General features: G+C 58.1%; 100 protein-coding genes, 5 tRNA genes, 3 rRNA genes and 1 riboswitch (1 of these 109 running past the window's edge). Of the genes, 53 read left to right on the top strand and 55 right to left on the bottom strand.

Annotated features, from left to right (window positions below; genetic code table 11):
* A protein-coding gene (hdfR, locus tag C1N56_RS00540; protein WP_031279770.1) for an HTH-type transcriptional regulator HdfR crosses the window boundary here: on the top strand, window positions 1–286 show its final stretch. 536 nt of this gene lie to the left of the window's left edge; the window shows 286 of its 822 coding nt (coding positions 537–822); its start codon lies beyond the left edge, outside the window; its stop codon occupies window positions 284–286.
* A gap of 104 nt (window positions 287–390) precedes the next feature.
* Here hdfR and C1N56_RS00535 read toward each other — a convergent pair.
* The 9 genes from C1N56_RS00535 to btuB form a co-directional block, all read right to left on the bottom strand.
* Window positions 391–466 (bottom strand) — tRNA-Trp (locus tag C1N56_RS00535).
* Between the two features lie 8 nt (window positions 467–474).
* Window positions 475–551: transfer RNA gene (locus C1N56_RS00530), tRNA-Asp, on the bottom strand.
* A gap of 100 nt (window positions 552–651) precedes the next feature.
* Window positions 652–767: ribosomal RNA gene (rrf, locus tag C1N56_RS00525) — 5S ribosomal RNA — on the bottom strand.
* A 197-nt stretch (window positions 768–964) separates the two neighbouring features.
* Window positions 965–3868: ribosomal RNA gene (locus tag C1N56_RS00520) — 23S ribosomal RNA — on the bottom strand.
* 198 nt (window positions 3869–4066) lie between these two features.
* A tRNA-Ala gene (locus tag C1N56_RS00515) sits at window positions 4067–4142 on the bottom strand.
* A 149-nt stretch (window positions 4143–4291) separates the two neighbouring features.
* Window positions 4292–4368, bottom strand: a tRNA-Ile gene (locus C1N56_RS00510).
* Between the two features lie 74 nt (window positions 4369–4442).
* A 16S ribosomal RNA gene (locus C1N56_RS00505) occupies window positions 4443–5983 on the bottom strand.
* Together the 16S, 23S and 5S rRNA genes with 4 tRNA genes alongside form the textbook arrangement of a ribosomal RNA operon.
* 397 nt (window positions 5984–6380) lie before the next feature.
* Window positions 6381–7232 carry a glutamate racemase gene (gene murI / locus C1N56_RS00500; protein ID WP_040679621.1) on the bottom strand — a complete coding sequence of 284 codons (852 nt, stop codon included), beginning with the start codon at window positions 7230–7232 and terminating at the stop codon, window positions 6381–6383.
* Window positions 7177–9057, bottom strand: a complete 1881-nt coding sequence (gene btuB / locus C1N56_RS00495; protein WP_150059713.1) for a TonB-dependent vitamin B12 receptor BtuB — start codon at window positions 9055–9057, stop codon at window positions 7177–7179. Before btuB ends, murI begins: the two co-directional genes overlap by 56 nt.
* A gap of 68 nt (window positions 9058–9125) precedes the next feature.
* Window positions 9126–9307: riboswitch (cobalamin riboswitch) on the bottom strand.
* A gap of 112 nt (window positions 9308–9419) precedes the next feature.
* On the opposite strand from btuB, the gene trmA reads away from it, so the two are divergent.
* Complete coding sequence (gene trmA / locus C1N56_RS00490; RefSeq protein WP_058758135.1) at window positions 9420–10523, top strand: tRNA (uridine(54)-C5)-methyltransferase TrmA; 1104 nt, start codon at window positions 9420–9422, stop codon at window positions 10521–10523.
* A 34-nt stretch (window positions 10524–10557) separates the two neighbouring features.
* On the opposite strand, the gene C1N56_RS00485 is transcribed toward trmA, so the two are convergent.
* Together C1N56_RS00485 and fabR are read right to left on the bottom strand one after the other, a co-directional pair.
* The gene (locus C1N56_RS00485; protein WP_021506823.1) at window positions 10558–10914 is read right to left on the bottom strand and encodes a YijD family membrane protein; all 357 of its coding nucleotides are present in this window, start codon (window positions 10912–10914) and stop codon (window positions 10558–10560) included.
* An 18-nt stretch (window positions 10915–10932) separates the two neighbouring features.
* Window positions 10933–11577, bottom strand: a complete 645-nt coding sequence (gene fabR / locus C1N56_RS00480; RefSeq protein WP_031279587.1) for an HTH-type transcriptional repressor FabR — start codon at window positions 11575–11577, stop codon at window positions 10933–10935.
* Between the two features lie 193 nt (window positions 11578–11770).
* On the opposite strand from fabR, the gene sthA reads away from it, so the two are divergent.
* The gene (gene sthA / locus C1N56_RS00475) at window positions 11771–13171 is read left to right on the top strand and encodes a Si-specific NAD(P)(+) transhydrogenase (RefSeq protein ID WP_021506825.1); all 1401 of its coding nucleotides are present in this window, start codon (window positions 11771–11773) and stop codon (window positions 13169–13171) included.
* On the opposite strand, the gene oxyR is transcribed toward sthA, so the two are convergent.
* The 6 genes from oxyR to argC all read right to left on the bottom strand — a co-directional run bounded on the left by oxyR (window position 13154) and on the right by argC (window position 19828).
* The gene (oxyR, locus tag C1N56_RS00470; protein WP_021506826.1) at window positions 13154–14071 is read right to left on the bottom strand and encodes a DNA-binding transcriptional regulator OxyR; all 918 of its coding nucleotides are present in this window, start codon (window positions 14069–14071) and stop codon (window positions 13154–13156) included. The two genes, sthA and oxyR, sit on opposite strands and share 18 nt — an antisense overlap.
* Before the next feature lie 294 nt (window positions 14072–14365).
* A complete protein-coding gene (locus C1N56_RS00465; RefSeq protein ID WP_394517001.1) occupies window positions 14366–15241 on the bottom strand; it encodes an Ig-like domain-containing protein in 876 nt (291 codons plus the stop codon).
* Between the two features lie 100 nt (window positions 15242–15341).
* Window positions 15342–16721, bottom strand: a complete 1380-nt coding sequence (gene argH / locus C1N56_RS00460) for an argininosuccinate lyase (protein WP_058758137.1) — start codon at window positions 16719–16721, stop codon at window positions 15342–15344.
* Window positions 16722–16796: 75 nt separating this feature from the next.
* Complete coding sequence (locus tag C1N56_RS00455; protein WP_394517000.1) at window positions 16797–18014, bottom strand: argininosuccinate synthase; 1218 nt, start codon at window positions 18012–18014, stop codon at window positions 16797–16799.
* A gap of 14 nt (window positions 18015–18028) precedes the next feature.
* Window positions 18029–18805, bottom strand: coding sequence for an acetylglutamate kinase (gene argB / locus C1N56_RS00450; RefSeq protein ID WP_021506830.1), 777 nt, complete (start codon window positions 18803–18805; stop codon window positions 18029–18031).
* An 18-nt stretch (window positions 18806–18823) separates the two neighbouring features.
* A complete protein-coding gene (gene argC, locus C1N56_RS00445) occupies window positions 18824–19828 on the bottom strand; it encodes an N-acetyl-gamma-glutamyl-phosphate reductase (protein ID WP_394516999.1) in 1005 nt (334 codons plus the stop codon).
* A 167-nt stretch (window positions 19829–19995) separates the two neighbouring features.
* Between argC and argE the strand changes: the two genes are divergently transcribed.
* Both argE and ppc read left to right on the top strand, forming a co-directional pair.
* Window positions 19996–21144, top strand: a complete 1149-nt coding sequence (argE, locus tag C1N56_RS00440; protein ID WP_021506832.1) for an acetylornithine deacetylase — start codon at window positions 19996–19998, stop codon at window positions 21142–21144.
* Between the two features lie 249 nt (window positions 21145–21393).
* Window positions 21394–24045, top strand: coding sequence for a phosphoenolpyruvate carboxylase (ppc, locus tag C1N56_RS00435; protein WP_031279588.1), 2652 nt, complete (start codon window positions 21394–21396; stop codon window positions 24043–24045).
* Window positions 24046–24117: 72 nt separating this feature from the next.
* Here the strand turns inward: ppc and metF are convergent, their stop codons facing one another.
* The 3 genes from metF to metB all read right to left on the bottom strand — a co-directional run bounded on the left by metF (window position 24118) and on the right by metB (window position 28824).
* Entirely contained in the window at window positions 24118–25014 is an 897-nt protein-coding gene (metF, locus tag C1N56_RS00430) for a methylenetetrahydrofolate reductase (RefSeq protein WP_021506834.1), read from the bottom strand.
* A 214-nt stretch (window positions 25015–25228) separates the two neighbouring features.
* Entirely contained in the window at window positions 25229–27661 is a 2433-nt protein-coding gene (locus C1N56_RS00425; RefSeq protein ID WP_021506835.1) for a bifunctional aspartate kinase/homoserine dehydrogenase II, read from the bottom strand.
* 2 nt (window positions 27662–27663) lie between these two features.
* Window positions 27664–28824, bottom strand: a complete 1161-nt coding sequence (gene metB, locus C1N56_RS00420; RefSeq protein ID WP_021506836.1) for a cystathionine gamma-synthase — start codon at window positions 28822–28824, stop codon at window positions 27664–27666.
* A gap of 279 nt (window positions 28825–29103) precedes the next feature.
* Here metB and metJ point away from each other — a divergent pair, with 279 nt between their 5' ends.
* Window positions 29104–29421, top strand: coding sequence for a met regulon transcriptional regulator MetJ (metJ, locus tag C1N56_RS00415; protein ID WP_007885403.1), 318 nt, complete (start codon window positions 29104–29106; stop codon window positions 29419–29421).
* Between the two features lie 77 nt (window positions 29422–29498).
* Here the strand turns inward: metJ and rpmE are convergent, their stop codons facing one another.
* A complete protein-coding gene (rpmE, locus tag C1N56_RS00410; protein ID WP_021506837.1) occupies window positions 29499–29714 on the bottom strand; it encodes a 50S ribosomal protein L31 in 216 nt (71 codons plus the stop codon).
* A gap of 276 nt (window positions 29715–29990) precedes the next feature.
* Between rpmE and priA the strand changes: the two genes are divergently transcribed.
* From priA to C1N56_RS00380, 6 genes are all read left to right on the top strand, one after another.
* Window positions 29991–32189, top strand: a complete 2199-nt coding sequence (gene priA / locus C1N56_RS00405) for a primosomal protein N' (RefSeq protein WP_088516190.1) — start codon at window positions 29991–29993, stop codon at window positions 32187–32189.
* Between the two features lie 199 nt (window positions 32190–32388).
* Window positions 32389–33393 (top strand): DNA-binding transcriptional regulator CytR, encoded by a 1005-nt coding sequence (cytR, locus tag C1N56_RS00400; protein ID WP_370586247.1) that lies wholly within the window; start codon window positions 32389–32391, stop codon window positions 33391–33393.
* 153 nt (window positions 33394–33546) lie between these two features.
* Complete coding sequence (gene ftsN / locus C1N56_RS00395; protein WP_072209952.1) at window positions 33547–34449, top strand: cell division protein FtsN; 903 nt, start codon at window positions 33547–33549, stop codon at window positions 34447–34449.
* A gap of 142 nt (window positions 34450–34591) precedes the next feature.
* The gene (hslV, locus tag C1N56_RS00390; RefSeq protein WP_031279590.1) at window positions 34592–35122 is read left to right on the top strand and encodes an ATP-dependent protease subunit HslV; all 531 of its coding nucleotides are present in this window, start codon (window positions 34592–34594) and stop codon (window positions 35120–35122) included.
* A gap of 11 nt (window positions 35123–35133) precedes the next feature.
* Window positions 35134–36468 carry an HslU--HslV peptidase ATPase subunit gene (gene hslU, locus C1N56_RS00385; RefSeq protein WP_021506842.1) on the top strand — a complete coding sequence of 445 codons (1335 nt, stop codon included), beginning with the start codon at window positions 35134–35136 and terminating at the stop codon, window positions 36466–36468.
* 149 nt (window positions 36469–36617) lie between these two features.
* The gene (locus C1N56_RS00380) at window positions 36618–36980 is read left to right on the top strand and encodes a YibL family ribosome-associated protein (RefSeq protein ID WP_021506843.1); all 363 of its coding nucleotides are present in this window, start codon (window positions 36618–36620) and stop codon (window positions 36978–36980) included.
* 6 nt (window positions 36981–36986) lie between these two features.
* Here the strand turns inward: C1N56_RS00380 and C1N56_RS00375 are convergent, their stop codons facing one another.
* From C1N56_RS00375 to C1N56_RS00365, 3 genes are all read right to left on the bottom strand, one after another.
* Window positions 36987–37949, bottom strand: a complete 963-nt coding sequence (locus tag C1N56_RS00375) for a VirK/YbjX family protein (protein ID WP_394516998.1) — start codon at window positions 37947–37949, stop codon at window positions 36987–36989.
* Window positions 37950–38126: 177 nt separating this feature from the next.
* Window positions 38127–38744 carry a superoxide dismutase [Mn] gene (sodA, locus tag C1N56_RS00370; RefSeq protein WP_021506845.1) on the bottom strand — a complete coding sequence of 206 codons (618 nt, stop codon included), beginning with the start codon at window positions 38742–38744 and terminating at the stop codon, window positions 38127–38129.
* Between the two features lie 158 nt (window positions 38745–38902).
* The gene (locus C1N56_RS00365) at window positions 38903–39928 is read right to left on the bottom strand and encodes a LacI family DNA-binding transcriptional regulator (protein WP_058770772.1); all 1026 of its coding nucleotides are present in this window, start codon (window positions 39926–39928) and stop codon (window positions 38903–38905) included.
* Between the two features lie 312 nt (window positions 39929–40240).
* On the opposite strand from C1N56_RS00365, the gene C1N56_RS00360 reads away from it, so the two are divergent.
* From C1N56_RS00360 to alsE, 4 genes are read left to right on the top strand one after another with little or no spacing between them, the layout of a single operon-like run.
* The gene (locus C1N56_RS00360; RefSeq protein WP_021506847.1) at window positions 40241–40681 is read left to right on the top strand and encodes a PTS sugar transporter subunit IIA; all 441 of its coding nucleotides are present in this window, start codon (window positions 40241–40243) and stop codon (window positions 40679–40681) included.
* A gap of 19 nt (window positions 40682–40700) precedes the next feature.
* Window positions 40701–40967: a PTS sugar transporter subunit IIB gene (locus C1N56_RS00355; protein ID WP_021313417.1), complete on the top strand. Its 267-nt coding sequence runs from the start codon at window positions 40701–40703 to the stop codon at window positions 40965–40967.
* A 35-nt stretch (window positions 40968–41002) separates the two neighbouring features.
* A complete protein-coding gene (locus C1N56_RS00350) occupies window positions 41003–42265 on the top strand; it encodes a PTS ascorbate transporter subunit IIC (protein WP_394516997.1) in 1263 nt (420 codons plus the stop codon).
* A gap of 49 nt (window positions 42266–42314) precedes the next feature.
* Window positions 42315–42995 carry a D-allulose 6-phosphate 3-epimerase gene (alsE, locus tag C1N56_RS00345; RefSeq protein ID WP_166712451.1) on the top strand — a complete coding sequence of 227 codons (681 nt, stop codon included), beginning with the start codon at window positions 42315–42317 and terminating at the stop codon, window positions 42993–42995.
* Window positions 42996–43087: 92 nt separating this feature from the next.
* Here alsE and C1N56_RS00340 read toward each other — a convergent pair whose 3' ends face one another.
* A complete protein-coding gene (locus C1N56_RS00340; protein WP_166712449.1) occupies window positions 43088–44428 on the bottom strand; it encodes an aspartate aminotransferase family protein in 1341 nt (446 codons plus the stop codon).
* 173 nt (window positions 44429–44601) lie between these two features.
* Between C1N56_RS00340 and C1N56_RS00335 the strand changes: the two genes are divergently transcribed.
* On the top strand, window positions 44602–45375 hold the full coding sequence (locus tag C1N56_RS00335) for a DeoR/GlpR family DNA-binding transcription regulator (protein WP_021506851.1): 774 nt from the start codon (window positions 44602–44604) through the stop codon (window positions 45373–45375).
* Between the two features lie 39 nt (window positions 45376–45414).
* Here C1N56_RS00335 and C1N56_RS00330 read toward each other — a convergent pair whose 3' ends face one another.
* Both C1N56_RS00330 and fdhD read right to left on the bottom strand, forming a co-directional pair.
* A complete protein-coding gene (locus C1N56_RS00330) occupies window positions 45415–46530 on the bottom strand; it encodes a glycosyltransferase family 9 protein (protein ID WP_394516996.1) in 1116 nt (371 codons plus the stop codon).
* A 204-nt stretch (window positions 46531–46734) separates the two neighbouring features.
* The gene (gene fdhD, locus C1N56_RS00325) at window positions 46735–47565 is read right to left on the bottom strand and encodes a formate dehydrogenase accessory sulfurtransferase FdhD (protein WP_058770769.1); all 831 of its coding nucleotides are present in this window, start codon (window positions 47563–47565) and stop codon (window positions 46735–46737) included.
* A gap of 143 nt (window positions 47566–47708) precedes the next feature.
* Here fdhD and fdnG point away from each other — a divergent pair, with 143 nt between their 5' ends.
* The 7 genes from fdnG to selB all read left to right on the top strand — a co-directional run bounded on the left by fdnG (window position 47709) and on the right by selB (window position 57200).
* Window positions 47709–50756: a formate dehydrogenase-N subunit alpha gene (fdnG, locus tag C1N56_RS00320; RefSeq protein WP_081049407.1), complete on the top strand. Its 3048-nt coding sequence runs from the start codon at window positions 47709–47711 to the stop codon at window positions 50754–50756.
* Between the two features lie 12 nt (window positions 50757–50768).
* On the top strand, window positions 50769–51668 hold the full coding sequence (gene fdxH, locus C1N56_RS00315) for a formate dehydrogenase subunit beta (protein WP_021506856.1): 900 nt from the start codon (window positions 50769–50771) through the stop codon (window positions 51666–51668).
* Window positions 51668–52309, top strand: a complete 642-nt coding sequence (gene fdoI / locus C1N56_RS00310; protein WP_031279592.1) for a formate dehydrogenase cytochrome b556 subunit — start codon at window positions 51668–51670, stop codon at window positions 52307–52309. Before fdxH ends, fdoI begins: the two co-directional genes overlap by 1 nt.
* Entirely contained in the window at window positions 52309–53235 is a 927-nt protein-coding gene (gene fdhE, locus C1N56_RS00305; protein WP_058770768.1) for a formate dehydrogenase accessory protein FdhE, read from the top strand. Before fdoI ends, fdhE begins: the two co-directional genes overlap by 1 nt.
* A gap of 115 nt (window positions 53236–53350) precedes the next feature.
* Window positions 53351–53962, top strand: coding sequence for a glutathione S-transferase (locus C1N56_RS00300; RefSeq protein WP_021506859.1), 612 nt, complete (start codon window positions 53351–53353; stop codon window positions 53960–53962).
* 8 nt (window positions 53963–53970) lie between these two features.
* Entirely contained in the window at window positions 53971–55350 is a 1380-nt protein-coding gene (selA, locus tag C1N56_RS00295) for an L-seryl-tRNA(Sec) selenium transferase (RefSeq protein ID WP_394516995.1), read from the top strand.
* A complete protein-coding gene (selB, locus tag C1N56_RS00290; RefSeq protein WP_394516994.1) occupies window positions 55347–57200 on the top strand; it encodes a selenocysteine-specific translation elongation factor in 1854 nt (617 codons plus the stop codon). Before selA ends, selB begins: the two co-directional genes overlap by 4 nt.
* 51 nt (window positions 57201–57251) lie before the next feature.
* Here the strand turns inward: selB and glyS are convergent, their stop codons facing one another.
* Window positions 57252–59321 carry a glycine--tRNA ligase subunit beta gene (gene glyS, locus C1N56_RS00285; protein WP_394516993.1) on the bottom strand — a complete coding sequence of 690 codons (2070 nt, stop codon included), beginning with the start codon at window positions 59319–59321 and terminating at the stop codon, window positions 57252–57254.
* Between the two features lie 9 nt (window positions 59322–59330).
* Window positions 59331–60242, bottom strand: a complete 912-nt coding sequence (gene glyQ / locus C1N56_RS00280; protein WP_021506863.1) for a glycine--tRNA ligase subunit alpha — start codon at window positions 60240–60242, stop codon at window positions 59331–59333.
* A 204-nt stretch (window positions 60243–60446) separates the two neighbouring features.
* Between glyQ and C1N56_RS00275 the strand changes: the two genes are divergently transcribed.
* The gene (locus C1N56_RS00275; protein ID WP_278707481.1) at window positions 60447–61442 is read left to right on the top strand and encodes an acyltransferase; all 996 of its coding nucleotides are present in this window, start codon (window positions 60447–60449) and stop codon (window positions 61440–61442) included.
* Here the strand turns inward: C1N56_RS00275 and C1N56_RS00270 are convergent.
* The 3 genes from C1N56_RS00270 to xylA form a co-directional block, all read right to left on the bottom strand.
* Window positions 61427–62359, bottom strand: coding sequence for a GlxA family transcriptional regulator (locus tag C1N56_RS00270; RefSeq protein WP_058770764.1), 933 nt, complete (start codon window positions 62357–62359; stop codon window positions 61427–61429). The genes C1N56_RS00275 and C1N56_RS00270 overlap by 16 nt on opposite strands.
* Window positions 62360–62498: 139 nt before the next feature.
* Entirely contained in the window at window positions 62499–63941 is a 1443-nt protein-coding gene (xylB, locus tag C1N56_RS00265) for a xylulokinase (RefSeq protein WP_394516992.1), read from the bottom strand.
* Between the two features lie 17 nt (window positions 63942–63958).
* Window positions 63959–65281, bottom strand: a complete 1323-nt coding sequence (gene xylA / locus C1N56_RS00260) for a xylose isomerase (RefSeq protein ID WP_394516991.1) — start codon at window positions 65279–65281, stop codon at window positions 63959–63961.
* Window positions 65282–65639: 358 nt separating this feature from the next.
* On the opposite strand from xylA, the gene xylF reads away from it, so the two are divergent.
* From xylF to C1N56_RS00230, 6 genes are all read left to right on the top strand, one after another.
* The gene (xylF, locus tag C1N56_RS00255; protein ID WP_058758164.1) at window positions 65640–66632 is read left to right on the top strand and encodes a D-xylose ABC transporter substrate-binding protein; all 993 of its coding nucleotides are present in this window, start codon (window positions 65640–65642) and stop codon (window positions 66630–66632) included.
* A gap of 27 nt (window positions 66633–66659) precedes the next feature.
* Window positions 66660–68180 (top strand): xylose ABC transporter ATP-binding protein, encoded by a 1521-nt coding sequence (locus C1N56_RS00250; protein WP_058758165.1) that lies wholly within the window; start codon window positions 66660–66662, stop codon window positions 68178–68180.
* On the top strand, window positions 68173–69354 hold the full coding sequence (gene xylH / locus C1N56_RS00245; RefSeq protein ID WP_275027343.1) for a xylose ABC transporter permease XylH: 1182 nt from the start codon (window positions 68173–68175) through the stop codon (window positions 69352–69354). The genes C1N56_RS00250 and xylH overlap by 8 nt, the downstream gene beginning before the upstream one ends.
* A 93-nt stretch (window positions 69355–69447) precedes the next feature.
* Window positions 69448–70626, top strand: a complete 1179-nt coding sequence (gene xylR, locus C1N56_RS00240) for a D-xylose utilization transcriptional activator XylR (protein ID WP_150361097.1) — start codon at window positions 69448–69450, stop codon at window positions 70624–70626.
* 60 nt (window positions 70627–70686) lie between these two features.
* Window positions 70687–70781, top strand: a tRNA-Sec gene (locus C1N56_RS00235).
* 20 nt (window positions 70782–70801) lie between these two features.
* Window positions 70802–71650, top strand: coding sequence for an AraC family transcriptional regulator (locus C1N56_RS00230; protein WP_104094299.1), 849 nt, complete (start codon window positions 70802–70804; stop codon window positions 71648–71650).
* Here C1N56_RS00230 and C1N56_RS00225 read toward each other — a convergent pair.
* Complete coding sequence (locus C1N56_RS00225; protein WP_058775597.1) at window positions 71607–72005, bottom strand: helix-turn-helix domain-containing protein; 399 nt, start codon at window positions 72003–72005, stop codon at window positions 71607–71609. The genes C1N56_RS00230 and C1N56_RS00225 overlap by 44 nt on opposite strands.
* A 233-nt stretch (window positions 72006–72238) precedes the next feature.
* Here C1N56_RS00225 and C1N56_RS00220 point away from each other — a divergent pair, with 233 nt between their 5' ends.
* A complete protein-coding gene (locus tag C1N56_RS00220) occupies window positions 72239–72616 on the top strand; it encodes a DUF1360 domain-containing protein (RefSeq protein WP_104094301.1) in 378 nt (125 codons plus the stop codon).
* Window positions 72617–72628: 12 nt separating this feature from the next.
* Here the strand turns inward: C1N56_RS00220 and C1N56_RS00215 are convergent, their stop codons facing one another.
* The gene (locus tag C1N56_RS00215) at window positions 72629–73093 is read right to left on the bottom strand and encodes an Rrf2 family transcriptional regulator (RefSeq protein WP_132466954.1); all 465 of its coding nucleotides are present in this window, start codon (window positions 73091–73093) and stop codon (window positions 72629–72631) included.
* A gap of 362 nt (window positions 73094–73455) precedes the next feature.
* Between C1N56_RS00215 and C1N56_RS00210 the strand changes: the two genes are divergently transcribed.
* Entirely contained in the window at window positions 73456–74124 is a 669-nt protein-coding gene (locus C1N56_RS00210) for a response regulator (RefSeq protein ID WP_238561361.1), read from the top strand.
* 222 nt (window positions 74125–74346) lie between these two features.
* On the opposite strand, the gene C1N56_RS00205 is transcribed toward C1N56_RS00210, so the two are convergent.
* Window positions 74347–75090 (bottom strand): alpha/beta hydrolase, encoded by a 744-nt coding sequence (locus C1N56_RS00205; protein ID WP_309785754.1) that lies wholly within the window; start codon window positions 75088–75090, stop codon window positions 74347–74349.
* A 490-nt stretch (window positions 75091–75580) separates the two neighbouring features.
* Between C1N56_RS00205 and C1N56_RS00200 the strand changes: the two genes are divergently transcribed.
* Entirely contained in the window at window positions 75581–76657 is a 1077-nt protein-coding gene (locus C1N56_RS00200) for an EpsG family protein (RefSeq protein ID WP_223815726.1), read from the top strand.
* A 26-nt stretch (window positions 76658–76683) separates the two neighbouring features.
* Here the strand turns inward: C1N56_RS00200 and C1N56_RS00195 are convergent, their stop codons facing one another.
* Window positions 76684–77013: a hypothetical protein gene (locus tag C1N56_RS00195; protein WP_166712405.1), complete on the bottom strand. Its 330-nt coding sequence runs from the start codon at window positions 77011–77013 to the stop codon at window positions 76684–76686.
* Here C1N56_RS00195 and C1N56_RS00190 point away from each other — a divergent pair.
* Entirely contained in the window at window positions 76903–77940 is a 1038-nt protein-coding gene (locus C1N56_RS00190) for an acyltransferase family protein (protein WP_021506880.1), read from the top strand. The two genes, C1N56_RS00195 and C1N56_RS00190, sit on opposite strands and share 111 nt — an antisense overlap.
* 48 nt (window positions 77941–77988) lie before the next feature.
* Here the strand turns inward: C1N56_RS00190 and C1N56_RS00185 are convergent, their stop codons facing one another.
* The 6 genes from C1N56_RS00185 to C1N56_RS00160 all read right to left on the bottom strand — a co-directional run bounded on the left by C1N56_RS00185 (window position 77989) and on the right by C1N56_RS00160 (window position 83106).
* Window positions 77989–78981 (bottom strand): LacI family DNA-binding transcriptional regulator, encoded by a 993-nt coding sequence (locus tag C1N56_RS00185; protein WP_058775602.1) that lies wholly within the window; start codon window positions 78979–78981, stop codon window positions 77989–77991.
* Window positions 78982–79060: 79 nt separating this feature from the next.
* Entirely contained in the window at window positions 79061–80191 is a 1131-nt protein-coding gene (locus tag C1N56_RS00180) for an ROK family protein (RefSeq protein ID WP_021506882.1), read from the bottom strand.
* A 99-nt stretch (window positions 80192–80290) separates the two neighbouring features.
* Window positions 80291–81031, bottom strand: coding sequence for a DNA replication protein DnaC (gene dnaC, locus C1N56_RS00175; protein WP_021506883.1), 741 nt, complete (start codon window positions 81029–81031; stop codon window positions 80291–80293).
* Window positions 81031–81567: a primosomal protein DnaT gene (gene dnaT, locus C1N56_RS00170; RefSeq protein WP_104189523.1), complete on the bottom strand. Its 537-nt coding sequence runs from the start codon at window positions 81565–81567 to the stop codon at window positions 81031–81033. Before dnaT ends, dnaC begins: the two co-directional genes overlap by 1 nt.
* 93 nt (window positions 81568–81660) lie before the next feature.
* Window positions 81661–82338, bottom strand: a complete 678-nt coding sequence (locus C1N56_RS00165) for a hypothetical protein (RefSeq protein ID WP_104189521.1) — start codon at window positions 82336–82338, stop codon at window positions 81661–81663.
* Between the two features lie 78 nt (window positions 82339–82416).
* On the bottom strand, window positions 82417–83106 hold the full coding sequence (locus C1N56_RS00160) for an autotransporter domain-containing protein (RefSeq protein WP_058775605.1): 690 nt from the start codon (window positions 83104–83106) through the stop codon (window positions 82417–82419).
* A gap of 186 nt (window positions 83107–83292) precedes the next feature.
* Here C1N56_RS00160 and C1N56_RS00155 point away from each other — a divergent pair, with 186 nt between their 5' ends.
* The 9 genes from C1N56_RS00155 to C1N56_RS00115 all read left to right on the top strand — a co-directional run bounded on the left by C1N56_RS00155 (window position 83293) and on the right by C1N56_RS00115 (window position 92565).
* Window positions 83293–83853 carry a DNA-3-methyladenine glycosylase I gene (locus C1N56_RS00155; protein ID WP_058781878.1) on the top strand — a complete coding sequence of 187 codons (561 nt, stop codon included), beginning with the start codon at window positions 83293–83295 and terminating at the stop codon, window positions 83851–83853.
* A 109-nt stretch (window positions 83854–83962) separates the two neighbouring features.
* Window positions 83963–84625, top strand: coding sequence for an OmpA family lipoprotein (locus tag C1N56_RS00150; protein WP_021506888.1), 663 nt, complete (start codon window positions 83963–83965; stop codon window positions 84623–84625).
* A gap of 157 nt (window positions 84626–84782) precedes the next feature.
* Window positions 84783–85787, top strand: coding sequence for a LacI family DNA-binding transcriptional regulator (locus tag C1N56_RS00145; RefSeq protein WP_058770744.1), 1005 nt, complete (start codon window positions 84783–84785; stop codon window positions 85785–85787).
* A 58-nt stretch (window positions 85788–85845) separates the two neighbouring features.
* Window positions 85846–86871: a LacI family DNA-binding transcriptional regulator gene (locus C1N56_RS00140; RefSeq protein WP_211725003.1), complete on the top strand. Its 1026-nt coding sequence runs from the start codon at window positions 85846–85848 to the stop codon at window positions 86869–86871.
* A 158-nt stretch (window positions 86872–87029) separates the two neighbouring features.
* On the top strand, window positions 87030–87779 hold the full coding sequence (locus C1N56_RS00135; protein WP_394516990.1) for a sugar phosphate isomerase/epimerase family protein: 750 nt from the start codon (window positions 87030–87032) through the stop codon (window positions 87777–87779).
* 10 nt (window positions 87780–87789) lie between these two features.
* The gene (locus tag C1N56_RS00130) at window positions 87790–88737 is read left to right on the top strand and encodes a sugar kinase (protein ID WP_058758183.1); all 948 of its coding nucleotides are present in this window, start codon (window positions 87790–87792) and stop codon (window positions 88735–88737) included.
* Between the two features lie 175 nt (window positions 88738–88912).
* Window positions 88913–90196 (top strand): MFS transporter, encoded by a 1284-nt coding sequence (locus tag C1N56_RS00125; RefSeq protein WP_021506893.1) that lies wholly within the window; start codon window positions 88913–88915, stop codon window positions 90194–90196.
* Window positions 90197–90262: 66 nt separating this feature from the next.
* Window positions 90263–91237 carry a glyoxylate/hydroxypyruvate reductase GhrB gene (gene ghrB / locus C1N56_RS00120; protein WP_150361085.1) on the top strand — a complete coding sequence of 325 codons (975 nt, stop codon included), beginning with the start codon at window positions 90263–90265 and terminating at the stop codon, window positions 91235–91237.
* Window positions 91238–91317: 80 nt separating this feature from the next.
* Complete coding sequence (locus C1N56_RS00115) at window positions 91318–92565, top strand: valine--pyruvate transaminase (protein WP_394516989.1); 1248 nt, start codon at window positions 91318–91320, stop codon at window positions 92563–92565.
* Here the strand turns inward: C1N56_RS00115 and C1N56_RS00110 are convergent.
* Window positions 92562–94007, bottom strand: a complete 1446-nt coding sequence (locus C1N56_RS00110; RefSeq protein WP_058770738.1) for an aminotransferase-like domain-containing protein — start codon at window positions 94005–94007, stop codon at window positions 92562–92564. The genes C1N56_RS00115 and C1N56_RS00110 overlap by 4 nt on opposite strands.
* A 171-nt stretch (window positions 94008–94178) precedes the next feature.
* Between C1N56_RS00110 and C1N56_RS00105 the strand changes: the two genes are divergently transcribed.
* From C1N56_RS00105 to C1N56_RS00080, 6 genes are read left to right on the top strand one after another with little or no spacing between them, the layout of a single operon-like run.
* Complete coding sequence (locus C1N56_RS00105; RefSeq protein WP_394516988.1) at window positions 94179–95645, top strand: hypothetical protein; 1467 nt, start codon at window positions 94179–94181, stop codon at window positions 95643–95645.
* A 17-nt stretch (window positions 95646–95662) separates the two neighbouring features.
* Window positions 95663–96940: an ATP-grasp domain-containing protein gene (locus C1N56_RS00100; protein ID WP_394516987.1), complete on the top strand. Its 1278-nt coding sequence runs from the start codon at window positions 95663–95665 to the stop codon at window positions 96938–96940.
* A complete protein-coding gene (locus tag C1N56_RS00095; protein ID WP_394516986.1) occupies window positions 96928–97638 on the top strand; it encodes a class II glutamine amidotransferase in 711 nt (236 codons plus the stop codon). Before C1N56_RS00100 ends, C1N56_RS00095 begins: the two co-directional genes overlap by 13 nt.
* A gap of 4 nt (window positions 97639–97642) precedes the next feature.
* Complete coding sequence (locus C1N56_RS00090; protein WP_021506900.1) at window positions 97643–98443, top strand: 2OG-Fe(II)-dependent halogenase WelO5 family protein; 801 nt, start codon at window positions 97643–97645, stop codon at window positions 98441–98443.
* 26 nt (window positions 98444–98469) lie between these two features.
* The gene (locus C1N56_RS00085) at window positions 98470–98970 is read left to right on the top strand and encodes a YbaK/EbsC family protein (protein WP_058758191.1); all 501 of its coding nucleotides are present in this window, start codon (window positions 98470–98472) and stop codon (window positions 98968–98970) included.
* A gap of 21 nt (window positions 98971–98991) precedes the next feature.
* Complete coding sequence (locus C1N56_RS00080; RefSeq protein WP_288420820.1) at window positions 98992–99897, top strand: EamA family transporter; 906 nt, start codon at window positions 98992–98994, stop codon at window positions 99895–99897.
* Window positions 99898–99955: 58 nt separating this feature from the next.
* Here C1N56_RS00080 and ibpA read toward each other — a convergent pair whose 3' ends face one another.
* Entirely contained in the window at window positions 99956–100372 is a 417-nt protein-coding gene (gene ibpA / locus C1N56_RS00075; protein ID WP_010617843.1) for a small heat shock chaperone IbpA, read from the bottom strand.
* Between the two features lie 285 nt (window positions 100373–100657).
* Between ibpA and C1N56_RS00070 the strand changes: the two genes are divergently transcribed.
* The gene (locus tag C1N56_RS00070; RefSeq protein ID WP_288420887.1) at window positions 100658–101017 is read left to right on the top strand and encodes a YceK/YidQ family lipoprotein; all 360 of its coding nucleotides are present in this window, start codon (window positions 100658–100660) and stop codon (window positions 101015–101017) included.
* Here C1N56_RS00070 and C1N56_RS00065 read toward each other — a convergent pair.
* From C1N56_RS00065 to yidA, 7 genes are all read right to left on the bottom strand, one after another.
* On the bottom strand, window positions 100995–102257 hold the full coding sequence (locus C1N56_RS00065; RefSeq protein ID WP_394516985.1) for a DUF3748 domain-containing protein: 1263 nt from the start codon (window positions 102255–102257) through the stop codon (window positions 100995–100997). The two genes, C1N56_RS00070 and C1N56_RS00065, sit on opposite strands and share 23 nt — an antisense overlap.
* A 106-nt stretch (window positions 102258–102363) precedes the next feature.
* Complete coding sequence (locus C1N56_RS00060; RefSeq protein ID WP_394516984.1) at window positions 102364–103656, bottom strand: MFS transporter; 1293 nt, start codon at window positions 103654–103656, stop codon at window positions 102364–102366.
* Window positions 103657–103900: 244 nt separating this feature from the next.
* Window positions 103901–105049, bottom strand: coding sequence for a galactonate dehydratase (dgoD, locus tag C1N56_RS00055; RefSeq protein WP_021506906.1), 1149 nt, complete (start codon window positions 105047–105049; stop codon window positions 103901–103903).
* Entirely contained in the window at window positions 105046–105663 is a 618-nt protein-coding gene (locus C1N56_RS00050; RefSeq protein ID WP_021506907.1) for a 2-dehydro-3-deoxy-6-phosphogalactonate aldolase, read from the bottom strand. Before C1N56_RS00050 ends, dgoD begins: the two co-directional genes overlap by 4 nt.
* The gene (locus tag C1N56_RS00045; RefSeq protein WP_132466920.1) at window positions 105647–106525 is read right to left on the bottom strand and encodes a 2-dehydro-3-deoxygalactonokinase; all 879 of its coding nucleotides are present in this window, start codon (window positions 106523–106525) and stop codon (window positions 105647–105649) included. Before C1N56_RS00045 ends, C1N56_RS00050 begins: the two co-directional genes overlap by 17 nt.
* Window positions 106522–107220, bottom strand: a complete 699-nt coding sequence (locus tag C1N56_RS00040; protein ID WP_394516983.1) for a FadR/GntR family transcriptional regulator — start codon at window positions 107218–107220, stop codon at window positions 106522–106524. Before C1N56_RS00040 ends, C1N56_RS00045 begins: the two co-directional genes overlap by 4 nt.
* Before the next feature lie 216 nt (window positions 107221–107436).
* Entirely contained in the window at window positions 107437–108246 is an 810-nt protein-coding gene (gene yidA, locus C1N56_RS00035) for a sugar-phosphatase (RefSeq protein WP_058758197.1), read from the bottom strand.
* A 206-nt stretch (window positions 108247–108452) separates the two neighbouring features.
* On the opposite strand from yidA, the gene C1N56_RS00030 reads away from it, so the two are divergent.
* Together C1N56_RS00030 and C1N56_RS00025 are read left to right on the top strand one after the other, a co-directional pair.
* On the top strand, window positions 108453–108806 hold the full coding sequence (locus C1N56_RS00030; protein WP_058758198.1) for a type II toxin-antitoxin system RelE/ParE family toxin: 354 nt from the start codon (window positions 108453–108455) through the stop codon (window positions 108804–108806).
* Window positions 108803–109108, top strand: coding sequence for a helix-turn-helix domain-containing protein (locus C1N56_RS00025; RefSeq protein WP_058758199.1), 306 nt, complete (start codon window positions 108803–108805; stop codon window positions 109106–109108). Before C1N56_RS00030 ends, C1N56_RS00025 begins: the two co-directional genes overlap by 4 nt.
* A 42-nt stretch (window positions 109109–109150) precedes the next feature.
* On the opposite strand, the gene gyrB is transcribed toward C1N56_RS00025, so the two are convergent.
* The 4 genes from gyrB to dnaA form a co-directional block, all read right to left on the bottom strand.
* Window positions 109151–111559 (bottom strand): DNA topoisomerase (ATP-hydrolyzing) subunit B, encoded by a 2409-nt coding sequence (gene gyrB, locus C1N56_RS00020; protein ID WP_127833470.1) that lies wholly within the window; start codon window positions 111557–111559, stop codon window positions 109151–109153.
* Window positions 111560–111576: 17 nt separating this feature from the next.
* Window positions 111577–112662: a DNA replication/repair protein RecF gene (gene recF / locus C1N56_RS00015; RefSeq protein ID WP_394516982.1), complete on the bottom strand. Its 1086-nt coding sequence runs from the start codon at window positions 112660–112662 to the stop codon at window positions 111577–111579.
* Window positions 112663–112833: 171 nt separating this feature from the next.
* Window positions 112834–113934, bottom strand: coding sequence for a DNA polymerase III subunit beta (gene dnaN / locus C1N56_RS00010; RefSeq protein WP_010617831.1), 1101 nt, complete (start codon window positions 113932–113934; stop codon window positions 112834–112836).
* A 5-nt stretch (window positions 113935–113939) separates the two neighbouring features.
* Complete coding sequence (gene dnaA / locus C1N56_RS00005) at window positions 113940–115343, bottom strand: chromosomal replication initiator protein DnaA (RefSeq protein ID WP_031279599.1); 1404 nt, start codon at window positions 115341–115343, stop codon at window positions 113940–113942.

Raw genomic sequence — 115343 nt, 5'->3', positions numbered from 1 at the left:
CATCAAACTCGAGTGGGGCGCGGATTTCCATCAGCATGAAAGTTATCTTTCCAGTGATGACGTACCGGTATTAACTACCACTTCAGCACATGTGACCCGCGAATTGCTGCATACCACGGGAGCCTGCGCTTTTTTACCTGATTTCTGGCACGGCATTTACAGTGATTTGATGGTTATTCCAGACACACCTGTCGCAGTGCGACCGTTATATGCGGTATGGCTGCAGAATAGCGATCAACAGGCACACATTCGTCAGCTGCTTAAATATCCGGTCCTGACTCACTGAAGCAATAAATGAGGGAGTTTGAGTGGAAGAAATGAAACTCAGGCTCTTGCCTGTGCCGAATTTCAGGCAAAAAAAATCCTTTGCCGAAGCAAAGGATTATTTTCTGGCAGGGGCGGAGGGACTCGAACCCCCAACACCCGGTTTTGGAGACCGGTGCTCTACCAATTGAACTACGCCCCTAATTAGGGTGGCGGAACGGACGGGGCTCGAACCCGCGACCCCCTGCGTGACAGGCAGGTATTCTAACCAACTGAACTACCGCTCCACCGATTCTGTACTGATATCAGACCGTCGCTGATTTCAGGTGTTTCGCCCTTTCCGCGTCACCGGGAAGGTCACGACCCGATTAGGGGTCTTAAATTGATGCCTGGCAGTTCCCTACTCTCGCATGGGGAGGCCCCACACTACCATCGGCGCTACGGCGTTTCACTTCTGAGTTCGGCATGGGGTCAGGTGGGACCACCGCGCTGTTGCCGCCAGGCAAATTCTGTTTTCGTCCGCGTCTTTCGCGCTCTGACTGCGTTGCCCCGCTCGCGCCGCTCAGTCACATACTTCTGTATGCTCCTTCACGTCGTCTCGCGTGCCGCCCTGTCACAGCACAAAATCCACTGGACGTAATCCGGTGAACAAAGCTGAAAATTCTTTCGGTCTCTCAGACCAAAACGCCTCTGGCGTTGTAAGGTTAAGCCTCACGGGTCATTAGTACCGGTTAGCTCAACGCATCGCTGCGCTTACACACCCGGCCTATCAACGTCGTCGTCTTCAACGTCCCTTCAGGACCCTTAAAGGGTCAGGGAGAACTCATCTCGGGGCAAGTTTCGTGCTTAGATGCTTTCAGCACTTATCTCTTCCGCACTTAGCTACCGGGCAGTGCCATTGGCATGACAACCCGAACACCAGCGGTGCGTTCACTCCGGTCCTCTCGTACTAGGAGCAACCCCCTCAATTCTCCAGCGCCCACGGCAGATAGGGACCGAACTGTCTCACGACGTTCTAAACCCAGCTCGCGTACCACTTTAAACGGCGAACAGCCGTACCCTTGGGACCTACTTCAGCCCCAGGATGTGATGAGCCGACATCGAGGTGCCAAACACCGCCGTCGATATGAACTCTTGGGCGGTATCAGCCTGTTATCCCCGGAGTACCTTTTATCCGTTGAGCGATGGCCCTTCCATTCAGAACCACCGGATCACTATGACCTGCTTTCGCACCTGCTCGAGCCGTCACTCTCGCAGTCAAGCTGGCTTATGCCATTGCACTAACCTCCTGATGTCCGACCAGGATTAGCCAACCTTCGTGCTCCTCCGTTACGCTTTGGGAGGAGACCGCCCCAGTCAAACTACCCACCAGACACTGTCCGCAGCCCGGATCACGGGCCTACGTTAGAACATCAAACATTAAAGGGTGGTATTTCAAGGTTGGCTCCACGCAGACTGGCGTCCGCGCTTCAAAGCCTCCCACCTATCCTACACATCAAGGCTCAATGTTCAGTGTCAAGCTATAGTAAAGGTTCACGGGGTCTTTCCGTCTTGCCGCGGGTACACTGCATCTTCACAGCGATTTCAATTTCACTGAGTCTCGGGTGGAGACAGCCTGGCCATCATTACGCCATTCGTGCAGGTCGGAACTTACCCGACAAGGAATTTCGCTACCTTAGGACCGTTATAGTTACGGCCGCCGTTTACCGGGGCTTCGATCAAGAGCTTCTCCTTGCGGATAACCCCATCAATTAACCTTCCGGCACCGGGCAGGCGTCACACCGTATACGTCCACTTTCGTGTTTGCACAGTGCTGTGTTTTTAATAAACAGTTGCAGCCAGCTGGTATCTTCGACTGGCCTCGGCTCCGGGAGCAAGTCCCCTCACCTACGCGCCAGCGTGCCTTCTCCCGAAGTTACGGCACCATTTTGCCTAGTTCCTTCACCCGAGTTCTCTCAAGCGCCTTGGTATTCTCTACCTGACCACCTGTGTCGGTTTGGGGTACGATTTCGTGTTACCTGGAGCTTAGAGGCTTTTCCTGGAAGCAGGGCATCAGTTACTTCACCGCCGTGGCGGCTCGTCATCACGCCTCAGTGTTAAAGAAGACCGGATTTGCCTGGTCTTCACACCTGCACGCTTAAACCGGGACAACCGTCGCCCGGATAACCTAGCCTTCTCCGTCCCCCCTTCGCAGTAACACCAAGTACAGGAATATTAACCTGTTTCCCATCGACTACGCTTTTCAGCCTCGCCTTAGGGGTCGACTCACCCTGCCCCGATTAACGTTGGACAGGAACCCTTGGTCTTCCGGCGAGCGGGCTTTTCACCCGCTTTATCGTTACTTATGTCAGCATTCGCACTTCTGATACCTCCAGCATGCCTCACAGCACACCTTCAGCGGCTTACAGAACGCTCCCCTACCCAACAACGCCTAAGCGTCGCTGCCGCAGCTTCGGTGCATGGTTTAGCCCCGTTACATCTTCCGCGCAGGCCGACTCGACCAGTGAGCTATTACGCTTTCTTTAAATGATGGCTGCTTCTAAGCCAACATCCTGGCTGTCTGTGCCTTCCCACATCGTTTCCCACTTAACCATGACTTTGGGACCTTAGCTGGCGGTCTGGGTTGTTTCCCTCTTCACGACGGACGTTAGCACCCGCCGTGTGTCTCCCGTGATAACATTCTCCGGTATTCGCAGTTTGCATCGGGTTGGTAAGCCGGGATGGCCCCCTAGCCGAAACAGTGCTCTACCCCCGGAGATGAGTTCACGAGGCGCTACCTAAATAGCTTTCGGGGAGAACCAGCTATCTCCCGGTTTGATTGGCCTTTCACCCCCAGCCACAAGTCATCCGCTAATTTTTCAACATTAGTCGGTTCGGTCCTCCAGTTAGTGTTACCCAACCTTCAACCTGCCCATGGCTAGATCACCGGGTTTCGGGTCTATACCCTGCAACTTAACGCCCAATTAAGACTCGGTTTCCCTTCGGCTCCCCTATGCGGTTAACCTTGCTACAGAATATAAGTCGCTGACCCATTATACAAAAGGTACGCAGTCACCTAACAAGTAGGCTCCCACTGCTTGTACGTACACGGTTTCAGGTTCTGTTTCACTCCCCTCGCCGGGGTTCTTTTCGCCTTTCCCTCACGGTACTGGTTCACTATCGGTCAGTCAGGAGTATTTAGCCTTGGAGGATGGTCCCCCCATGTTCAGACAGGATACCACGTGTCCCGCCCTACTCGTCGGACTCACAGCTCATGCATCTTCGTGTACGGGGCTGTCACCCGGTATCGCGCGACTTTCCAGACGCTTCCACTGATGCACAAGCTGATTCAGGTCCTGGGCTGCTCCCCGTTCGCTCGCCGCTACTGGGGGAATCTCGGTTGATTTCTTTTCCTCGGGGTACTTAGATGTTTCAGTTCCCCCGGTTCGCCTCGTTAACCTATGTATTCAGTTAACGATAATGCACAAGTGCATTGGGTTTCCCCATTCGGACATCGACGGCTGTAGCGGTTCATATCACCTTACCGTCGCTTTTCGCAGATTAGCACGTCCTTCATCGCCTCTGACTGCCAGGGCATCCACCGTGTACGCTTAGTCGCTTAACCTCACAACCCACAGGCGTTTTGCAACGCTGCGGACTGCAAGCATTTGAGAGACTCGAACGCATCGTGATTCATTTCTTATTACGGAGAAATGAAGCGACGCGTCGTTTCAAATTTTCAGCTTGTTCCGGATTGTTAAAGAGCAAATACTTCGCAGCACACCGTCGCCGGTATACTCTGAAGTAAGTTTCAGTACTGTAATGGTGGAGCTAAGCGGGATCGAACCGCTGACCTCCTGCGTGCAAGGCAGGCGCTCTCCCAGCTGAGCTATAGCCCCATACAGTCACTGCAGAGACCATCTACATCCACTCACCAGGAGTCACGTTTCTCACACGGGAAATGTGATTTCGTCTCAGGCAAGGCATGTTTTCGCGAAGCATAGTGAACTATGCGAGCCGGAAACATAACGCGGCATGAGAAGAAATCTGGTAGGCCTGAGTGGACTTGAACCACCGACCTCACCCTTATCAGGGGTGCGCTCTAACCACCTGAGCTACAAGCCTGTAGAGGTTTTTTCTGCTCGTTACTTTTCTATCAGACAATCTGTGTGAGCACTTCGCGGGAAGGTATCTTCAGGTAAGGAGGTGATCCAACCGCAGGTTCCCCTACGGTTACCTTGTTACGACTTCACCCCAGTCATGAATCACAAAGTGGTAAGCGCCCTCCCGAAGGTTAAGCTACCTACTTCTTTTGCAACCCACTCCCATGGTGTGACGGGCGGTGTGTACAAGGCCCGGGAACGTATTCACCGTAGCATTCTGATCTACGATTACTAGCGATTCCGACTTCATGGAGTCGAGTTGCAGACTCCAATCCGGACTACGACGCACTTTATGAGGTCCGCTTGCTCTCGCGAGGTCGCTTCTCTTTGTATGCGCCATTGTAGCACGTGTGTAGCCCTGGCCGTAAGGGCCATGATGACTTGACGTCATCCCCACCTTCCTCCGGTTTATCACCGGCAGTCTCCTTTGAGTTCCCGGCCGAACCGCTGGCAACAAAGGATAAGGGTTGCGCTCGTTGCGGGACTTAACCCAACATTTCACAACACGAGCTGACGACAGCCATGCAGCACCTGTCTCAGAGTTCCCGAAGGCACCAAAGCATCTCTGCTAAGTTCTCTGGATGTCAAGGCCAGGTAAGGTTCTTCGCGTTGCATCGAATTAAACCACATGCTCCACCGCTTGTGCGGGCCCCCGTCAATTCATTTGAGTTTTAACCTTGCGGCCGTACTCCCCAGGCGGTCGACTTAACGCGTTAGCTCCGGAAGCCACGCCTCAAGGGCACAACCTCCAAGTCGACATCGTTTACGGCGTGGACTACCAGGGTATCTAATCCTGTTTGCTCCCCACGCTTTCGCACCTGAGCGTCAGTCTTCGTCCAGGGGGCCGCCTTCGCCACCGGTATTCCTCCAGATCTCTACGCATTTCACCGCTACACCTGGAATTCTACCCCCTCTACGAGACTCAAGCCTGCCAGTTTCAAATGCAGTTCCCAGGTTAAGCCCGGGGATTTCACATCTGACTTAACAGACCGCCTGCGTGCGCTTTACGCCCAGTAATTCCGATTAACGCTTGCACCCTCCGTATTACCGCGGCTGCTGGCACGGAGTTAGCCGGTGCTTCTTCTGCGGGTAACGTCAATCGGCAAGGTTATTAACCTCACCGCCTTCCTCCCCGCTGAAAGTACTTTACAACCCGAAGGCCTTCTTCATACACGCGGCATGGCTGCATCAGGCTTGCGCCCATTGTGCAATATTCCCCACTGCTGCCTCCCGTAGGAGTCTGGACCGTGTCTCAGTTCCAGTGTGGCTGGTCATCCTCTCAGACCAGCTAGGGATCGTCGCCTAGGTGAGCCATTACCCCACCTACTAGCTAATCCCATCTGGGCACATCCGATGGTGTGAGGCCCGAAGGTCCCCCACTTTGGTCTTGCGACGTTATGCGGTATTAGCTACCGTTTCCAGTAGTTATCCCCCTCCATCGGGCAGTTTCCCAGACATTACTCACCCGTCCGCCACTCGCCACCCAAAGAGCAAGCTCTTCTGTGCTGCCGTTCGACTTGCATGTGTTAGGCCTGCCGCCAGCGTTCAATCTGAGCCATGATCAAACTCTTCAATTTAAAGTTTGATTTGCTGCAACGAGTGCAGCGATGCTCTGTGAATTAAACTTCGTAATGAATTACGTGTTCACTCAGCAAAGACTTGATATTTTTTAAAGCCCGTAGGCTTGTGATATCAATCCTGCGAGTGCCCACACAGATTGTCTGATAAATTGTTAAAGAGCGGTGCCGCGATTTCTCAAGCGGCGCGGGATGCGTATATTACGCTTTCCGCTTTCTCAGTCAAGCATTTATTTTTGCTTTTCTGAAGGTTGCCGTTAAGGGCCACCTCACTAACAGGGCGCTTCGTAAGCCGTTGTGCCGTGTCAGTGGAGGCGCATTATAGGGAGTTCTTTCGGGCTGACAAGGGCTAAATGCAAATTAATTTTCGAGTGCTGTTTTTTTCGGCGAAAGCCCGTCAAATCGCCAGTTTTTCCAGCAGCGGGAAGCCATAACGCTGCAAAACCGGTGATAATTGCACCACTTCGTCATCCATACGCGTACAAAATGCCACATTCTGTCCGCTGGAACGCGCCTGAGGCGCTTCGTGCTCTAACAACCAGGCGGTGCGCCGTGCAATGGCTGCGCCCGAATCCACCAGCCGGGTGCCATCAGGCAACACCTGCTGCAGCTCTTCACGTAACAGCGGGAAATGGGTACAACCCAGCACCACGGTATCCGGCGGCTCTTTCATACGCAGCCACGGTTGTACTGCGCGACGCACATCGTCCAGCGACACCGTTTCTCCGTGCAGTTTGGCTTCCGCCAGTTCGACCAGTTCCGCCGACCCCAGCATTTCGATTTTACATTCGCGCGCAAACTGCGCCACCAGCTCATGGGTGTAAGGTCGTTTCACCGTGCCGCGCGTGGCCAGCAGGCCGACCACGCCGTTACGCGTCAGACGGGCCGCCGGTTTAATCGCAGGCACGACGCCAACGACCGGGAATTCAAAGCGCTGACGCAACGCTGGCAGGGATACAGTACTGGCGGAGTTACAGGCGATGACCACTAACGCCAGCGGCACGCGCTGCACGATAGCCTCCACCACCGCCACGACCCGCTCAACAATGTACTCTTCGCTTTTTTCACCGTAAGGGAAGCCGGCATTATCGAAGGCATAGAGATAGTGCAGGCCCGGCAGCAGTTGCCGGACCTCATCATAGACGGAGAGCCCACCGACGCCGGAGTCAAACACCAGCACGGTGGGGCGCAGATCAGAAGCTGTAGCTGGCGCTGAGATAGTACTCCGTTCCTGGAGTTTGATAGCCATACACTGTCTCGTAGTCTTTATCGAACAGGTTGGCAATTCTACCACGAACGGTGAGCTGTGATGTGACCGGATACGAAACTGCCAGATCCCATAAACTTACACCGCCCAGTTTGACGCGCTGCGGGGTAAAGGAGTGGTTGTAATCCGTATCATAGCGATCGCCGAGATAATGATAGGTCAGTGACCAGTCAAACTCATAAATCGTCCAGTCGAGCTGGTATTTCACCTGCTGCTTCGCACGGCGCACCAGCGGTTGATCGGTTTCAGCATCGCGCGCATCGACATAGTCGTAAGAAATCTGATGGCTAAGCGGACCGGTATCGAACGACGCCGTGGCTTCCACGCCCTTAATGCGCGCTTTATCAATGTTGTAATAGATATAGGTGGTGGGATCGCTATCAATCAAATTATCGATATCGTTACGATAACCGGATACGCGCCAGTTTACCGGCCCGGTCAGGCCGGAGAAGCCCGCTTCCCACTGTTTGCTCTCTTCCGGCTTCAGGTCGCTGTTGCCATAGGAACCATACAGCTGGCCGAGACGCGGCGCTTTATACGCCGTCGCGTAATTGGCAAACACGCTATAGCCATCGACAAACGCCCATGACGCTCCACCCTGCCAGGTACCGTGCCAGCCAAACTGGCTGTTGTCGTCCCCACGTACCGCGCCTTCCAGCGTTACGCTGCCCAGCTGCTGCTGGGTGGTGGCATAAATGCCGGTGTTACGCAGTTCGGTGCTGTCAGCCACGTAAGCCGTGCCGGGTTCCGTGGTCTGTTTTTGCCAGTCCACGCCCGCGCTTACGCTGCCCTGCGCCACCTGCAACGTATTACCCCACTGCACATTGTACTGCTTGCTGTCATCCAGCGTGGTCGACGGGCCGTAGCGGCCTGTACGCGGATCATAGTTATAGTCTTTGCTGCGGCTGTAGCTGGCGATCAGCTGCGTCGAATAAATGTCGTTGCTGTAACGCAGGCCGCTGTCCCAGGTCTGGCTGTAGAGCTGGCGGGTATCGTTTAATCCGTTAATGTTAAAACTGTTATCGTAGCTGTAGGTGCCGTCGTAGGCCGTACGGTTGTCAAAACCGTAGCCGCGAACAAAGCCGCTCAGCCCGTCACTGAACTGGTGCTCCAGCGCGCCATACAGTGTCTTGTTCATGAAGCCATCGCGATCTTTCTGCGCCGGATCGCCATACACATCCGGCAGGTTTGCCACCACATCATAGCCGCGCGTATAGGTGTAGTTGCCCGCCATGGTCAGCGTCGTGGCTGCGCCCAGCTGCTGCTGGGTAGAACCTTCATAGTTTTGATAGCCTTTCGAGCCCACGCCCGCGCTCAGCGTCGTGCCCGGCTTATCACGACCGGTGATGATGTTCACCACGCCGCCAATCGCATCGGAACCATACACCGCCGAGCGCGCACCGCGCACATATTCGATGCGCTGGACCAGAGAAAGCGGAATCTGGCTTAAATCAGACGATCCGGACACACCCGCCTGGTTTAGCCGGATACCGTCGATGAGTATAAGTACGTGGCTGGAGTTGGTGCCGCGCACAAACAGCGAGCTCAGCTGGCCGAGGCCACCGTTCTGCGCAATGTCCACGCCAGGCAGGCGACGCATGACGTCCGTCAGGCTTTTCGCCTGCCAGCGATCGATATCGTCGCGGGTCACGACTGTCGTCGGCGCGAGAACGGAGGAAACCGGCTGCAAAAACCGGTTGGCGGTAACGATTTGCGTATCATCATTCTGCTGCGCGTAGCCAGATTGCGCCCAGAGCGACAACGCCGTTGCACTAAAGGCAAACAGCGAAGCGTGTGTTGTTTTCATTGTTATAGCATCCAAAAGACGAAGCAGGATGCCGCAGGTCCGGGATCGATAGCACGCGATGATCTCAGAAGTTGCGACGTCACACCGGCAGGTCTTCGGGCTGGGAATCATAAGTGGTGAAGACTTCCCATCCGCGAGGACAGTGTCTGCAATTGCGATCACCACGACATTCTTTTACCGCTGCGCGTCAGCTCCAGATTCACACTGGATTCCCTTTTAACTCAAGGAGGCCGGCAGCCGCAGTCTACGTTTAAGAAGGCCGGAAATCCAGACTGCCAGCCTTCCTGCACCGTCCGGGACTGGACATCAGCAGGTGAATGCCTACAATCGCCCGGCAGGCAGGCTTAACACCAGGATTGAAGATGACACCCGAACAACTCCCGATTGAACAATACGACGCGCAACTGGCGGAAAAAGTCAGCCGCTTACAGGCGATGATGGCCCCCTACGCAGCGCCCGACGTGGAGGTGTTCCGCTCGCCGGTCAGCCACTATCGTATGCGCGCCGAATTCCGCATCTGGCACGACGGTGACGATCTTTATCACATCATCTTCGATCAAGAGACCAAACAGCGTATCCGCGTCGATCAGTTTCCGGCGGCCAGCCAGTTGATCAATACGCTGATGCCAAAGTTGATCGCCGCGATCCGCGATAATCGTGCGCTGCGTTTCAAACTGTTCCAGATCGATTATCTCTCCACCCTCAGCAACCAGATCGTGATCTCGCTGCTGTATCACCGCAAGCTGGAAGCCGACTGGACCGAAGCCGCGACTGCGCTGCGCGATAGTCTGCGTGCAGAAGGGTTTGATGTGCAGCTGATTGGCCGTGCCACGAAAACCAAAATCTGCCTCGATCGCGATTACGTCGATGAGCGCCTGCCGGTAGCCGGCCAGGAGATGATCTATCGTCAGGTGGAGAACAGCTTCACTCAGCCGAATGCGGCGATGAATATTCAGATGCTGGAGTGGGCGCTGGACGTGACGCAAGATTCGCGCGGCGATCTGCTGGAGCTGTACTGTGGTAATGGCAACTTTTCACTGGCGCTGGCGCGTAACTTCCGCCGCGTACTGGCGACGGAAATCGCCAAACCGTCGGTGGCTTCGGCGCAGTACAACATCGCGGCCAACCACATCGACAACGTGCAAATTATTCGTATGGCAGCCGAAGAGTTTACCCAGGCGATGAACGGCGTGCGCAGCTTCAACCGTCTGGAAGGCATCGATCTCAATAGCTATCAGTGCGAGACCATCTTTGTCGATCCGCCGCGCAGCGGGCTGGATGACGAGACGGTGAAGATGGTGCAGGCCTATCCGCGTATTCTCTATATTTCCTGTAATCCGCAGACGCTGTGCGACAACCTCAGCGTACTGAGTGCCACGCATAACATCACGCGGCTGGCGCTGTTTGACCAGTTCCCTTACACCCATCATATGGAATGCGGTGTGTTACTGACGCGCAAAGCCTAAAAAAACGGGAACCCTGCGGTTCCCGTGATTATTTTCAGTGCTTGTTCTTGCTGCGGCGGAAGCGCATGGCGATCCAGAACACCAGCGCCACCATCAGAATGGTCGGGATGAAGTTAGACCCGATATCCGGATATTCGGCACGCACCAGCGCGCTGTACACCAGAATCCCCAGCAGAAAAAATGCCGCCGCCAGCGAAGGCATGCCGTCCGGCATATTGCGGTTGAGATAGCGCTGATGCAGACACCACGCGGCAAGGCCAAGGGCGATCAGCGGGAAAATCGAAAAGGGAACAAAGGTGCTGAACAGCACCGAAAAGGAGCCGTTGATAGCTAAACCGGTGATAAAAGCCAGTAACAGCGTTCCTTTATCGCGAGGGTTTTGCTCAATCATTTCATTATCCTTATCACATTACTCTTCGGGGGTTTCCAGGGTAACCGCCAGGCGCTCTTGCTCCCGGCGATACCAGTAATACGCGCCTTTGGCGATCATTCGCAGCTGCAGCACCAGACGCTCTTCCAGTTTGCGCCGCTGTTCGATATCCACATCCAGCGCTTCCGCGCCGGCGCTGAACACAATCGTCACCATCGCTTCTGCCTGCGCTTCGGTAAAGCTGCGCGGCATGCGGTTTTCCAGCTCAAGGTAGTCGGCCAGTTCAGCGATAAAGTGCTGAATCTCCCGCGCGACCGCCGCACGAAAAGCCGCTGACGTGCCGGAGCGCTCGCGTAGTAAGAGACGAAAAGCGTTGGGATTGTTCCCGATGAACTCCATAAACGTGGCGACCGAGGTTTTGATGATGCTGCCGCCTTTGGCAATGCGCTGGCGCGCCTGGCGCATCAGCTGGCGCAGCATCAGGCCACTTTCATCAACCATTGTCAGGCCGAGCTCATCCACATCGCGAAAGTGACGGTAAAACGAGGTCGGTGCAATGCCGGCTTCGCGTGCCACTTCGCGTAAACTCAGGCTGGCAAAACTCCTTTCTGCACTTAACTGACTGAATGCCGCTTCAATCAGTGAACGTCGTGTACGTTCTTTTTGTTGCGCTCGAACGCCCATTTTCCCGGCCTTGTGAGTAATCAGGCAGGCACTATAACAAACTTTTCAGCGTACAGCGGCGCAAAGTTTGTGACCGCCTGTTAACCTCACTGATTGTCAAACTTTGCCAATTTACGCTGTTAGAATTCAGATGTGCGCGGCGAGATGTTAGAATCTCGTTGTAAAAATGTATAGAAACATAGGACGTACTGGTATGCAAAAGTCTTACGATTACGATGCCATTGTGATTGGCTCCGGTCCGGGCGGCGAAGGTGCGGCGATGGGGCTGGTGAAGCAGGGAGCGCGCATTGCAGTGATCGAACGCTACCACAACATCGGCGGCGGTTGTACTCACTGGGGAACCATCCCTTCCAAAGCTCTGCGTCACGCTGTCAGCCGTATCATCGAGTTCAATCAAAACCCTCTTTATAGCGATCACACCCGACTCCTGCGCTCCTCGTTCGCCGACATTCTGAATCATACTGAGAACGTCATCAGCCAGCAGACTGCCATGCGTCAGGGCTTTTACGAGCGTAACCGCTGTGAGCTTTATCAGGGCGACGCCCATTTTGTTGATGCCAACACCATCGAAGTGGAACAGCCAGACGGCACGCGCGAGCGCTTAACCGCAGAGAAGTTTGTCATCGCCTGTGGTTCCCGCCCGTATCATCCGGCGGACGTCGATTTTACCCATCCGCGCATTTACGACTCCGACTCCATCCTCAACCTGCATCATGAACCCGGCCACGTCATCATTTACGGTGCGGGTGTGATTGGCTGTGAATATGCGTCGATTTTCCGCGGTCTTAACGTCAAGGTTGACCTGATCAACACCCGCGATCGCCTGCTGGCGTTCCTCGATCAGGAGATGTCCGATTCGCTCTCTTATCACTTCTGGAACAGCGGCGTGGTGATTCGTCACAACGAAGAGTTTGAGAAGATTGAAGGTGTCAGCGATGGCGTCATCATGCACCTCAAGTCCGGCAAAAAGGTCAAAGCCGATTGCCTGCTGTACGCTAACGGCCGTACCGGTAATACCGATTCACTGGCGCTGGAAAACGTCGGGCTGGAAGCTGATGGCCGTGGACTGCTGAAAGTGAACAGTATGTATCAGACCGCGCAGCCGCACATTTATGCGGTGGGCGACGTGATTGGCTACCCGAGCCTGGCCTCTGCCGCTTACGATCAGGGCCGCATTGCCGCGCAGGCGATCATCAAAGGGGAAGCCACCGCGCACCTGATTGAAGATATCCCGACCGGGATTTACACCATTCCGGAAATCAGCTCCGTCGGCAAAACCGAACAGCAGCTGACGGCGATGAAAGTGCCGTATGAAGTGGGCCGTGCGCAGTTTAAGCATCTGGCGCGCGCGCAGATTGTCGGCATGCACGTCGGCAGCCTGAAGATCCTGTTCCACCGCGAAACCAAAGAGATTCTGGGTATTCACTGCTTTGGCGAGCGTGCGGCGGAGATCATTCACATCGGCCAGGCCATCATGGAGCAGAAGAACGGCGGTAACACGATTGAGTATTTCGTGAACACCACCTTCAACTACCCCACCATGGCCGAAGCCTACCGCGTGGCGGCGTTAAACGGCTTAAACCGCCTGTTTTAACGAACGGTCCAGGTAACCCTGCATGTGGGTTTTAATTGCTTCTGCCAGCTGCTCATAGCGGCTGCGCAGAGGCGATCCCGGACGATACACCAGCGCGATGGTGCGCTGCGGCACCGGTTTGTAACACGGCAGATAGCACACGCCATCACGTACGCGCTCATTCGGTACCGCCAGCGACGGCAGCAAAGTGATACCGCTGCCGGCTGCTACCATGTTGCGCAGCGTTTCCAGGCTGGTCGCACGGAAATGAGTATCTTCATCAGCGCCGGCTTCGAAGCAGAAGCCCATCGCCTGATCGCGCAGACAGTGACCATCTTCCAGCATCAGCAGTTTCTCACCGGCCAGATCCGACATCGGCACGCGATCGCGATCGTGCCACGGGTGATCCTGATAGATCGCCAGCTTCATCGGCTCATCAAACAGCGGCACTTCAATAAAAGCTTCGCTCTCTTTTACCAGCGCCAGAATCGCGCAGTCGAGCTTACCGCTGTCGAGCTGCGCCAGCAGCTGCTGCGTTTGCGCCTCGTGCAGATACATCTCGAGTTTCGGGAAGGTCTGATGCAGCATCGGAATAATATGCGGCAGCAGATAGGGACCGGTGGTCGGAATCAGACCAATGTGCAGCGGCCCGGACATGGTTTCGCCCTGCTGGCTGGCCATCTCCTTTAGTACCTTCACTTCACGCAGCACGGTTCGCGCCTGATCCACCAGCAGCAGTCCAGCCTGAGTAAACAGCACCTTACGGCTGGTCCGTTCCAGCAGCATCACACCCAGTTCATCTTCCAGCTTGCGAATCTGCCCGCTCAGGGTCGGCTGGCTGACATGACAGGCATCAGCGGCACGACGAAAGTGGCGATGTTCCGCCAGCGAAACCAGATATTCCAGATCACGAATGTTCATTGATAGCCTCCAAACCACGATAGCCCGTGGCGATAGATAGAATAGCAATGAACGATTAGCCCTATCAAGCGGTGAACAGGAATAATACCGGCCATCTGATTAAGACCACAGATTGTTAAAGCGGCTAACGCACACACGCAACAACAACAATCTGGAGCAGCACCTGCAACCTGCTCACGAAATCACTGAGTTGGCCGGGAGTGCCAGCCCTTTGATGATGTGCCTATAACTATATGTAATTCCGAAGCTAGAGGTTGGCGGGCTACTTAAAGCCCGCTTTTTTTTGCCTCTGCATCACAGTGGCACATCACCCAGCAACTGCTGCAAATCCTGCTCCGTCAGCACCAGGGAGTGACTGACGATACCGGACTGCGTCAGCTCCTGCTGCAGATCGTCATTATTCAGCACCAGCTCATACTGCTGCGTGGCCGGGTTAAGCTCCGCGTCCTGGAACAGGTTAACCGGCACGCTGGCCAGCAGGTCGTGCAGATGCAGGCCGCTGAGTGCCTCCGGCCGGGCCACATCTCCCGTAATATCATCCGCAACGATCAGGCTGACCGGCGCACTGACATTCCCTGCGCCGCATGTCACCACAATCTGATGCTCGCCAGCGGCCAGCGCATGAGACGGCGTAAAGGTCCATTTGTGATCGCTATCGACCAGCGCGCTGCCGAGCGGCTCATCGTTATCAAACAGCTCAACCCGGCTGCCGGGCTGGCCTTTACCGGAAAAGGTCGGCTGGGTTTGCGTAGTGCTCTCTTCCGGCCAGATAAACTGCGCGCCGCTGTGCATCGCGGTTAGCGTGACCGGCACAAAACCGGCGTCTTCGACGATCAGCGTGAAGGGCGCGCTGGCGCTCTGCGGCATTGCCGCCACCTGTGCCACGAACTGATGACTCCCGCCCGCCAGCGCGGCAGGCAGCGTAAAACTGAAGTAGCCGGTCTGAGCATCGCTGAGAGTGCTGCCCACTAACTCGCCGTTATGGTAACACTCAAGCGTGACGCCACGGCCGGCATAGCCGTTCAGCGCAGGGCGCGTATCGCGGGTGATTTCGCCATCGACAATAAAACCGCCGTCATTCACCGAGGCGGAATCGAAGGTGACAGGAACCTGGTTTTCAACGGCCGGCTCCAGAGGAAAGAAAGGGTAGCCAAAGCGTGAAGTGCTCATTTATATTCTCCAAATTAACTGCGAGCACACTTTAAGAACTCTTCACGCCAGGCCGATCAAGAATTGTCTCTTTTTTGCGAAAGAAATTTCCTGGCGCGCATTACGCCAGGTTTAAGCGCTGCTTCGCTTCGCCGATCGCCAGCGCCACCTGCTGTGGTGCCACGCCGCCGCGCGCGTTACGCTTATCGAGACAAGACTGCAGCGACAGCACCGGATAAACATCTTCCCCGATCGCCGCGCTAAACTGCTTAAGCTGCGCCAGACTTAATGCTTCCAGCGCGACGCCTTGTTTGATCGCTTCCACCACGGTTTCGCCGACGATATGGTGCGCTTCGCGGAACGGCACGCCTTTGGCTACCAGATAATCGGCCAGTTCGGTCGAGTTAGCGTAACCCTGCTCGGCGGCTTCCTGACAGCGCGGACGCTTCACCTGAATGCCATCCAGCACCAGCGCTGACATATGCAGGCAGTCAAGCCAGGTATCGAGCGCATCGAACAGCCCTTCTTTGTCTTCCTGCATATCTTTGTTGTACGCCAGCGGCAGCCCTTTCAGCGTCATCATCATGCCGGTCAGTGCGCCCTGCACGCGACCGCACTTGCCGCGGATCAGCTCCAGCGCGTCCGGATTTTTCTTCTGCGGCATCAGCGATGAGCCCGACGTCACTTTATCGGACAGCTCAATAAAGCCGGCTTCACCGGTGTTGAAGAAGATCATGTCTTCAGCGAAGCGCGACAGGTGCACCATGCCAATCGAGGCATCAGACAGCAGCTCCAGCACGTGATCGCGGTCGGACACGGTATCCAGGCTGTTACGCGTGGCAGAGGCGAAGCCGAGCCAGCCGGCCAGCTGCTCACGGTCGATCTCATAAGCAGTACCGGCCAGCGCGCCGCAGCCCAGCGGGCTGACATCCAGCCGCTTCAGCGTATCCTGCAGACGGCTCTCGTCGCGCGCCAGCATCTCAACGTAGGCCAGACACCAGTGGGCAAACGTCACCGGCTGCGCCCGCTGCAGGTGGGTGTAGCCCGGCATCACGGCATCCTGATTGGCTTCAGCCGTGGCTACCAGCGCTGACTGCAGCTCGCGCGTGGCTTCCAGCAGCAGTGCCACCTGCGTTTTACACCACAGTTTGAGATCGGTCGCCACCTGGTCGTTACGGCTGCGCCCGGTGTGCAGCTTTTTGCCCAGCGCGCCGACTTTGTCGATCAGCTTGCCTTCCACCCAGCTGTGAATATCCTCGGCATCGCTCTGCAGAATCTGCTGAGGGTTGGCGCGAACCTCTTCCAGCAGCGCATTCAGCGCGGCTTCCAGCTGCTGCTGCTCTTCACTGCTCAGCACGTTTACCGTTACCAGCGCTTTTGACCAGGCCACCGAACCGATGATGTCCTGCTCCGCCAGGCGGTAGTCAAACCGCAGTGAATCGTTGAACTGTTTAAACCGTTGATCTGCCGCCTGTGAAAAACGTCCGCCCCAAAGTGCCATCTGTTTGCTCCTGAATCTGTTAAACAAAGGGCGGCCCGAAGCCGCCCCTGCAAAATATGTCGCCTGCCGCCGGTGTTACTTCTTCTGCTCGTTCAGCGCGCGAATGCGTGAAGAGAGCGAGAACAGACGGATAAAGCCGCCCGCGTGACGGTGATCGTACACTTCGTCTTCGCCGAAGGTGGCAAACTCTTCTGAGTACAGGCTGTTCGCCGATTTTTTCTGGATCGCCGTGGCCTGGCCTTTGTACAGCTGCAGTACCACTTCACCGTTCACCAGCTCTGCCAGCGATGCGGCAGCGGCCTGGATTGACTGACGCAGCGGTGCGAACCAGCGGCCGTCATACACCACGTAAGACATCTCCTGACCCAGCTGTTCACGCCATTTAAAGCTGTCGCGATCCAGTACCAGCTGCTCAACCGCACGCAGCGCGTTGACCATGATGGTGCCGCCAGGGGTTTCGTAGCAGCCGCGTGATTTGATGCCCACCAGACGGTTTTCCACGATATCAATCCGGCCCACGCCGTGTTTCGCTCCCAGCGCATTGAGTTTTTCCAGACACTGGAACGGGCTCAGTTTCTCACCGTTCACCGCGACAACCTGGCCTTTCTCCACGCTGACGGTGACGTTTTCTGGCTGATCCGGCGCTTCCAGCGGATCGACGGTCCACACCCAGCAATCTTTGTTCGGCGCGTTCCACGGGCTCTCCAGCACGCCACCTTCGGTCGAGATGTGCCAGGCGTTCTCATCACGACTGTAGATTTTTTCCAGCGACGCGGTGGTCGGAATATTGCGCTCTTTCAGGTAATCCAGCAGCGCTTCACGCGAACGCAGGTTCCACTCACGCCATGGTGCCACCACTTTAAGCTGCGGTGCCAGCGCGGTATAGGTGTTTTCGAAACGCACCTGATCGTTGCCTTTACCGGTTGCGCCGTGGCACAGCGCGTCTGCGCCCACTTTCAGCGCCAGTTCAACCTGCGCTTTGGCGATGATAGGACGCGCCATTGAGGTGCCCAGCAGATAGGTGCCTTCGTACAGCGCACCGGTCTGCAGCACCGGGTAAACGTATTCGCTGATAAACTCTTCACGCAGATCGACCACGTGGCACTCAGACGCGCCCGACTGCAGCGCTTTCTTCTCTACGCCTTCCAGATCGGCCGGATCCTGACCAATGTTGGCCACGAACGCCACCACTTCACAACCACCGTAGTTCTCTTTCAGCCAGGGAATGATGGCCGAGGTATCCAGACCGCCCGAGTAAGCCAGAACGATTTTTTTGATGTTTTGCGTGCTCATGTCGTAATCCTTGATTATGCGAGAATCCGGGTGCCAATCGACACGCCGTTGAAAAGGGTTGGCAGCTGTTCAGCATGACGCCAGCTGGCGATATCCACCGGGCGGCCCAGCGTACGCGCCGCGTCGAGCGCCGCATGCACTTTCACAATCATGCCATCGGTAATAATGCCCTGAGCAATCAGCTGCTCGGCTTTGGCTGCGGTCATCTCGGCGATGCGCTGACCTTTGCCGTCGAGAATACCGCTGACGTCTGACAGCAGTACCAGATCGGCACCGATGGTCGCCGCCAGCGCGGTCGCGGCCTGGTCGGCGTTGACGTTCATCAGTTCGCCGCCGTCGGTGATGCCAATCGAGCTGATCACCGGCATATAGCCTGCATCCAGCAGCGTATTGAGCAGCTGCGGATTGCCCGGCGTGGCGTTGCCGACATGCCCCAGCTCCTCATCGAACTGTGCCACGTTCACCAGTCCGGCATCGCCGAGGCATAAACCCACTGCGCCAATGCCGTACTTCTTCGCCCATGCCAGCAGCGTTTTGTTGGCGGTGCCGGCCAGCGCACCGGTAATAATGTCGATCTGATCGGCTGGCGTCACGCGCAAACCGTTCTTCTTTTTCACCGGCAGCGCCAGTTTCTTCATCAGCTCGTCCACCAGGCAGCCACCGCCGTGGACGATGATCAGCGGACGCTGATACTGCGTGCGGTACGCCAGCAGGGCATCAAACAGACGCGCCAGCGCTTCTTCGCTATCCAGCAGTACGCCGCCCAGCTTAATGATCAGAGGATTGCTCATGGTCAGGTTATCCGTCCGTTAAATCAGAGACAGCGTTTCGGGGAAGCCGAAACGAATATTGAGACACTGCACCGCCTGTGAGGAGGCGCCTTTCAGCAGGTTGTCTTCCGCTGCGACAACAATCAGGTGCTCGCCCTGCACGGCAAAGCCGATATCGCAGAACGGCAGGCCAACCACCGCTTTCAGCGCCGGTACGCCTTTGTCGTACAGCCGCACCAGTGGTTTATCGTGGTAAGCGCTGTGGAACGCCGCCGCCACATCCTGCTGGCTCACACCGGCGTTCAGACGGCAGGTGATGGTTTCCAGAATGCCGCGCGGGAAATTACCGAGATGCGGCGTGAAGATCACCGGCGTGCCGAGATGGGCCACAATCTCCGGATGGTGACGGTGATTGAAGAGACCGTACGGCTGCAGGCTGACCTCACAGAAGCTGGTGGTGACGCTGGCTTTACGTCCGGCACCGCTGACGCCGCTGGTGGCATTGATGACCGGCCACTGAGCCGAATTAAGCAGGCCAGCCTTAATCAGCGGTTTAAGCGCCAGCTGCGCGGCGGTCGGATAGCAACCCGGCACTGCCACCAGCTGCGCGTCTTTAATCTGCTCGTGGTTCCATTCGGCCAGGCCGTAAACGGCTTTGTCGAGCCACGCCTGGTGCTGATGGCTGAAACCGTAATACTGTTGATAAAAGCCGTCGTCGTTAACGCGGAACGCGCCTGAGAGGTCGAACACCACGCAGCCGGCTTTCAGGAATTCCGGAGCCAGATCGTGGCTGACTTCGTGTGCGGTGGCGAGGAACACCACATCGACCTTGCCGGCCCACTCTGCGGCATCACCCAGCGGCTGCAATGGCAAATCGACCCTGCCTTTCAGCTGCGGATGGAGATCGGAGAGTAACTTTCCGGCATCCGGGCTTTGCGCTGAAACCGCCAAAGCGGTTATGTTCATATGCGGGTGGCGATTCAGGTAGGTGGCAAGCTCTACGCCAGCATAACCACTGGCACCAACGATCAGCGTATTCAACATCAGGCTGTATACCTTATTACAGTCACACGTATCGGGTCGCGGCATTGCCCCGTTGCCCACGATGCCGTTTGCAGCTTTTTTCAGTTCACATGCAGACGACGTTAATGTATTTTTATTCACTATTAATGCATTAATATTGATACATCCTAACCCAGGGACCGTCAACAGTGAAGACAAAAATTCCACCTTTTATCGAACTCTACCGCCAGCTGATTGCAACACCGTCGATCAGCGCCACCGACAGCGCGCTGGATCAGAGCAATGAAACTTTAATCAATTTGCTGGCGGGCTGGTTCCGCGATCTCGGCTTCAGCGTGGAAGTCCAGCCGGTGCCGGGTACGCGCCATAAATTCAACCTGCTGGCGCGCAGCGGCAGCGGCGCAGGTGGCCTGCTGCTGGCGGGCCATACCGACACCGTGCCGTACGACGATGGCCGCTGGACGCGCGATCCCTTCACCCTGACCGAACACGACAACAAGCTGTACGGCTTAGGCACCGCCGACATGAAAGGCTTCTTTGCCTTTATTCTTGATGCGCTGCGTGACGTTGACGTGACGAAGCTCAGCAAACCGCTGTACATCCTCGCCACCGCCGATGAAGAGACCACGATGGCCGGCGCGAAATACTTTTCTGAATCGACCCAGCTGCGGCCGGACTGCGCCATCATCGGCGAACCGACGTCGCTGAAACCGGTGCGCGCCCACAAAGGCCATTTGTCGCACGCCATCCGTATTCAGGGTCAGTCTGGTCATTCCAGCGATCCGGCGCGCGGCGTGAACGCTATCGAGCTGATGCATGAATCCATTACTCAGCTGATGCAGCTGCGTAATACGCTGAAAGAGCGCTATCACCATGACGGCTTCGCCATTCCGTATCCGACCATGAACTTTGGCCATATCCACGGCGGCGACGCGGCGAACCGCATCTGCGCCTGCTGTGAGCTGCATATGGATATCCGTCCGCTGCCGGGACTGACGCTGAGCGATCTCGACGGTTTACTCAATGAAGCGCTGGCACCGGTGAGCGCGCGCTGGCCGGGCCGTCTGACTGTCGGTGAGCTGCATCCGCCGATTCCCGGCTACGAATGCCCGGCCGATCATGAACTGGTGAAGGTGGTGGAGAAGCTGCTGGGGGTGCCGACAGAAGTGGTGAATTACTGCACCGAAGCGCCGTTTATCCAGCAGTTGTGCCCGACGCTGGTGTTAGGGCCTGGATCCATCAATCAGGCGCATCAGCCAGACGAGTTTATTGATACCGCATTTATTAAGCCGACTCATGCGCTTATCACTCAGGTTGTGCAGCATTTTTGCCATTGATGATTAAAAGATGGGGCATTTCACTGCGAAATCAGCAAATTTCCCCGTCATTATCCGGGATTTGATAATAAGAATAACTTATCCCACCTCCTGTCAATTAAATTCGATGAATTTCCGATAGTTAGCAGCACGATACCGGCAATTTAAGTCAATTGACGAACAGGAAGAACCGTGGCTAGATAAAAGACGATGTTATGCCCGTTGGGTATAGAGGTTTTATATTTAAGACGATAAGGGTGTCAGGGTCACATGAACGAACAATATTCCGCAATGCGAAGTAATGTCAGTATGCTCGGCAAACTGCTCGGGGATACGATAAAGGATGCACTGGGAGAGAACATCCTCGATCGGGTGGAGACCATCCGCAAGCTCTCTAAGTCATCCCGTGCAGGAAATGACACTCATCGTAAGGAACTGCTCTCCACGCTGCAAAACCTGTCTAACGACGAGCTGCTGCCGGTGGCACGCGCGTTCAGCCAGTTCCTTAACCTCACCAACGTGGCAGAACAGTATCAAACCATTTCGCGCAGCGGCGACGGTGCTAACCATCCGGAGCTGCTGAAAAAAACCTTCGAGCGCCTGAAGCAGCAGAGCGATCTCAGCGAGCCGGCCATCCGCCAGGCGATTGAGGAGCTGTCGCTGGAGCTGGTGCTCACCGCTCACCCGACCGAAATTACCCGCCGCACGCTGATCCACAAGCTGGGCGAAGTGAACAGCTGTCTGCAGCAGCTCGACCACAGTGACATCACCGACTACGAACGCAACCAGGTTATGCGCCGTCTGCGTCAGCTGGTAGCGCAGGCGTGGCACACCGATGAGATCCGTAAATATCGCCCGACGCCGGTAGATGAAGCCAAATGGGGCTTCGCGGTGGTGGAGAACAGCCTGTGGGAAGGCGTACCGGCGTTTCTGCGCGAGCTAAACCAGCAGGTGGAAGAGAGCTTCGGCATCCAGCTGCCGGTGGATTTTGTGCCCATCAAATTTACCTCGTGGATGGGCGGCGACCGTGACGGTAACCCGAACGTCACCGCACCGATTACCCGCCACGTAATGCAGCTAAGCCGCTGGAAAGCCGCCGACCTGTTCCTGCGCGACATCGGCGTGCTGGTGTCCGAGCTGTCGATGTCCGAGTGCAGCGACGAAGTGCGCGAACTGTGTGGCGATGCGGAGGCGCTGGAGCCGTATCGTGTGATTCTGAAGCGTATCCGCAGCCAGCTGATGAGCACCCAGAGCTATCTGGAGCGCCGTCTGAAGGGTGAGCGCCTGCCGCGTCCGGCCGATCTGCTGGTTTCAAACGATCAGCTGTGGCAGCCACTGTTTGCTATTTACCAGTCGCTGCAGCAGTGCGGCATGGGCATTATCGCCAACGGCCAGCTGCTGGATACGCTGCGCCGCGTGAAGTGCTTCGGCGTGCCGCTGGTGCGCATCGATATCCGTCAGGAGAGCACCCGCCACACCGAAGCGATTGCCGAAGTGACGCGCTATCTCGGACTGGGCGACTATGAAAGCTGGTCAGAAGCCGATAAGCAGGCGTTCCTGATCCGTGAACTGAATTCCAAGCGGCCGCTGCTGCCGCGGCAGTGGGAGCCCAGCGACAACACGCGTGAAGTGCTGGATACCTGTAAAGTAGCGGCAGAAGCGCCGCAGGGCTCGATTGCCGCCTATGTGATTTCGATGGCCAAAACGCCGTCTGACGTGCTGGCGGTGCATCTGCTGCTGAAAGAGGCCGGCATCCCTTACGCAATGCCGGTGGCGCCGCTGTTTGAAACCCTCGACGACCTCAACAACGCCAATGACGTGATGAGCCAGCTGCTGAATATCGACTGGTATCGCGGCTTCATCAACGGCAAGCAGATGGTGATGATTGGCTATTCCGACTCGGCAAAAGATGCCGGCGTGATGGCAGCCAGCTGGGCGCAGTATCAGGCCCAGGATGCACTGATTAAAACCTGCGACAAAGCCGGCATTACCCTGACGCTGTTCCACGGACGCGGCGGTTCGATTGGCCGCGGTGGCGCACCGGCGCATGCAGCTCTGCTTTCACAGCCGCCGGGCAGCCTGAAAGGCGGCCTGCGCGTGACCGAACAGGGAGAAATGATTCGCTTCAAATATGGCCTGCCGGAAGTCACCATCGCCAGCCTGTCGCTTTACACCGGGGCGATTCTGGAAGCCAACCTGCTGCCACCGCCAGAGCCAAAACGCGAATGGCAGGAGATCATGAACGGCCTGTCAGCCTATTCGTGCGCCATGTACCGTGGCTATGTGCGTGAAAATCCGGACTTCGTACCCTACTTCCGCTCGGCGACGCCAGAGCAGGAGCTGGGTAAACTGCCGCTCGGATCGCGCCCGGCGAAACGGCGTCCGACCGGCGGCGTAGAGTCGCTGCGCGCCATTCCATGGATCTTCGCCTGGACGCAGAACCGCCTGATGCTGCCCGCGTGGCTGGGGGCCGGCGCGGCGCTGCAGAAAGCGATGGACGAAGGCCATCAGGATCAGCTGGAAACCATGTGCAGCGAATGGCCGTTCTTCGCCACGCGCCTCGGCATGCTGGAGATGGTGTTCTCGAAGGCTGACCTGTGGCTGGCGGAGTATTACGATCAGCGTCTGGTGGATAAATCGCTGTGGCCGCTCGGCAAACAGCTGCGCGATCAGCTCGATGCCGACATCAAAGCGGTGCTGACCATCGCGAACGATGCGCATCTGATGGCGGACCAGCCGTGGATCGCCGAATCCATCGCGCTGCGTAACGTCTACACCGATCCGCTCAACGTGCTGCAGGCGGAACTGCTGCAGCGTGCGCGTGCGCAGGAAGAGCGCGGCGATGAACCTGATGCGCGCGTAGAACAGGCGCTGATGGTCACTATCGCTGGCGTTGCGGCCGGCATGCGTAACACCGGCTAACGGCTGGCGGCGCATCACGCATCACAGCAAGAAGGGAGCCCTGAGGCCCCCTTCTCTTTTATCCTTTCACGCTTATGCCGCCAGCGTCGGGCGAACACCCAGCGTGTGGCAGATGGCGTAGCTCATCTCGGCGCGGTTCAGCGTGTAGAAGTGAAAGTCCTTCACCCCTTCGCGCGACAGGATTTTCACCATGTCCATGGCGATGTTGGCACCGACCATTTTGCGCGTCTCCGCATCATCATCCAGCCCGTCAAACATGGCGTTCATCCAGCCCGGTACGCGCACGTTGGTCATGGTGGCGAAACGTTGCAGCTGTTTAAAGTTGGAGACCGGCAGAATGCCCGGCACGATCTCCACGTCGATACCGGTGGCCACGCAGCGATCGCGAAAGCGCAGATAGCTCTCCACGTCGAAGAAAAACTGGGTAATCGCGCGACTGGCGCCGGCATCAATTTTTCGCTTCAGATTGATCAGATCCGCCTGCGCACTCTTCGCTTCCGGATGCACTTCGGGATAGGCCGCTACCGAGATGTCGAAATCACCGACCTCTTTCAGCAGCGACACCAGATCGCTGCCGTACATGTCCGGTTTGCCGCCGCCCGGTGGTAAATCGCCGCGCAGCGCCACGATATGGCGAATGCCGTTATTCCAGTAGTCACGCGCAATGGCGCGCAGTTCATCGCGCGTCGCATCAATACAGGTGAGGTGCGGTGCCGCTTCCAGTCCGGTGCGCTCTTTAATGCCTTTGATGATGCTGTGAGTGCGGTCGCGCTCGCCGGAGTTGGCTCCGTAAGTTACCGAGACGAATTTGGGTTTCAGGCTGCTCAGGCGGTCGATGGAGTTCCACAGGGTTGCTTCCATTTCGCTGGTGCGGGGCGGGAAAAACTCAAAAGAGACATTAATTTGCCCGTTCAGCTCAGCCAGGCTCTGGTTCAGCGCTTCGCGCTGATTGGCATGAAAGAAACTCATCCTGTTACCTCATCATCACATATCGATTAATTTGCGAACCGCGAACATCCATACGTTTAGACGTCCAGATGCACAAAATGAACGATCTTCAGCTTAGCGTCAACATAAAATTGCTTGCCGGGCGTGACAAATATTCAACCAAAGTGAAAGGGATTCACCTGACGGGGAAGCAGAAGGAAAAACGCAGACAGCGGACGCCGTCTGCGCAGCAGGTTTACAGCAGTTGGGCGAGACGATTGATATCAGACTGTAGCGCACCGGCGGTGACATCCCGGCCGGCACCCGGCCCGCGGATCACCAGCGGATTGTCGCGATACCAGCGGCTTTCGATGGCAAACACGTTATCGCACGGCAGCAGCGCCGCCAGCGGATGCTCCGGACGCACCGCTTCCACGCCGACGCGCGCTTTACCGTTGGCATCGAAACGCGCCACGTAGCGCAGCACCAGCCCCATCTCCTGTGCGGCTTCGAAGCGCTGCAGCATCTGCTCGTTCAGCTCGTCGGCGTTTTCGAAGAAGTGGTCGATGGATTCGCCTTCGCACTGTGACGGCACCAGCGATTCAACCCGCACCTGATCCGGTTCGATGTCATAACCGGCTTCGCGCGCCAGAATCACCAGTTTGCGCATCACGTCCTGACCGGAGAGATCGACGCGCGGGTCGGGCTCGGTTAAGCCCTGCTGCCACGCCTGATCGACCAGCTCGCTGAACGGCACCGTGCCGTCAAACTGCAGGAACAGCCACGACAGCGTGCCGGAGAAGATACCGCTAATCGCCAGAATGCTGTCGCCGCTTTCGCGCAGGTCGCGCACCGTATGATTGACCGGCAGTCCGGCACCCACGGTCGCGTTATACAGCCAGTGGCGGCCGGTTTTGGCGAAGGCATCGCGTACCTGGCGCCAGCTCTGGCCGCTGGCAGCGCCGGCCACTTTGTTGGCGCTGATGACGTGGAAGCCGTGGCTGGCAAAATCGTGATACTGCTGCGCCAGCGAATCACTGGCGGTGACGTCCAGCACCACCAGATCGTCAAACGGGTGCGCGCGCATCCACAGGAACAGCGACTCTTCGTCGCGCGCTTCGGCTTCATCATCAAAGAAGGCCAGCGCCCGACTGGCGTCGAGACCGTCATAGCTCAGCAGGCTGCGGCTACTGTCCGCCACGCCCGCCAGCACAAACTCGAACCCGGTACGCGCCGACAGCGTCTCCTGCTCGCGCGCGAACAGCTCCAGCCAGCGTGAGCCGATATTGCCTTTGCCGAACAGAATCAGGCCGATGCGCTTCTCGGCGCGGAACAGCGACTGGTGCAGTCCCTGAATCAGGTGCTGGGTCGGTCCGACGCGCAGCACCGCCACCAGGCTGATGTGATCTTCTGACTGCCAGACGAATTCGACCGGCTGGTCTTTGATCTGCTGCCAGAAGCGATGGCTGTGCAGCGGATTACGCGTTACGCCAGCACCGACCAGCGCCACCAGCGCCAGACCGTCGCGCAGCTGCAGATGACCGGGCAGCGCCGCGTCCTGCAGCAGGTTAAAGGCGCTGTTGACCACTTCCGAGGTGTAACACAGCTGCAGCAGGCGACGATCCGGATGGATACCCATCGCCAGCGGACGCAGCTGCGCGCGCTTCAGCAGCAGATCGATCTCTTTCTGCTGGGTGGCAAAATCGTGGCTATCGGGAATCTGAATCTCAACCAGGCAGACATCGTCGTGGCTGGTGACAATGCGCGCGCCGGTGCCGGACGCCAGCACGCGCTCAATGCGCGTTGAGCCCTGCTCCGGCTGATAGCTGCAGCGCAGCTGTAAATCGATGTCGCTGTTGGAGACCGGCTGCAGCGTACGCGTGTGCAGCACCGGCGCCGCCAGTCGGGCCAGCTCGCTGGCCTCATCCAGCCGCAGCAGCGGCAGCAGGCAGGCATCAGAGACCTTGCGCGGGTCCGCGCTGTAAACGCCAGCCACGTCGCTCCAGATGGTGACGCGGTTCACGCCCGCCAGCGCGCCAATCTGCGTTGCCGAGTAGTCAGAGCCGTTACGGCCGAGCAGCACGGTTTCGCCCGCTTCGCTGCGGCTGATAAAACCCGTCACCACCAGACGCTTATGCGGATGCTGCGCCAGCAGCGCCTGCAGCAGCGGCCAGGATTTGCCTTCATCTACCTGCGGCTGCGCCGCACGTTCGGCACGCAGGAAGTCGCGCGCATCCAGCCACGCCGCTTCGATATCGCGCTGGCTGAGCACCGCCGCCATCAGGCGCGCCGACCAGATTTCGCCGTGGCCAACCACTTCGGCGTACACCGCATCGGTGATGGCGCCGTCGAGCAGCGCCGCCAGGCGTTCAAGATCGCGGATGAAGGCTGCGGTCAGGGTTTCTGCATATTCAGCAGGCAGCAGTGCAGCGATCAGTTCGCTGTGAAAACGGCGTAACGCCTGTTGCACCTGATGGGCCGATAAGCGATCGCTCTGGCTCAGCTTGAGCCAGCTGATCAGCTGGTTAGTGGTGCTGCCTGCGGCAGAGACCACCATTAAGTCGCCCGGCTGGCTGTAATCGGCCATGATACCGGCGACGCGCTGATAACAGCGCGCGTCGGCCAGGCTACTGCCACCAAATTTATGCAACTGCTTGATCGGCGTTCCCGCGCCTGCTGAAATCGTCATGGTTACCCCTCGGCTGCGATCCTGAATGCATTATCCAGGTCGGCGATTAAATCTTCGTGATCTTCAATTCCGACAGAAATACGCAGCAGCGAGTCGGAAATGCCCGCTGCGGCACGCGCGTCCGCCGACATGCCGGCGTGCGTCATGGTGGCGGTATGCGAAATCAGACTTTCCACGCCGCCCAGCGACTCCGCCAGCGTAAACAGCTGCAGCGCTTTCAGGAAGCGGCGCAGCCGCGCCTCATCGGCGTCGAGTTCAAAACTGAGCATGGCGCCAAAACCGCGCTGCTGACGCGCGGCAAACTGGTGTCCGGCGTTCTCTGGCAGAGACGGATGATACAGCTTTTTCACCAGCGGTTGTTGCTTCAGGTAATCAACAATCGCCAGTGCGTTACGCTGCGCCGCCGCCATGCGCGGTGCCAGGGTGCGCAGGCCGCGCAGCAGCAGATAGCTGTCAAACGCCGCGCCGGTGACGCCAATGTTATTCGCCCACCAGGCGAGTTCCGTGACCAGCGCCGGATCTTTAGCGATGACCGCACCGGCCACCACGTCCGAGTGACCATTGAGATATTTGGTGCAGGAGTGGATCACCAGATCGGCACCCAGCGCCAGCGGGTTCTGCAGCGCCGGGCTGAGGAAGGTGTTGTCCACTACGCTCACCGCACCGGCAGCACGCGCGGCGGCGCAGATGGCCGCAATGTCCACCACGCGCAGCAGCGGATTGCTCGGGCTTTCGACCAGCACCAGCTTTGGTTTTTCCGCCAGCGCCGCCGCCAGTGCCGCTTCATCGCCCTGATCGACAAACTTCACGCGGTAAGCGCCGCGCTTGCTCAGGCTGTCAAACAGACGATAGCTGCCGCCGTAGCAGTCGTGCGGCGCCACCAGCAGATCGCCTGGCTTCAGGAACACCGTCGTCACCAGATGAATCGCCGACATCCCGGTGTTGGTCAGCACCGCGCCCGCACCCCCTTCCAGCTCAGCCAGCGCGCGCTGGACCACATCGCGCGTCGGGTTACCGCGGCGTGAATAGTCATGCGCGCGCGGCTCGTTGAAATCGAGGAAGTTATAGGTGCTGGAGAGGTGAATCGGTGGGACAACGCAGCCATATTGCTCGTCATCATTCAAACCGCTGCGTACTGCGATGGTTGCCTGTTTACGCGTCATGGTGCTTACTGTTCCTGAAGTGTAATAAAAAAGTGGCAACAGAATAACATTCCGCAACTGGACGTCAATACATCTGGACATCTAAATGTCTTTGCGTATAGATTGAGCAAAGCCGCAATACCCGCTAAAATTACGCGTCATCGCCTGGTGTTCAGCGCGCTTTCCTGTGAAACGCGATGTGTAAGCATAAAACCGGCAGTTTAAGCGGTCAGGCATCGAAAAATCGGGCATAATCAACGGATTTCCCCATATTCAACTTTTTATTGATTAAGGTAACCCATGGCTGAATGGAACGGCGAATATATCAGCCCTTACGCTGAACACGGTAAGAAGAGCGAGCAGGTTAAGAAGATTACAGTTTCTATCCCGCTGAAAGTGCTGAAGATTTTAACGGATGAGCGTACCCGCCGTCAGGTGAACAATCTGCGTCACGCCACCAACAGCGAACTGCTGTGCGAAGCCTTTTTGCATGCCTTCACCGGGCAACCGCTGCCGAATGATGTTGATCTGCGTAAAGAGCGCAGCGACGAGATTCCGGAAGAAGCAAAACAGATTATGCGTGAGATGGGCATCGATCCCGACAGCTGGGAATACTGAGGCCAGAAATAAAAAAACCCAGCCGAGGCTGGGTTTTTTCTTGCAACCGAATCGTGAAGATTCGCCGGCAAATAATCTTATTTCTTGCTGCCTGGGATGCTGAAACGCTTGTTGAAGCGATCAACACGACCACCAGAGTCAACAACACGCTGCTTACCGGTGTAGAACGGGTGGCATTTGCCGCACACGTCCAGGTTCAGGGTACCAGTCATGGTTGAACGGGTGTTGATCACGTTGCCGCAAGAGCAGGTGATGGTCACAGCTTCGTATTTCGGGTGAATACCTTGTTTCATGGGAGAACCTCATAAAAGGCCGTGTCGCTCTCCGTGCCAGGCGAACCTGCACAGCACCACACGCGGTTAATAAATGGTGTATCTTTGACGAGTCATCTCATCAAAGGCGGCATAGTATACAGAAAATGAGCGCATTGATCAAATCCGCGCAATGCGCCGCGCTCTGTCACTCCGGGTAAACGCCTGCAGCCAGCGCCGCCGCGCGCTGAAGTATGACGGGGGTGACGCCAGCGTGTACACTACTTCTCCTTTTTACAGAACCGGATAGAGATCGACATGCCCGTTGTTCAGGTTGCCCTGCCCGTTCCGCTGCCTCGCCTGTTTGACTACCTGCTGCCCGCCGATGCGCCGCAGCCGGTGGCCGGCGCGCGCGTGAGCGTACCGTTCGGCAACCGGAAAATGACGGGCATCGTGGTTAGCACGCGCGCCACCAGCGATCTCCCCCTTGCCCAGCTGAAGCAGATTGATGCGTTGCTCGACGACCGCTCGCTGTTCTCACCCGCGCTGTGGCGCATCCTCAACTGGGCCGCCGGCTACTATCACTCTCCGCTCGGCGAAGTGCTCAGCCATGCGCTGCCGGTGCTGCTGCGTCAGGGCAAGCCGGCCCAGGAAGCGCCGCTGTGGCAGTGGGTGGTGAACGAAGCCGGGCGCGAAGTGGCGCTGGAAAGCCTGAAGCGCGCGCCGAAACAGCAGCAGGCGCTGGCGGCGTTGCGTCAGCGGCCGCTGTATCGTCACCAGATCGGCGAGCAGGATTTTACCGATGCCGCGCTGCAGGCACTGCGTGCCAAAGGGCTGTGCGACCTGCGCGAACATGCGCCACAGCAGCACGACTGGCGCGCCAGTTTCGCGGTGAAAGGTGAACGGCTGCGACTGAATACCGATCAGGCGATGGCGGTGGGCGCCATTCGCAGTGAGGACGAACATTACGCCGCGTGGCTGCTGGCAGGCATTACCGGATCGGGTAAAACCGAGGTCTATCTCAGCGTGCTGGAGAATGTGCTGGCGCGCGGTAAACAGGCGCTGGTGCTGGTGCCGGAAATTGGCCTGACGCCGCAAACTATCGCCCGTTTCCGTGAACGCTTCGATGCGCCGATTGATGTGCTGCACTCGGCGCTCAATGACAGCGAGCGTCTGGCGGTATGGCTGCGCGCGCGCAGCGGCGAGACCGCCATCGTCATCGGCACACGATCCGCGCTGTTCACACCGCTGGCGCGGCCGGGCGTGATCATCATTGATGAAGAACACGACAGCTCCTACAAACAGCAGGAAGGCTGGCGCTACCAGGCGCGCGATCTGGCGGTATTCCGTGCTCACGAAGAAGATGTGCCGATTGTGATGGGATCGGCGACGCCGGCGCTGGAGACGCTGCACAACGTGCGTGTCGGCAAATATCGCCAGCTCAACCTGACCAAACGCGCCGGTAACGCCAAACCGGCGCTGCAGCAGCTAATCGATCTCAAGGGACAGCAGCTGAAAGGCGGTCTTGCGCCGGCGCTGCTGGGCAAGATGCGCCAGCACCTGCAGGCGGATAATCAGGTTCTGCTGTTTCTCAATCGCCGCGGCTTTTCGCCGGCGCTGATGTGCCACGACTGCGGCTGGCTGGCGGAGTGCCAGCGTTGCGACAGTTATTACACGCTGCATCAGCAGCATCGTCAGTTGCGCTGTCACCACTGCGACAGCCAGCGTCCGCTGCCGCATCAGTGTCCGGGCTGCGGTTCCACCCATCTGCTGCCGGTCGGCGTGGGCACGGAACAGCTGGAGCAGCAGCTCAGCACGCTGTTTCCTGGCGTACCGGTGTCGCGCATCGATCGCGACACCACCAGCCGCAAAGGCGCGCTGGAGCAGCATCTGGCCGATGTGCATCGCGGCGGAGCGCGCATTCTGGTCGGCACGCAGATGCTGGCCAAAGGCCATCACTTCCCGGACGTGACGCTGGTATCGCTGCTGGATGTCGATGGCGCGCTGTTTTCCGCCGATTTCCGTGCCGCCGAGCGCTTTGCCCAGCTCTACACACAGGTCGCCGGCCGCGCCGGCCGCGCCGGTAAGCAGGGCGAAGTGTTACTACAGACGCACCATCCGGAGCATCCACTGCTGCAAACGCTGCTGCATCGCGGCTATTTTGCGTTTGCCGATCAGACGCTGCTGGAGCGCCAGTCAGTGCAGCTGCCGCCGTGGACCAGCCACGCACTGTTTCGCGCTGAAGATCTGGATAACGCGCAGGCGGCGGAGTTCCTTACTCAGCTGCGTAACCTGCTGGAAGCCAGCCCGCTCAAAGATGAGGCGATGTGGCTGATGGGGCCGGTGCCGGCGCTGGCACCGAAGCGCAGCGGACGCTGGCGCTGGCAACTGCTGCTACAGCATCCGTCGCGCAAGCGGCTGCAGCAGTTGCTGAGCAGTTCACTGCCGCTGGTCACCACCCTGCCCGCCGCGCGCAAAGTCAAATGGACGCTGGATATCGACCCCACCGAGAGTTAAGCCGCGCCACATCTGCGAGCCAGATCGAAAAAAGTCGCACAAGTCACAATTTTTATGCAAATTAAGTAACAACCTCACACGGCGTTGGGTTAACAATAGTGCCCGTCCCGGCACTGGGCCGGCTATGTGTGAATATCTATGCGCTGTACCGCGTCAGGAGTTAACGTTGGATCAGAAGCAACCCTCATCGGCAGCCACCATGAAAGATGTGGCCGAGCAGGCTGGCGTCTCCACCGCCACGGTTTCGCGCGCGCTGATGAATCCGGAAAAAGTCTCCGCCGCGACCCGGCAGAAAGTGGAACAGGCAGTGCAGGCGGTCGGCTATGCGCCGCACGGTCTGGCGCGCAACGCTAAACGCGGCGACACGCAAACCATTCTGGTGATTGTGCCGGACATCTGTGACCCTTTCTTCAGCGAGATTATCCGCGGCGTGGAAGTGACCGCCGCGCAGGAAGGCTATCTGGTGCTGATTGGTGACTGCGCGCATCAGGATCAGCAGGAGAAAACCTTCCTTAACCTGATGCTGACGCGCCAGATTGACGGCATGGTACTGCTGGGTTCGCAGCTGCCGTTTGACGCCGGCATTGAAGATCAGCGCAATCTGCCGCCCATGGTGATGGGCAACGAGTTCGCGCCGGAGATGGCGCTGCCCACGGTGCATATCGATAACCTGACCGCGGCCTTTGAAGCGGTGAATCATCTGTTACAGCTGGGCCATCGGCAGATCGCCTGCATCACCGGACCGGAACATATCCCGCTCAGCCAGTATCGGTTGCAGGGCTACATCCAGGCGCTGCGCCGCAGCAATATCGCCATCGATCCCACGCTGATTGTGCACGGCGACTTCACCTTTGAAGCCGGTGCCAGCGCGCTGAAGCAGCTGATGAGCCTGCCGCAGCCGCCGAAAGCCCTGTTCTGCCATAGCGATCTGATGGCGCTGGGCGCGATGAACCAGGCGCGTAAGCTGGGAATGCGTATTCCGCAGGATCTGTCGGTGGTCGGCTTCGATGATATCGAGCTGGCGCAATACTACGATCCGCCCCTGACCACCGTGGCACAGCCGCGTTTTGCCATTGGCCGCGAAGCGATGCTGCTGCTGCTGGATGAGCTGCAGGGCAAACGGGTCAATAACGGTTCACGCCTGCTCGACGCCGAACTCCGCGTCCGCGGCAGTACCGCACCGGCAGCAAAACGCGAAAAATGAATGCGGGAACCCTGCATTTTCAGCAGATTCTGAAGGCAGACTGTGCTGGTCAAAGTTCCAGCCCTTGAGTAACATGACGCATTCCTTGCCGGGCAAAATTAACACCCCATTTACACGCCCAGTGGCATTTTTTTGAAGGGTATCAGAACGAAAGTGGCACAGAGAGATTACGTAGGCCGCGGGCGTTCAACAGGGACGCGTCGCAAAAAACCCGCAGGCCGCAGCAAGAAAAGCAAAGGCGGCTCCGGCACTTCAAAGCTGATGATAGTACTGGCCGTGGCAGTGCTGGTGACCTTTGCCGGTGGTTTATGGTTCATCTCGCATCACAAAAAAGAAGAAACACCGGTGATTCCGAATCATAAAGCCAACGGTAATGGCCTGCCGCCGAAGCCGGAAGAGCGCTGGAAGTACATCAAAGAGCTGGAAAATCGTCAGGTGACCGTGCCGTCGCCCACCGAGCCGTCTGCCGGTGGCGAAATCAAGTCGCAAACCCAGCTGACCGACGAACAGCGTCAGCTGCTGGAGCAGATGCAGGCCGATATGCGCCAGCAGCCGACCCAGCTGAATGAAGTGCCGTGGAACGAACAAACCCCGGCTCAGCGCCAGCAAACGCTGCAGCGTCAGCAGCAGGCACAACAGCAACAACAGCAGGTGCAGCGTCAGCAGCAGCAGTTACAGCAGCAGCAGCGTCAGCAACAGTTGCAGCAGCAGCGCCAGCAGGAATTGCAGCAGCAGGCGGCACGCCAGCAACAGCAACAGGCCGCGCCGATCACTCGTGAGCCGGCGAAGCCGCAGGAGAGCCCCAAAGCCAAAACGGAAGAGAAAGCGAGCACCCAGCGCTGGATGGTGCAGTGTGGCTCGTTTAAAGGCACCGATCAGGCGGAATCGGTACGCGCCGGTCTGGCGTTTGAAGGTTTCGAAAGCCGCATCACGACTGGCGGCGGCTGGAATCGCGTAGTGATTGGGCCGTTTAAAGACCGCAGCAGCGCAGACAGCACCGTGAAGCGCCTGCACAGCTCCGGCCACAGCAGCTGTATTCCGCTCGCCCTGCCTTAACCCTCCCTGCTCGCCCCCGGCAATTTGCAGCATCAGATATTGCCGGGGGTTGAAACCCCACAGGATTACCCCATATCTGGTTGCATGATACGCCGCGCCCGCTGCGCGGTGTCTTTTTTCCACTGCAACAAGGGGTCTGCCCGTGACAACAATAGTAAGTGTACGACGCAACGGCCGGGTCGTGATCGGCGGTGATGGCCAGGCGACGCTCGGCAATACCGTAATGAAAGGCAATGTTAAAAAGGTGCGTCGTCTTTACAACGACAAAGTGATCGCGGGCTTTGCTGGCGGCACCGCAGATGCCTTTACCCTGTTTGAACTGTTCGAACGCAAACTGGAGATGCATCAGGGCCATCTGGTGAAAGCCGCAGTCGAACTGGCGAAAGACTGGCGTACTGACCGGATGCTGCGCCGCCTTGAAGCGCTGCTGGCGGTTGCCGATGAGAACTCCTCACTGATCATCAGCGGTAACGGTGACGTGATTCAGCCGGAAAATGACCTGATTGCCATCGGTTCCGGCGGGCCTTACGCCCAGGCAGCCGCCCGCGCGCTGCTGGAGAACACGGAGATGGGTGCGCACGATATCGTAGCCAAAGCGCTGAATATCGCCGGTGATATCTGCATCTACACCAACCACAACATTAACTACGAAGAATTACCGTCTAAGGCGTAAGGACCAAAACCATGTCTGAGATGACTCCACGCGAGATTGTCAGCGAGCTTAACCGCTTCATCATCGGCCAGGACGGCGCCAAAAAAGCGGTCGCCATTGCGCTGCGTAACCGCTGGCGCCGCATGCAGCTTGACGAAGAGCTGCGCCATGAAGTGACCCCAAAAAACATCCTGATGATCGGCCCGACCGGCGTCGGTAAAACCGAAATCGCCCGCCGTCTGGCGAAGCTGGCCAATGCGCCGTTCATCAAAGTTGAAGCCACTAAATTCACCGAAGTGGGCTATGTCGGGAAAGAAGTGGATTCGATTATTCGCGATCTGACGGACTCCGCCATCAAGATGGTGCGCAGCCAGGCGATCGAGAAAAACAAATACCGCGCCGAAGAGATGGCAGAAGATCGCATTCTGGATGTGCTGATCCCGCCAGCGAAAAACAACTGGGGCCAGCCGGAGCAGAGCGCTGAGCCGTCCGCTGCGCGCCAGTCGTTCCGCAAAAAATTGCGCGAAGGCCAGCTCGATGACAAAGAGATTGAGATCGATCTGGCTGCTGCGCCGATGGGCGTTGAAATCATGGCGCCTCCGGGCATGGAAGAGATGACCAGCCAGCTGCAGTCGATGTTCCAGAACCTCGGCGGCCAGAAGCAGAAACCGCGTAAGCTGAAAATCAAAGACGCGATGAAGCTGCTGATTGAAGAAGAAGCGGCCAAGCTGGTGAACCCGGAAGAGCTGAAGCAGGACGCCATCGACGCGGTTGAACAGCACGGTATCGTGTTCATCGACGAAATCGACAAAATCTGTAAGCGCGGCGGCCAGTCGTCGGGCCCGGATGTGTCACGTGAAGGCGTACAGCGCGATCTGCTGCCGCTGGTGGAAGGCTGCACCGTGTCCACCAAACACGGCATGGTCAAAACCGACCATATCCTGTTTATCGCCTCCGGTGCGTTCCAGGTGGCCAGCCCGTCGGATCTGATTCCGGAGCTGCAGGGTCGTCTGCCGATTCGCGTTGAGCTGCAGGCGCTGACGGTCAATGATTTCGAACGCATCCTGACCGAGCCGAACGCGTCCGTGACCGTACAGTACAAAGCGCTGATGGGCACCGAAGGCGTTAACGTTGAATTCACTGAAGACGGCATCCGTCGCATCGCCGAAGCGGCGTGGCAGGTGAACGAAACCACCGAGAACATCGGTGCACGTCGTCTGCACACCGTGCTGGAGCGTCTGATGGAAGATATCTCCTACGACGCCAGCGATCGCCACGGCGAATCGATCACCATCGATGCCGAATACGTTGGTCAGCATCTGGATGAACTGGTGGCCGACGAAGATCTCAGCCGCTTCATTCTGTAATTCCAGTCAATACCCAGCCTTGCGCTGGGTATTTTTTTGCCCGCACGCCGCGCTGTACCCGATTATCCCGTTGCCTCTGTTGTCGCTGCGCTGCAAAAGCGGGCGGATTTGATGTATCCTTTGCCTGTTTTCCTTAATGAGTTTTCCCAATGAAAGAACAAGAAAAAGCCGAGATTAAACGTCTCAGCGACCAGCTGGACGCGCTGAATCGCAAAGAACCGCAGCTGCTGGAAGCGGGCGATGCCGAAAAGCTTGGCGCGCTGCTGAAAGAGAAAGAGACGCTGGTGCAGGAAATTGAACGTCTGCGCAATGTGCGCGAAGAGAAGCTGAGCAAAGAAGCCCAGCAGCTGAAAAAGCTGCCGTTCAGCCGTGAAATCACCAAAAAAGAGCAGGCGAACATGGGCGCGCTGAAGAAAAGCGTGCGCGGCCTGGTGGTGGTACACCCGATGACCGCGCTGGGACGCGAGATGGGGCTGAAGGTGATGACCGGCTACGCGAAGCAGCCGTTCTGATTACCGTTACGCGGCGTGGGCCACGTCGCGTTCTGCCCCGGCAGCCTGCAGCACCTGCTGCGCCAGCGTATCCAGCAAGGCATAGCGGCGGCGATACTCCGCGCGCTTCTTGCTGGCAATCTCTTCCAGATCTTTACGTGCCATGCTCAGCGGCAGCGTAAACAGCTCATCACCCCGCATTTCCCCGCCCAGTGACAGCCAGAACTCGCTATAGCTGGCAAAGAATTTATCACCTTTGCTGTGACGGTAGCGCAGACTGCGGAAAACATGGGTGGTATCGCCGACGGCGGTAATGGCCTGTACGCCGCACTGTGCCGCCAGAATAAATACTGCTTCCATCAGCAGACGCTTGGGAAATACGCCGTGCGCGGCTTTGGTGGCATCGCGAATAACGTCACTGGAAATATGTTTCCGCGGCCCCTGCAAGCCCCCAATTAATAGCGTGCGCTGCTGCTGTTCCTGAATAATAGAGAATGACAGCGAGGCCAGCGTCATATCCTGATAATTAAGCAGCAGCGTAATTTCCCCTTCCCGGTCGTAATGGCCGGAGCAGCAATAAATCGCAAACTGCTCCTCGTTTTTGCCGGTGAAACGGGCAAGGAGATTACCGCTCGGACTCAGCAGCAACTGGCGCAGCTGATTATTCGCCAGCCGATCCATTAATTGATAATGATCGAGAATCGCCTGCGCACGCTGCGCCACGCTGAAACCGGCGCGCAAATAGGGACGATGCGGCTTAGCCGGCAGTAAGCCCTGGCTGCTTAACAGCTGCGGCAGAAAAGAGAGTTTGGCCAGCTGATGGAGATAATTAAAGGTGGTCAGTGGAAATACCGCTGACCTTAAGGCAAATTTCAGGCGAAATTGCTGGCTATTCCACAGCTTATTTGGCCGCAGCTTTCCACTGACTAAAGGTATAAACAGCGCAGCCGACGAAACGGAGTCCGGCTCAGAATGTGTAATAATAGACATGATTATTTTTACGTCGCGAGATAACTGAAGGCTACTGTATGCCCCAAATTATCAACGGCGCGTTAATAACCACTTTAGCCTGGTCATGACGTGGAGTTTGTTGAGCTGCGGTTTAGGATGGTGATAAAAAAACCGGTGCACGCAGGCACCGGTTATTCACATAGCGTAAGCCAGAACTTATTTTGCCGAGGCGAAACGTGCCGCTGCTTCGTCCCAGTTCACCACGTTCCAGAACGCTTTGATGTAGTCAGGGCGCTTGTTCTGATACTTCAGATAGTAAGCGTGCTCCCACACATCCAGACCGATGATTGGGAAACCAGACACGCCAGCGATGGCTTCGCCCATCAGCGGGTTGTCCTGGTTAGCGGTTGAAACGACCGCCAGCTTGTCGCCTTTTTTCACCAGCCACGCCCAGCCAGAGCCAAAACGGGTCGCAGCCGCTTTCTCGAACTCTTCCTGGAATTTCTCAACGCTACCGAAATCTTTTTCGATTGCCGCTTTCAGGTCGCCCTGCAGCGTGGTGCCGGTTTTCAGGCCTTTCCAGAACAGGCTGTGGTTAGCGTGGCCGCCAGCGTTGTTACGCAGTGGGCCTTTTTTGTCTGCTGGCAGCTGATCCAGTTTGGTGATCAGTTCATCAACCGGCAGGTTTGCGAATTCGGTACCTTCCAGCGCCGCGTTGGCGTTGTTAACGTAGGTCTGGTGATGTTTAGTGTGATGGATTTCCATCGTCTGCTTGTCGAAGTGCGGTTCCAGTGCGTCGTAGGCGTACGGCAGGGATGGCAGTGAATAACTCATGTTCTTCCTCTCCATTTAGTGTTTGGCAGCACAACCTAGCTGGTGTGCCGCATAAGCAGTCGGATCATTATAGTTAAAATCATGATCCGGAAAAGGGTTATCAATGCCTTAGTAATGATAAGGATTTGATCAATCTGGCAAAAGGTGCGCACACACGGCTACACCTTGTGCGTACTGGCGCGCAGCTTAAGCTGCACTGGCAGCTCATTGATGGCAGGCGGCTCGTCGCCGTTGAGCGCCGCCAGCAGGCGTTTACCGGCCATGCGTCCCATCTCCTCGTACGGCAGCACAATGCTGGTCAGCGGCGGCGAACATACCGCCGCCAGCGGGCCACCGCCGATGCTGGCAATCGCCAGCTGGCTGGGCACCGAGACGCCGGCTGCGTGACAGGCCATGATGGCGCCGCACGCCACTTCATCGCTGGTACAGATCAGGACGTCCAGTTCCGGCCAGGTGAGACGGATCTCTGCCAGCAGGCTGTGGCCGGCGGCAAAGGTGGGCATTTTCGGTGAGGTCACTACGCGGTGCGGTGCCAGATTCAGCGCCAGCATCCCGCTGTGCCAGCCATTGAGCAGCTGACGGAAAATAGTGCTGTGCGTTTGTGTGCACAGCAGGCCGGGATGGCGATAGCCGCGCTCCACCAGGCTGTTTACCAGCTGGCGAATGGCTTTCGCATAGTCCACGCCGATGCTGATGCCGGCAGAATCCTGATGCACGCCGCCGATGTCCATCACCGGCAGGCCGGAGTTGCTCAGCAGGCGCTGCGCTTCGGCGGCATTGTCGAAATTGAAGTGCACCATCGCGGCCGGGTTGTAAGAGAGCAGCATCTCAATCAGCTCGCTCTCCTCCGCCGCAGAGTGATTGGCTTCGGCCAGCATCATGTTATAGCCCTGCGGCCGCAGCACCCCCTGCAGCGCCTCTGACACAATCGCGCTGCCCGGCGTAGCAAAAGAGGGTACCACCATGGTGATCAGCCGCGACGAGGCCGACGCCAGGTTACGCGCCTGCACGTTGGGCACATAGGCCAGTTCCGCGACGGCCGCGTCGATCCTTGCGCGAATTTCGGGCGACACTTTCTCCGGCATACGCAAAGCGCGCGACGCCGTCATGGCGCTGACACCGACCAAACGGGCAACATCGGCCAGCGTACTTTTGCCGGTACTGCGCCGTCGTTTTTCTGTCATGCGTTCTCCTGTCTCTACCCTACTGGTTCCGGGTAGCGCTCGATTTATCCGCACGCAGCTTAAAACCAAAAGCAAATTGGTGCCATGTTAAAAACCACAGAATCGGGCATGTCTCATTGGCTGCGTGATTTTCGCTGGCCTGAGCATGTCACCCCGGCCTCAGCGTGACAAACCGCGCGCGCAAAAATGTTATCGCTAACACACTTTTTAACATCATTCGTGTTAGCGCTAACTTTTGCGAGCAACATCACAGAACCCAGGCGATAAAATCACCTACAGTGCACCGCATCGACGAATAAACAGGAATTACTGATGCTCACTCAATGGCTGACACCGCAACATATCCGGGTAATAGACGACGTTAGCGACTGGCAGGAAGCGGTGCGTTTATCGGCCGAGCCGCTGCTGGCGGAGGGGGCAATTACCCCGGCCTATCTGGATGCGATCTTTACCTCGCATGCTGAGCTGGGTCCCTATTATGTGCTGGCGCCGGGTCTGGCGATGCCACATGCGCGTCCGGAACAGGGTGCGCGCAAAAACGGCCTGTCGCTGCTGCACGTAAAACAAGGTGTGAATTTTGCCGCCGATGAAAACGACCCGGTGTTTGTCGTTATTATGCTGTGCGCCCTGTCTGGCGACGATCATATTCAGATGATCACCGCGCTGGCTGAGGTGTTCAGCGACGAATCCCGCCTGCAGCAGTTGCTGTCGGCATCGACCCTGCCAGCGATTGAAGCTGTCATTAAAGATTAATCACCAGAGAAACCTGAAAATGAAAAAAGTACTGATTGTGTGTGGAAACGGTTTAGGCAGCAGCTTCATTGTGGAAATGAACGTGAAGAAAATTATTAAGGAGCTGGGTAAAGAGGCTGAAGTGGGTCATACCGATTTAACCTCTGCCAAATCCGAGCAGGCCGATATTATCATCAGTGCTAAAGATATCGCTGACCAGCTGTCGAGCCACAGCGCACAGGTATTTGGCCTGAGCAATTTACTGGATAACGCCAGAATCAAAGAAATTCTCGCCGACAACCTGTAATTGACCCGACGAAATTTACTCACACGGAGTAATTTATGCTGCAGTTTATAATTAAGGATGTTCTTGGAACACCCGCTATACTTGTCGGCCTTTTTTCCCTGTTTGGTTTATTACTGCAAAAGAAACCGGTATCCGATGTGATTTCCGGTACGCTAAAAACCATCATGGGTTTTGTTATTCTTATCGCCGGGGCCAACTTAATTGCGGCCACCCTGACCATCTTCAGCCAGCTATTCGAGCACTCGTTCAATATTCAGGGCGTAGTGCCGAATACTGATGCAATGGCCGCGCTGGCACAGAAAAACTACGGTACCGAAACCGCGATGATCATGGTGTTCGGTATGCTGGTGAATATTGTGCTGGCGCGCATCACGCCGCTGAAATACATCTTCCTGACCGGGCACCATACGCTGTATATGTCGGCCATGCTGGCGGTGATCCTGTCGGTGGGCGGCGTGCACGGCTTCTGGCTGGTGCTGATCGGCTCGCTGATTCTCGGCACCATGATGGTGGTATGCCCGGCGATTCTGCAGCCGTTCACCCGCAAAATCACCAACTCGGACGACCTGGCGCTGGGCCACTTTGGCTCCACCGGCTACCTGCTGTCGGCGCTGGTCGGCAAAGCGGTGGGCAAAGGCAGCCCGTCGATTGAAGAGCTGAAAGTACCGAAAACCCTCAACTTCCTGCGCGACTCGTCCGTGGCAATTTCGCTAACCATGATGATTCTGTTTGTCGCGCTGGTGCTGGTCGCCGGTAAAGAGTTTACCGAAAGCCAGGTGAGCGGCGGCCAGAACTTCATCGTCTTTGCCATTATCCAGTCGATCACCTTTGCTGCGGGCGTTTACATCATTCTTGCCGGTGTACGCATGGTGATTGCCGAGATCGTCCCGGCGTTCAAAGGCATCGCCGATAAACTGGTGCCAAACGCTAAACCGGCGCTGGATTGCCCGACGGTCTTCCCGTTCGCGCCGAACGCCGTGATCATCGGCTTCCTGTGCAGCTTCGCCGCCGGGCTGATCAGCATGTTCCTGTGCCCGCTGTTCGGTCTGAGCGTGATTGTGCCGGGCCTGGTGCCGCACTTCTTCTGCGGCGCGACCGCTGGCGTCTACGGCAACATCACCGGCGGACGGCGCGGTGCCATCATCGGTTCCTTTGTTCAGGGGCTGCTGATCTCCTTCCTGCCCGCCATTCTGCTGCCGCTGATGGGTGACCTTGGCTTCGCGTCCACCACCTTTGGTGATGCGGACTTCGGTATCGTCGGCATTGTGCTCGGCCATATTATTTCGTTCTTCCATTGATGTCACAGACAGCGCCTGCGGGCGCTGTTTGCGTAATGAGGAAATCAGCATGAACGCCCGCTTTTCACCGTCCCTGATGTGCATGGATTTGACCCGCTTCCGCGAGCAGATCGAAGCGATGAACGCCAGCGCCTCGTTCTATCATGTCGATATTATGGATGGCAGCTATGTTAAGAATATTACGCTGTCGCCGTTCTTTATTGAGAACCTGCGTAAAATTACCGATGTGCCGATTGATGTGCATTTAATGGTGAACCACCCGGAAGATATTATTCCGATGTGCATTGACGCCGGCGCGGATATTATCAGTTTCCATCCGGAGACGGCGAATAACAAAATTTTCCGTCTGCTGACGCAAATTAAAGAGGCCGGCCGTCGCTGCGGCGTGGTGCTGAATCCGGCTACGCCAGCCGACAGCATTCGTGAATATGCGCATCTGCTGGATAAAGTGACGGTGATGTCGGTCGATCCCGGCTTCGCCGGGCAGAAATTTATTCCGGAAACGCTGAACAAAATTCGCCAGCTGATCGCTATGCGGGAAACGCACGGTTATCACTATCTGACCGAAATCGATGGGTCGTGCAATGCGCGCACCTTTAAGCAGATTGCCGCCTCGGGCGTCGACGTGTTTATTGTCGGCACCTCCGGCCTGTTCAATCTCGACGATGATGTGGCGCAGGCGTGGCAGAAGATGGAGCAGATTTTTGCGCAGGAAACTGCCACAGCGTGATGTCCTTTCACGCCCTGCCAGATGCGCATCAACGCGCATCTGGCACATTATGCTGAAGGGTCGCCATTCATGGCGACCTGATATCTGAATAATTAACGCCCCAGCTCGGTCAGCGACTTATCCAGCGCTCCCACCAGCCAGTCGATATCACCGCTCTGGAACGCCAGCGGCGGACGCAGTTTCAGCACGTTGCCGTACGGCCCGGCCACCGACGTCAGCACATGGTGATCGCGCAGTTTCTCGATCAAATCCAGCGCCAGCGCTTTGTCCGGCATCTTACTGCTGCGATCCTGCACCAGCTCAAACCCGATAAACAGCCCGGCACCGCGCACATCACCAATGCAGTCATGGCGATCCATCAGCTTCTGCAGCTCCGCCAGCAACTGTGCGCCGACCACACGGCTGTGCTCCTGCAGCCCTTCTTCCTGAATCACCGTCAGCACCGCCTGCGCAGCCGCCATCGCCACCGGGTTACCGCCGAAGGTATTGAAGTAAGGGATCTCATCGCTGAACGCCGCCAGCACGTCGCTTTTCGCCAGCAGGCCGGAAACCGGAATGCCGTTGCCCATCGGCTTACCGGTGGTGACCACATCCGGCACCACGCCGTGACGGGCAAAGCCCCAGAAGGCATCGCCGGTGCGGGCAAAGCCGGGCTGCACTTCATCAGCGATAAAAATGCCGCCGTTAGCATGCACCACATCCACCGCTTGCTGCAGGAATCCGCGCGGATTAGGCAGCACGCCGTCGGAGGAGAAGATCGAGTCGGCGAGGAAACCGGCGAATTTAATGCCGTGCGCTTTCATGTCATCAATCTGCTGCTGTATCTGATCGGCGAACCATGCCCCGAGGTCGGGCGCATCGACACGATAAGCATCCGGCGGTGGCACCAGGCGGGTGGTCGGTGCCAGCGGCTGACCGCTACCCAGCGCCGGTGACGCGCCAGAGGTCAAATCACTGGTACCGTGGTACGCCTCCTGCGAGACAATAATGCCGGTGCCGCCGCTCCAGGCGCGCGCCACGCGAATCGCCAAATCGTTGGCTTCTGAGCCGGTACACATATACATGGCGCGGTCGATGGCTTCCGGCGTGGTCGCCAGCAACGCTTCGCTGTAGTCAAGAATGCGCTCGTGCAGATAACGCGTGTGCGTGTTCAGCATCTTCATCTGCTGATTCACCGCCTCAATGACCGCCGGATGGCAGTGGCCGATGCTCGCCACATTGTTATACACATCCAGATATTTGTTACCCGCCGCATCCCACAAATACTGCCCTTCGCCGCGCACCAGATGCACCGGCTTGCGATAAAACAGACGATACGATTCGCCCAGCACTTTGCTGCGCTTGTCCGTCAGAGTGCGGGTGGCCGGATCCAGCGCGTCGGCGTGTTCGGCGCGAAAACTGTTGGTATCCATGATGGTGGAACGTGTAACCATGGTAACTCCCGTTGCGAAGGTGAAAGGGGTGTTTGCAGCCTGATCTCTGCGAACATCATGCCTGCTTTAGTGAAAAATGCAACCAAATACACAAATACAACCAAATACACATGACGCCACGATGACACTCAGGTAAGCTTAGGCCCAGCTTCGCTCTGCCACAGGGAAACGTCATGCTGCAGGAAACCCGTTTACATCGCATCCGCGCGCTGCTGAGCACGCAACATCAGCTCAGCACTGAACGCATCATCAAAGAGCTGGGCATTTCACGGGAAACGGCACGGCGCGATATCATTTCGCTTGAGGCGCAGGGGCTGGCGCGCCGCGTACATGGCGGTCTGGTGGCGCTGGAGAGCCCGCCGGAGCCGCCGCTGCAGGTGCGCCGTAACGCACAGGCCAGAGAGAAACGCGCGATTGCCGCCGCGGCGGTACAACATCTGCAGCCCGGCCAGACGCTGTTCCTCGATGCCGGCACCACCACCACGCTGCTGGCTGAAGAGCTGCGCACCATGTCCGGCCTGACCATCATCACCAACAGTCTGCAGGCGGCACTGGCGCTCAGCGCGGCCGAAGAGCATGAAACCCTGAATAACCAGGTGCTGCTGCTGGGCGGCATGATGATGGCCGGCGCGCAGCAGACGCGGGGAGAAATGACGGTGGGGGAAATTTATCGATATCGCGCCGACGTGGCGCTGCTGTCACCGGTCGGCATCGATGCCCGAAACGGCGCCAGCAGCTTCCATCCGCATGAAGCCGCCATCGCGCACGCCATGGTACAGCAGGCCAGCCGCACCCTGCTGCTGGCGGATCACAGCAAACTCGGCGTGATCAGCCGTACCCAGTACGCCCCTGTCGGCGATATCGATCTGTTGATTTGCGACGGCGGCGCGGCAAAGCCCGGTGCGCTCAACGCTCTGCAGCAGGCGTTAGCGGTGCAGGTGGTGTAAGGCACGGTCACCGTACTGACGGCACGGTGACCTCATCGATTATGGCTGAACCAGCGTGTGGATTTTTTGGCTTATTTTCTCAACCAGCCGTCCGTCATTTTTAAAAACAAACTCATCGGAAAATATCTGATGGCCGTTACTGTAGCCAGGCGACCACAGCTGATTATTTTTCAGTGAGTCCTGATAGATGCCAACCAGTGCTTTGTTATAAGCCGCCGAGATATGCACCACGGCGGTATCGGGAGTAATCACGCAATCACTTTGCTTAACCGCAGCGAAAGCGTGATACAGCGAGGGAACGCGGTATAACTTCGCGGGGTGCAGCGACGCCTGTTCCAGCGCGCCTTTGTGATCGAGCACCACGATATTGGTGGCCGCATTGTGCCTGACAATCGCCCCGATTAGCTCATTCAGCTGCTGCTCAGAGAGGTCACGATCGGCATGACTGGCATAAATATTGATTAAAATATTGTGCTCATCAGCGGAAAACATGCCGGACTGGTGAATTTCGGCATCAATTCGCTCAGGGTAAAATATTTCATAATTCAGTCCATCAACCGTCTCAACCTGAAGATAGTCAAGAACCGCACGATAGATATTTTTAACGTGGTTATTAAGGTGATCGAACTGAATGTTGATATCGTAAGGTTTAAGCCAGCCAGGCTTGTTGAAACCCAGCGTCATTTTAGGATTGATATCGGCAATCATTTTGGGCATATACAGCGCGGTTTGCCAGATAGCCGTATCGATCAATAAATCGTAAGCATTGTCTCTCAGGAGGGTCACGACCTCACTCCCGATGGCGGTGTCATATTTATCGCGCTGATGACAATCGCTGAAACTGTCCGAGAGATAGATGTTGTGAATATACGGGTTATGCCGGAAAAGGCTCTCATTCTCCTTTACCGCCAGAATATCTACACGATACCCGGCTTCAAACAGCGCTCTGAGAAAACACGTAGAAACAATGGCATCGCCGATTTTACCTTCATTGCGAACCAGCAGAATGGATTTGACATCCTGTTTATTCTGTTTGTGGCATGAAGACTTTTTCCATTTCCTTGCTGCAAAATAAAGATCAAGAGAATATTTAATCTCTTTCTTTAAATAATTACGCCTGCGATTCAGCTGCCGCAGCTTTTTAATTAAAGCCATAATGGATATATTATTATTGATTGAGACGTTAATGATAGCGCATCAACTTCTTCATTCCTATCAAAAAGAATGTCACATTAAAAACTATTGCATGCATATTATTTAGCAGGCTAACCAGAAAAGCGCAGCGTAATAAAAGATTGCCTGACACATCCCGGTACGCCGCACGCCGCGAACGATGAAATCCCCGGCATGTACCGCACATCAACCGTTAATCAGACGCTGCGGATGGCTGTACACCGTGGCGCGTCCCGGTTTAGAAAAACCGACCAGCGTCAGGTTACAGCGCTCGGCCACTTCAACGGCCAGCTGGGTGGCGGCCGAGACGGCAAACAGAATCTCTACGCCGCACATGGCAGATTTTTGCACCATCTCATAGCTGGCGCGGCTGGAAACCAGCACCGCACCCTGCTGCCAGTGCTGCTGGCTGCGCTGACCCAGCAGCTTATCCAGCGCCACGTGGCGACCCACGTCTTCGCAGCCGCCCTGCAGTTCGCCCCGCGGCGACATCCACGCGGCGGCGTGCGTACAGCCGGTCAGATTGCCGATGGGCTGGAAATCGCGCAGCTGTGCCAGCCCGTTATCAAGGCAGGCCAGATCGAAGGTCTGCGTAAACGGCAGCGGCTGCACCGGCTTGCCGATTTGATCCAGCTGCTCCACCCCGCATACGCCGCAACCGGTGCGGCCCGCCATGGCGCGACGCTGCGCCTTCAGCGCCATAAAACGCCGGCTGGAGAGTTCGATCTGCACTTCGAACCCATTGCAGCCCGGCACCACATCCATGCCATAGATCTCGCCGGGTTGCTCAATAATGCCTTCGGAGAGCGAAAAACCGAGCGCAAAAGCCTGCAGATTATCCGGCGTCGCCATCATCACCACGTGTGAAATGCCGTTGTAGACCAGCGCCACCGGCACTTCCTGCGCCAGCCAGTCGCTTTCCGCTTCAGTAATCGCGTGGCGCTGCCATACGGTGGTCTGGCTCAGTCCTGCGATCTCATTCACATTCTGGTTACTTTTTTGCTGTTTCGCTTTCACTTCTCTCGTCTCGCATAACAACCACATTAAAGTAGTGGTAATATCAGGTCGCTTTTGACGCAATCCTGCGTGGAGCCATTCTGAACCCCGGCTCCATCCAGCGCAAAAAAATTATTACAGCAATGTCGACTCAAGGATTACCCATGAACGTCAGCCGAAGAAAATTCTTCAAGATCTGCGCTGGCGGTATGGCAGGAACCACGGCAGCACTGCTCGGCTTTACGCCGGAAGCCGCGCTGGCGGAAACACGGCAGTATAAGTTGCTGCGTGCCCGCGAAACCCGTAATACCTGCACTTACTGCTCAGTCGGCTGTGGCCTGTTAATGTACAGCCTCGGCGATGGCGCGAAAAACGCCAAAGAGACCATTTTCCACATCGAAGGGGATCCGGACCATCCGGTGAGCCGCGGCGCGCTCTGTCCGAAAGGCGCGGGCCTGCTTGATTTTGTCCACAGCGACAGCCGTCTGAAATATCCGGAATACCGTGCGCCAGGCTCCGACAAATGGCAGCGCATCAGCTGGGATGACGCCTTTACGCGCATCGCGCAGCTGATGAAAGCCGATCGCGACGCCAACTTTATCGCGCAGAACGCCGCCGGCGTGACGGTAAACCGCTGGCTCTCCACCGGCATGCTGTGCGCTTCGGCCTCCAGCAACGAAACCGGCTACTTAACGCAAAAATTTACCCGATCGCTCGGTATGCTGGCGGTCGACAACCAGGCACGCGTCTGACACGGACCAACGGTAGCAAGTCTTGCTCCAACATTTGGTCGCGGTGCGATGACCAACCACTGGGTCGACATCCGTAATGCCAATCTGGTTGTGGTGATGGGCGGAAACGCTGCTGAGGCGCATCCGGTCGGTTTCCGCTGGGCGATGGAAGCCAAAATTCACAACAAAGCCAAACTGATTGTTATCGATCCGCGCTTCACGCGCACGGCATCGGTGGCAGACTTTTACACGCCTATCCGCCCCGGCACCGACATTGCCTTCCTGTCGGGAGTACTGCTGTGGCTGCTGCAGAATGACAAAATCCAGCATGAATATGTGCAGGCGTACACCAATGCCAGCCTGATCGTGCGGGAGGATTACCATTTCGACGACGGCCTGTTCAGCGGCTACGACGAAGCCAATCGCAAATATGACAAAACCAGCTGGAACTACGAGCTGGGCGACGACGGCTTTGCCAAACGCGATGACAGCCTGAGCCATCCGCGCTGCGTCTGGAATCTGCTGAAGCAGCACGTCAGCCGTTATACGCCGGAAATGGTCGAGCGCATCTGCGGCACGCCAAAGGCGGATTTCCTGCACGTCTGTGAGCTGATTGGCGAAACCAGCGCGCGCGACCGCACCACCTCGTTCCTGTATGCGCTGGGCTGGACACAGCACTCCGTCGGGGCGCAGAACATTCGCACCATGGCGATGATTCAGCTGCTGCTGGGCAATATGGGGATGGCCGGCGGCGGCGTCAATGCGCTGCGCGGACACTCCAATATTCAGGGTCTGACCGATCTCGGCCTGCTGTCGCAAAGCCTGCCGGGCTATATGACGCTGCCGTCGGAAAAACAGACCGATCTCACCAGCTATCTGGCGGCGAACACGCCGAAGCCGACGCTGCCGGGCCAGGTGAATTACTGGGGCAACTACCCGAAATTCTTCGTCAGCATGATGAAAGCCTTCTTTGGCGATAAAGCGCAGGCGGAGAACAGCTGGGGCTTTGACTGGCTGCCGAAGTGGGACAAAGGCTACGACGTGCTGCAGTACTTCGAGATGATGTCGCAGGGCAAGGTCAACGGCTATCTGTGCCAGGGCTTTAACCCGGTGGCGTCGTTCCCGAACAAGCGCAAAGTGATCGATTCGCTGTCGAAGCTGAAGTTCCTCGTCACCATCGACCCGCTCAACACCGAAACCTCGACCTTCTGGCAAAATCACGGCGAGTTTAACGATGTCGATCCGGCGCAGATTCAGACCGAAGTGTTCCGTCTGCCGTCAACCTGCTTTGCCGAGGAGAACGGCTCAATCGTCAACTCCGGCCGCTGGCTGCAGTGGCACTGGAAAGGTCAGGATGCGCCGGGCGAAGCGCTCAACGACGGTGAAATTCTCTCCGGTATCTATCTGCGCCTGCGTGAGATGTATGCGCGCGAAGGCGGTGCACAGCCAGAGCCGGTACTGAACATGACCTGGAACTACCTGACGCCCGACAATCCGGCCTCGGAAGAGGTGGCGATGGAGAGCAACGGCAAAGCGCTGGCGGACATCTACGATGACAAAGGCACGCTGCTGGTGAAAAAAGGCCAGCAGCTCAGCACTTTTGCTCATCTGAAAGATGACGGCAGCACCAGCAGCGGCTGCTGGATTTTCGCCGGTAGCTGGACACCGGACGGTAACCAGATGGCGCGCCGCGATAACACCGATCCGAGCGGGCTGGGTAATACGCTGAACTGGAGCTGGGCGTGGCCGCTGAACCGCCGCATCCTGTATAACCGCGCCTCCGCCGACCCGCAGGGCAACCCGTGGGATCCGAAACGCCAGATCCTCAAATGGGATGGCAGCAAGTGGGGCGGTATGGATATTCCGGACTACAGCACGGCCGCGCCGGGCAGTAACGTCGGGCCGTTTATCATGCAGCCGGAAGGCATGGGCCGCCTGTTCGCCATCGACAAAATGGCAGAAGGACCGTTCCCGGAGCACTACGAGCCGTTTGAAACGCCGCTCGGCACCAACCCGCTGCATCCTGACGTGGTCTCTAACCCGGCCGCGCGCGTGTTCAAAGACGATCTGGCGGCGATGGGCAAAGCGGAGCAGTTCCCGTATGTCGGCACCACGTATCGTCTGACCGAGCATTTCCACTACTGGACCAAACACGCGTTGCTCAACGCCATCGCGCAGCCGGAACAGTTTGTGGAGATTGGCGAGAAGCTGGCGAACAAGCTCGGCATCGCCCAGGGCGATACGGTGAAGGTGAGTTCCAACCGCGGCTATATCAAAGCCAAAGCGGTGGTCACCAAGCGCCTGCGTCCGCTCAACGTCGATGGCAAAACTGTCGATACCATTGGCATCCCGATTCACTGGGGCTATCAGGGCGTGGCGAAAAAAGGCTTTATCGCCAATACCCTGACGCCGTTTGTCGGTGACGCCAACACGCAAACGCCGGAGTTTAAGGCGTTCCTGGTTAACGTCGAGAAGGTGTAACGGAGAACGAAGATGGCTTATCAATCGCAAGACATTATCCGCCGCTCCGCCACCAATGGTTTCACGCCTGCCCCGCAGGCGCGTGACCATCAGCAGGAAGTGGCGAAACTGATCGACGTCACCACCTGCATCGGCTGTAAGGCGTGTCAGGTCGCGTGTTCAGAGTGGAACGACATCCGCGACGAGGTCGGTCATAACGTCGGGGTGTATGACAACCCGGCGGATTTGACCGCCAAATCCTGGACGGTGATGCGTTTCTCGGAGGTCGAGGAGAACGGCAAGCTGGAGTGGCTGATCCGCAAGGATGGCTGCATGCACTGCGCTGATCCTGGCTGCCTGAAAGCCTGTCCATCGGAAGGCGCGATTATTCAGTACGCGAACGGAATCGTCGATTTTCAGTCGGAACAGTGCATTGGCTGCGGCTACTGCATCGCCGGCTGTCCGTTTGACGTGCCGCGGCTGAATAAAGACGACAACCGCGTGTATAAATGCACGTTATGCGTCGATCGCGTTAACGTCGGTCAGGAACCGGCATGCGTAAAAACCTGTCCGACCGGGGCGATTCATTTCGGCAGCAAAAGCGATATGCAGCAGCTGGCTGCCGATCGCGTCGCCGAACTGAATACGCGCGGCTATGCTAACGCCGGGCTGTACGATCCGGCTGGCGTCGGCGGCACGCACGTCATGTACGTGCTGCACCACGCCGACAAACCGCAGCTGTATCACGGCCTGCCGGCCAACCCGAGCATCAGCCCGGCGGTCACCTTCTGGAAAGGCGTCTGGAAACCGCTGGCTGCTATCGGCTTTGCCGCCACCTTCGCCGCCGCGGTGTTCCACTACGTTGGTGTCGGTCCGAACCGGGTGGAAGAGGACGACGACGAAAACCTGCATGAAAAAGAGGAGCGCGAATGATGAAAAAGCGCGATCGTCTGGTGCGCTACAGCGCGCCGGAACGCATCAATCACTGGATTGTCGCGTTCTGTTTTGTGTTTGCCGCGCTCAGCGGACTGGGTTTCTTTTTCCCGTCGTTTAACTGGCTGATGCACGTGCTCGGCACGCCACAGCTGGCGCGTATCCTGCACCCGTTCGTTGGCGTGGTGATGTTTGCAGCCTTTATTATCATGTTCTTACGCTACTGGAAGCACAATCTTATCCAGCGCGACGATCTGGTATGGGCGAAAAATATCCGCAAAATCGTGCGTAATGAAGAGGTGGGCGATACCGGGAAATACAACTTCGGGCAGAAGTGTGTGTTCTGGGCTGCTATCATCAGCTTAGTCTTGCTGCTGGCGAGCGGAATTGTCATCTGGCGCCCCTGGTTCGCCGGATACTTCACCATTCCGCTGATTCGCGCCGCGCTGGTGGTGCATTCGGTCTCGGCTGTGGCACTGATCATGACGATTATGGTGCATATTTATGCCGCCCTGTGGGTGAAGGGCACCATTACCGCCATGGTTGAGGGCTGGGTACCGGCCGCGTGGGCGAAGAAACATCACCCACGCTGGTATCGCGAGCAGCGCCAACGCCAAACACAACAGGAAAAACGTCCCTGATGAGTATTCGCATCATCCCGCAGGAGCAGCTGGAGAAGAGCGAAAAGAATACGGCGGAGCAAGTTCCGCCGTTACTTTTCCCCCGGCTGAAAAATCTCTACAGCCGCCGTGCGGCGCGGTTGCGTGATCTGGCGGCGAAAAATCCGCTGGGCGACTACCTGCGTTTTGCCGCGGTAATTGCGCAGGCCCAGGAAATCGTGCTGTATGACCATCCGCTGCAGATCGATCTGCATCAGCGGCTGGCCGAGAGCGCGCAGCAGGGCAAACCGCCGCTGGATATCCACACTTACCCGCGCGATGTGCACTGGCAGCGGCTGCTGCATTCGCTGATCGCCGAGCTGAAGCCAGAGATGAGCGGCCAGGCGCTGGCGGTGCTGGAGAATCTGGAGAAGGCCTCGTCAACCGAGCTGGAAACCCTTGCCAGCGCGCTGCTGGAAGGCGAATTCGCCCAGGTCAGCAGTGATAAAGCCCCGTTCATCTGGGCGGCGCTGTCAATTTACTGGGCGCAGATGGCGGCGATGATCCCCGGCAAAGCGCGGGCCGAATATGGCGAGCACCGTCAGTTCTGCCCGGTGTGCGCCAGCGTGCCGGTCGCCAGCGTGGTGCACATGGACGTTGGCCAGCAGGGTCTGCGCTATCTGCACTGTAATCTGTGCGAAAGCGAGTGGTACGTAGTGCGCAGCAAGTGCTCGAACTGCGAGCAAACGCGCGATCTGCATTACTGGTCGCTGGACAGCGAGCAGGCCGCCGTGAAAGCCGAAAGCTGCGGCGACTGCGGTACCTACCTGAAGATGCTATACCAGGAGAAAGATCCGGCGCTGGAACCGGTGGCCGACGATCTCGCCTCGCTGGTGCTGGATGCCCGCATGGAGCAGGAAGGATTCGCGCGCAGCAGCCTGAATCCGTTTATGTTTCCCGGGGATTGATGCCACGTGCGCATGATTGGACGCCGGACATGGTAGGGTCGCCATTCATGGCGACCAGGTTTATTCACCTGCGTCATCCCTGTTGCCTGAATTGATCATTCACACGGAGGCTTCGATGAAACTGATTGGCAGCTATACCAGCCCGTTTGTGCGCAAAATCTCAGTGATCCTGCTGGAAAAGGGCCTGGTGTTTGAATTCGTCAACCACTCTCCGTGGGAGCCTGACAGCCACGTCCCGCAGTACAATCCGCTGGGTAAAGTGCCGGCCTTCATTGATGACCAGCAGCTGACCTGGTTTGACTCCTCGATCATTGCTCAGGTGATTGAGCTGCGTGGCGATGCGCCAGCCCTGCTGCCCGACGACGCACTGCGCGCCCTGCAGATCCGCCAGCTGGAGAAGCTGGCCGACGGCATCAATGATGCGGCAGTGATGATCGTGCGCGAACAGATGCGCCCCGGCGATCGGCAATCGGAAGAGGTGCTGCTGCGTAATCGCGAGAAAATCGCGCGCGGCCTCGACGCGCTGGAAACCGCCGCCGCACAGGGCGAGTTGCTCAACAGCGGCACGCTCAACCTCGCCGATATCGCTACCGGCTGCACCCTGGGCTATCTCAATTTTCGCCGCGTGCTGCCCAACTGGTGCGTCAATCGCCCGGCGCTGGTTAAACTGGCAGAAACGCTGTTCGAGCGGGAAAGCTTTGCCCGTACGGTTCCGCCCACCCACTAAGTGATGTGATGAAAGCCCTCTATAGTCAGCTCCCTGCCATCGACAGCCTGCTGCGCGATCCGGCGCTGCAGCCGCTGCTGGCACAAACCGGTACCGCCTTTATCACGCGCCAGCTGCGCGGCATGCAGCAGGAGGCGCGCGACCACATTCAGCAACATCAATCGTTACCGCACTGGCACGCCAGCTGGCCGGATGAAGCGCTGCGCCGCGCGCAGCAGCAGCAGCAAAGCGCGCTGCGCCCGGTGTTTAACCTGACCGGCACCGTGCTGCACACCAATCTCGGGCGCGCGCAGCTCAGCGATCGCGCAATCGCGGCGGTCAGCGCCTGTTTGCGCCAGCCGGTAACGCTGGAGTATGCGCTGGACGACGCGGCGCGCGGCCATCGCGATCGCGCAGTCAGCGCACTGCTGTGCGAGCTAACCGGCGCCGAAGCTGCCTGTATCGTCAATAACAACGCCGCTGCGGTACTGCTGATGCTGGCCAGCCTGGCAGCGGGCCGCGACGTGATTATGTCGCGCGGCGAGCTGGTGGAGATTGGTGGCGCGTTCCGCATTCCCGACGTGATGCGCCAGGCAGGCTGCCGATTGGTGGAGGTCGGCACCACCAATCGCACCCATCTGAAGGATTATCGCGGCGCCATCAGCGAGGATAGCGGTCTGCTGATGAAGGTACATACCAGTAATTACCAGATTCAGGGCTTTACCCATGCCGTGTCTGAAGCCGAGCTGGTGCAGTTAGGCGACGCGCACGGCCTGCCGGTAATCAGCGATCTCGGCAGCGGTTCGCTGGTGGATATGACGGCGTACGGATTGCCACCTGAACCGATGCCGCAGCAGCTGATTGCGGCCGGCGTGAGCCTGGTGAGTTTCTCCGGTGACAAACTGCTCGGTGGCCCGCAGGCCGGGATTATCGTCGGCAAAAAAGCGCTGATTGACCAGCTGCAACAGCATCCGCTGAAGCGCGCACTGCGCGTCGATAAAATGACGCTGGCGGCGCTGGAAGCGACGCTGCAGCTCTATCGTCAGCCGGAAACCCTGCATGAAGCGCTGCCAACACTGCGCCTGCTGACGCGCAGCGCGCACGATATTCTGCAACAGGCTGAACGTCTGATGGCGGCGCTGGAGCACGCCTTCAGCGCCGATTTTTCGCTGGCGATCGCCGCCTGTTCCTCGCAAATTGGCAGCGGTTCGCTGCCGGTCGAACGCCTGCCCAGCTTTGCTATCACCTTCACGCCACGCGACGGTCACGGCAGCCAGCTCAACGCCCTGGCGCAGCGCTGGCGCCAGCTGGCACGCCCGGTGATCGGCCGCCTGCAGGAGGGCAAACTGTGGCTGGATTTACGCTGCCTTGATGACGAAGCCGCCCTGATACGGACCTTAGTACCATGATTATTGCCACGGCCGGACATGTCGATCACGGTAAAACCGCGCTGTTGCAGGCCCTGACCGGTGTTGATGCCGATCGCCTGCCGGAAGAGAAACGGCGCGGCATGACCATCGATCTCGGTTATGCCTACTGGCCGCAGCCCGATGGCCGCACGCTGGGCTTCATTGATGTGCCTGGCCATGAAAAATTTCTCGCCAACATGCTGGCCGGCATCGGCGGCATTCATCATGCGCTGCTGGTGGTGGCCTGTGACGATGGCGTGATGCCGCAGACCCGTGAGCATTTACAGCTGCTGAGCCTCGCCGGACAGCCGCCGCTGAGCGTGGCGCTGACCAAAGCCGACCGCGTCGATGCCGCACGCATCGCAGAGGTGCAGCAGCAGGTCGCACAGCTCACGCAGCAGCTCGGCTGGCCAGCGGCAGCGCAGTTTGTTACCAGCAGCCATACGCTGCAGGGCATTGAAACGCTGCGCCAGCACCTCAGCAGCCTGAACGCACCGGCGTTTGAGCCTGGCCGCCGTTTCCGCCTCGCCATCGACCGCGCTTTCACGCTGAAAGGCACCGGGCTGGTGGTCACCGGCACCGCGCTGAGCGGTGAAGTCAGGGTGGGCGACACGCTGTGGCTCAGCAGCCTGAACCTGCCGCTGCGCGTGCGGGCGCTGCATGCGCAGAACCAGCCGGTGACGCGCGCGCAGGCGGGCGAGCGCATCGCGCTGAATATCGTCGGTGACGTGGAGAAGGCACAGATTACGCGCGGCGACTGGCTGCTGGCGCAGCCACGTCTCGCCGGCACGCAGCGGCTGATCGTTGCACTGCGCCTGCTGCAACCGCTGAAAACGGCCTCACAGCCGGTGCATCTGCATCACGCGGCCAGCCACGTCACCGGCCGCTTAACGCAGCTCACGGACGATGTGGCTGAACTGGTGCTCAGCCAGCCGCTGTGGCTGGCGGAAAACGATCGGATAATTATCCGCGACAGCAATGCGCAGCACACGCTGGGCGGCGGACGCGTACTGCTGTGCGACAGCAAAAAGCGCGGTAAACGCCAGCCGGAATACCTGCAGTGGCTACAGCAACTGGCTGCGGCGCGGGATGACAGCGCCAGCCTGCAGGCGCATCTGGCGTATCAACCGGCCGCGTATGACGAGCTCGGCTGGGCGCGCCAGCTCACTGCGCCGGCGCTGGACGCGCTGCTGCTGCCGCTGAGTCCGGTGCGGCTGGGGACCAGCCTGATGAGCGACACAATGGCCAGCGCCTGGCAGCAGCGTTTACGGGAAGCGCTGAGCGCCTTCCACCAGCAGCATCCGGAGCTGCCGGGCATCGGCCACGATCGCCTGCGCCGTGTGGCGCTGCCGCATGCGCCGGCACCGCTGGTGCCGGGATTAATCGACCAAATGCTGGCACAAGGCGAGTTGCGGCAGAAACAGGGCTGGCTGCACCTGCCCGACTTCGCGCCGCGCTTTAATCCGCAGGAAGCCACGCTGTGGCAGCAGGTCGAGCCGCTGTTCAGCGACCAGCCGCTGTGGGTGCGCGACATTGCCGATGCGCTGCAGCAGGATGAAGAGCAGATTCGCGGTTTATTGCTCACCGCGGCGCGTCTCGGCCATATCACGGCGATCGTGCGCGATCGCTACTACCGCAGCGCGCAGATCCAGATTTTCGCCGATCTGATTCGTCAGCGTGCGGCCGCCGGAGGCAGCACCAGCGCCGCCGACTTCCGCAACCAGCTGGGTACCGGCCGCAAAGTTGCGGTGCAGATTCTGGAATTCTTTGACCGCAGCGGCTTTACCCGCCGTCGCGGTAACGATCACCTGCTGCGCGACGCGCGCCTGTTCACCCCTTCTGCCGCCTGAAACAAAAAAAGGGACGATTGCTCGTCCCTTCGGTTCACTTCTGCCCATCGCTTACTGCAGCAGCGAAATGTCCGCCACCTGCAGGAACAGCTCGCGCAGTTGCGCCAGCAGCGTCAGGCGATTGATACGCACCGCGTCGTCATCAGCATTCACCATGACGTTGTCGAAGAAGTTATCCACCGCTTCGCGCAGCTGCGCCAGCTCCACCAGAGCATCCTGATAGCGGCCTTTCGCAAAGTACGGCTGCAGTTTGTCGCCCAGCGCGGTGACAAAGGTCGCCAGCTGAATTTCAGCGTTCTCTTTCAGCAGGGACGCCTGCACGCTGTCGTTCAGGGTTTCGGTGGCTTTCGCCAGGATATTCGACACGCGCTTGTTAGCCGCCGCCAGCGCCGAGGCCGCTTCCAGCGTACGGAAGTGCGAAACCGCCTTCATACGTGCATCGAAATCGGCCGGACGGGTTGGACGACGCGCCAGCACCGCCTGAATGGTGTCAACGCTGTGGCCCTCTTCCTGATACCAGGCGCGGAAACGGCCCAGCATGAAGTCGATGACATCATCAACAACGTTGGTGTTGCTCAGCTTGCTACCGTACAGGCGCACCGCTTCTTCCGTCAGGGTTTGCAGATCGAGCGGCAGGTTCTTCTCAACGATGATACGCAGCACGCCCAGCGCGGCACGACGCAGCGCAAACGGGTCTTTATCGCCTTTCGGATGCTGTCCGATGCCGAAGATACCGGCCAGGGTATCCATTTTATCGGCAATCGCCACGGCGCAGGCCACCGGGCTGGACGGCAAATCGTCACCGGCGAAACGCGGCTGGTACTGCTCGTTAAGTGCGACCGCCACATCTTCCGCTTCGCCATCGTGGCGCGCGTAGTGCATGCCCATCACACCCTGGGTGTCGGTGAACTCGAACACCATATTGGTCATCAGGTCGCACTTCGACAGCAGGCCGGCGCGCGTGGCGTGATTGACATCAGCGCCAATCTGCGCGGCAATCCAGCCGGCCAGCGCCTGAATGCGGTCAGTTTTGTCACGCAGCGTACCCAGCTCTTTCTGGAACAGCACGGTTTCCAGACGCGGCAGGTTATCTTCCAGACGCTTTTTGCGGTCGGTGTTGAAGAAGAACTCGGCATCGGCCAGACGCGGACGCACCACTTTTTCATTACCGGCAATGATCTGCTGCGGATCGCGCGATTCAATGTTAGTGACGAAGATGAAGTTTGGCAGCAGCTGGCCGTCTTCGGCGTAAACCGGGAAGTATTTCTGATCCCCTTTCATGGTGTACACCAGCGCTTCAGCCGGTACCGCGAGGAACTTCTCTTCAAACTTCGCCGTCAGCACCACCGGCCACTCCACCAGCGAAGCCACCTCTTCCAGCAGGCTGTCGCTCAGGTCGGCTTTACCACCCAGCTGCTGCGCGGCGGCTTCGGCATCGGCTTTGATTTTGGCTTTACGCATGGCGTAATCGGCGATCACTTTACCGCGCTCCTGCAGCAGCTGCGGATATTGATCGGCGTTGTCCAGCGTCAACTCCGGCTCGCCCATGAAGCGGTGGCCGCGAATAACGCGATCGGACTGAATACCGAGGATGGTGGCCGGAATCAGCTCATCACCCAGCAGCAGCGTCACGGTGTGCACCGGACGCACGAACTGCACGTCGCTGGCACCCCAGCGCATCAGTTTTGGAATCGGCAGCTTGCTCAGCGCGGTCGCGACCATCGCCGGCAGCAGCGCCTGCGCGCTTTCGCCTTTTACTGCAGCACGATGCACCAGCCACTCGCCTTTGTCAGTGCTGAGACGCTCAGCCTGCTCTACGGTGATGCCGTTGCCACGTGCCCAGCCTTCTGCCGCTTTAGTCGGCTTGCCTTCGGCATCAAACGCCGCAGCGACGGCCGGGCCGCGCTTTTCTACTTCGCGATCGGGCTGCGCGGCCGCCAGCTGTGCCACCTTCAGCGCCAGACGACGCGGTGCCGCAAACCAGCTGACGTCGCCGTGCGCCAGACCGGCGCTGTCGAGCTCAGCGGTAAAGTGCGCAGCAAAGGCTTCTGCCAGGCTGCGCAGGGCTTTCGGAGGCAACTCTTCGGTGCCAATTTCCACCAGGAAAGTTTTATCGGTCATGGCTGCCTCTTACTTATTACGGTTGCACATAGGGAAGCCGAGTGCCTCGCGGGAGGCATAATAAGCTTCCGCCACGGCTTTCGTCAGGGTGCGGATACGCAGGATATAGCGCTGGCGCTCGGTGACCGAGATCGCCTTGCGCGCATCAAGCAGGTTGAAGCTGTGCGCGGCTTTGAGAATGCGCTCATAGGCCGGCAGCGGCAGCGGTTTTTCCAGCGCCAGCAGCTGCTGTGCCTCTTTTTCATACTGCTCGAAGCAGCTGAACAGGAAATCGACGTCGGCGTACTCAAAGTTGTAGGTCGACTGCTCCACTTCGTTCTGGTGGAACACGTCACCGTAGGTGGTTTTGCCGAACGCGCCGTCGCTCCAGGTGAGATCGTACACGCTGTCCACGCCCTGGATGTACATCGCCAGGCGCTCCAGACCGTAGGTGATCTCGCCGGTCACCGGCTTACACTCCAGGCCGCCGACCTGCTGGAAGTAGGTGAACTGCGTAACTTCCATGCCGTTCAGCCACACTTCCCAGCCGAGTCCCCAGGCGCCCAGCGTTGGGTTTTCCCAGTTATCTTCGACGAAGCGAATGTCATGCACGCCAGGGTCGATACCGAGCTCTTTCAGCGATCCGAGGTACAGCTCCTGAAGGTTGTCCGGGTTCGGCTTAATCACCACCTGGAACTGGTAGTAGTGCTGTAAACGGTTCGGATTTTCACCGTAGCGGCCATCGGTGGGACGGCGCGATGGCTGCACATAGGCGCTCGCCATCGGCTCTGGCCCGAGAGCACGCAGGCAAGTCATAGGGTGAGAAGTGCCAGCGCCCACTTCCATGTCCAGCGGTTGGACGATGGTGCAGCCCTGACGCGCCCAGTAATCCTGCAAGGTCAGGATCAGGCCCTGAAAGGTCTTGGTATCAAACTTTTGCATGTTGAATTCGCACGCGATACGGGTGGATTTAAAAAGAGTGCGACAGTATACCCTTTGACCGCGCATTGTGCAGCCGGAAATCCTGGCGCAGACGGCCACGGTTGTGCGGCGGTTAACAGAGAGCTCCGAAATCCAGGCTGCGGGGGTTGTTGGCCCGCTGTGCACTGGCTACCCTTCTTCGCACGGAGTACGCACGAGGAAGCCATGTCGCAAAAAATCTGCTGGATTGATAACTTACGCGCGGTCGCCTGTCTGATGGTGATCGTCATTCACACCACCACCTGGTACATCACCGGACCGATGGCAGTCACCGGACCCAGCTGGGACGTCGCCAATCTGCTTAACTCGGCTTCGCGCGTCTGCGTGCCGCTGTTCTTCATGATTTCCGGTTATCTGTTCTTTGGCGAACGCAGCGCGCAGGGCCGCCATCTGCTGCGCATTGTGCTGTGCCTGCTTTTCTACAGCGCCGTCGCGCTGGCCTACATCACCTGGCTGACGCCGATCAGCGAAGGCCGATCGCTGCTGAAGCTGTTGCAGAAGCCGGTGTTCTACCATCTGTGGTTCTTCTTCGCCATTATCGGCATCTACCTGCTGTCTCCGCTGATTCAGGTGAAAAACGTGCCGCCGCGCTATGTGGCGCTGCTGGTGCTGATCCTCGCGGTGATCGCTAATCCGAACACCGTCAGCCAGTCGCTGGGTCCGTTCCACTGGCTGCCGGTCAATCTGTATGTCAGCGGCGACTCGATTTACTACCTGCTGTACGCGCTGCTTGGACGGGCGATTGGCGTGATGGATACCGACAGGCGCGGCATCAGCTGGCTGGCCGGGCTGAGTTTTATCGCCTGCGTCATCGGTATCGCGCTCGGCACCAGACAGATGCTGAAGATTAACGGCGCGTTTAATGACACCTGGTATCTTTACTGTGGCCCACTGGTGTTTATCGCGGCGATAAGCCTGCTGGTGCTGTTTAAAAATGTGCTGAACCACCGGCCGCTGCCGCTGCTGGCGACCATTTCACGCTATTCGCTGCCGATTTATGGTTTCCATGCGCTGTTCATTCACTATCTGCGTACCCATCATTACGACGATATGTCGCGGCCGTGGCTGGATCTGCCGTGGGTCTTTGGCGTAACCCTGCTGGGCAGCCTGCTGCTGGCAATGGTGCTGAAACGCGTGGACAAGCATCATCTGGTGAGCTGATCGTCCCAGCGCTGCCGGGCGCGGCGCAGCTGGCGTGCCGAGGAGAAGCCGGCGGCCAGCGCCGCTTTTTCCGCCGCTTCCCCCTGCTGCTGGCGCTGGCGCGCAATCACCAGCCGCAGCTGCTCGTGGTATTCCCGCACGCTGATACCCAGATGCTGGCGAAACAGGCGTGTCAGATGGCGCTCGCTGACGTGGGCGCGTTCGGCCAGCGCGCCCAGCGACCAGTCATGTTCCGGATGCGCAATCATCGCGTCCTGCGCGCGATGAATCGCCGGATGCAGATGATTACGGTAACGCAACCACGGCGAGAGTTGCGGATCGTCACCCGAGCGGCGGAACCACACCACCATCTCCCGCGCCACCGTTAGCGCCTGCCGCGCGCCGCACAGACGGTTGATCAGGTGCAGCGCCAGATCGATACCGGCAGTAATCCCCGCGCTGGTCCAGATGCCGGCATCTTCCACAAACACGCGGTTGTCTTTCACCAGCGCAGCCGGCGCGGCAGCTTTCAGGCGCGGCAACACATCATGGTGCGTGGTGCACTGTACGCCATCCAGCAGACCAGCCTGCGCGGAGAGCAGCGCGCCGGAGCAAATACACACGAGGGTAATGCGCCGCGTATGAATCGCGCCGTGTTGCTGGCGCAGCCAGTCGCGCGCCTGCCCGGCAGCCCCGGTATCGAACCAGATGCGGGAATCGAACACGCCGGGCACAATCAGCAGGCTGTTATCGGGTAGCGTGGCGGGCAGCGGTGCAATATCCGCAATGGTCATGCCGGTCGAACAGGTGACGCTCGCCTGTGGGCCGATGTAGTGCAGCGCAAAATGTCCGCCCGCCAGCTGCAGCGTCTCTGCCGGCCCGGTGAGGTCGAGCGCCATGACGCCCGGCAGGACAAGAAAATAGACGGGCTGCGGCATGGTGGGTTCCTCAGGCGATGAAGGGTAACGATGGGCGAAGATGCGCAGCCAAATCCGGCCACGTATCTTCATCGATTCTTCCCATCATACCCGACTCTGTTCACGCCTTGCGACCTCATCCGGCCATACGTCAGCCAAATCAGGACATCAGTGGCAACAGCTGCTGGTATAGCTGCGCAAAGCGCGCACGGCGCGGCTGATACGCCTGATGCTGCGTGGCGTCCGGCTGATGACGCTGCACTAACGCCGGTGCCGGCCATTCGCTGGCCGGGTCCACCGCCAGCCGCGCCAGGCGCGCGGCACCGAGCGCCGGTCCCACCTCGCCGCCGTGACAATAATCCAGCGTCAGTCCGCTGATGTCCGCCAGCATCTGCCGCCAGTACGCGCTGCGCGCACCGCCGCCAATCAGCATCACCGTGTTGGGCAGTACGCCACACTCATGCACCGCATCCATGCCTTCCGCCAGCGCAAAGCCCACGCCTTCCAGCACCGCGCGCGCCAGTTCCGGCCGGCCGTGCTGGTGCGTCAGGCCAAAGAAAGCCCCCTGTGCCTGCGGATTATTGTGCGGCGTGCGCTCTCCGGAAAGATAAGGCAAAAACCATACCGGCGTGGCCTGCGCGCTGGCGCGTTCAGCTTCGGCCAGCAGGTGCGGCACATCATCGCAGCCGGTCAGCGCAGCGGCCCAGTCCAGACAGGCGGCGGCACTCAGCATCACCGACATCAGATGCCAGCGCTGCGGCAGCGCATGACAGAAACTGTGCACGGCGCGTTGCGGATTGCTGAGATAGCCTTCGCTCACCAGAAAATAGACGCCGGAGGTGCCGAGCGACAGCATGCCCTGCCCTCGCTCAACCATGCCAACGCCCACGGCGCCAGCCGCATTGTCGCCGCCGCCGGCCACCAGCGGCACCGGCTCCATCCCCCAGCGCGCCGCAATTTCCGGCAGCAGCGTGCCGGTAATCTGGTTGCCTTCAAACAGCTGCGGCATGTGGCTGTGGTTCAGCCCGCACGCCGCCAGCATTGCATCGCTCCAGTCGCGCTGTGCCACATCCAGCCACATTGTTCCCGCCGCATCTGACATATCGGTGGCGAAATCGCCGCTCATCCGCCAGCGCAGATAATCTTTCGGCAGCAGCACTTTTGCTACCTGCGCAAATATCGCCGGTTCATGCTGCTGCACCCACAACAATTTGGGCGCGGTAAAACCCGGCATCATCAGGTTGCCGGTAATCTGACGCGACGTCGGCACGCGCTGCTCCAGCTCGTGACACTGCGCGCTGCTGCGCCCATCGTTCCACAGGATCGCCGGACGCAGCACCTGATGCGCGGCGTCCAGCAGCGTCGCGCCGTGCATCTGGCCGCTAAAGCCGATGGCGCTGACGTGGCGTAAATCGTGCTGCTGCGCCAGCGCCTGCATGGCACTATCGGTGGCCTGCCACCAGCTTTCGGGATCCTGTTCGCTCCATAGCGGCTGCGGACGCGTCACCTGCAGCGGCGCGCTGGCCGTTGCCTTAACCTGGCCGTGCGCATCCAGCAGCGCCACTTTAACGCCGGAGGTGCCTAAATCGATCCCGATAACCATGCTTAGCTCCCGATGGATTAGAAATTATACAAATAGTGATTCACCAGATTTTCCAGCTGCTCCTGGCGTCCGCTGCGATGCTGCGGATTGAGTTGCTGCTGCTGAGCATGCGCCGCCAGCGAGGCAAGAGAAAACTCGCCTTTCAGAATTTGCTGGCCGAACTCACCATTCCAGCCGCTATAGCGCTGCGCCACGCGCTTATCCAGCTCACCATCGCTCACCATACGCGCCGCCACTTTCAGCGCCAGCGCCATGGTATCCATCGCGCCGATGTGGCCATAAAACAGATCGTATTTGTCGGTGCTCTGGCGCCGTACTTTGGCATCAAAGTTTAAGCCGCCGGTGGTGAACCCGCCCGCTTTGAGGATTTCGTACATCACCAGCGCGTTTTCTTCGACGCTGTTCGGGAACTGATCGGTATCCCAGCCGCACTGGCTGTCACCGCGGTTGGCATCGACCGAACCGAAGATGCCCAGCGCAATCGCCGTCGCAATTTCATGATGGAAAGAGTGACCCGCCAGCGTGGCATGGTTGGCTTCCACATTCACTTTGATCTCTTTTTCCAGGCCAAACTGGCGGAGGAAACCGTAGACCGTCGCGACATCAAAGTCATACTGATGTTTAGTCGGCTCCTGCGGCTTCGGCTCAATCAGCAGCATCCCCTGGAAACCGATTTTATGCTTGTGCTCCACCACCATCTGCATGAAGCGCCCGATCTGCTCGCGCTCCTGCCGCAAATCGGTATTCAGCAGCGTCTCGTATCCTTCGCGTCCGCCCCACAGCACATAGTTTTCACCGCCCAGCGTCTGCGTCGCCTGCATCGCGCTGCACACCTGGCTGGCTGCCCAGGCGAAAATTTCCGGATCCGGGCTGGTCGCCGCGCCAGCCGCATAGCGGGGATGCGTAAAGCAGTTCGCGGTGCCCCACAGCAATCTGACGCCGGTTTCCTGCTGTTTTTCCAGCAGCTTATCTGTCATTACCGCCAGGTTTTCCTGGTAGCTGCGCAGCGAATCACCTTCCGGTGACACATCGACATCATGGAAGCAGTAATAGGGCACGTTGAGTTTGTAAAAGAACTCGAACGCGACATCCGCTTTGAGCTTCGCCAGCTGCAGCGCATCGCCATTTTTCTGCCACGGGCGATCAAAGGCACCCACGCCGAACATATCCGCCCCGTTCCAGCAGAACGTGTGCCAGTAACAGGCGGCAAAACGCAGGTGTTCCGCCATGGTTTTACCCAGAATCACTTCCTGCGGATTGTAATGACGAAACGCCAGTGCGTTAGTGGTATTGGCCCCTTCATAATCAACGCGCTCAAGCTGGTCGAAATAAGCGTGCATGTTGTGCTCCTTAGCATCAGACCCGAATGGTCAGCAGTGAAGCGTTATTTTGCGGAGGCGTAAGCGTTCAGCTCAATTACGATATTTCACACTGAACTTAAGATAATTATTATTTGTGCGGCAGCTCGCAAATCCATGTATTTAATTACATCGCGTGCCGGCGCGCAGCGCCGCTGCAAGATTTAACAGATGGCCGCGTAAAATTTCGATCGCGCTCAAAGAATCACAAATAAACAAAAAAACGTAATAGCAGGATAAAAATCAGTAATTGATGTTGTTCACGTCGCAGGGCAACAATTCATCCGCCCTGGTTCATAGCCTTACAACGACAATAGCCTCAACCTACAGGATGACCATGATGAAAATGAGACACACGCTGTTAGCCCTCAGCGCTGCACTGGCCCTGTTCAGCCACGCTGGGCTGGCGAAAGAAGTGAAAATCGGTATGGCGATCGATGATTTACGTCTGGAACGCTGGCAGAAAGACCGGGACATTTTTGTCAGCCAGGCGGAAAAGTCTGGGGCCAAAGTATTTGTCCAGTCGGCCAACGGCAATGAAGAGACGCAAATCTCACAGATTGAAAATATGATCAACCGCGGTGTCGATGTGCTGGTCATCATTCCTTATAACGGTCAGGTATTGAGTAATGTGGTGGCCGAAGCGAAACGCGAAGGCATAAAAGTCCTCGCTTATGACCGCATGATTAATAATGCCGACATCGATTTTTATATCTCGTTTGATAATGAAAAAGTCGGCGAACTGCAGGCCGAAAGTCTGGTTAAACAGGTACCTAAAGGGAACTACTTTTTGATGGGTGGATCGCCGGTGGATAATAACGCGCGTCTGTTCCGTGCCGGCCAGATGAAAGTGTTAAAACCTTACATCGATAACGGCAGCATCAAAGTCGTAGGCGATCAGTGGGTTGATGCCTGGCTGCCAGAGAATGCGCTGAAAATTATGGAAAACGCGCTGACCGCTAACAGCAACCACATTGATGCTGTCGTTGCCTCCAACGATGCCACCGCCGGTGGGGCCATCCAGGCGCTGAGCGCGCAGGGACTGGCGGGCAAAGTCGCCATTTCCGGTCAGGATGCCGATCTCGCCGCCATCAAACGCATCATGAACGGCACGCAAACCATGACGGTGTACAAACCCATCACCGAACTCGCCACCGAAGCGGCAAAAATTGCGGTGGAACTGGGCGACGGCAAAACGCCCGCCAGCAACAGCAAGCTGAATAATGGCCTGAAAGAGGTGCCGTCGCGCCTGCTGAAGCCGATTCCGGTCAATAAAGACAACATCGAAAGCACCGTGGTGAAAGACGGCTTCCATAAACAGAGCGAACTCTAAGCGCCTGAAACGCGAAGGAGCAGATCGATGCTGCTGGAAATGAACAACATCACCAAGCGCTTCGGCGCGGTAAAAGCGCTGGATGCCGTCAGCCTGCGGCTCGAAGCCGGTGAAGTCATGTCGCTGTGCGGTGAGAACGGCTCGGGCAAATCGACGCTGATGAAAGTGCTGTGCGGGCTTTACCCGCACGGCGAATTTGACGGCGAAATTCGCTTTGCCGGCGATCGCATCGAGGCGCAAACCATCCGCGACACCGAGCGCAAAGGCATTGTGATTATTCATCAGGAGCTGGCGCTGGTGCGGCAGCTTACGGTCATGGAGAACATTTTCCTCGGTGCCGAGCTCGGTCGCTTCGGTATGGTCGATGATGAAACCATGACGCTGCGCTGCCAGCAGCTGCTGGAGCGGGTCAAACTTAACGTTTCGCCTGCCACCAAAGTTGGCGAGCTCGGCCTCGGCCAGCAGCAACTGGTAGAGATCGCGCGGGCGCTGAATAAGCAGGTGCGATTGCTAATTCTTGATGAGCCGACCTCGTCGCTCACCGAACAGGAAACCGAAGTGCTGCTTGGGATTATCACTAACCTGCGCGAGCACGGTATTGCCTGCATCTACATCTCCCACAAGCTTAATGAGGTCAAAGCAATTTCGGACACCATCTGTGTGATCCGCGATGGTCAGCATATTGCCACACGGCCAGCAGCCGGGCTGAGTGAAGATGACATCATCACGATGATGGTGGGTCGCGAACTCACCGCACTCTATCCGCACCAGCCGCACGAGATCGGCGAAACGGTGCTGAAAGTGGAAAACCTCACCGCCTGGCATCCGGTCAACCGCCACGTGCGCCGCGTCAATAATGTGTCGTTCAGCCTGAAGCGCGGCGAAATTCTCGGTATTGCCGGGCTGGTGGGTGCAGGACGCACCGAAACGGTCCAGTGCTTGTTTGGTGTCTGGCCCGGTCGCTGGCAGGGCGAAATCTGGATTGATGGTCAGCAGGTGAAGATTGACGATTGCCGGGCAGCGATTGCGCACGGCATCGCCATGGTGCCGGAGGACCGGAAAAAAGATGGCATCGTGCCACTGATGGGCGTGGGGAAAAACATCACGCTGGCCGCGCTGGATCAATACAGCCATCGCTTCTCCACGCTGGATGAAGCCCAGGAGCAGCAGGCGATCAACGATGCTATCCGCCGTCTGCGTGTCAAAACCTCCTCACCCGAGCTGGCGATTGGCCGCCTCAGCGGGGGTAATCAGCAAAAAGCGATCCTCGCCAAATGCCTGCTGCTCAATCCGCGCATTTTGATTCTGGATGAACCGACGCGCGGCATCGACGTCGGCGCTCGCCAGGAGATCTATCTGCTGATTAACGCGCTGGTGCAGCAGGGCATCGCGGTGATTGTTATCTCCTCCGAACTGCCTGAAGTGCTGGGTCTGAGTGACCGCGTATTGGTGATGCACGAAGGGCAAATCAAAGCCGATCTGATTAACGACAACCTGACTCAGGAGCAGGTCATGGAAGCTGCCCTGCGGAGCGAACATTATGCTTAAAACTGAAAGTAGCCAGAGCCTGTCCGGTACCCCGGGCAAGCCAGCGCCGGGCAAGTTTCCGCGCTTCAATCTGCAGGTGCTGGTGATGCTGGGAGCGATTGTGCTTATCGCTCTGTTCTTCACCTGGACCACCGACGGTGCCTGGCTTAGCCCACGCAACGTCTCTAACCTGCTGCGCCAGACCGCCATCACCGGCATCCTCGCGGTGGGCATGGTGTTTGTCATTATCTCGGCGGAAATCGACCTTTCCGTCGGTTCGATGATGGGCCTGCTGGGCGGTGCCGCAGCCATCTTTGACGTCTGGCTCGGCTGGCCGCTGCCGCTGACCATCGTGGTAACGCTGGTGCTTGGCCTGTTGCTGGGCACCTGGAATGGCTGGTGGGTCGCGTACCGTAAAGTGCCTTCGTTCATCGTCACGCTGGCGGGCATGCTGGCGTTTCGCGGCATTTTGGTTGGTATTACCGATGGCACCACCGTTGCGCCAACGACGCCAGCGATGTCGCAGATCGGGCAAAGCTATTTGCCCGGCGGCGTTGGCTTTGCCTTCGGCTTCGCCGGTCTGGCACTGTTTATTCTCTGGCAATGGCGCCTGCGGCTGCGTCGCCAGCAGCTGGGATTATCCCAACCGGCTGCCAGTGGCACGGTGGCACGTCAGGCGATTACCGCTGTACTGGTGCTGGGGGCCATCTGGCTGCTGAACGATTACCGCGGCGTGCCAACACCGGTCCTGCTGCTGGCACTGCTGCTGCTCGGCGGCATGTTTATGGCCACGCGCACTGCCTTCGGACGGCGGATTTACGCTATCGGCGGCAACATTGACGCGGCGCGCCTGTCGGGCATCAACGTGGCGCGCACCAAGCTGGCGGTATTCGCCATCAACGGTGTCATGGTAGCTATCGCCGGCCTGATCCTCAGCTCACGTCTTGGTGCTGGTTCGCCCTCTGCGGGCAATATTGCCGAACTGGACGCCATCGCTGCCTGCGTGATTGGCGGCACCAGCCTGGCGGGCGGCGTCGGTTCGGTGGCCGGCGCGGTGATGGGCGCCTTCATCATGGCGTCTCTGGATAACGGCATGAGCATGATGGACGTGCCGACCTTCTGGCAGTACATCGTTAAAGGGGCGATTTTACTGCTGGCGGTGTGGATGGATACGGCCACGCGCCGCCGGGTGTAATCGCGTGGGCGATCACAATGTGGCGCAAACAATTTCTGCTGCCTTTTCCGCCGTGCTATGCAATGCGCAACAGGTTTAAGGGAGCGCGCCACGATGCACGAAAAACGTTACCGTATTACGCTGCTGTTTAACGCCAACAAGGTGTATGACCGCCAGGTGGTGGAAGGGGTCGGCGATTATCTGCAGGCTTCGCAAACCGACTGGGATATCTTCATTGAAGAGGATTTCCGCTGTCGCATCGACAACATCCGCGAATGGCTGGGGGACGGCGTCATTGCGGATTACGACGACAGCTCAATCGAGAGCCTGCTCAGCAATGTGCCGGTGCCGATTGTCGGCGTTGGTGGCTCCTATCACCGCCAGCAGGATTATCCGCCGGTGCACTACATCGCCACCGACAACGCTGCGCTGGTGGAGAGTGCCTTTCTGCACCTGAAAGAGAAAGGCATTCATCGCTTTGCGTTTTACGGCCTGCCCGCCGCCAGCGGCAAACGCTGGGCGCAGGAGCGCGAGCAGGCGTTTCGCCAGCTGGTGATGCGCGAGCGCTACCAGGGTGTGGTGTATCAGGGGATGGAAACCGCGCCGGAAAACTGGCAGCACGCGCAAAACCGCCTCGCCGACTGGCTGCAAACGCTGCCGCCGCAGACCGGCATTATCGCAGTGACCGACGCGCGTGCGCGTCATTTACTGCAGGCCTGTGAACACCTGAAAATTCCGGTGCCGGAGAAGCTCAGCGTAATCGGTATCGATAACGAAGAGCTGACGCGCTATCTGTCCCGCGTGGCGCTCTCTTCGGTAGCCCAGGGCACGCGCCAGATGGGTTATCAGGCCGCCAAGCTGTTGCATCGCCTGCTCGATCGGCAAACGCTGCCGCTGCAACGTATCCTGGTGCCGCCGGTGAAAGTCATTGCCCGCCGTTCTACCGATTTTCGCTCGCTGCGCGATCCGGCGGTGATTCAGGCAATGCATTACATCCGCTTTAACGCCTGTAAAGGCATCAAGGTCGAACAGGTGCTGGATGCGATTGGCATGTCGCGCTCCAATCTGGAAAAACGTTTTCGCGATGAGACCGGCGACACCATTCACGCCATGATTCACCGCGAGAAGCTGGAGAAAGCGCGTGAACTGCTGGCCTGCTCTTCATTGAATATTAATGAAATTTCGCAGATGTGCGGCTATCCTTCCCTGCAGTACTTCTATTCGGTGTTTAAGAAAAGCTACGCCACTACGCCAAAGGAGTATCGACAGCATCACGGCGAGAAGGTGCAATAACGCCCCGCTGCGATCAAGATTTTGCCGCCAATTGCCGCTATACTGCGCGGCATCTTCAAAGGAAGATCGTCGTCTCCGGTGAGGCGGCCGGATTTCAAATCCGGTTGGGGCCGCCAGCGGTCCCGGGCAGGTTCGACTCCTGTGATCTTCCGCCACTCACCACTCAGGCCCAGCCATGCTCATCCATCCATCCGACAACCTTCCGTTCTCTGGCGATCCGCGTAAGGAAGAGCTGCGCCAGCGGCTGATGCGACCGGATGCGCCCAAAGTCATTGCCGTGTCACTGTCGAAGGAGCTGGATCGCGAGCGACGCACGCATCGTCATGCCGCCGGTCAGCTGTTTTGTCTGCGCCAGGGATTGATGACGGTGAACACCTCGTCGGGCATTTTTGCTAATCCGCCGCGGCTGGTCGGCTGGATTCCGCCGTGGTTTGACCATGCCCTTGTCGGGCCGGGGCGCGTGCTGGGCTGGACGGTACTGATTGACGAAGCGCTGGCTGCGCCGCTGCCGGATCGGCCGGTGCTGCTCTCCTGCCCGACCGTGCTGGAGCCGCTGGCAGAACGGCTGGCGGTGCTGGAGCCTGAACTGTGGAGCAGCGCGCGCTATACCCGGCTGGGTCAGGTGTTTCTTGATGAACTGTACGAATCCACGCCGCAGGAACTCACCCTGCCGCTGCCGGAAGAGCCACGCCTGCGGCAGATTGCACGCCTGCTGATGGACGATCCGGCTGATACACGCACCGGGCCGGAGCTGGCGCAGTGGGCTGGTCTGAGCGCGCGCAGCCTGAGTCGCCACTGGTCGAGCGCGGTTGGCATGAGCCTGAGTAAATATCGTCAGGTATCGCGCCTGCTGAAATCGCTGGAAGGGCTGGCGGCGGGCCACAGCGTGCAGCAGGTTGCCTGGCAGGTGGGCTTCGACAGCGTCAGCAGCTATATCAGCGCGTTTCGCGCCGCCTTCGGCTCAACGCCAGGCAAATACTTTACGACGCCAGCCGACTCTGCGAATGCAGCATCAGCAGGCTAGCCGGACCGTCAATCGGTGGCAGGCTGTGCCGGTATTTGCGACGAAAAGCGCCCGGCGGCAGGTCAAACATGCGCCGAAAGGTGCGGCAGTAGGTTTGCTGTGAATCGAAGCCAAACTGCAGCGCAATCTGCATCAGCGACGTGTTACTGCTGAGCAGGGTGATGACGGAAGCCGTTAGCTTCCGTTCACGGATATAGGCTCCCAGCGCCACGCCAGTATAGCTGCGGAACAGCCGCTGCAAATGCCACTGCGAATAACCGGCCCGCCGCGCGACCGTCTCCAGCATGAGCTTTTGTTCAATATTCGCCTCTATCCACATCATCAGCTGATGCATAAAGGCTGCGTGAATATCCATCCTCTCCTCCTGATGCCGTGGTGCGACTCAATCTGGGACATTGTAAAAACAGGACGACTGGCTGTGTTTGCGCATAAAGCCAATAAATAGCGATAACTCGCCAATTTGCATATCACTACTCTGCCGGGGAGAACACGCTGTTGCGTCAGCGCACATCATGTAATATCGTAAGTTACATGAAAGATAAGCCGCCGTTCTTTCCGCTGCGCCAATCGTCACAAAGGAGAAAATCTATGCATGCCTTTTTACTCTCTGACATGGGTGTGTGCCTGGCGATTGCGCTAGCCTCAGCCAGCATCGCGATGACCATGACGCAGACCGAACTGTTTGCCGGTTTGCGCGCCTGGACCGCACGCAAACACGCCTTGCTCGGTCATCTGTTTCACTGCTTCTATTGCCTGAGCCATTGGGTGGTGTTTGCCGCGATGCTGATTTACCACCCAACGCTGCTGAACAGCGGTTGGCCGCTGGTCGACTGGTTCATGACAGCCTTCATCACGCTGACGCTGACCACGTTTGTCAGCGGTATGATGTTTAAAGTGTTTCAGGCCGCCGTCACCACGCATGTGATGAAGCATGACGCGCAGATCAAATTGCAGAAGCAGGATTAACGGCCGCGCGGGTTAGTCGCTGCAGCGCGGAAAGGTATGCGGATCCAGCCCAAGGCTGGCCATTTTTTGCAGGTAGTCTTCGGCGATGTCCGCCACGGTAATCTGGCTGAAGCGCTGCAGCAGTAGCGCTTCGGCTTCACTCAGCGCCTGGTCGAGCCGGGCGTCTACCGCATGTTCAACCAGGCAGGGCGAAGGATCGGCCGCCGGGCCAATGCTGAACAGTGCCGGTGAGCCGATGGCCTGATACACATCCAGCAGCGTGATATCGCGCAGGTCCGCGCGCAGCTCCCAGCCGCCTCCGTGCCCCTTTTCCGACACCAGATACCCCTTTTCACGCAGCCCTGACATCATACGACGCACCACCACCGGGTTGGTGCCGAGCATTTTTGCCATGGCATCGGAAGTAGCGCGTTTAACGTGACGATCAAGATGAATGAGCGCGTGCAGCGAGCGGGACAGGCGGTTATCGCGTGGCATGGACGTTTCCTCTGAAATTCCCGCTACTGTAGCAAACCACGCTGGCGGCAACAATTTATCCCGGCTGAGGGTGGATGGCGCCCTGACCAGGCATCCGCGTTAATCATGCTGCCAATAGGAAAAGGCAAACTGTCACAGTAAAAGCCATTACGATGAAAAGGCGATTTGGCATCGGTTAATTAATTAATGAACTGAGTGAAAGAAACGGAATGTATATTTCCCACCAGGAAATAAAACTCCCCTAAGCGGAATAAGAAATTCCTTTTTGAAATTAAATTCACTCTGTAGGACATAGACTACAAATAATTATTTTATTGTTCTTGATCATACGCAATATATAAAATTCAGCGAGCGACTAAAGTTTGACCTGTCATTCACTCATCAGGAAAAGGTTAACTATGGCTCAGGTCGTTGTGGTTGATGACCATCCGATCGCGCGGATGGCAGTTCGTTATTTGCTGGAACAAAATGGACATACGGTGCTGGCCGAAAGCGCCGATGGCCGGGAAGCGGTAACGTTGATTCAGCAGCAGCAGCCGGATATCGTCATCATTGATATCGACCTGCCGTCGCTGGACGGAATTGAAGTGGTTAAGTCGTTGCGCGAGCAGAGTTTTCCAGGAAAAATCATTGTTATCTCCGGAAAAAATGAAAACGTGTATGCCGTGCAGAGCCTGCGCAGCGGTGCCAATGGCTTTGTCAGTAAAAAAACCGATATGCCAGAGATCGTCAGTGCTATTCAGGTGACACAACGTGGTTACGGTTATTTCCCGTTGGGCGGTTTTATGCAGCAAATGGAGCAGGATAGCACGCTGGCGGAGAAAAAAATGATTGAATCATTGTCACCACAGGAGTTTCAGGTTTTCCATCACATTATTAAGGGCCTGAATAATATGCGCATCGCGGCGCGGATGGGCGTCAGTAATAAAACCGTCAGCACTTATAAAAGCCGGTTGATGGATAAACTGCACTGCAAAACCATGAGTGATTTATTTGCTTTCGTGCACCGCAATCAAATGGAAGCCTCATAAATCGTCTGCAAAGAGTTATCGAGACACAGCCGTTTGACGTAGCGCTCACCCTCTCGCTCAGGCCGGTAACCATAACCGTGTGTTGATCGGTAAGTTGCCGTGCAGCAGTTATGATCAAATCCTTGCCAGGCTAACCGACGGTGTGCTGGCAGACACCGTATAACTGCCCAGGGAGGAATTCCGTTTCCTCTGCGGCATCTGCGTTACCGCGGCGCTTCCCGCTTACCGCTTCACCAGGCTGCTTTGCCAGGCGTGGAACAGGGTGAGCCAGTTTTGCACCGGCAGATGTTGCTTCTGGCCGGTGCCAAAGCCGTGACCACCCTGCTGGAACAGATGCAGCTCCACATTGACCTTGTTCTGCCGCAGGGCGCTGAACATGCCCAGCGCGTTTTGCGGTGAGGCGGTGCCGTCGTTCAGCGCCTGCACCAGAAAAGTCGGCGGCGTGTGTGCGCTGACGCGATCTTCCTGCGAAAGCTGCGCCATTTGCTGGGCACTGAGATCTTTTCCGTACAGCGCCGCGCGCGTGCCCGGGTGAGTGACGCCCTGTTTCAGCGACAGCACCGGATAGATGAGCGCGCTGAAATCCGGGCGCGCCGACACCTTATCCTGCGCATCGACGGCCTGATAGTTAGCTTCATCGGGGGTGTTGCTCAGATTGGCGGCGAGAAAGGCGCCGGCGGAAAAGCCCATCACGCCAATGCGGTCAGGCGCCACCTGGTACTGCTGCGCATTGGCCCGAATCAGCCGCAGCGCTCGCTGGGTGTCGGCAAAAGCCTGCTGGCGATACTGCGCTGAACCGTCATGTGGCAGACGATAAATTAACACAAATGAAGCGTAGCCCTGCTGGCTGAGCACGTTGGCCACGTCCAGCCCTTCAAGATCTTTCATAATATAAGAAAAACCCCCACCGGGAATGATTAGCACCGCCGCATGATTATTTTTTCCGGTTGCCGGAACATAAATCATTTGTGGCGCATCGACGTGGGTAACAGCCCGGTTATTAATGGCCGGGTTTTTACTAAAATTAATAAATTTATTATTTGCTGACACTTCATTTGGCCAGATCGGAATTTCCTTATTGGCAAACGCGGCCGGAAGATACAGTAAAAAAAACAGGCTAAATATCCGCAACCCTCTCATCGCACTGGCTCCAAATCCTGAATAAAAACAGTAACAAAAGTCAAACTGAGCGGATAAAATCGCTCAGTGACGCTCCGGCTCCCCGCGAGATAATGAAAAAAACGTACTCATCAAAAAATGTCTGTGGAAACGGTAGCAAATAAATATGGCAAAACCTATTCAATATAATATCGGACCAGGAAAAATTAGACTTTTCTCATGTTTACGTTAACAAGACCGTATGTTATAAGTGAATTTTAAACTATAAGAATCTGTGACCATGGGAATTTACTGGATCATAAGTCTTAGCCTGACTTTCGTCGCTATTGTCGAAATCATGTTAAGTAAAAATGAAAACACAGCGCAAATCAGGACGTGGCTTTATTTTGTTGCCGTTGTAGTACTTTTTACTTTTGGCGGTATTCGTGGCCTGGGAACCGGCCTTGATGACTTCCAGTATCGCGACTTCTATGCCCAGTTTATCGATAAAATTATTATCGAAGGTTTCTGGCGTGCTGTCGTGGAATTCCGTTATGAACCAGCCATTTACGCCATTGCCGGCGCGACACGTATCTTTACCGCTAATCCGGACATTTTCATCTTTGTCTTCGCGGTCATCGCTGTTGGTGTCAACGCGCACTACTTCCGTAAGCTGACACCGCTGCCGCTGGTGGCCCTCGCCGTCTACTCTGCGCACCTGTTTATCAACAAAGACATGAACCAGATTCGCTTCGGTTTATGTTCGGCGTTTTTAATGGGCTTCGTCTGGCACATGTCGCGGCGCAGCAAGTCTGGCATGATCACCACCTTCATCCTGTCGTTTATCAGCCACGCCACCGCGATTGTCGCGCTGCTGATTCCGCTGGCGATGATTGTGCGTAAAAACAAATACATCCCAATTGCCATCGTGGTCGCCAGCCTGCCGCTGGCGTTTCTCGGCAGTTCGGCGCTGATCGCCGCGCTCTCCAGCCACCTCGGTGCGCTGGGCGACAGGGCCATGGGCTATGCCGATGCCGATTCTCGCCAGGAACAGGGTATTCTGACCCTGTCGAACCTGAAGAATATCGGCTTCGTCTTTATCTTCAGCTACATGTTGCTGAGCGATAAAATTAAAAATTTCGACCCGGAAAAGTTTAATACCTATTACATTCTGGTGATCACTTTTGCCATCGGCAGTGGCCTGAGGATGGCGCTACAGGATTACGCTTCTGGTGGTCGTCTGGCGAACTATTTGCTGCAGGTTGAGCCGGTGCTTATTTCGCTGTGTATCTGGGAAACCAGAAAGCTGAAGAAGGTGCTTGCCGTGGCTGTCACCATTCTGATGGTGCTGTACTATCTCTACTACAACACCGTATCGAGCAAGCAGTCGATTGTCGGCTATGAGGTGTCACGCACTTTCCAGCTGTTCCGTTAGGTCCAGAAATAACGCTAGCCAACTGGTTAGCGTTTTTTCATTAATAAGCCCTTTCTCATCGTCATCCAGGGAAAATCCGAATATTTTACTGGTCCTGAACATTGCTTGCTTTTTATGTGGATTAAAATTCTAATAGATTGCATCTGCTCACGCAGAACACCTGTGATAAGAATATTCCGAAGCAACCATGCAAAGTCTTTCATGGCTTTTCCTGGCACGTCGTCACTCAATGAAAGAATGCTGACATGAACGAAAAAAACAATTTTGACATCGTACGACTTTCCCTCGCCTTTATCGTAATGCTGGTGCATTCCGCTGAGGTGACGAGAAACGCCGATATCCGTTTCCTGGCGCATTTTCTCAATAGTGATTTTGCCGTCAAAGGATTTTTCGCAATAAGTGGTTTTCTTATTGCAAAAAGTTACTTAAGAAGTAAATCGCTGACGTCCTATTTTATTAAGCGCGCGCAACGTATATTGCCGGCTTATATTTTCACCATCATCATGTGTTTTGTGATTGGCATGTGTCTTACCACCCTGCCGCTGATGGATTTCCTGAAAAATAAAGAAACCCTTAAATATCTGGTCGCCAACTTCTCGTTTCTTAACTTTATTCAGCCGTCGCTGCCGGGCGTGTTTACCGACAACCCCAATCAGCCGCTGGATGGTTCACTGTGGACCATCAAAGCCGAGCTGACACTCTACGTGCTGCTGCCCTTTATCGTGCCGTTGCTGAAGCGAAGCCCGCTGAAAGTGTGGAGCGTGATTTTTATTATCTCCTGCGCCTGGTACTTCTACTTCACCGCGCTGTACAGCGGCCCGAAAGCCGATACGCTGGCCAAGCAGTTTATTGCGCTGTCGTCCTACTTCTTCTTTGGCAGCCTGCTGGCGGTGCATCAGCCAACCTTTGACCGCCTGAAAGAGATCACCATTGTGTCGCTGGTGGTGTTCCTGCTGTTCAAGAGCACGGATTACGCGTTTATCGTTGAGCCGGTGGCGTTTTCGGCGGTAGTGATTCTGTTCTGCACCAGCCTGTGTAAAGAGATTAAAATCAGCCAGTACGGCGATCTCTCTTACGGCATGTACCTCTATCACTGGCCGATTATTCAGGTGCTGCAGCATTTCGGTGTGTTCGATGCCAACGCGTTTGCTGGCCTGGGGCTGACAATTGTGATGACGCTGGCGCTGGCTTACACCTCGTGGAATTTGCTGGAGAGCCGTTTCCTGAAGCGCACCCATCACGCTCAGCCGTCGATTGTGCCGCCCACCGCTGCACGCGACTAAGCGTTAATCATGCAGGCGCATGTCGCGCCTGCACCAGAGCGCCACCGATCAAATGGTGGCGCCCATCGACAGCTGATAATGCAAATCCACCTGTTCAATGGTGGGCTGCTGGTTAATTTTCTTCAGCACAATTTCCGTTGCCACTTTGCCCATCTCGAAGCGCGGTGTAATCACACTGGCCAGCCGCGGCGTTGTCGCCTGACCAATCTCCAGTCCGTGGAATCCGGCAATCGCCAGCGCCTGCGGCACTGCAATGCCTGCCGCCTGACACTCCTGCAGCACGCCGACCGCCAGATCATCGTTGGTACAAAGAATGGCATCCATCTGCGGATAGAGCTGGCGCGCCAGCGTCATCATGCCGGTGCCAATTGACACCGAAGAGACTTTGTTCGGTACGATGCGTCCGGCCGGCAATCCGGCCGCCGCCACGGCATCGCAATAGCCGGCGTAGCGCTGCTGGTCACGGCGGTCGGACATCGAGCCAAAATAAATCACCCGCTGTTTGCCGCTGGCCAGCAGCATCGCAGTCATGTCGTAGCCGGCACGGTAATTATCAAAGCCGACGTTAATGCGCCCGCGCGTCTCGCTTAGTCCCATCACTTCGGCGACCGGAATAGTGGCCGCGTTGAGATACTTTTCCGCGCGCACGGTGTGCACCGACTCGGTCAGGATCAATCCCTGCACGTTAAAAGCCAGCACCGTGGCAATCTGCTCTTCTTCGCGCTGCGGATTGTAGTCGTAGTTGACCACCAGCGTCTGATAGCCGTGGGCGCTGGTGACCGATTCGATACCGGCCAGCAGATCGGCAAAGATTTGATTATTGAATGAGGGGATGAGTACGCCGATGCGCGGCGGTGGGTGCCGCGACGCCGCGGTGTTTTCCTGTTCGGCGACGTAGCCGATTTCGGCCATGACGCTGGCGATTTTCGCCGCCGTTTCCGCCCTGACCTTTTCCGGCGTGCGCAGATAGCGGCTCACCGTCATCTTGGTGACCCCTGCGAGAGTCGCAATATCGTCCAGAGTGATGCGCTGCGTTTTCATTGCGCGGTCCGCAAAGAGAGCCTGTCAATCAACGTATTATGCCCGCTGGCGAGTCAAAAAAGAAACGCTGCTCCGCCGGTCATACCGCTCGTTCATAGTGCTCAATCACCGCCAGCGCCAGACCGTTGGCCGGATCGATGCGCTGCGGCAGAAAGTGCAGCGCGGTATGGGCAAAGGTAAACGCCAGCGTGCCGGCCTGTGCCGCCTGCTGTACCGCCTGCACAAACGCCGGTTGCGCATTCCACGGGCCGTCAATGATGATGCTGGCCGGATTGACCAGCTGCATCACCTGGCTCAGCGCATGGCCGAGATAGCGGCCGGTCTGCGCCATCAGCTCATACACGATCTCCGGCTCGCTGTCGCCAGACTGCCAGCGTAAGCCGGGCTTGCGCCGGGCCAGCTGCTGCTGGATCGCCGGCAGGCTGACCAGCGTTTCCAGACAGCCCTGCCGCCCGCAGCTGCAGCGCGCGCCGTTGGGCTGCACGCTCAGATGACCAATCTCACCGGCGGTCCAGCTGCTGCCGCTGAACACCTCGCCGCGCTCCACCAGCGCGCCGCCCACGCCGTCGGCGATGCGCAGATAGAAATGACTTTGCGCTTTATTGAGCTCCAGCTGCTGCACCGCCAGCAGCGCGGCCGCTTTGACGTTATTCATGATGCGCAGCGGCAGCTCAACGCCGCGCCGCAGCGGCGTCAGCACATCGACATCCTGCCAGCCGAGCGGCGCAGAAAAGTGCACCCGCCCGCGCTGAGAATCAATGATGCCGGGAAAACCGATGGCGACGCCCAGCAGCGCCGGATGCGCCGCGCGCAGCGTCTGACACACTTCCGTCAGCTCGTGCAGCAGCCCGTCGGCATCGGCCGTTTCGGTGCGCCAGGTTTGCTCGGCCACCACGCGCGAAAAGTAGTCGCACACGCGCCAGTGAATCGCCTGGCGCTCCACCATGATGCCCGCACTTTTCAGCTGACCCGCGCGCAGTTCGATCTCAATTTTGGGCCGGCCGGCCGCCGCCACGCTGACCGGGCCAAGCTCGTGAATCAGCCCCTGCGCCAGCAGGTCATCGATAATCAGGGAAACGGTGTTTTTGCTCAGGTCGAGCGCCAGCGCCAGATCCTGGCGGGAAGTGATGCGGGTGGTACGCAGCTGCGTCATCACCCGCTTGAGGTTGTTCAGTCGAAGTACCGCTGGTCCTTTCCCGGCTGCTTTCATCGCACCCTCACCTGGCAAAGAGTAATAGGTGTAAGTTTAGCAGCCCGCACCGGCGGTTAATCGCCGGTAAAACCGGGTTTTTACCGCTTCTGCCGCGTATCAGTACTCGTCGCCGCGCACGCGGCTGCGGTAACTTTCCCAGTCAAAACGCACCCACAGGCTATTACCGAGGCGCATGCGATCCATCACCCGTTCGCCAAGCAGCGTATTCATGCCGGCCGGATCGAGGTTGGAGAGCATGCCGGTCGGCCGCTTTGACGACGAACGGCGATCAACAATCTGATTGATGATCACTTTCTCGTAGCGCGATTCGCTCTGCATGCCGATCTCATCGATCACCAGCAGATCGACATGGCTGAGATCCTGCAGCAGCCGCTCTTCGGTCAGGTCGCTGCCGCCGCTGAAGGTGCCTTTCATGCTCGACATCAGATCGGCCACCGTGACAATCAGCACGCTTTTACCGCGCAGAATCAGATCGTTACCAATCGCCGCCGCCAGATGGTTTTTGCCAGTGCCAGGACGACCAGAAAACACGAAGCTGGCGATGCTGTTCTCAAAGCCGGCGGCGTATTCACGCGCCAGACTGAGCGCCTTGCGCTGGCCGTCATTTTCGACGCGGTAGTTGTCGAACGAGCAGTTCATGTGCAACTCACGGATGCCGGAGCGGCCCATGATGCGCTGCATCTTCATGGCGCGGTTTTCGCGCACAATCGCTTCTGAGCGCAGCCGGCCCTGCTCCTGATTCCACGCCAGCAGCTCGGCGCCGTTTTTAAACTTTGGCTGCACATCCGCGGGCATAATTTTTTTCAGGCGACTGAAAAGATCGTTCGGCGTTTTCATTACTCACCTCGGAATCCATCGGGAATATCATAATCAGTATTGCTGATCTGGGTGATATCGCGCTTTGGCTGACCGCCGTTGGCGGCGCGGTTCATCTGCACGCTGCGCGCCAGTTTCTGCTGCCACTGTACATGGTGAAACAGCCGGCCCTCTGCCTGCCAGTAGGCGACGAAAGCCGCCAGCTCTGCGGCGGTCACCGGCTCGCTCAGCGCCACGCCCCAGATCGCTGCCTGGCGCTGGAAGTCGCTGTCCGGCTGCCAGCCCGAATACATGGCGAACTTGCCCACCGGCACGGCGACCGGCGCGGCGTCGCTGTGAAACAGGCTGTCGTCCAGCGTGACATCATTCGGCTGCTGCGCCGCCGCTTCCAGCGCCAGCAGGTGCGCGAGACGCTGCGGCGTGATCGCGTAAAACGCCGGAACATTATTGTGCAGCACCGCCAGCGTGCCGTTATCGGCCTGCTGCAGCGTGGTGAGGGGATTGTGGCAAAAGCCGTCCAGCCCCACCAGCGTTGAAGATAAGATTTTGACTGACATGAAGAAACCTGACGTTGACTCACCCGGCGACCCGGTGCTAAGCGGTCAGTGTACCTGTTTTAGCACCGGGGATCGCCATAAAACCGCGCGGATTTAGCGCGAGGCGAAGTGCGGTTCAGCCGCCTCAATGCTGACCGCGCGACGGCTGGCGCGTGCCGTTGCCAGCGCCGGGCGGGTTTGCCACAGATAGCGCAGCGATGCCACCAGACACAGGCTGTAGCCAAACAGCTCGCTGCCCTCTTCCGCCATGTTCTTCACCACGCGGTTATAGCCATCCAGCATCAGTTGCTGCCACAGCTCATGCATGCCAAACAGCCGCGAGAACACCAGCACCGCCAGCAGCCCGGCGGCCATCATTTGCCAGCTGCGATGCTGCAGCAGTGCCGCCAGGCCCGGCAGGATTTGCCGCGGCTGACGCAGCGCCATCGCCAGCGAGGCCGCGGTCGCTGCCAGCGCAAACCACAGCCATGCGCCGTGCTGCACCACGTCGAACAGAAAATCCATTTCACGAATCAGCATGCAGCTGAAGAAGCCACCGACCAGAATCAGCGCGCTGCGCTGCTGCGGTCGCTGCCAGGCGGCGAGGAAGAACAGTGCGGCAATGGCCGCCAGCATCAGCTCCTGTGTCGCTTCGGTGAAAGAGGTTTCGTGCAGTGCATCGTTCATCCAGTTGACGTCGATGTAGACCATCGCCATACAGAAGACCAGCACCAATCCACTGATGATAAAGGCCGCCAGTTCGCGGCTAATAAGAATAATGTTTTCGCGCATTGTGATACCAAATCAGAAAATAATTAGCGCGCTTATTATATTTCCGCTGGCTGGCACCACTTCTCATTTCATGCCGCTTCAGAAGCTGGCGCTGACGCCGAGGTTGTAAATGAACTGTTCGCCGCTGCTAACCGCGCCGGTCTGGGCGAAGGAGGCGAACGCCGCCATGTTCTGGCCGAGCGGCAGACGGGCACCGACGCTGACATCCATCCAGTTCGTTTCCCGATTCATCTCTTCCGGCCGATCGCGTGGCGCGGCCGTGCCGTCGAAGCTGAGCTGATGGCTGTAACTCACCTGCGCCCACGGCGATATCCAGCCAAAACTGGAATCCACGCGCCAGCCCAGTGAAGCGATGTGTTCGGCGTTGTTACGATCAACCGGCGCGCAGGCGGCGCAGCTCAGGGTGGAATCATCGACGGCAAACTGCGCCACCGGACCGGTGCGCAGGCGGTCATTCATCGGCAGGTTCCAGCCTGCCGAGTAGCGGTTCACCAGCGGCGAGTTGCCGACGCTGGCCGTTTCGCTGTGCAGCGCCATGCCGCCGCCGGGCGGATTGAGCGCGGCATCAAGCAGATCGCTGTCGCGGTTTTCTGTCAACATCAGATGATTACTGGAAATTTTTTCGGCAAGTATCGCATTGTAATCCGGCGCGCTGCTCTCGCTGGCCTGATCCCAGGCGTGCGCCGGCAGGGCCGCCACCAGTAGCCACCCACCGCTAAAGGCCAGCGCAAGGAGACGCTGGCCGGTCCGCTGACTGTTCTGCCACATGAAAGACTCCTGACGAGCCGGAAGGGATCGGGTTGGCCTTGAAATTGATGATCATCCTGAAGCGTTCACCCGGTTGCAGCGCGAACGTCCATGACGTTATTATCGGCACCCATTGATTAACTATTAATCGATTCTTTCAAACGTCAAGCGACTGACCGCTTTTTCTCATGCTTAGGGAGTGATGCAATGCAGCGATGTGGCTGGGTAACACAGGATGCGCTTTATCTGGCGTACCACGACACGGAATGGGGCGTGCCGCAGACCGATAAGCGCGCCTTATTTGAGATGCTGTGTCTGGAGGGGCAACAGGCTGGCCTGTCATGGATCACCGTGCTGAAAAAGCGCGAGAACTACCGCCAGGCGTTTCATGATTTTGATCCGCAGGCGGTGGCGCTGATGGATGAGGCCGATCTGCTGCGCCTGCTGCAGAACAGCGGTTTGATCCGCCATCGCGGCAAGCTGGAAGCCATCATCAATAATGCCAAAGCACTGCTGGCGCTGGAGGCCACCGGTGAAGACTTTTCCCGCTTTATCTGGTCATTTGTCGATAACCAGCCGATTTTGCACCGTTACGCGGATTACAAACTGGCGCCCACCACCTCCGAACCGGCCATTGCGCTGTCTAAAGCGCTTAAGAAGCGTGGTTTTAAATTCGTCGGGCCTACAACCTGCCACTCTTTTTTACAGGCCTGCGGGCTGATAAACGATCATCAAACCAGCTGTTTCTGCCATCCCGATAATCTTTAAGGCAAAAGTTTACAAATTAAGACTGCGCCTCACGAATTTCCCCATCATTGAACGGCATAATAGTGCCGTTTTGGGGCATTTTCCCCGTTTCCGTATGAGGGACTTTTTCATGAAAAAGCGTGTACTGGCGCTGGCCTTGTTAATGAGCGGCAGCGTGGCGCTGTCGGGTTGTACCACCAATCCTTATACCGGCGAATCGCAGGCCGGGAAATCGGGCATCGGCGCGGGTCTGGGCGCGGTGCTGGGCGCTGGCGTGGGCGTGCTCTCTTCGTCGAAGAAAGATCGCGGTAAAGGTGCGCTCATTGGCGCAGCGTCCGGTGCGGCACTGGGCGGCGGCGTCGGCTATTACATGGATGTGCAGGAAGCCAAACTGCGCGACAAGATGCGCGGTACCGGCGTCAGCGTAACGCGTCAGGGCGATAACATCGTGCTAAACATGCCGAACAACGTGACTTTTGACTCGAGCAGCGCCAACCTGAAACCGGCCGGCGCGAATACGCTGACCGGCGTGGCGATGGTGCTGAAAGAGTATCCGAAAACCGCCGTCAACGTGGTCGGCTTTACCGACAGCACCGGCACGCGCGCGCTGAACATGCGCCTGTCGCAGCAGCGTGCAGAAAGCGTTGCCAGCGCGCTGATCGTGCAGGGCGTGGCGCAGAACCGCCTGCGCACCCAGGGCATGGGCCCGGATAACCCGGTCGCCAGCAACAGCACCGAAGCCGGTAAAGCACAAAACCGTCGCGTCGAAATTACCCTGAGTCCGCTGGGCTAAGGCACAGGCCGGTCTGCCGCTGCAGGCCGGTTTTCGACGCGTTTTTACGCGCTTATTGACGCGCAAAGCAGCAGATAACGCGTAAACGTCGCAGCACGATAGAGCCAGCGATGACTTTATGCTAGCGTGATCAAAATTTGATCAGTGGAATGCCATCATGTCACTCAAAGCTATCGCCTCCGCCCTTGGCCTCTCTGTGACCACCGTGAGCCGCGCGCTGAATGGGTTTGATGATGTCGCCGCTGCTACCCGCAAACGCATCGAAGAGGAAGCCGACCGGCGCGGTTATCGCCCGAATGCCGCCGCGCGTCGCCTGAAGACCGGCCGTGCCAATGCGGTCGGGCTGGTGTTTCCGGTCAGCAATGCCTCACTCAACGACAGCTACTACAGTGAAATGCTGCTGACGCTCGATCAGCGTCTCGCCCTGCACGAGATCGATCTGCTGTTGCTCCCCGACAAACCGCAGGATCAGCAGCGCAATTTGCTGCGCATGCTGCGCAGCGGCGTGCTGGACGCGCTGATAGTCACCCATACCACGCCGCAGGATGTGCGATTGCAGCGCCTGCAGCAGAAGGGTTTTCGCTTTCTTACGCTGGGGCGCAGCCAACTGCCGCAGCCTTACGCCTGGTTTGATTATGATAACCATGCCGGAACGCTACTGGCGGCGCAGCACTGCCAGCAGCAGGGCTATACGCGCATCGCTTATCTCGGCGGTAACGAGCCCAGCACCTACATTCTTGACCGCCGACAGGGGTTTATCGACGCGCTGCCCGCCACGCCCTGCGCGCAGCAGGCTGGCTGGATAGCCGCGCTGCCGCCCTCGCGCCGCGCGGGCTATCAGCAAACCCGCGCCTGGCTGGCGCACGTTATCCAGCCTGACGCCATCATCACCGACTGCAGCCCGCTCGGCGAAGGCGCAGCGATTGCCCTGCAGCAGGCCGGGCGTCTGAGCGGCGCGCAGGCAATCCCCCTGTACGTGTACGATGGTTTGCCGCACGACTCGATTATCACGCAACCGGTCAACGCGATTCTGCAATCATCACAGCAGCGGATTGGCGAACGCGTCGCCGAAATGGTGCTGCAGCTGCTGGAGGGCGCGCCGCCCGCGCAGTTACAGACGCTGTGGCAGCCAATGCTGCGCCTCACTTCTGACGCACAGTGATTGCGCGGGTGCCGCGCTGTGATAGTCTTCGCCTGATGCAATTAATCAGGTGTATGTGATGAAAACCAGGCCGCCACGAGCCACAATCAGTGACGTTGCCCGCACGGCAAAAACCGGTAAAACCAGCGTTTCCCGCTATCTGAATGGCGAAGTACATCTGCTTTCGCCGGATCTGAAAGCCCGTATCGAACAGGCGATTGCCGACCTCAACTACCGCCCCAGCCAGATGGCGCGCGGACTCAAACGCGGCCGCACCCGGCTGATAGGCCTGATCATTGCCGATATCACCAACCCCTACTCGGTGGATGTGCTGAGCGGCATTGAAGCCGCCTGCCGCGCGCGCGGCTTCACGCTGCTGATGTGTAACACCAACAACGAAGTGGATCTCGAACAGCACTACCTGCAGCTGCTCAGCAGCTATCAGGTGGAAGGCATCGTGGTCAACGCGGTTGGGATGCACGAAGAGGTGCTCAACCGTCTGCAGCAGTCGATGCTGCCGATGGTGCTGATTGACCGCAAAATTCCCGACTTCGCCTGCGACGTGGTCGGGCTCAACAACCCGGAGGCCGCCCGCATCGCCACCCGGCATCTGCTGGATAACGGCTATGAAGCGCTGCTGTTTCTCAGTGAGCCGCTCGGCAGCGTCAATACCCGCCGCGAACGTCTCGCCGCCTTCTTTGACACCATCAGCGGCGCGCCACAGGTGGTGGCAGAGAATGCCGAAGTGGTGTTGCATCAGCCGGCGCAGCTGGAACAGGTGCTGCAGGCGTTTCATCAACGCCATCCGGGCAAACGCTGCGCGGTGATGGCCGCCAACGGTGCGCTGACGCTACAGGTGGCGCGGGCGTTACAGCGCCTGACGCTGCGCTGGGGCGAGAACATTGGCCTGCTGGGCTTCGACGAGCTGGAGTGGGCGGCACTGGCCGGCGTCGGCATTACTACGTTGAAACAGCCCACCTGGCAAATCGGCTACGCCGCGCTGGAGCAGGTGATCGCGCGTATCGAAGGCAGCGAACAACCGATTCGTGAGCAGGTTTTCTCTGGCGAGCTGATCGTGCGCGGCTCCAGCCAGCCGCTGCGCTAATCCCGCTTTTCACGGCTCACTTCGTGAGCAGGATCATAAATCCGCACTCTGCTACTTTCCTTTGGAACCGGTTCCATTAAGCTTTTTACAGCACATTAACGTGCTGTCCGGCGCATAACGGTGCGGCGGGCAGCACAGCGGTAACGGCTGGAGGAAAGATGTCGAAAGCGGAAATTATTGTGGTCACGGCCGCCTACGGTGCGCACAAGGTGGCAGAACTGGGCGGCCAGGCAGCGCTACTGCCGCTGATTAAAGCGGCCGGAGCCGATGGCGTCGAGATCCGCCGCGAGTTGTTCAGCGACGACCAACTGTGCCAGCTGCACACGCTCGGCGACGCCATTCGCCAGCATCAGCTCAGCGCCAGTTATTCAGTGCCGGAAGCGCTGTGGCAGGCGGACGGCGCGCTCAATCCGCGTCTGGCGCAGTTCCTGCAGGAAGCTGAGCTGCTGGGCGCTCAGCGCCTCAAGCTGGCGCTGGGTCACTATGTGTCACTGGCCGATCGCCAGCTGGTTGAAGTGCTGGCCGGCTCGCGCGTCACGCTGGTGGTGGAGAACGATCAGACGCCCGACAGCAAACTCACGCCAATGCTGCACTTCTTCCATCACGCCTGCGATGCCGCGCTGCCGCTGGATATGACTTTCGACATGGGCAACTGGCGCTGGACCGGCGAAGACGCCCTGCAGGCAGCGGCGCAGCTCAGTCGCTACGTGAGCTACATTCATGTTAAGGCGGCGGTGCCGCACGGTGACAGCTTCCGCGCCATTGCGCTGGATGACGCCGACGACAGCTGGCGCACGCTGCTGCAGGCGCTGCCGGCCGATGCACCGCGCGGTATTGAGTTCCCATTAGCCGGCGCAGATTTACTGGCGGTGACCCGCCACTACGTCGATCTGCTGCGCGCGGTGTAAGGAGTTGAGCATGACACACACTTCTCAGCTGGATGTCGTCACCATTGGTGAAGCGATGGCGATGTTTATCGCCGGGCAAACCGGCGATCTCGCCGCAGCCGATCAGTTCACGAAGCGCATTGCCGGTGCCGAACTTAACGTGGCGATTGGTCTGGCGCGCCTCGGTTTGCAGGTGGGCTGGGTCAGCCGCGTCGGCGACGACAGCTTCGGCCGTTTTACCCTGCAGCAGCTGGCGAAAGAGCACGTTGACCACCGCTGCGTGACCATTGATAACCGCTATCGCACCGGTTTTCAGCTCAAAGCGCGCGTGGACGACGGCTCCGACCCGGAAGTGGAGTATTTCCGTAAAGGCTCCGCCGCCAGCCACCTGTCACCGGATGATTTCGACGAAAGCTACTTCGGCAGCGCGCGCCATCTGCATCTGAGCGGCGTGGCCGCCGCGCTTTCCGATAGCTCGCTGGCGCTGGCTAAACATGCGGCGAAAGAGATGCGCGCCCGCGGCAAAACTATCTCCTTTGATCCTAATCTGCGTCCGGTGCTGTGGCGCAGTGAAGAAGAGATGCGTAAGCAGCTGAATTTACTGGCAGAATACGCCGACTGGGTGCTGCCAGGTGAAAAAGAGGGGCTGATTCTGACCGGCTACCGTCAGCCTGAGGCGATCGCGGATTTCTACCTCGACAAAGGCGTGCGGGCGGTGGTGATCAAAACCGGCAGCGACGGCGCCTGGTATAAAACCGCCGCGGGCGAACAGGGCCAGATTGCGCCGATCCACGTGGAGAATGTGGTGGATACCGTCGGCGCGGGCGATGGCTTTGCGGTCGGGCTGATCAGCGCACTGCTGGAAGGGAAATCGCTGCCGCAGGCGATTCTGCGTGGTAACAAAATTGGTTCGCTGGCGATTCAGGTTGCCGGCGACAGCGAAGGTCTGCCGACGCGCGCAGCGCTCGGCGATTATTAAACAAACGCACGGACCGGTAGCGGCGCAATTTATTGCGCACATGCAGGACGCAACGTCAACAACGCGCGATGAATCGCGCCGCTACGATGCCGTGCCAATACGCTAAAACTATCTCTACACCCTAATTTCGAGACGCATCCACAGAATGCGCCCGCCTCAACCAGAGGAGTCACCCATGAAATCGCAGACAATCGCGCCAAAACGCTGGTGGTATATCATGCCCATCGTGTTTATCACCTACAGTCTGGCGTATCTGGACCGGGCGAACTTTAGCTTCGCCTCTGCCGCAGGGATAAATGAGGATCTCGGTATCACCAAAGGCATGTCATCGCTGCTCGGTGCCCTGTTCTTCCTTGGCTACTTCTTCTTTCAGATCCCCGGCGCGGTCTATGCCGAACGCCGCAGCGTAAAAAAACTGATTTTCTGGTGTCTGATTCTGTGGGGCGGCTGCGCCTCGCTGACCGGTATCGTCAGCAATATTCCGATGCTGGCCGCCATCCGCTTTGTGCTCGGCGTGGTGGAAGCGGCGGTGATGCCGGCGATGCTGATCTACATCAGCAACTGGTTTACCAAATCCGAGCGCTCACGCGCGAATACCTTCCTGATCCTCGGCAACCCGGTGACGGTGCTGTGGATGTCGGTGGTGTCCGGCTACCTGATTAACTCCTTTGGCTGGCGCGAGATGTTCATCATCGAGGGCTTCCCGGCGGTGATCTGGGCGATTGCCTGGTGGTTTATGGTGCAGGATAAACCGGCCCAGGCCAAATGGATGAGCGACGAAGAGAAAGCGGCGCTGCAGGCGCAGCTGCAGAAGGAGCAGGAGAACATTAAAGCGGTGCGCAACTACAGCGAAGCCTTCCGCAACCGCAACGTTATCCTGCTGTGCCTGCAATATTTTGCCTGGAGCATCGGCGTGTACGGTTTCGTGCTGTGGCTGCCGTCGATTCTGCGTAACGGCACGCAGATGGGCATGGTCGAAGCGGGCTGGCTGTCGGCGGTACCGTATCTGGTGGCGACCATCGCCATGCTGGTAGTGTCGTGGGCGTCGGACAAGACGCAAAACCGTAAGCTGTTTGTCTGGCCGCTGCTGCTGATTGGCGCACTGGCATTCCTCGGCTCGTGGATGGTGGGCTCCAGCAACTTCTGGCTGTCGTATGCGCTGCTGGTGATTGCCGGCGGTGCGATGTACGCCCCGTATGGCCCGTTCTTCGCCATCATTCCGGAGATGCTGCCGCGCAATGTTTCCGGCGGTGCCATGGCGCTGATTAACAGTATGGGCGCACTGGGTTCCTTCATCGGTTCATGGATCGTAGGCTATCTTAATGGGGCGACCGGCAGTCCTGCCGCCTCCTATGTCTTTATGGGTGCTGCGCTACTGGCGTCGGTGTGGCTGACGCTGATTGTCAAACCGGCGGCCAACAAAACGCCGCCGCCAATTCACGGGGCGAAGCACGCCTGAAAGCGTAAGCGATGACTTTTCCGGGCGACTCAGGTCGCCCGTCACACGTTCTACAGGGAGCAAATAATGAAACCTGCTGTGATTCTGTATAAGAGCCTGCCCGATGACCTGCGTGCCAAGCTGGACCAGCACTTCAGCGTCACGGAAGTGAAAGATGTCTCGCCGGAGACGGTGAAACAGCATGCGGCGCAGTTCGCCGCAGCGCAGGGTCTGCTGGGCTCCGGCGGCAAAGTGAATGATGAGCTGCTGGCCAGCATGCCGGCACTGCGTGCCTGTTCTACCGTCTCCGTCGGCTATGACAACTTTGACGTTGATGCGCTCAACCAGCGCAACGTTCTGCTGATGCACACGCCCACCGTACTGACCGAAACCGTGGCCGATACCATGATGGCGCTGGTGCTGAGCACCGCGCGTCGCGTCACCGAGCTGGATAAATGGGTCAAAGCCGGTGAGTGGAAAAAGAGTATCGACGCTGAGCACTTCGGTGTCGACGTACACCATAAGACGCTGGGCATTCTCGGCATGGGCCGCATTGGTCTGGCACTGGCGCAGCGCGCGCACTTTGGCTTTGGTATGAACATTCTGTACAACGCCCGCCGCCAGCATGAAGAGGCGGAAACCCGCTTTGGCGCGCGCGCCTGCGATCTGGAAACGCTGTTGAAAGAGAGCGATTTTGTCTGCATCAGCCTGCCGCTGACCGAGCAGACGCACCATATGATCGGTGCGGAACAGCTGAAACTGATGAAGCCGAGCGCGATTCTGATCAACGCCGGACGCGGTCCGGTGGTCGATGAGCAGGCGCTGACCGCCGCACTGAAAGACGGCACTATTCACGCCGCCGGACTGGATGTGTTTGAAGTCGAGCCGGTGCCGGCCGATGCGGAAATCCTCACGCTGCCGAACGTGGTCGCGCTGCCGCACATCGGCTCCGCCACGCATGAAACGCGCTACGGCATGGCGCGCGATGCGGTCGACAACCTGATCGCCGCACTGAGCGGTAAAGTGGAGAAAAACTGCGTTAACCCGCAGGTCCAGGCTTGATCCCACGGCTTTAGCCATTGCGCCTGCCGGTTGCGGGCGCTATGGTGGTCTTCCCCCTGATAACAATGTTTTTACCTCCTATGGCTTTTTCTCAGTTCGGCGACAAATTTACGCAACATTCCGGCATCTCTCGTCTGATGGAAGATATGGGCGAAGGGCTGCGCACGCCTGGCACGATCATGCTGGGCGGCGGTAATCCGGCGCAGATTCCGGCCATCAATGATTATTTCAGTCAGCTACTGCTGCAGATGCATCAGGACGGCAAGCTGAACGAAGCGCTGTGCAACTACGACGGCCCGCGCGGCAAAGCGCTGCTGCTGGAGGCGCTGGCCACGCTGCTGCGCGAGGAGCTCGGCTGGCCGGTGACGCCACAAAATATCGCGCTCACCAACGGCAGCCAGAGCGCGTTCTTTTACCTGTTTAATCTGTTCGCCGGCCGCCGCGCCGACGGCAGCAAAAAGCGCGTGCTGTTCCCGCTGGCGCCGGAATACCTCGGCTATGCCGATGCCGGGCTGGAGGAGGATCTGTTCATCTCCGCCAAACCCAATATTGAACTGCTGCCGGAAGGCCAGTTCAAATACCACGTCGACTTCGACCATCTGCCGCTGAATGATGAGACTGGCCTGATTTGCGTGTCGCGTCCGACCAATCCAACCGGCAACGTCATCACCGATGACGAACTGCTGCAGCTGGATGCGCTGGCACAGCTGCACGGCGTCCCGCTGCTGATCGATAACGCCTACGGCGTGCCGTTCCCCGGCATCATCTTCAGTGAGGCTCGTCCGCTGTGGAACCCCAACACCATTCTGTGCATGAGCCTGTCGAAGCTGGGCCTGCCGGGCGCACGTTGCGGGATTATCGTTGCCGATGAGAGCACGATCGGCGCGATTGGCAACATGAACGGTATTATCAGCCTGGCGCCAGGCAGCATCGGTCCGGCAATCGCCACCGAGATGATTGTGCGCGGCGATCTGCTGCGCCTGTCGCAGGAGGTGATTAAGCCGTTCTATCAGGCCAAGGTTAGCGAAACTATCGCGATTATTCGCCGCTATATCAGCGAAGATCGCTGCCTGATCCACAAACCGGAAGGCGCCATCTTCCTGTGGCTGTGGTTCCGCGACCTGCCGATCAGCACCGAAGCGCTGTATCAGCGTCTGAAAGCGCGCGGCGTACTGATGGTGCCGGGCCACTTCTTCTTCCCGGGACTGGAACAGGCCTGGCCGCACACGCATCAGTGCATGCGCATGAATTACGTACCGGACAGCGACAAGATTGAGCGTGCGGTACAGATTCTGGCGGAAGAGCTGGAAAACGCCTGGAACGCTTAATCGGCGCTTAGCGACAGCTGGCACCACTGGGCCAGCTGCTGAATCGCCTGTTCGACTTCGGCATTCCAGCCAAAACCGGCGTTGAGCCGGAAGCAGTGATCGTAGCGGTGATCGGTGGCGAAGATGTGCCCAGGCGCGATGCCGATGCCCGCGTTGCGCGCCTTGAGAAACAGCGCGCGCACGTTCAGCGCCTGTTGCGGCATCTCCACCCACAGCACGTAACCGCCCTCCGGCTCCGACACACGCGTGCCCGCCGGGAAGTAGCGCAGCACCGCCTGGCGCATATGGTGGATCTGATTTTTCAGCTCGCGCCGCAGCTTGCGCAGGTGCGCATCGTAACCGCCGCTGCGCAGCAGTTCGGCAATCGCCGCCTGCGACAGCACCGACGTGCCCATGCTGGTGGTGTACTTCAGCGAGGCGATTTTGCGCATGTACTTGGTGCTGTGCACCCAGCCAATACGGATGCCGGGCGCCACGGTTTTTGAAAAGCCGCTGCACAGGATGGCATTCGGGCTGAAGGCGCGCATCGGAAACGGCCGGCGCTCACCGAAAGCCGTATCGCCAAAGATATCGTCCTCAATGATCACCACATCATTCTCATCGGCCTGGCGCGCGATATACGCCTTGTGCTCGTTGGGAATGCTTTTGCCCAGCGGATTATTGATGTTGTTGATGGTGAGATAGGCCTGCACCGCTTTACGCCGGAACAGCCCGGTGAGTTTCGCGACGTTAACGTAACCCTCCGGCCCGGCTTCCACTTCAATGACGCGCAGGTTGAGGTTGTGCAGCATCTGTAGCAGCACGAAGTAGCACGGCGACTCCACCGCCACGATATCGCCAGGCCGCGTGGTGGCGCGCAGCGCCAGCGAAATCGCCTCAATGCAGCCGTTAGTGACCAGGATGTCATCGGCGCTGATATTGCAGCCATAATCCACCGCGCGCCGGGCAATTTCCGCCTTCAGCGGCGCATAGCCGGTGCCTTTCACCGTATTACCGAGCAGCGCCGGTTTGCTGTAACCCATCTGCCGCATCAGCAGGCCAATTTTTTTCACCGGATAGAGCGAGATGTCGCCGTTGGCCAGATCGAGCCGCACGCGGCAGTCCGATCCCAGCATCGCCAGGTGCAGTTCGGTTTGCTCATCCAGCGGTGCCACTTCGCGCGGCTGCTCGCTGAATACCGCCGGCACTTTTTTCTCTGTGGGACGCGGTGCGACAAAAAAGCCGGACTTCGGCCGCGCCACCGCGTAGTGCTCATCCTCCAGCGTGCGTAATGTTTTCAGCGCAGTGGTCATGCTGACGCGATACTGCGTCGCCAGCGTGCGCACCGACGGCAAACGGCTGTCGGGCGGTAGCGATCCGCTGTGAATGGCCTGTTTTATCTGCTCAGCGATCTGACGGTAACGACTGCTCTGACTCTCCTGTTCCTGCGTTTCACCCGCCATCTGTTCCACCCCATATCGTGCTGATCTGTGCGTATTCATCAGATTACATTCAAAGTACTTTAGGCTGCATCTGTTAATTCAGCTTCACGCAGCACCTTCGTGGCCCGTTTTCCAGCCCGTTGTCGCCCGCACGGCAGCGGCGATTTTATTAGCCAAAGGATGAAGTGAAAAATGAATAATCTGTCCGCGATGATGAGTGAAATTGAAGAATACCTGACGCCCGCGATTCTCGATTCCGCCCAGCACTGTGCTCAGCGACTGCTCGCCGCCCTGCCCGATCCCGACCATCCCGAACGTAACCGCGTACTGCTGGCCTATGGCGGCGGCAAAGACAGCAGCTATATGGTGGCCTACGTACGTTACATTCAGGGGTTAATCTGGCAACAGCGCAACAGCACGTTTCAGCTGCGCATCAGCACTAACCGCCATGCCGCCATGAACGACAGCGTGATGGAAAACATCGACCGCGTCTATCGTGCGCTGCGTATCCATAACGACGCGTTCACCGAGTGTCTGGTGACCGACGGGCTGCAGATTCGTCCCTTCGATCGCCATTTGCCGATGCCGCAGAGCGTGCGTCAGCAGAACCGCGACGATGTGCTGATGAATGGTCACCGCTTCCGTGCCGACGCGCGCTCCACCTTCTGCAACGCCTGCAACCTGAGCATGGTGAATTCGTTTGGCCTGGCGGCGCACTATGATGGCGGCGTCGATGTGATTATCACCGGCGATTCGCCGCAGGAGCAGACCGCTTACCTTGCGTGGGCACGCCACCTGTCAAAACTGTTTGATGCGCCGATGGCCGATAAGTCGCGCGGCTTCAGCGGCTTTCTGCACACGCTGGACGGCGTGGCGGCGCGCTACTTCGCCGACATTTACGGCGCTGACCAGGTCACGCCGGCACATCGCATTACCTGGCAGCTGGCGCGCGACCCGCTGTTCTTCAACATCTATCAGGACACCGCTTATGAGGCTGGCGCGCACTGGGCGCTGCTGACCGAATTCATGCATTTCCGCTTCGATGAGCTGATGTTCAGCTTCTCCGAGTCGGACTGCGGCAACCCGACGTTAATGGCACATATTCGCGGTCTGCGTGCGGAGACGCTGTTGCAGCGCAGCTACGCCGAAGGCATTCGCGAATATGTGCGCTTTGCGCTCGGCCTGATGGTGCAGAAGGACTTTCCGCCGCAGCTGATCGATGAGATGGCCGCGCGCTATCAGGATGATGCCGCGATTGCCCGCGCACGCCAGCGCGCCGCGCAGTTCGCACTCGACGCTTTCGGCCTCAGTGAAACCCAGCTGGTATGCATGATCTATTCACCGTTTATCGCCGCCGGCCAGCAGCTGAAAGCCTGGCTGTTGCAGCTGCCGGCCGCGCCGGAAGAAGCCGCGGTGCGCGCCTTGCTGAGCGGAGAGAGCGAGGATGTGGCGCTGGCGCAGCAGCTCACGCAGCTGTCGGGCCTCAGCGTGGCGCAGATGCGGCACTGCTGGCGCAGCGCGGCGGTGAGTTCGCTGCTGGACGGCGCGCGCGGCGATGCGCTGTCGCGCGTGTTGCGTTTCGACCCGCACAAAGCGGTGATTCAGGTTAACAACGGTGCGTTACAGGACATCGTTACTGAAGTGATTTCCGGGCGTTAACCCGGTAAGGCGACGCGATGAGAAAGATTTTTCTGCAGATTGGTGCCACGCGCGACGGGCAAAATCCCTACTGCGCGGTGGCAAAACGCGAAGGCTATTTTACTGTACTGGCCGAAATGGGGGATTTTGTCGACTATCAGTCGCTCAGCATCGCCCTGCCGTTCGATCTGATTGTGCGTCTCGATCGCCCGGAAAACCCGTGGGATGTCCTCAATGCCTGTCTGCACGCCGGTCTGCTGGAGCATCCACAGGTGGTGCTGGCCGGTTTTGAGGCTTACAACGCCAGCGCTGGTCGGGTGCGTGAACTGCTGGCCGGCCCGGATGCCGGTCCGGGCTTTATCCCGCCGGATAAATATGCACAGCGCATGGCGCTGCGCAAAGCCTGGCCGCGTTTTCCGCAGCCGGAGTTTCGCTTCTTTGCCTCACCGCTCAGCATTGGCGATGCGCGGGATGCGCTGCTCTACCCCTGCGTGATCAAACCGGTCGACGGCGGCGGCGGACTGGGCATCTGGCTGGTGGAAGAGGCCAGCCAGCTGGATGCGGTGATTGCCCGGCTGCTCGACACCATGAACTATGGCGGACGCGGCTTTACCGGCTTTATCGTCGAAAGCTGGCTGGCCGGCGACGAATATTCGCTGCAAGGCGTGGTGGAGAATGGACACGCGGTGGCGCTGACCTGCTGCCAGAAGGTGATTGAGCAGCATACCGAGGCCGACGGCTGTATCAGCTTTTACGAATCCGGCCATGTGGCGATGGCGGCGCAGCAGCTTCCCGCCGCCTTCACCAGCCTGATGAGCTTCTGCTGTGAAACCTTCGGCTACCGGCGCGGCGCTTTCCACATTGATTTCATTATGGTGAACGGCGAGCCGCACTTTCTCGAAATGGGCTTTCGCCTGTCCGGCATGGGCGTGGTGAACCTGGTGGAAGAGGTCACCGGCATCAACTGGGCCGAGTTGGCCTTTCAGGTTGAAGCCGGACGCGGCCTGCCTGAACTGCACTTCGCCGCACCGTCACAGGCCGTCGGCCGGCTGCGGTTGCGCCAGCGGCTGCAGTATGACGCCGCCGAGCGCTGGATTGCCGACCACCAGCGCGGCCAGCTGTTACCGCCGCTCAACTTACCGGCGCTGGAGGTCTCGCCACGCTCATCGCTGTACGCCGATCTGACGCGCCACGCCGGGATTCTCGCCACGCTGCGTCTGCCTGCCGCCAGCCGCGACGAAATTCTGGCGGTGTTTCACGCCCTTCTTGCTGTTCCCGCTTTGACCTCACGGAGAGATTTACTATGTGCAGAATGATTCTGGCACACGGCCAGTTTGACGCCGCTGCGGTACTGGACGCCGCACGCGCCATGAGCTGCGGTGAAACCGCCGCGCACGATGGCCCGATTAAACAACATCCCAACGGCTGGGGCTGTCTGTGGCTGGAGCACGGTCAGATCCGTACGCTGCATGGCAGCGGCACCTTTGCCGAAGCACTGCCTGGCATTGACGTCACGCGTATGCAGCACAGCCGCTTTCTGGCGGTGCACGTGCGTCACGCCACGCTCAGCAAAAACCAGGGCATCGGGTTCTCCCATCCGCTGCGGCGCACTAGCGGCACCACCCAGTGGTACATGATGCACAACGGCTTTTTGCCGACCGTCTATGCGCAGCTGGGCATGGCGCAGTCGCGCTTTGATTCCGCTGAATATCTGGAATATATCGTCGACCGCGTGACGCCCGCCGATTTCACCCGCGACTATCTGCGCGAAAAAATGGCCCGGGTGGCGCCGGGTGGCAGCGCGGCAAACGCCATTTTCGTCACCCGCGAGAAGGCCTGGGCGTGGCAATGGCATCCTGATGACACGCCTTACCCCGACTATTTCACCCTGCATCGTTGTCAGCAGAACAACAGCACCTTTATCTCCTCTGAACCTGTTTCAACACTGGGCACGGCGTCAGCATGGCACCGTATGAGCAACCATGAACTTCATGAAATTCCTTTTGGAGAGTGAACCCATGGCCATTTTCAATCAGATTCGCGTCATTAACCCCAACATGTTCGTCGAAAGCACCTGGCTGGATGACATCGTCACCGCGCGCGTGCCGCTGCTGGTGCTGCGCAATTTCCTCACGCCAGAGGTGCGCACCGCGGTGGTGGCTGATCTCCAGCAGTGCCGCGAGCAGGTACGGGTTTCTCACTATCCAAATGGCGCGCTGACCACGCTCGGCCCGTATCTGGCGAAGCACACCGCCGCGCCGGAAAACTATTTCACCGAACTGCGCGACATCCAGCCGGCGCTGCCGGCCTCGCTGCACGCCCTGCGCGCGCAGATTTACCACTGGGTGCAACATGCGCTGCGCCTTGAGAGTCTGCAAACCGCCACCGAACCGGCACTGGGTGATTACGCCGGCTCGATTGTGCGTTTCCACGCTGACGGCGTCGCTAATCCGCTGCATAACGACAACATCGTGCGCGATGCCGCTGGCAGCGGTCTGGCGGTGACGCACATTCTGCATCAGCTGAGCTGCGTCGTGTGCCTGCAGGAGTGCAACGCTGGCGGCGCGCTGCGCATCTTCAATAAGAAATGGCAGCCGGAAGACGAGCGCTTTAAAACGCCCGGCGAGCTGGGCTACCAGAGCGGCGTCATCGCCGGCAGCGAGACCTGCGAGTTCGCGCCGCGCAGTGGCGATATCTATCTGTTTAATCCCGCGTTTTATCATGAAATCGATCGCGTTGAAGGCGACACGCGCATCACCATGGGCTTTTTCTTTGGCCTGACCGACAAAAAAATGAAGCACGCCATTGCCTGGAGTTAATCCCGGCCTTAGACGAGGAAGACAGTATGACAACCTATGACAAAGTGATCGCGCTGCTGGATGCGCAGCAGGCCCGCTACCGCGTGGTGGAGCATGAGGCCATCGGCCAGACCGAGGTGATCAGCGCCATCCGCGGAAACGATCTCCAGCAGGCGGCCAAAGCCATGGTGCTGGAAGTCACCATGCCGGACGGCGCCGCGCCGCGCTATCTGCTGGCGATTGTACCCGGCGACTGCAAAATCAACTTCAAACACGCCGCGCGTGCCATTGGCGGTAAGAAGTCGACGTTTGCCACCCCTGAGCAGGCACAAGCGCTGACGCAGTGCGTGATGGGCGCGGTGCCGCCGTTTAGTTTTGATGACCGACTGGCGCTGCGCGTGGATACGCGCCTGCGTGATGTCGGGACGCTATGGTTTAACGCCGGTGCGCTGGACCGCTCGGTAGCTTTGGATGTGGATGATTATTTTCGACTGATCGGCGATGACTGCGGTGCAGAGATCGCCACACCGGTGACGGCAACCGCCTGATTGCCGCGCTGAGGAATGCGTATGTCCGTGAAAGATATGTTGTTAGCCCTGTGCGTCGTGGTGGCGTGGGGCGTAAATTTTGTGGTGATTAAGCTGGGTTTGCAGGGCATGCCGCCTTTTTTGCTGGCGGGACTGCGTTTTACGCTGGTGGCGTTTCCGGCGATCTTTTTCGTGCGTCGTCCGGCAATTCCGCTGCGCTGGCTGGTGGTGTATGGCATGACCATCAGCTTTGGTCAGTTCGCGTTTCTGTTCCTCGCCATCAAACTCGGCATGCCAGCCGGGCTGGCTTCGCTGGTGCTGCAGGCGCAGGCATTTTTCACCCTGCTGCTCGGCGCGCTGCTGCTGGCCGAGAAGCTGCGCTGGAACCACATCGCCGGCATTCTGGTCGCCACGCTCGGCATGTTTATGCTGGCAACCGCCGGTATGGAGGGCCAGACAACCGCGGGCATCACGCTGACTACCATGACGCTGACGCTGGCGGCGGCGCTGTCGTGGGGGCTGGGCAATATCACTAACAAGATTATCCTGCGCAACCGCAAGGTGCCGGTGATGTCGCTGGTGGTGTGGAGCGCGCTGGTGCCGATTGCACCGTTCTTTGCCTGTTCGTGGTGGTTCGAGGGCGAATCCGCCATTGTCACCAGCCTGCTGGATATTTCGCTGCAGACGGTGCTGGCGCTGCTCTATCTGGCGTTTTTCGCCACCATCATTGGCTACGCCATCTGGGGCAATCTGCTCAGCCGCTACGAAACCTGGCGCGTGGCGCCGCTGTCGCTGCTGGTGCCGGTGGTCGGTATTCTCAGCGCCGCGCTGATCCTCGGCGAAACTCTGTCGGCACAGGAGATTCTCGGCGCGTCGGTGATCATTCTCGGGCTGCTGGTGAATGTGTTCGGCGGTATGGTGAGCCAGCGCCTGCTGGTACGTACCTGATGATGCAGCCATAAAAAAACGCCGCGTTGCAGCGGCGTTTTTCTTTACTTCGTTAGCCTTATTTCAGGATTTCAATCCGGCGTGGTTTCGCCTCTTCCGGGACGATGCGTTCCAGATCGATACTCAGCAAGCCCAGTTCGAGACGCGCATCGCGCACCACGATGTGATCGGCCAGCTGGAATTTGCGTTCGAAGTTACGTTCTGCGATGCCCTGGTACAGGTATTTACGTTCCTGCTGCTCTTCAGGGTGGGCGCCGCGTACCACCAGCATGTTGTCATGGGCGGTGATATCCAGTTCGCTCTGCGCAAAGCCGGCGACGGCAATGGTGATGCGATAGTGGTTTTCGTCTACCAGCTCGACGTTGTACGGAGGGTAGCCGCCGTTAGCCTGGTTTTGGTTGGACTCAAGCAGGTTAAACAGACGGTCGAAACCAATAGCAGAACGATAAAGCGGAGAGAGATCAAAGTTACGCATAATAAGACTCCTGATAATCAGCAAGTTTTGGCAACCTTCCACCATGGACAGGTTGTCCGGCCCGTCGGTGTCCCTGTCGGCGACCGCGTCGTGACCGTAGCTTAAAGATGGGTGCGCTCAGGTCGCTTTCAAGGGGCAATGCGCTTTTTTTTGCAGCAATTCTGACGATATGGCATACACTCAGGGGACGCTTCGCCTGACGGGAAGGACATAACCACAGAGTTATGCGGATGTCAGGTGACACACTCCAGCCAGGGCCATGCCATGACTGTAGGGATGATGATGATGAAAATGATGAAACGCTTTCCGCTCACCGGCCTGCTGGTCTGCTGCGCCTGTGCCACAGCAGGCTGCTCCAGCGTGATGTCGCATACCGGTGCCAGCCAGGGTTACTACCCCGGCACGCGCGCCAGCGCAGAGATGCTGACCGATGACAATACCAGCTGGGCGATTAAACCGCTGGCGCTGATCGATCTGCCCTTCTCGGCGGTGATGGATACGCTGCTGCTGCCATGGGATTACTTCCGCGCCGACGACGATAAAACCAGAGATTCGCCGCGCGAACGCGTGCTGCAGAGCGAGAAGATGGCTGGCACCCAGGCCAGCCTGGCCACCGCGGCGGCTATGCCGGCGGAATCGCACTGACGCAGAACAGCTGTCGCCAGCCGTCAACCTCGCGCATGTAGGCGATCTGCTTCCCGTCCGGCGACCACACCACCGCGTCGCCGCCCGGCGGTTGCGCGCTGCGCGCGGTAAGGCGCGTACACTGTCCGCTGGCTATTTCACAACGCATTACGCTGTTATCACAGATAAAGGCGATGGCTGCGCCGTCCGGCTGCCAGCTGAAAGCAGACTGAATGCTGCTGCGCAGTGAGGTGATCTGACGCGCCGCGCCACCGTTGGGTGAGACCGTCCACAGCTGCACAATGCCCTGCTCGTCAGCCTGCAAAAAGGCGATCGCGCTGCCATCCGGCGCAGCGCGCAACCAGTGGCGCGGCTGGAGCGCCAGCCCTTTACTGTGCGTGATGCGCCGCTGCTGCACGCCAGCCGGCGGTGCTGGCAGTTGCTCTGCCGTGCCCTGCAGCGGCGCATTGCCGGCTCTGGCATAGTCCGCCAGCGCCTCAGGCAGATCGACCACAAACACTTCCGGCACCTTCTCACCGCTGGCATTGCGCGTATCGCCGATAAAGGCGATGGCCCAGCGCTGCCAGCTGCCGTCCGCTTTCTGATAGCCGCGCGCGCCAATCCAGCACTCTTCATAGGCGCGGTCAATCTGATCGCTGCCCGGTTGTGGATCGCGCCGGGTGTGGCTTACCAGCACACAGTAGTGGCTGCCGTCATATTCGCGCGGATGCTGCTTCGGCGGGCACACCGGATGCAGCGGCACAGCCACGCCGACGTTACGCAGATCTTCACGCACATCGCGCTCATGCATCACGTGATCGTTATAGGTAAAGCTCAGCCGCGAGCCATCCGGACTGAACACATGCACGTGCGAGCCACCACGCAGCGCACCCGGCGTGTAGGGCGCGGTGATATCGCAGGCGTCGAGGTTCTCCGCGATGCCCTGCTGAACAATCACGCCACGCCGGTGATGAAAGTCATAGTGCCAGTGCGCATCGGGATGCTCCGGCCCATGAATACAGACATAGCGCGGCGGCAGATCCGGACTCACGGTCACCACGCCGACGTGCGCACCATCGCGCGCCTGATACAGCACCTCGACCGCGCCGCTGTGCACGTTGACGCGCTCAATGGTCAGGCTGGTAAACGAGGCGCCGGACGGGCGCACATCAAATGCCAGCCACTGGCTGTCGGCGGTCCAGACGTTGATATTGGTCAGCTGATGATGGCGCTGAGTAAAGGTGAGTTGTTTTTCTGACATGGGGCAACCTCAGATGTAACCGTTGCCGGACAAATTACGTGATGCCGTTCAGTTAAGCAAAAGCTGAGCAGCTAATGCGGGTGCGCAGGCATGCGCACCCGGAAGCTTAGCCCACGCGCTGCACATCCCCCACCAGCAGGATGTAAGAGAGCGCGCCAATCAGCGCAACAGCGGAGATGTACACCAGCGCGGGCGCAAAGCCGTAATCCTGCGCCAGATACCCCACCACCAGCGGAACCGTGATGCCGCCGAGGCCGCCGATAAAGTTAAACATGCCGCCGGTCAGGCCGATCAGGCGTACCGGCGCCAGCGACGAGACCAGCGACCAGGTGATGGACGCGAACCCGTTACCGAAAAAGGCCAGCGCCATCAGCACCATAATCCACAGCGGATCGTTGGTGTAGTTGGCGCCCATAATGCAGGTGGAGATCAGCAGGCCGCAGATGATCGGCGTCTTGCGGGCAAAACCGAGCGAGCGACCACTGCGCACCAGACGATCGGCCACCATGCCGGAGAGAATCACGCCGACAAAGGCGGCGAGAAACGGCACGGTGGTCATAAAGCCGGCCGTCAGCGCGGCGATATGTTTCTCCTGCGTCAGGTAGTTCGGGAACCAGGTGAGGAAAAACCACAGCGTTGAGGTCACCGCGAACTGGCCGAGATACACGCCGCACAGCTTGCGGTGAAATACCAGTTTCCAGTCGGCCGCCGTGAGTTTAACACGCGCGCTTTTTTCGCCCGGCGCATCGCCGTCGACCATTGCGCCACCGGCGCGAATATACTCCAGCTCGGCCTGATTGATGCCTTTGCTCTGGCTCGGCGCCTGGTAAACCCTCATCCACACCAGCGACCAGATGATGCCAATGCCGCCGGTGATGATAAACACCCAGTGCCAGCTCAGCAGTTCCTGAATCCAGATCAGCAGCGGCGTGAGAAACGCCAGACCGACAAACTGGCCGGAAGTGTAGAAGCCGACGGCCGAAGCGCGCTCCTGCTCCGGGAACCAGCTGGTGACCAGACGATTATTGGTCGGGAACGCCGGCGCTTCGAAAATACCGGTAATGGCGCGCAGGCCTATCAGCGATAATAAGCCGCTGGCGAATCCCTGTAATAACGTCGCCACCGACCAGCCGAGAATAGCAATAAAATAGGTCAGGCGTGAACCTACGCGGTCGAGAAACCAGCCGCCGGGAATCTGGCACAGGGTATATAACCAGGCAAAAGCAGAAAACACATACCCCATTTCTGCTTTGCTGATGCCGAATTCCTGCTGAATATGCGCCGAGGCCACGGCTAAATTAGCGCGATCGACATAACAAATGACCACCGTAATAAAAATCATCAGCAGCGTAATATAACGGCGACGCGTAGGTTTCGCCTGAACAGCAGAGAGATCCATGGTGTTTCTCCGTCAGATGTCAGCTGGCGGACGTGCCGAAACACGCCGCAGCCAACGCAGGGTAAGGTTATCGAAGATAAAAGCCGCAGCAGCGGTAAACTGGCAGCGCGGTGAAAACAGGTTGAGCGCTGCCCTGTGCCTTATATATTCCGCACCTGGTTTAAATAGTCAGATGTTTAATCGCTTGGTAATCGGCGCTGTTATAAAGCGGTAAACGCAGCGACCGGGCGCAATACCACGGTTATTACCACTCGGCTACCGATCCATCCGGAAAGCGCCATAATGGGTTACGCCAGTCTGGCGCATTTTTACTGCGCGCAATCACCAGCTCTTCATTAATTTCCACACCGAGGCCGGGTTTATTTAATGGATAGAAATGGCCGTCATCCATTTTAAAATCATCTTTATTGATCACGTAATCGAGCAGTTCAGCGCCCTGATTATAGTGAATGCCCATGCTCTGCTCCTGGAACACTGCGTTACGCGACACGAAGTCGACATGCAGACAGGCAGCCAGCGCAATCGGCCCCAGCGGACAGTGCGGTGCCAGCGCCACGTCATAGGACTCGGCCATCGCCGCGATTTTGTAGCATTCGGTGATACCGCCGGCGTGCGACAGATCCGGCTGCAGAATCGCCAGCCCACCGGCTTCCAGCACGCGCTTGAACTCGAAGCGGGAGAACATGCGTTCGCCTGCGGCAATCGGCAGATGCGTCTGCGCCGCCAGGCGCGGATAGTATTCTGCCTGCTCGGCCAGCACCGGTTCTTCAATAAACAGCGGACGATACGGCTCCAGCTCTTTGATCAGCACTTTGGCCATCGGCGCGCTGACGCGACCGTGGAAATCGAGGCCAAACTCAATGTCACTGCCAAAGGCTTCACGGATCTGCGCTACGGTGTTAACAGCGGCATCGACCTGACGTGAATTGTCAATGATGCCCATCTCTTCACAGCCGTTGAGTTTGAAGGTATCAAAGCCGATACCACGTAATTTCTTAATGCCATCAATCACTTCAGCCGGACGATCGCCGCCTACCCAGCTATAGGCTTTGATGCTGTCACGCACCAGACCGCCCAGCAGCTGATACACCGGCACGCCCAGCGCTTTGCCTTTAATATCCCACAGCGCCTGATCGATACCGGCAATGGCGCTCATTAAAATCGGGCCGCCGCGGTAAAAACCGCCGCGATACATCACCTGCCACAGATCATTAATCCGCGCCGGATCCTGCCCAATCAGATATTCCGACAGCTCATGCACCGCCGCTTCGACGCTGCGCGCGCGCCCTTCAATCACCGGCTCGCCCCAGCCGATGATGCCTTCATCGGTTTCGATTTTCAGGAACATCCAGCGCGGCGGCAGGCGATAAGTGGTCAGTTTCGTAATTTTCATCGTACAGCGTCCTTATAGGCAGCAATAAATGCGCGGGCCTTCTCCACGGTGCGCGACAGCGGCTGACCGGCGCGATAGAGATCGCTGCCCAGGCCAGCCCCGACGCAACCGGCGGCGATAAATTCATGCAGGTTTTCCGGCGTGACGCCGCCCACGGCAAAGACCGGCACCTCCGGCGGCAGCACCGCTTTCAGCGCTTTGATGTAGCCCGGACCAAACGCCGACGACGGAAAAATTTTCAGCGCCTGCGCCCCAGCCTGCAGCGCGGTAAAGGCTTCGCTGGCGGTGGCACAGCCTGCGGCAACCAGCATGCCGTGCGCCACGGCCTGGCGAATCACCGCGGCATCGGTATTGGGCGTCACCACCAGCTTGCTGTTGAGCGCCGCCAGCTGATCGACCTGCGTCGCCTGCAGCACGGTGCCGGCACCGATCAGCGCTTTATCGCCGAAGGTTTGCACCATCGCGCCGATACTTTTCGCCCACTCTGGCGAGTTGAGCGGAATTTCAATCGCATCGAAACCGGCGTCGATTAACGCCGCGACGTGCGCTTCAGCTTCATCCGGCGTGATGCCACGCAGAATGGCGATCAGCGGAAGTTTAGTGGGCCAGGACATGCGCAATACTCCTTATTCCGTGCTGGAAAGCGCGATCGCCCTCCAGCGTGACTGAATCTGTTCCGATAAAGGCCAGCGCCTGCTGATAACGCTGTGCCAGTTCACTACCAGCGATAATGACAATCGGCTGGCGGCTATGCGTTAACTGCTGCGTCATCTGCGCTACTTCATGGCCGATTAACAGGCCAGAGAGAAAATCACTGATATGGCGCCGATCGCGCGCGCCGAGCACGTGGGCGGCCCGCACTTCAAACAGGCGCGCCAGAATTGAGCGGTCGTGGCTGCCCATCTGCAAACCGTCCCGGAACGCGTCCGGACTGGCTTCCTGCACAGGTAAACCGGCACCAATCAGCGACTGCTTCAGCAATAAATGGTGCAGCTCGCCAGTCATCACGGTGCGGAAATCGATGACGCGATCCTGTTCCATCTGCACCCACTTGGCGTGCGTGCCCGGCATGACATACAGCGGCGCGGGCTGCAGCGTGACCGCGCCGAGCAGCTGGGTTTCTTCACCGCGCATTACGTTGTAGTTGTCGTCACGTTCGACGCTCAGTCCCGGCACAATCCACGCTTTTCCTTCCACGCAGGTCAGGCGATCGCTTAATGCATTGAGCGCCACCGGGCAGGCGAGATAAGGCACTGCCAGCCAGCCAGCGTTGCTGCCCACCATACCGGCCATGATCACCGGGACTTCGGCCACCGGCCAGCCGTCGGTAATGGTGGCAAACACCTGAGCAGGCGTGCGGTCGCCGAGGCGCGTCACGCCCGCTTCCGAACGGCGCTCATCGACGCATTCACCGGCGCGGTAATACCAGGCGCGCAGGTTGGTGGAGCCCCAGTCAATGGCGATATAACGGGTCACAAAATCTCCTTGAGTCGGGCGGTTGAGCTGGCAATCATCGCCTTCGCCGCCTGTTCCGCCGCATCGCCATCCTGGTGGCGAATGGCATCGAACAGCGCTTTATGTTCAGCTAACGTGCGCGGCATGTTGCCGGAGTCCGCCATGTAGGTTTGCGCAAACACCGCTTTTTGCAGCTGGCTGATCGCCACATTGAGCTGCTGCAGCACCGGGTTATGCACCGAGGCCATCACCGCTTCGTGATAGCGGATATCTGCGTCGTTAAAGGCATCACGGTTGAGGTGGTTGGCCACCATCTCGTTGTAGGCCAGTTCAATCGCCGCCAGATCGGTCGACGTTGCCCGCTCGGCCGACCAGCGCGCAATCTGCGGCTCCACCAGCACGCGCACCTCATTCATGGCCGCAATCAGGCGCGGATCGTGATCGTGCGACAGCGCCCACTGCAGTACATCGCTGTCGAGATAGTTCCACTGGTTACGTGAAGTGACAAACGCGCCGCGGTAGCGCTTCATCTCCATCAGGCGTTTAGCCATCAGGGAGCGATACACTTCGCGGATAATGTTGCGCGAGGTTGAAAATCGCTCGCACAGCTCCGCTTCCGCCGGCAGCGCAGCGCCCGGCACATATTTTCCCGCAACAATCTCTTCACCCAGCGTCTGGATGATGCGCTCTGTTTTACTCAGTGGTTCCTGCGTCATAGTGTTCGATTCCATGAAAGGCGTGAGAAATCAGATTACTGCTTTCGTAGTGCAAAGCCCAATCCCTGACGCATCCTGTAGCGGAGATTGTAGTACCATATGCATTGTTTGTACTACAATGTGAATCACAAAACAGACAACCCATCGGCGCACTGGCAGTAAAAAATTCAGCAGAGAAGTGACGGGCAGCAGAACGCCGCCCGCATCAGAGGAGGGTTACAGCACTAGCTCTTCAATGGCGTGCGCGACACCATCTTCCATATTGGTCTTGGTCACGAACTGCGCAATCTGCTTCACGGAATCAATCGCATTGCCCATCGCCACGCCGGTGCCGGCGTATTCAATCATCGCCAGATCGTTTTCCTGATCGCCAATCGCCATCACTTCTGACGGCTGCAGGCCGAGTTTCTCCGCCAGCATTTTTACGCCGTAGCCTTTGTTGACCAGCGGATTTAGGATTTCGAGATAGTAAGGTGCACTTTTCAGAATGGTATAACTGTCGCGGGCGCGCGCCGGTAAAGCGGCGATGGCTTTATCCAGCAGCTCCGGTTTGTCGATCATCATCAGTTTCGGGAAGCGCGTCGCCGGGTCCATCTCTTCTACGGCGCGATAACGCACCGGAATGCCGGTCAGGCTGGCTTCGTGGATGGTGTATTCGCTGATGTCTTTATTTGGCGTGTAGAGGAAGGATTTGTCGAACGCCTGAAAATGTACCCCAAGGTCGCGCGCCAGCTGTTCCAGGTAGAGATAGTCATCAAAGCCAAGCGTCTTCTCGGCCACCACCTCACCGCTGTCCGCGCTGTGCGCCAGTGCGCCATTGTTGCTGATGCAATACTGCCCCGGCTGACGCAGATCCAGCTCCATCAGGTAGCGCTCCACACCAACAAACGGGCGTCCGGTGGCCAGCACGATCGACACACCTTTATCCCGCGCCCGGCCAATCGCCGCTTTGACGCCCGCCGTGATTTCGTGCTGCGGATTCAGCAGCGTGCCGTCCATATCGATCGCAATCAGTTTTATCGCCATAACGTCCTCGGTTAATTCAGGGTCTGGCTTTAATGCTAGCGCGATTCAGCTCACATTGACCAGTTAATCGGCAGATAACGCCTGTCATGCTTTGTGCAGCATTATCCGGTTTGAGCATTTGGTGTTTTACTTCTGCTGACTCGCTTGATCATATAAGTGATTGCTTATAAATTACTATAAGCAATCACTTATATGGAGATTGCGCTATGTGGGAAATCATTTTTACCGACACCTTCCGGGAATGGTTGCGGGCACAGGACAACAAATTGAAAAAACGCATCGCTGCGGCCCTGTTAAACCTGCAGCATTATGGCCCGTTGCTGCCACGGCCCTATGCCGATACGGTTAACGGATCACGCTTCCACAACATGAAAGAACTGAGAATACAGTACGCTGGTCAGCCAATTCGGGCGCTATACGCATTCGACACGCAACGCAAAGCGGTCATTTTGTGTGCTGGCAATAAATCCGGAGACAAACAATTTTATGCGCGGATGATATGCCTTGCAGATCAATTGTTCACGGCTTACCTCAATAACGCAGAGGAAAATCATTCATGAACGACTTACAAAAATTTATCGAGAGTGAGTTTACTGAAGCTGAGCAAGCTGACATTCAGCTGATGGCAGATGAGCTGATTCTCGAAACCGGCCTGCAACTGCTGCGGGAAGAGTTAGCGTTATCGCAGAGAACCGTTGCGGAAGCGATGGGGGTTAAGCAGCCGCGTATCACGCAAATTGAGCAGGGCGGCGCCGATCAGCGTCTGATCACCATTAAGCGCTACATTGAAGCGATGGGCGGCAAGCTAAGCCTGCTGATTGAAATGCCGGACGGCTCGGGTGGAAGAATTCTGCGCGTTTAATAAAACAAAAAACCCTTCCCGTTTGGGAAGGGTTTTGCGATATCAGATATCGATGTTGGCGGCTTTCAGCGCGTTCTCTTCGATGAAGGCGCGGCGCGGTTCAACCGCATCGCCCATCAGCGTGGTGAACAGCTGGTCGGCGGCGATGGCGTCTTTGATGGTGACGCGCAGCATGCGGCGGCTGTCCGGATCCATGGTGGTTTCCCACAGCTGATCCGGGTTCATCTCGCCCAGACCTTTATAGCGCTGCACTGACAGACCGCGGCGCGACTCTTTCACCAGCCAGTCAATTGCCTGCTCGAAGCTGGCAACCGGCTGACGGCGCTCGCCGCGCTCGATATAGGCATCCTCTTCAATCAAACCACGCAGGTGCGCGCCGAGTGCACAGATTTTGCGGTATTCCGCGCCGTCAATGAACTCGCTGTCCAGCGGATAATCGGTATCAACGCCGTGAGTACGCACGCGCAGCACCGGCTCAAAGCGCTGCTGTTCGCGGTTTTCCCGCACCTGTGCCACATAGCTGCTGCCATGCGCTTCGCGCTCGTTCAGGTAAGCCACCAGGCTCTCCAGCCATGCGGTCACTGCAGCCTGATCGCTGAGATCGCTCAGGGTTGGATGATAAACCAGCGCGCGCAGCAGCGCAGACGGGAAGCGGCGCTCCATACGTTTGATCATCTTCTGGGTGCTGTTGTATTCCGCCACCAGGCTTTCCAGCGGCTCGCCGCCCAGTGCCGGTGCGCTGGCGTTGGTGTGCAGCGTTGCGCCGTCCAGCGCGATGGCAATCTGATACTGATCCATCGCGTCGTCATCTTTAATGTACTGCTCCTGCTTGCCCTTCTTCACCTTGTACAGCGGTGGCTGCGCGATGTAGACGTGGCCACGCTCGATGATTTCCGGCATCTGGCGATAGAAGAAGGTCAGCAGCAGCGTACGGATGTGCGAACCATCGACGTCCGCATCGGTCATGATGATGATGCTGTGATAGCGCAACTTGTCCGGGTTGTACTCATCGCGTCCGATACCGCAGCCCAGCGCGGTGATCAGCGTGGCAACTTCCTGTGAAGAGAGCATTTTGTCGAAACGCGCTTTCTCCACGTTAAGGATTTTACCTTTCAGCGGCAGAATCGCCTGGTTCTTACGGTTACGTCCCTGCTTGGCGGAACCGCCTGCAGAGTCACCCTCCACCAGGTAGATTTCAGACAGCGCCGGATCGCGCTCCTGACAGTCCGCCAGCTTGCCCGGCAGGCCCGCCAGGTCCAGCGCGCCTTTACGGCGGGTCATTTCACGTGCACGACGTGCGGCTTCACGCGCACGCGCGGCATCGATGATTTTACCGACCACGATTTTGGCGTCAGACGGATTTTCCAGCAGGTATTCGCTCAGCAGTTCGTTCATCTGCTGTTCCACCGCCGATTTCACCTCGGAAGAGACCAGCTTGTCTTTGGTCTGAGAGGAGAATTTCGGATCCGGCACCTTCACCGAAACCACTGCCACCAGCCCTTCACGCGCGTCGTCACCGGTAGCGCTGACTTTGGCCTTTTTGCTGTAACCTTCTTTATCCATGTAGGCATTGAGCGTACGCGTCATTGCCGCGCGGAAACCGGCAAGGTGCGTTCCGCCGTCGCGCTGCGGAATATTGTTGGTGAAGCAGTAGATATTTTCCTGGAAACCGTCGTTCCACTGCAGCGCAACTTCGACGCCGATACCGTCTTTTTCGGTGGAGAAGTAGAACACATTCGGGTGAATCGGGTTCTTGTTGCGGTTGAGATATTCAACGAACGCTTTGATACCACCTTCGTAATGGTAGTGATCGTTTTTATCGTCGCGCTTGTCTTCCAGGCGAATCGACACGCCGGAGTTAAGGAATGACAGCTCGCGCAGACGCTTCGCCAGGATTTCATATTCAAAATCGGTGACGTTGGTGAACGTATCGTGGCTCGGCCAGAAACGCACGCGCGTACCGGTGGCGTCGGTATCACCGGTCACCGCCAGCGGCGCCTGCGGCACACCGTGCACGTAGGTTTGCTGATGCACTTTGCCGTCGCGACGAATGGTCAGTTCCAGCTTCTGCGACAGGGCGTTCACCACCGATACGCCGACGCCGTGCAGACCGCCGGAAACTTTATAAGAGTTGTCATCAAACTTACCGCCGGCATGCAGTACGGTCATGATCACTTCGGCAGCAGAGACGCCCTCTTCCGGGTGGATACCGGTCGGAATACCACGGCCGTCATCCTGTACGGAGACAGAGTTGTCGGCATGGATGGTGACCACGATATCACTACAGTGGCCGGCGAGCGCTTCGTCGATGGCGTTATCCACGACCTCGAATACCATGTGATGCAGACCGGTGCCGTCATCCGTATCGCCGATGTACATACCCGGGCGTTTGCGTACCGCATCAAGCCCTTTCAGGACTTTGATACTTGAGGAGTCATAAGAATTCGACATCAACGTTTCTCGCTCATTTAATCTTCAGGTTGAACCGCTATTTTACCCTGTTCCACGCGGAACATCTTGCCCTTTTCGTCACTCATATCGATTACATGCTCGACACCAATGGCGCTGACAAACACCTGAGCCTGCGTGGCTTTCAGGCGTTCCGCCAGCAGGCGACGACGGGTGTCATCCAGCTCGGAGGCGAAGTCGTCAATCAGGTATAAACAGCGACGTCCGCTGCTGCGCGTCAGGTACTCGCCCTGCGCTAACCGCAACGCACACATCAGCAGCTTTAACTGACCGCGTGAGAGTAAATCTTCCACCGGCGTGCCTTCAGCACGAATCCGAAAATCGGCTTTGTGCGGACCGCTGGCGGTGTAGGTGAGCGCACGATCGCGCTCGAAGTTGCGCTCCAGCAGCTCGCCGAAGTCGCTCTCTTTGTCCCAGCCGCGCTGGAAGGAGAAGCTCAGCGCAAACTCCGGTAAAAACTGGCTGCAGGTGGCGGTGATTTCGCTGGCAATAGCTGCGCTGTATTCAGCGCGCCAGGCGCTGATCTGTTCTGCCAGCGGCACCAGCTCCTGATCCCATGGCCGGATCTGGCTGTAGCGCGCGACCTGGCGCAGCGCCGCGTTGCGCTGTTTCAGCAGGCGACGCAGATTGCTCCAGGCCAGAAAGAAACCGGGATAAGCATGAAAGCAGCCCCAGTCGATGTAGGCTCTACGGTATTTGGGGCCGCCGTTGAGCAAAGTAAACCCCTCTGGCGTAATCAGTTGCATCGGCAGCAGCTGCGCCAGCTCGGCGACTTTGTGGCCGTCGCTGCCGTCGATGCGGACTTTGCTGTCGCCGGCGCGGTTTTTACTCAGGCCGACCGCCAGCTCGCGCTCGCTGCCTTCAATCCGCCCGTGCAACACAAACGCGTCCTGATCGTGACGAATTACGCGTCCGGCCTGCAAACTGCGGAATGCGCGGCCGTGGCCCAGTGTATAAATCGCCTCCAGCACGCTGGTTTTACCGCTGCCGTTGGCGCCCACAAGAAAATTAAAGCCCGGCGCCAGCGTGAGATCGGCCTGCTCGATATTACGAAAATTTTTAATCAGGAGGCGGGTTAAAGCCATGAATCAATCCAGCCAGAGGGGGTTGCCTAACATTAACAATCCAGGCCGTTGGCGGCGCAGGCAGTCTGGCCACGGCCAGCACGCAGGCCCTGGGAGCATACTGAAGTATGTGACCAGGGGCGAGCACTGCCCGGGACCAGAATGGCAAGTAAGCCAGGCCGATATTTTCTATTACAAACGCATGGGCATCACGACGTAGGCCGCAGCCGGACTGGCTACATCTTCAATCTGCACGCTGGAAACCGAATCCGTCAGCAGCAGACGCACGTTTTCGCACTTCAGCGCGTTCAGCACATCCAGCACGTAGCTGACGTTAAAGCCAATCTCCAGCTCGGTGCCGCTGTACGACACGTCCAGCATCTCTTCCGCCTCTTCCTGCTCCGGGTTATTGGCCGTGATGCGCAGCTGATTTTCGGTGATATAGATGCGAACGCCGCGGAATTTCTCGTTCGACAGGATTGCCGCGCGGGCAAAAGCCTGCTTCAGCAGATCGCAGCCCGCTTCCAGCGCTTTGTCAGGATTCTTCGGCAACACGCGGCGATAATCCGGGAAACGGCCATCAACCAGCTTCGACGTAAAGATGAAGTCGCCGACATGCGCGCGAATGTTGCTGCTGCCAATCTGCACCTGCAGCGGCGTTTCACCGCCGTCCAGCAGACGGACCAGCTCAATCACACCTTTACGCGGTACGATCACCGAATGGTTCGGCAGCGCCTGTCCGACAGGCATCGAACAGACCGCCAGGCGATGGCCGTCAGTGGCAACGGTGCGCAGCTCTTCGCCTTCGGTCTCAAACAGCATGCCGTTGAGATAGTAACGCACATCCTGATGCGCCATGGAGAACTGCGTGGCTTCAATCAGGCGTTTGAGCGTGGCCTGCGGCAACGTGAATTCCACTTCGCTCTGCCAGTCGTCGAGATTCGGGAAGTCGCTGGCTGGCAGCGTCGACAGCGAAAAGCGGCTGCGGCCGGAGCGCACCAGCATGCGGTCACCTTCCAGCGTCAGACTGATCTCTGCGCCTTCAGGCAGACCACGGCAGATATCAAGAAACTTACGCGCCGGGACGGTCGTCGCACCCGGTTCGTGCGGCTGGGTCAGCGCCACGCGCGCCACCATCTCCATCTCAAGATCGGTACCGGTCAGCAGCAGCGTGCCTTCATTCACCTGCAGCAGTAAATTTCCGAGGATCGGCAGCGTCGGGCGTCCGCCAAGCGGGCCACTCACCTGTTGCAGCGGCTTCAGCAACTGCTCACGTTCAACAATAAATTTCATATGCGTCAGGAAGATAATGTTCGAATGAGGTTAGAGAAATCTTCTTTGATGTCGTGGCTCTCTTCACGCAGCTGCTCGATTTTACGGCAGGCATGAAGCACGGTGGTATGGTCACGGCCACCAAACGCATCGCCAATTTCCGGCAGGCTGTGGTTGGTGAGCTCTTTGGCCATCGCCATCGCCATTTGACGCGGACGCGCCACCGAGCGCGAACGGCGCTTCGACAGCAAATCCGCCACTTTAATTTTGTAGTACTCGGCCACCGTCTTCTGGATGTTGTCGATGGTCACCAGCTTTTCCTGTAGTGCCAGCAGGTCGCGCAGCGCTTCGCGCACAAAATCGATGGTGATGGCACGCCCGGTAAAGTTGGCATTGGCAATCACGCGATTCAGTGCCCCTTCCAGCTCACGCACGTTAGAGCGCAGACGCTTGGCAATAAAGAAGGCCACTTCGCCCGGCAGACGGATGTCGTTTTCGTCCGCCTTTTTCATCAGGATCGCGACACGCGTCTCCAGCTCAGGCGGCTCGATCGCCACGGTTAATCCCCAGCCAAAGCGTGATTTCAGACGATCTTCCACCCCGTTGATCTCTTTCGGGTAACGATCCGAGGTCAGGATGATCTGCTGATTACCTTCCAGCAGCGCGTTGAAGGTGTGGAAAAACTCTTCCTGCGAGCGCTCTTTATTGGCAAAGAACTGAATATCATCGATCAGCAGCGCGTCCACCGAACGGTAGTAGCGCTTAAACTCCTCGATGGCGTTGTTCTGCAGCGCTTTCACCATATCCTGCACGAAGCGTTCAGAGTGCATATAAACCACTTTGGCATTCGGCTTGCGCGCGATGATGCCGTTGCCCACCGCGTGCAGCAGGTGCGTTTTGCCGAGGCCAGTGCCGCCATACAGGAACAGCGGGTTGTAAGCGCCACCAGGATTATCCGCCACCTGACGTGCCGCCGCGCGCGCCAGCTGGTTGGACTTACCCTCAACGAAGTTGTCGAAGTTGTGGCGGTTATTCACGTTCGAGCGGTAGGTCACATCAGCCGGTGCCGGAACCGAATCCCAGCTCGGGCGCAGCGGCTGTGCCGGTGCCGGACGATTCTCAGCCGGTGCGGGCGCGCTGACGCTGCTGGCCATGGCGGGTTGCGTAGCAGCCACCGGCGCAACCGGGCGCGTGCCGACCTCAAAACGCAGCAGCGGCACGTTCGCACCGCAGAATTCATTCAGCAGCCCATTGATACTATTGAGATATTTATCCCGAACCCAGTCGAGTACAAACCGATTTGGTGCATACAAGGCCAGCGTATTGTCGTTCAATTCAGCCTGCAGCGGACGAATCCACATGCTGAATTCGGTGGCAGGAAGCTCATCCTGCAAACGGGCAAGACACTGTTGCCAAAGCGTAAGTGACAC

This window comes from Pantoea sp. SGAir0175, assembly GCF_043547855.1.
This window is presented reverse-complemented; position numbering and strand designations above follow the sequence as displayed.

What these genes read in the sequence shown, in the direction of transcription:
- murI (WP_040679621.1), bottom strand. Translation starts at nt 7,232, where the DNA reads ATGGCTATCAAACTCCAGGAACGGAGTACTATCTCAGCGCCAGCTACA.
- btuB (WP_150059713.1), bottom strand. Translation starts at nt 9,057, where the DNA reads ATGAAAACAACACACGCTTCGCTGTTTGCCTTTAGTGCAACGGCGTTG.
- trmA (WP_058758135.1), top strand. Translation starts at nt 9,420, where the DNA reads ATGACACCCGAACAACTCCCGATTGAACAATACGACGCGCAACTGGCG.
- C1N56_RS00485 (WP_021506823.1), bottom strand. Translation starts at nt 10,914, where the DNA reads ATGATTGAGCAAAACCCTCGCGATAAAGGAACGCTGTTACTGGCTTTT.
- fabR (WP_031279587.1), bottom strand. Translation starts at nt 11,577, where the DNA reads ATGGGCGTTCGAGCGCAACAAAAAGAACGTACACGACGTTCACTGATT.
- sthA (WP_021506825.1), top strand. Translation starts at nt 11,771, where the DNA reads ATGCAAAAGTCTTACGATTACGATGCCATTGTGATTGGCTCCGGTCCG.
- oxyR (WP_021506826.1), bottom strand. Translation starts at nt 14,071, where the DNA reads ATGAACATTCGTGATCTGGAATATCTGGTTTCGCTGGCGGAACATCGC.
- C1N56_RS00465 (WP_394517001.1), bottom strand. Translation starts at nt 15,241, where the DNA reads ATGAGCACTTCACGCTTTGGCTACCCTTTCTTTCCTCTGGAGCCGGCC.
- argH (WP_058758137.1), bottom strand. Translation starts at nt 16,721, where the DNA reads ATGGCACTTTGGGGCGGACGTTTTTCACAGGCGGCAGATCAACGGTTT.
- C1N56_RS00455 (WP_394517000.1), bottom strand. Translation starts at nt 18,014, where the DNA reads ATGAGCACGCAAAACATCAAAAAAATCGTTCTGGCTTACTCGGGCGGT.
- argB (WP_021506830.1), bottom strand. Translation starts at nt 18,805, where the DNA reads ATGAGCAATCCTCTGATCATTAAGCTGGGCGGCGTACTGCTGGATAGC.
- argC (WP_394516999.1), bottom strand. Translation starts at nt 19,828, where the DNA reads ATGTTGAATACGCTGATCGTTGGTGCCAGTGGTTATGCTGGCGTAGAG.
- ppc (WP_031279588.1), top strand. Translation starts at nt 21,394, where the DNA reads ATGAACGAACAATATTCCGCAATGCGAAGTAATGTCAGTATGCTCGGC.
- metF (WP_021506834.1), bottom strand. Translation starts at nt 25,014, where the DNA reads ATGAGTTTCTTTCATGCCAATCAGCGCGAAGCGCTGAACCAGAGCCTG.
- C1N56_RS00425 (WP_021506835.1), bottom strand. Translation starts at nt 27,661, where the DNA reads ATGACGATTTCAGCAGGCGCGGGAACGCCGATCAAGCAGTTGCATAAA.
- metB (WP_021506836.1), bottom strand. Translation starts at nt 28,824, where the DNA reads ATGACGCGTAAACAGGCAACCATCGCAGTACGCAGCGGTTTGAATGAT.
- metJ (WP_007885403.1), top strand. Translation starts at nt 29,104, where the DNA reads ATGGCTGAATGGAACGGCGAATATATCAGCCCTTACGCTGAACACGGT.
- rpmE (WP_021506837.1), bottom strand. Translation starts at nt 29,714, where the DNA reads ATGAAACAAGGTATTCACCCGAAATACGAAGCTGTGACCATCACCTGC.
- priA (WP_088516190.1), top strand. Translation starts at nt 29,991, where the DNA reads ATGCCCGTTGTTCAGGTTGCCCTGCCCGTTCCGCTGCCTCGCCTGTTT.
- cytR (WP_370586247.1), top strand. Translation starts at nt 32,389, where the DNA reads ATGAAAGATGTGGCCGAGCAGGCTGGCGTCTCCACCGCCACGGTTTCG.
- hslU (WP_021506842.1), top strand. Translation starts at nt 35,134, where the DNA reads ATGTCTGAGATGACTCCACGCGAGATTGTCAGCGAGCTTAACCGCTTC.
- C1N56_RS00380 (WP_021506843.1), top strand. Translation starts at nt 36,618, where the DNA reads ATGAAAGAACAAGAAAAAGCCGAGATTAAACGTCTCAGCGACCAGCTG.
- C1N56_RS00375 (WP_394516998.1), bottom strand. Translation starts at nt 37,949, where the DNA reads ATGTCTATTATTACACATTCTGAGCCGGACTCCGTTTCGTCGGCTGCG.
- sodA (WP_021506845.1), bottom strand. Translation starts at nt 38,744, where the DNA reads ATGAGTTATTCACTGCCATCCCTGCCGTACGCCTACGACGCACTGGAA.
- C1N56_RS00365 (WP_058770772.1), bottom strand. Translation starts at nt 39,928, where the DNA reads ATGACAGAAAAACGACGGCGCAGTACCGGCAAAAGTACGCTGGCCGAT.
- C1N56_RS00360 (WP_021506847.1), top strand. Translation starts at nt 40,241, where the DNA reads ATGCTCACTCAATGGCTGACACCGCAACATATCCGGGTAATAGACGAC.
- C1N56_RS00355 (WP_021313417.1), top strand. Translation starts at nt 40,701, where the DNA reads ATGAAAAAAGTACTGATTGTGTGTGGAAACGGTTTAGGCAGCAGCTTC.
- C1N56_RS00350 (WP_394516997.1), top strand. Translation starts at nt 41,003, where the DNA reads ATGCTGCAGTTTATAATTAAGGATGTTCTTGGAACACCCGCTATACTT.
- alsE (WP_166712451.1), top strand. Translation starts at nt 42,315, where the DNA reads ATGAACGCCCGCTTTTCACCGTCCCTGATGTGCATGGATTTGACCCGC.
- C1N56_RS00340 (WP_166712449.1), bottom strand. Translation starts at nt 44,428, where the DNA reads ATGGTTACACGTTCCACCATCATGGATACCAACAGTTTTCGCGCCGAA.
- C1N56_RS00335 (WP_021506851.1), top strand. Translation starts at nt 44,602, where the DNA reads ATGCTGCAGGAAACCCGTTTACATCGCATCCGCGCGCTGCTGAGCACG.
- C1N56_RS00330 (WP_394516996.1), bottom strand. Translation starts at nt 46,530, where the DNA reads ATGGCTTTAATTAAAAAGCTGCGGCAGCTGAATCGCAGGCGTAATTAT.
- fdxH (WP_021506856.1), top strand. Translation starts at nt 50,769, where the DNA reads ATGGCTTATCAATCGCAAGACATTATCCGCCGCTCCGCCACCAATGGT.
- fdoI (WP_031279592.1), top strand. Translation starts at nt 51,668, where the DNA reads ATGAAAAAGCGCGATCGTCTGGTGCGCTACAGCGCGCCGGAACGCATC.
- fdhE (WP_058770768.1), top strand. Translation starts at nt 52,309, where the DNA reads ATGAGTATTCGCATCATCCCGCAGGAGCAGCTGGAGAAGAGCGAAAAG.
- C1N56_RS00300 (WP_021506859.1), top strand. Translation starts at nt 53,351, where the DNA reads ATGAAACTGATTGGCAGCTATACCAGCCCGTTTGTGCGCAAAATCTCA.
- selA (WP_394516995.1), top strand. Translation starts at nt 53,971, where the DNA reads ATGAAAGCCCTCTATAGTCAGCTCCCTGCCATCGACAGCCTGCTGCGC.
- selB (WP_394516994.1), top strand. Translation starts at nt 55,347, where the DNA reads ATGATTATTGCCACGGCCGGACATGTCGATCACGGTAAAACCGCGCTG.
- glyS (WP_394516993.1), bottom strand. Translation starts at nt 59,321, where the DNA reads ATGACCGATAAAACTTTCCTGGTGGAAATTGGCACCGAAGAGTTGCCT.
- glyQ (WP_021506863.1), bottom strand. Translation starts at nt 60,242, where the DNA reads ATGCAAAAGTTTGATACCAAGACCTTTCAGGGCCTGATCCTGACCTTG.
- C1N56_RS00275 (WP_278707481.1), top strand. Translation starts at nt 60,447, where the DNA reads ATGTCGCAAAAAATCTGCTGGATTGATAACTTACGCGCGGTCGCCTGT.
- C1N56_RS00270 (WP_058770764.1), bottom strand. Translation starts at nt 62,359, where the DNA reads ATGCCGCAGCCCGTCTATTTTCTTGTCCTGCCGGGCGTCATGGCGCTC.
- xylB (WP_394516992.1), bottom strand. Translation starts at nt 63,941, where the DNA reads ATGGTTATCGGGATCGATTTAGGCACCTCCGGCGTTAAAGTGGCGCTG.
- xylA (WP_394516991.1), bottom strand. Translation starts at nt 65,281, where the DNA reads ATGCACGCTTATTTCGACCAGCTTGAGCGCGTTGATTATGAAGGGGCC.
- xylF (WP_058758164.1), top strand. Translation starts at nt 65,640, where the DNA reads ATGAAAATGAGACACACGCTGTTAGCCCTCAGCGCTGCACTGGCCCTG.
- C1N56_RS00250 (WP_058758165.1), top strand. Translation starts at nt 66,660, where the DNA reads ATGCTGCTGGAAATGAACAACATCACCAAGCGCTTCGGCGCGGTAAAA.
- xylH (WP_275027343.1), top strand. Translation starts at nt 68,173, where the DNA reads ATGCTTAAAACTGAAAGTAGCCAGAGCCTGTCCGGTACCCCGGGCAAG.
- xylR (WP_150361097.1), top strand. Translation starts at nt 69,448, where the DNA reads ATGCACGAAAAACGTTACCGTATTACGCTGCTGTTTAACGCCAACAAG.
- C1N56_RS00230 (WP_104094299.1), top strand. Translation starts at nt 70,802, where the DNA reads ATGCTCATCCATCCATCCGACAACCTTCCGTTCTCTGGCGATCCGCGT.
- C1N56_RS00225 (WP_058775597.1), bottom strand. Translation starts at nt 72,005, where the DNA reads ATGGATATTCACGCAGCCTTTATGCATCAGCTGATGATGTGGATAGAG.
- C1N56_RS00220 (WP_104094301.1), top strand. Translation starts at nt 72,239, where the DNA reads ATGCATGCCTTTTTACTCTCTGACATGGGTGTGTGCCTGGCGATTGCG.
- C1N56_RS00215 (WP_132466954.1), bottom strand. Translation starts at nt 73,093, where the DNA reads ATGCCACGCGATAACCGCCTGTCCCGCTCGCTGCACGCGCTCATTCAT.
- C1N56_RS00205 (WP_309785754.1), bottom strand. Translation starts at nt 75,090, where the DNA reads ATGATTTATGTTCCGGCAACCGGAAAAAATAATCATGCGGCGGTGCTA.
- C1N56_RS00200 (WP_223815726.1), top strand. Translation starts at nt 75,581, where the DNA reads ATGTTAAGTAAAAATGAAAACACAGCGCAAATCAGGACGTGGCTTTAT.
- C1N56_RS00190 (WP_021506880.1), top strand. Translation starts at nt 76,903, where the DNA reads ATGAACGAAAAAAACAATTTTGACATCGTACGACTTTCCCTCGCCTTT.
- C1N56_RS00195 (WP_166712405.1), bottom strand. Translation starts at nt 77,013, where the DNA reads ATGCGCCAGGAAACGGATATCGGCGTTTCTCGTCACCTCAGCGGAATG.
- C1N56_RS00185 (WP_058775602.1), bottom strand. Translation starts at nt 78,981, where the DNA reads ATGAAAACGCAGCGCATCACTCTGGACGATATTGCGACTCTCGCAGGG.
- C1N56_RS00180 (WP_021506882.1), bottom strand. Translation starts at nt 80,191, where the DNA reads ATGAAAGCAGCCGGGAAAGGACCAGCGGTACTTCGACTGAACAACCTC.
- dnaC (WP_021506883.1), bottom strand. Translation starts at nt 81,031, where the DNA reads ATGAAAACGCCGAACGATCTTTTCAGTCGCCTGAAAAAAATTATGCCC.
- dnaT (WP_104189523.1), bottom strand. Translation starts at nt 81,567, where the DNA reads ATGTCAGTCAAAATCTTATCTTCAACGCTGGTGGGGCTGGACGGCTTT.
- C1N56_RS00165 (WP_104189521.1), bottom strand. Translation starts at nt 82,338, where the DNA reads ATGCGCGAAAACATTATTCTTATTAGCCGCGAACTGGCGGCCTTTATC.
- C1N56_RS00160 (WP_058775605.1), bottom strand. Translation starts at nt 83,106, where the DNA reads ATGTGGCAGAACAGTCAGCGGACCGGCCAGCGTCTCCTTGCGCTGGCC.
- C1N56_RS00155 (WP_058781878.1), top strand. Translation starts at nt 83,293, where the DNA reads ATGCAGCGATGTGGCTGGGTAACACAGGATGCGCTTTATCTGGCGTAC.
- C1N56_RS00150 (WP_021506888.1), top strand. Translation starts at nt 83,963, where the DNA reads ATGAAAAAGCGTGTACTGGCGCTGGCCTTGTTAATGAGCGGCAGCGTG.
- C1N56_RS00145 (WP_058770744.1), top strand. Translation starts at nt 84,783, where the DNA reads ATGTCACTCAAAGCTATCGCCTCCGCCCTTGGCCTCTCTGTGACCACC.
- C1N56_RS00140 (WP_211725003.1), top strand. Translation starts at nt 85,846, where the DNA reads ATGAAAACCAGGCCGCCACGAGCCACAATCAGTGACGTTGCCCGCACG.
- C1N56_RS00135 (WP_394516990.1), top strand. Translation starts at nt 87,030, where the DNA reads ATGTCGAAAGCGGAAATTATTGTGGTCACGGCCGCCTACGGTGCGCAC.
- C1N56_RS00130 (WP_058758183.1), top strand. Translation starts at nt 87,790, where the DNA reads ATGACACACACTTCTCAGCTGGATGTCGTCACCATTGGTGAAGCGATG.
- C1N56_RS00125 (WP_021506893.1), top strand. Translation starts at nt 88,913, where the DNA reads ATGAAATCGCAGACAATCGCGCCAAAACGCTGGTGGTATATCATGCCC.
- ghrB (WP_150361085.1), top strand. Translation starts at nt 90,263, where the DNA reads ATGAAACCTGCTGTGATTCTGTATAAGAGCCTGCCCGATGACCTGCGT.
- C1N56_RS00115 (WP_394516989.1), top strand. Translation starts at nt 91,318, where the DNA reads ATGGCTTTTTCTCAGTTCGGCGACAAATTTACGCAACATTCCGGCATC.
- C1N56_RS00110 (WP_058770738.1), bottom strand. Translation starts at nt 94,007, where the DNA reads ATGGCGGGTGAAACGCAGGAACAGGAGAGTCAGAGCAGTCGTTACCGT.
- C1N56_RS00105 (WP_394516988.1), top strand. Translation starts at nt 94,179, where the DNA reads ATGAATAATCTGTCCGCGATGATGAGTGAAATTGAAGAATACCTGACG.
- C1N56_RS00100 (WP_394516987.1), top strand. Translation starts at nt 95,663, where the DNA reads ATGAGAAAGATTTTTCTGCAGATTGGTGCCACGCGCGACGGGCAAAAT.
- C1N56_RS00095 (WP_394516986.1), top strand. Translation starts at nt 96,928, where the DNA reads ATGTGCAGAATGATTCTGGCACACGGCCAGTTTGACGCCGCTGCGGTA.
- C1N56_RS00090 (WP_021506900.1), top strand. Translation starts at nt 97,643, where the DNA reads ATGGCCATTTTCAATCAGATTCGCGTCATTAACCCCAACATGTTCGTC.
- C1N56_RS00085 (WP_058758191.1), top strand. Translation starts at nt 98,470, where the DNA reads ATGACAACCTATGACAAAGTGATCGCGCTGCTGGATGCGCAGCAGGCC.
- C1N56_RS00080 (WP_288420820.1), top strand. Translation starts at nt 98,992, where the DNA reads ATGTCCGTGAAAGATATGTTGTTAGCCCTGTGCGTCGTGGTGGCGTGG.
- ibpA (WP_010617843.1), bottom strand. Translation starts at nt 100,372, where the DNA reads ATGCGTAACTTTGATCTCTCTCCGCTTTATCGTTCTGCTATTGGTTTC.
- C1N56_RS00070 (WP_288420887.1), top strand. Translation starts at nt 100,658, where the DNA reads ATGAAAATGATGAAACGCTTTCCGCTCACCGGCCTGCTGGTCTGCTGC.
- C1N56_RS00065 (WP_394516985.1), bottom strand. Translation starts at nt 102,257, where the DNA reads ATGTCAGAAAAACAACTCACCTTTACTCAGCGCCATCATCAGCTGACC.
- C1N56_RS00060 (WP_394516984.1), bottom strand. Translation starts at nt 103,656, where the DNA reads ATGGATCTCTCTGCTGTTCAGGCGAAACCTACGCGTCGCCGTTATATT.
- dgoD (WP_021506906.1), bottom strand. Translation starts at nt 105,049, where the DNA reads ATGAAAATTACGAAACTGACCACTTATCGCCTGCCGCCGCGCTGGATG.
- C1N56_RS00050 (WP_021506907.1), bottom strand. Translation starts at nt 105,663, where the DNA reads ATGTCCTGGCCCACTAAACTTCCGCTGATCGCCATTCTGCGTGGCATC.
- C1N56_RS00040 (WP_394516983.1), bottom strand. Translation starts at nt 107,220, where the DNA reads ATGACGCAGGAACCACTGAGTAAAACAGAGCGCATCATCCAGACGCTG.
- yidA (WP_058758197.1), bottom strand. Translation starts at nt 108,246, where the DNA reads ATGGCGATAAAACTGATTGCGATCGATATGGACGGCACGCTGCTGAAT.
- C1N56_RS00030 (WP_058758198.1), top strand. Translation starts at nt 108,453, where the DNA reads ATGTGGGAAATCATTTTTACCGACACCTTCCGGGAATGGTTGCGGGCA.
- C1N56_RS00025 (WP_058758199.1), top strand. Translation starts at nt 108,803, where the DNA reads ATGAACGACTTACAAAAATTTATCGAGAGTGAGTTTACTGAAGCTGAG.
- gyrB (WP_127833470.1), bottom strand. Translation starts at nt 111,559, where the DNA reads ATGTCGAATTCTTATGACTCCTCAAGTATCAAAGTCCTGAAAGGGCTT.
- recF (WP_394516982.1), bottom strand. Translation starts at nt 112,662, where the DNA reads ATGGCTTTAACCCGCCTCCTGATTAAAAATTTTCGTAATATCGAGCAG.
- dnaN (WP_010617831.1), bottom strand. Translation starts at nt 113,934, where the DNA reads ATGAAATTTATTGTTGAACGTGAGCAGTTGCTGAAGCCGCTGCAACAG.